The organism is Bacillus atrophaeus, from assembly GCF_001584335.1.
Taxonomy (GTDB): Bacteria; Bacillota; Bacilli; order Bacillales; family Bacillaceae; genus Bacillus; species Bacillus atrophaeus.
Window position 1 is genome coordinate 173,015 of record NZ_LSBB01000019.1, and the last position, 81,060, is coordinate 254,074.

An 81,060-nucleotide genomic window follows, 5' to 3' on the forward strand; every position below is an offset into this window, starting at 1 on the left:
CTTGTCTCAATCTTTACCTTTTCATATTTAGCTATTTCATTTTTATCATAAATAAAATCTGATGTCAACGTGCTTAGTCTTCCATTGTTGACAGGTCTCCAGCCGGCAGATCCAGCTCCCATGCTTTTAATACACGTCTCATAATTTTTCCGCTCCGTGTTTTAGGGAGCTTATCTTTAAACTCAATTTCACGCGGTGCCGCATGCGCCGCCAAACCTTGCTTGACGAATTGGCGGATGTCTTCTTTCAGCTTGTCAGAAGGTTCATGCCCTTCTCTGAGCGAGATAAACGCTTTGATAATTTCGCCGCGCACCGGGTCAGGCTTTCCGATGACGCCCGCTTCTGCAATCGACGGGTGTTCGACGAGCTTGCTTTCCACTTCAAACGGGCCGACGCGTTCACCTGACGTCATGATCACGTCATCCACCCTGCCTTGGAACCAGAAATACCCATCTTCATCCATGTAAGCAGAATCTCCAGAAACATACCAGCCGCCCGGCATGAAATAGGATTCGTACTTTTCCGGGTTGTTCCATATCGTATGCATCATAGACGGCCAGCCCTTTTTAATAGCCAGATTTCCCATTCTGTACGGCGGAAGTTCATTTCCTTGATGATCCACGATCGCTGCCTCTATTCCGGGGAACGGTTTCCCCATTGAGCCTGGTTTAATGTCCATACAAGGATAATTGCATATCAGCTGTCCGCCTGTTTCAGTCATCCACCATGTGTCGTGAATCCGTTTGTCAAAGACTTTATGCCCCCATTTGATGACCTCAGGATTCAGCGGCTCTCCAACACTCAGGACGTGGCGGAGGGAGGTGAGATCATATTTGCCCGCCATTTCGTCTCCCGCGCCCATCAGCATGCGGAAAGCGGTCGGCGCGCTGTACCATACGTTTACACCAAGTTTTTCAATCGTTTCATACCAGTTTTCAGGACTGAATCTTCCGCCTACAATTACATTGGTTGCCCCATTCAGCCACGGAGCAAAAATGCCGTACACCGTGCCGGTCACCCAGCCGGGGTCTGCGGTGCACCAATAAATGTCTTCTTCCTGTAAATCCAGCACCCATTTACCTGTCTGATATTGCTGAATCATGGCTTCATGAACATGCAGCACTCCCTTTGGCGTACCTGTTGAGCCCGAGGTGTAGTGAAGCAGATAGCCGTCTTTTTTGTCCATCCATTCGATTTCAAGCCTCGTGCTCTCGCCTTTCACTGCTTCATTGTAATCAATCACTTTGCCGCCGTACTCTTCCTCGCCTCCAACCACAAAAATATGCTGTAAATGCGGGAGCCGGTCAGCCGGAATTCTGTCAAGCAGTTCCGGTGTCGTAACTACAACCTTTGCCTCACTGTTTTCGAGACGGTCCTTTACCGCTCCCTCCATAAAGGCTTCAAATAAAGGTCCGGCTATTGCTCCGATTTTTATAGCGCCTAGCATAATAAAATAGAGCTCAGGCGTTCTCGGCATAAAAATAAAAACGCGGTCCCCTTTTTCCACATTTCCATACCGCTTCAGCACATTCCCGGCTCTATTGGTTTCGTCCTTCATTTCTTTAAAAGTGTATTTTTCTTCCCGTTTTGCATCTTTGTAATAAAGCGCTACTTTGTTCTTTCGAAACGATTCGGCGTGACGGTCGATCGTTTCATAGGCTGCGTTCAGCTTCCCTGTTTGATGCCAGGAGAAATTTTTCTCTGCTTCTGCCCAGTCAAAATGCTGATATGCTTCTTCATAATTTTCTAGGTTATAATTCCCTTTCACAACTGGTAACGCTTTCAATTCCATGCAAAATTCCCCCTTTGCGTAGTTGTCAACCCCATTATAGTATACATTCACATTTTTCTCAATTTTTAAAATATATTATTATATATATTGAAAACGCTTTAATTTTTGATATTCTTAAAAGAGAAGTGCTTTTTAACCACAACCGATGGGACGGTGAATAAGTGGAACATCATAAAACATACCATTCTGCAGAAATAAAAACAGCAACAGGCGCCTTAGTCATCGAAGGGCCTATTTCGCCAGAGATTTTAGCAAGTTATGAGTTTCATGAAGGTCTGACCGCGTTTCGTCCTCATCATGAGCAGCACGAAGCATTAATTGACATTGCAGGGCTTCCTGAAGGGCGGATTATCATTGCCAGAGACGGGCAGACCGTCGTAGGTTATGTCACGTATTTGTATCCTGACCCGCTGGAAAGATGGTCTGAAGGGAAAATGGAGGATTTGCTTGAGCTGGGAGCAATTGAGGTTGCCCCGGCCTTCAGAGGGGCTTCTGTCGGGAAGACGCTCCTGACAGTCAGCATGATGGATGAGCAGATGGAAAACTATATCGTGATGACTACCGAGTATTACTGGCACTGGGATTTAAAAGGAATGAAAAAGGATGTGTGGGAGTACCGCAAGCTCATGGAAAAAATGATGAATGCAGGCGGGCTGGTCTGGTTTGCGACTGACGAACCGGAAATCAGCTCACATCCGGCAAATTGCCTGATGGCCCGAATTGGAAAAAATGTGAGCCAGGATTCGATTGAGCAATTTGACAGACTGCGCTTTTATCATCGTTTTATGTATTAACTGACACAGAAAAAGGGGAAAAAAGATGATCGCAGAGCAAATCATGAAACGGGAAGTTATAACAATGACCAAGACGGATACAATTGAAACAGCGATTCATAAACTGAAACAGCACCGCATTCGGCATATTCCTGTCATTAATGATGATCGGCATGTGATCGGCTTAATTACCGACAGGGATATCAAACAAGCCAGCCCGAGCATTTTTGAAGAAGGGGAACGAAGCCGTTACCTAAAAAAAAGTCTTGAATCTCTCATGAAAAGAGATGTCGTTTGTGCTCATCCGCTTGACTTTGTAGAAGAAATATCAGCTGTTTTTTATGAGCGCGGCATTGGCTGCCTGCCGATTGTGCTGAATCAGAAGCTGGTCGGCATTCTCACAAAAACCGATCTGCTGCGGACATTTGTCAAGCTGACGGGCGCTGACCAGCCTGGTTCGCAAATTGAATTGAAGGTAAACAATGTGACCAAAAGCCTTGCTGATGTCAGTCTGATCTGCCAAAACCTTCAGATCAAAATTCTAAGCGTGCTTGTTTATCCTGATGAAGATCTCGGCTCAAAAGTATTGGTGTTCCGCATTCAGACAATGAATCCGCTGCCGTTTCTGAATGAATTAAATCAACAGGGACATCATATCGTGTGGCCGGCAGAACAAAGGAATAAGCCATGAAAGACAGTGTGTTTATCTATTCGCCTTCCTATCAGACCTACATGTTTCATCAGGAACACCCTTTTAACCAGCAGCGTGTTTTGTTAACATATGATTTACTTCAGTCATTGAATGCGTTCGAAGAGGGAGACATTGTCAGTCCGCGCTTTGCAACAGAGGAGGAACTCGCTCTTGTTCACACTGAAGATTATATTCAGGCAGTGAAATCAGCCGGCGCCGGAAAGCTTCCCGTGACAGAGGGAGAAGGATACGGGCTCGGCACCGAAGATACGCCCGTCTTCGCCGGGATGCATGAGGCTGCGTCTCTTTTGGTCGGAGGAACGTTGACTGCCGCAGATTATGTCATGACGGGACAAGCCAGACACGCCGCCAATTTAGGCGGAGGACTTCATCATGGATTTCGCGGAAGAGCCTCTGGCTTTTGCGTTTACAATGACAGTTCTGTTGCTATTCAATATATCCAAAAAACATATCAGGCCCGGGTGCTCTATATTGATACCGATGCCCATCACGGAGACGGTGTGCAATTTACGTTTTATGACAACCCTGATGTCTGCACAGTGTCCATTCATGAGACAGGGCGGTATTTATTTCCGGGTACGGGCCAAATACAAGAGAAAGGCAGCGGAAAAGGCTACGGGTACTCGTTCAATATTCCGCTTGACGCTTTTACGGAAGATGACTCGTTTCTTGCCGCCTATCAAACCGCAGTCTCTGAAATTGCGGCCTATTTTAAACCAGATGTGATTGTAAGCCAAAATGGAGCCGATGCTCATTATTACGACCCGCTGACACACTTATCTAATACGATCGCCATTTATGATGAGATTCCCCGGCTTGCCCATTCCTTGGCCCACCAATATTGCGGCGGAAAATGGATCGCGGTCGGAGGAGGCGGTTATGATATTTGGCGTGTCGTGCCGAGAGCATGGAGCAAAATTTGGCTTGAAATGAAGGGCATAAACCCCGGCTCTGACATTCCGGCAGAATGGATTGCAAAATGGCAAAAGCAGTCTCCCGTTCCCCTGCCCGCTTTCTGGAGTGATCCGGATGATTTATATCCTCCTATTCCCCGCAGGGCTGAAATCACAGAAAAAAACGCCCAAACAGTGTCTAAAGCGCTGCATGCCATTAGAAATGAACAACGGCAGAAAACAAATCAATAAAAAACGACCTTTACGAAGAGGTCGTTTTTGACTTTTTAATTACGATTTCCACACGGCGGTTTTCTTTCATGTGATCTGCCGTTTTATTATCTTTCACGGGCATAGTATCCGCATAACCTACAGCGATAAAGCGCTTGGAAGGAAGGTTTTCTTTTGATGTAAAATACTGAATGACACCGCTGGCCCTTGCCGCAGACAGCTCCCAGTTAGACGGATATCGGTATGTGGATATATTGCGGCTGTCGGTATGGCCTTCCACCTGTATTTCGTTTGGCATGGTTTGCAGCAGCACCGCAATTTGGTGGAGAAGCGTCTCTGCATCCTTCAGAACGGCGGCTTCGCCGGTATCAAAAAGCACGGCTTCCTGTAAAACGAGAATCACTCCGCGCTCATCGCGTTTTGCTGTCATTTTGGCGCTGAGATTATGCTTTTGAATATATGTATTTACTTTCTGCAAGAGTTCATCCTGCCGGTTATCCTGCTTCTTTTGTGCGGCATCAGATGTATTGATAGCCGTATTGTCAGGCTGAATTCCGCTGCCTTCCTTTTGAATCGATTTGACCGCTGATTTAAATTTTTGCACATCTATCTGCGACATCGAAAAGAGCAAAATAAAGAACACAAGTATTAACGTAACCAAATCCGTAAAGGTCACCATCCAGCTTGATGACTGATTTCGGTTATCCCTAGTCCCATTTCTTCTGTTAAAACGGTCTCTTCTAAGCTTCATGCACGGAATCCTTTTTCGAGTTCACTTGACTGTTTTGCAGCTTGCGCCATTCTTCCCGAGAACTGAACACAACGAGCTGGCTTTCCAGATTACGCGGATTTTTGCCGGACTGTATGCCGATGATGCCCTCAATCATCACTTGCTTCGTAAAAATTTCACTTTCTGTCTTTTCTTCAAGCTTTGCGGCAATCGGATTAAATACCATATTTGCTAATAGCGAACCATATAAGGTTGTTAGCAGCGCAACGGCCATATTCGGACCAAGCATTCCCGGATCATTTAAATTTTTAAGCATCAGCACAAGCCCGACAAGTGTTCCGATCATTCCCCACGCCGGAGCAAACTCTCCCGCCTTTTCAAGCACCCGCCGTCCCTTCCGGTGCCTTTCTTCCATTGCGGCGATCTCAGAATCCATGACAAGACGGATCGTTTCTTCGTCCCAGCCGTCAATGGTTAATAGAAGCCCTTTTTTCAAAAACGGGTCTTTGATGACACGCGCCTGCTCGTCAAGCGATAAAAGCCCCTGTTTTCGCGCCTGATCTGAAAGGCTGACAAACGTTTTCACAAGATCTTTGACATTGTCTTCCTTGCGAATGAAAGCCTGCTTTAAAACAGAAGGCGTTTTCTTTAAGTCTTTCGGCGGAAAACTGACAAAAATAGCGGCGCAAAGACCGCCTGTTACGATAAAGAAAGAAGTCAGGTCAAGGAATGAACGAAAACCGCTCAATCCTGAGCCGGATATAATACCGATAACAATAATGATGCTCCCTAATACAAATCCAACGGGTGTAAGATAATCAAAACGTTTCATAGCTTCTCCCCACTCAGATGAAAAGAAAGCAAGGATTTCACCGAAAAGAGTGAAGCTTGCTTTCTTGATTTTTTTCTTATGACTTGGTTGATTGTCTTAATTCAATGCGGTGCGGCAATTCGACAATATGCTCTTCCACCTGCTCTTTATTCATCAGCTTTGTTAACAGTCTCATGGCAACTGCGCCAATATCATACGTAGGCTGGACGACCGTTGAAAGCTGCGGACGGACCATCAGGCTTAATCTTGTATTGTCAAAACCGATAATCTCAAGGTCTTCAGGAATTGACAAACCGCGGTCTTGAGCGGCATGGATAACCCCAAGCGCCATTTCGTCCGTTGCAGAAAGGACGGCTGTCGGTTTTTTCTCAAGGCTCATTAAACCGTCTAATGCCTCAAGCCCGGAATCATACGTATAATCGCCTTCTGCGACAAACTGCTCTTGAAACGGAAGATCTGCTTCTTGAAGAGCCCTTTTATAGCCTTGCAGCTTTTTGGAGCGGTTGATCGGTTCTGCAAGCGGTCCGGAAACAAAGGCAATATCCTTATGCCCTTTATCGATCAGAAGCTTTATCGCGTCATATACCGCCTGTTCGTAATCAATAGCGACCGAAGGCGTCTGCCCTTGCTCTTCAACTGATGCGGCAAGAACGATCGGCACAGGTGAGCGTTTGAACTCTTCCACATGCTCGTCCGTAATATTTCCGCCCATAAATACAATCCCGTCCACTTGTTTGCCGAGCATCGTATTTAATAAATGAAGCTCTTTCTCCAAGTTCTGGTCAGAGTTGCTTAATATGATGTTATATTTATACATGGTTGCGATATCTTCAATTCCCCGCGCAAGCTCCGCGTAAAAGATGCTTGAGATATCAGGGATAATGACACCGACTGTTGTTGTCTTTTTGCTTGCCAGACCTCTTGCCACTGCGTTCGGGCGGTAGCCGAGGCGGTCAATGGCTTCAAGGACTTTTTTTCTAGTCGTAGGTTTTACATTCGGGTTGCCGTTCACAACTCTGGAAACGGTCGCCATACTTACATTTGCTTCTCTCGCTACATCATATATCGTAATGTTGCTCATCCTAAAACCACTCCTTTTACTGGATACACTTATCCTTATCTATAGCATAAACACTTTATGTAAAGAATTGTCGTATTGTCTTCAATTATTGTCGTTTATGATTGTAAGCGTAAGTCATTAGTGTACATTATTTTTCATTATTCATCAAATTACTATTCCTCATGAAATTATACACGTTTTTACAAAGGATGAAAACGTTCACTTGGGTTTTATAATTAAAATAAACAAAGAAACGCCAAGCCGTCTGGAATAAAAAAAGACCCGCTTCACAGCGGGCCTTTTCGGCATTTATCGCGTTGGGTTACGCTTTTACTTTGACCATTGGCTTTAGCTCGTTCAGCCAGTTTTCAAACTCCGGAATCGCCATTTGCTGCGCAGAGTCAGACAGCGCGACAGACGGATCAGGGTGAACCTCTGCCATCACGCCGTCAGCGCCGATCGCAAGCGCTGCTTTAGCTGTCGGAAGCAAGAGATCACGGCGGCCGGTTGAATGTGTGACATCAACAAAGACCGGTAAATGAGTTTCTTGTTTAAGAATAGGCACAGCAGAAATATCAAGCGTATTTCTCGTTGCTGTTTCGTATGTTCTGATTCCGCGCTCACAAAGGATGATCTGGTCGTTTCCTTGTGACATGATGTATTCTGCGGCATTGATGAATTCTTGAATTGTTGCGGCAAGTCCGCGTTTTAACAGAACAGGTTTTTTCACAGAACCCGCGGCTTTCAGCAATTCAAAGTTCTGCATGTTTCGCGCGCCGATCTGAATGACGTCAATGTAATCGATCGCCTCTTCAATATGAGCCGGAGTGACGATTTCGCTGATTACGGCAAGATCAAATTCGTCTGCCACCCGTTTTAATATTTGAAGGCCTTCGACACCTAATCCTTGGAAATCATAAGGACTTGTACGCGGTTTGAATGCTCCTCCGCGCAAGATTTTAATGCCTTGTTTTTTGGCTGCGGCTGCGACTTCCGCTACTTGCTCGTAGCTTTCAACGGCACAAGGGCCAACGATAAAGCGCTGCTCTCCGTCTCCGACTTTTTCGCCTTTAATATCGACAATCGTATCTTCAGCTTTTTTCTTACGGGAGACTAGCAGCGCTTTGCTGTGGTCTTCCTCTTGAAGCTCTAATCCGGCTTTGAAAATTTCTTTGAAAATGTGCTGAATAGTAGAATTTTCAAATGGACCGTCATTATTTTCAATGATATTGTTAAGCATTGTGCGTTCTCTGACCGGATCAAATCTATTTACACCCTGCGCTTCTTTCGCTTTACCGATCTCTTTTACAACAGCTCCGCGCTCGTTGATTAATTTTAGTATTTGCAAATTCAATTCGTCTGCTTGCTGTCTGAGAAGCTCTAACTCTGTGTTGCTCATCTTCTTCATCCTTTCCCTGCACATTCATTTTTTATTTTCATGGTTAACATGCATCTTACTATAATTGTGCCTAAATAGAAACATCAAATGACAAAATTATCGCGAAATTCTACTTTATTACCCAAACGCTTTTAAGTGATAAAGTATTGTATGATGTAATCCTACATGATATGACTGAAATGATCAATAGTTTTTTCAAAAAAAAAGCGCCAGATACAATCTGGCGGCTTTTTTTATGAAATATGCTGTTCTATTGAATTTTCTGTAATTTGTGAATGGGAGGTATGCCATTTGACTTCTCCGTTTTGGATGACAAAAACCTGAGGACTTTCGTGTTTGACTCCGTATGTTTCAGCAATGAAATTCGAGAGAGGCCGGCTCTCTTGAATTTGCAGGTAGTATGCAGGCACCTCTTCATGTTTATCCGCAAAGGCATCAAATTCATGAAAAGCGGCCTGGCTGATCGGACATGTCAAGCTGTGCTTAAAGAACACAAACTTGTCTTCCTTTTCTGCAATGCTTTTAAATTCTTCCTCAGATTGAATCAGCTGTTTCGCCATGATGACATAATTCTCCTTTCATACTTAGCGCTTCACTTGTTCAGCCTGCGCTTGTGCATCTTTTACTTCGCTTTTGATTTCGTCTTTCGTTTGGGCGACTTGATCTTTTGCTTGCTGTGCCGCTTTTTTCGCTTCTTCTCCCAATTCGTTAAGAGCAGCGTTTGAATCAGAATTTGCAGTGTCAGTTGTATTTTTGGAGCGGTCTTTTAAGTCCTTCACCTTATTCATAATCTGGCCTGACTGATCTGCTACAAGCTGTGTAATATTTGATGTTTTGTCTTTTGCGATGCTTACATATTCAGAACCTTTTTCCTTGGCATCTGCTGTCATTCTGTCAGTTCTGTCTTTTAAGGCAACCGCTTGATTTCCGAGATCGTCTCGCAGTTCTTTACCTGATTTAGGTGCTAGGAAAAGGGCGGTGGTTGCACCGATGATTCCTCCGATTAGTGTACCGATAAGAAAATCTTTACTATTAATTCCATCTTTGCTCATAATTATTCCTCCTAATTGTATGGTTTTCTTATGATTAAAGAGATGCTTTTTTCTTTTGCTTCCACTTTTCCCAAATCTCCATCGCTGCTTGGCTCCAGGTGACGACTTGATTGATCTTATCTTGGTTCTCTCTCACTGATGTCGATACAGACCCTGCTGCCTGCTTAATGGATGTATTGAACTGCTGGACAGAAGTTCCCACACCTTGAACAGCATGAACGACCGTGTTTAGTTTTTCTGATTTTTCTTGGATGTCTTCCGCCAAGCGGTTGGTCTTATGTAAAAGCTCGGCAGTTTCAGCGGTGATTCCTTTCATTTGTCCTTCAAGCCCGTCGAGTGTTGATGCAACATTTTTTAATGTCACCTGCAAAGACTTTAACGTTTTGGACAAATAGATCACTAAGATGAGAAATGCTACAGCGATGAGTGCAACGCTTAAATAGAGAATAATAATCATCTAATACCTCCTTATTGCAGGATATAATGGTGTTTACCCGATATTTGAAATCATAAACATATATAAATGGGCTGTAAACATATAATTCTTCATGTTTCGTTAAATTCCTTTATTAAGTGCAAAGTAAAAAGCAGTGAGAGCCCCACTGCTTTTTTACTATGCTATGACGTTCTCGTAGGCTCTAAGGTATTTTTGAATATCTCCCGCTCCCATAAAAATGAGAACCGCTTGATCATGAGCCTTTAAAACAGAGGTATCGTTTTCGTCAATCAGCTTCGCATTGTCGATTTTTTCCTGAAGATCGGCAATCGTCAGTTTGCCGATATTTTCACGCGCCGAGCCGAAAATATCACATAAGTAAACACAGTCAGCCGCGCTCAGGCTTTCTGCGAATTCGTCAAGGAATGACTGCGTACGCGTAAACGTGTGAGGCTGAAATACTGCGACGATTTCGCGCTCCGGAAATTTCTGTCTGGCTGCTTCAATGGTTACTTTAATTTCAGTCGGGTGATGCGCATAGTCGTCAATTAATACCTGATCTCCGAGTATTTTCTCGTTGAATCTGCGTTTCACTCCGCCGAAGGATTGAAGGGCAAGCTTGATAATGTTCACATCAATTTCTTCGTAATGGCATAATGCAATGACCGCCAATGAGTTCAGCACATTATGGTGGCCGTACGCCGGAATATAGAATGTATCATAAAATGTATTACGGACAAAGACATCGAATGTTGTCCCTTCCGTATTCTTTACGATGTTTCTTGCTTGAAAATCATTCTCTTCTCCCGTGCCGTAATAAACGACTGGCACATTCGCATGGATTTTCGGCAAATACTCATCGTCCCCGCAGGCAATAATGCCTTTATTGACTTGAAGAGCCATGTTTTGAAACGCATCAAACACGTCGTCAATATTGGAGAAGTAATCTGGATGGTCAAAATCAATATTCGTCATGATCGCGTAGTCCGGCTGATAGCTTAAGAAATGGCGGCGGTATTCACATGCTTCAAACACGAAATACTCGCTGTTTTCATTCCCCATTCCGGTTCCGTCCCCTATTAAGAAAGAAGTCGGTTTTGCCTGCTGCATCACATGGGCTAAAAGGCCCGTCGTCGATGTTTTGCCGTGTGCGCCCGTTACGGCTACGCTGATGTATTTTTTCATGTAGTCACCAAGAAATTTATGATATCTGATGACCGGAATTCCTTCAGACAGCGCCTTTTCTATTTCAGGATGTGTATCAGGAAACGCGTTTCCGGCAATTACAGTCATGCCGGCTTTAATGTTGTCAGCGCTAAAAGGAAGAATAGGAATATTCCTTTTTTCAAGAGCGGCTTGCGTGAAAATTTGTTTTTCGATATCCGATCCTTGGACAGTATATCCGGTATCATGAAGTATTTGGGCAAGCGGACTCATACCTGTCCCTTTTATTCCAACAAAATGATAAACAGTCATAATTGTACCTCCAACAAACGTCTATCTGTTCCCCAGTATATGACGTTCATTTCAATTTGCAACCGCAGCGGCAAAAAAGCCGACGGCGGCTTTTCCGATTATTTTTTTCGCTTATTTTTATTATCCGGCTTTTTCTTCCCGGTTAAACATTTCATATTATAATTTATTAACGGCCGGCATGCATAGAAAATATCTATCCATTATCATACCATGTTTGGGATGAAAATGAACCATATTATTCATTTGTTAACTCAGCAGCTGTGATGAGCACCTCTCTCGGCTTGCTCCCTTTTGCTTCCGAGATCATGCCTTCCGCTTCCATCATGTCGATCAGCCTTGCTGCGCGATTGTAGCCGATTCTAAATCTTCTTTGCAGGCTTGAGGTGCTTGCGCTGTTTTGTTCTACCACAAATTCGCAAGCTTCAAAGAACAGCTCATCCTCTTCCTTCAAGGCAGTTCCTTGTCTGATGAGCTCTTCTTGTTCAAATAAATAAGATGGCGGCAGCTGGTCTCTGACGTGGGCAACTACGCGGTCAATTTCTCTGTCAGATACAAAGTTGCCCTGAAGCCGGACCGGTTTTCCTGAACCGTTTTCCAAAAAGAGCATATCCCCTTTGCCAAGAAGTTTTTCCGCACCTGCCATATCGATAATTGTTCTAGAATCAACTTGGCTTGAGACGGAAAATGCAATTCTCGTCGGGATATTCGCTTTAATCAAGCCGGTGATTACATCGACAGACGGGCGCTGTGTCGCGACAAGCAGATGAATGCCGCACGCTCTCGCTTTTTGGGCGATTCGGGCAATGCTATCTTCGACGTCATTCGGTGCAACCATCATTAAATCGGCCAGCTCATCAATTACCACAACCAAATAAGGCAACTTCTCCCCCGTTTGATGCTCGGAGGTTAATTGATTAAAGCGGTCAATGTCGCGCACGCCCGAATGAGCAAACAGCTCGTAACGGCGCTCCATTTCTTCAACAACCCATTTTAAGGCAGCCGTCGCAGCTTTCGCATCAGTAATCACAGGGCTGACCAGGTGCGGAATTTTATTGTATGGCGCCAGTTCGACCATTTTCGGATCAATTAGCAGCACCTTGACATCGCTCGGATCCGCCTTATAAAGCAGGCTGACTAATATCGTATTGATGCACACGCTTTTCCCTGAGCCCGTAGCGCCTGCAATCAGGCCGTGGGGCATCTTTTTCAAGTCAATGACAACCGGGTTTCCGGAAATATCAAGGCCGAGCGCTGCTGTCAGCGGCGACGCGTTTGTCCGGAAGGCGGCGCTTCGAATCATTTGCCTCAAGTCCACGACCTTGCTCGTGCGGTTCGGGACCTCTATTCCGATGGTGTTTTTCCCCGGAATCGGCGCTTCAATCCGAATGTCCTTCGCTGACAGGCTGAGTTTAATGTCATCAGACAAGTTGGTGATTTTATTCACCTTCACGCCCGGCTCAGGATGAACTTCGAATCTAGTGACAGACGGCCCTTGGGTCACATGAACTACATTCGCCCGCACGTTGAAGTTTTTCAGTGTCAGGTCCAGCAGTTTGCGCTGATCCTCGATCCACGTGTGGTCATCCTGACGCTGCGCGGGCGGCACGTCAAGTAATGAGACATTAGGAAAAACATAGCCTGCACGGCTTCCGGCCGTTTTTTGCTGTTTATGCGTATCACTTTTCAGCATCAGCACATTAAACGGAACCGACGATCCTTTTTGAGAATGTTCGGTTTGCTTAGCCTGTCCTTTTTCTTTCCGTGAATCAGCAGCCTCATTTCGGCCATGTACCTCGGTTGTATGATTATCCTTTTCTTGCATCTGAGCGGTTTGCATGGCAGGCTCAGATATATTCTCTGAGCTTTCTTCTTTCCGCTCTTGTTCTGTGATAGGCTCTGCATTTTCTTGTTCATCTTGTGTGCGGAATTCGCTCAGACCTTCTGTTTGGCGAGAAACTAATTCTTCTTCAGTATGCTGATCTGTGAAATCCGGCTGACGTTCAATTTTGTCCTCTTGAGAAGATGGTACGCTCGCTTCTTCTTGAACCTGCGGCGGCAGTTCTTCTTTTTCAGCGTCCAGACCGGACTCCTCATTCAGGTGAGCTTCAGCTTGTTCTGCCTGAGGAACAGACAGCGGCGATTCTTCTCGTGCTTTGGGAACGAACTCCTCGTCTAGGGTTGGTCCAGCCTTCTTCTGGCGGCGCTCATCCGCTTGAGAAGCAATCATTTCGTCCGGCTCTTCCTGAACATGCGTATTGAACTCCTCGGCCTCTATGTTTGGCTCAGGATTCTCTTGTTGGAGTTCACCTTGCCGGTCGGTTTGAGAAGCTGACAACGCTTCGGGCCCTTCCTGAACATGCAGATTGAACTTATCGTTTTCTATGTTTGGTCCAAACTCCTCTTGCTTGCGCTCATCCGCTTGATCAGCTTGAGAAGCTAATGGCGCTTCGTTTTGAGCATGCAGAATGGATTCCTCGTTCTGAATACTTGTTTTCACTTGAGCTTTTGTTTCCGTCCCGTCGTTTTGCTGAAACAGATTTTTCATTGGCTCGGCGTGTGTGCTTACCGTCTCTTCCGATGCTTTCGGAGCCTGCTTCTCCGGTGTTTGAGATTCTTCCTTTTTCTGAACCGGCTGTTTTTCTAAAAATGGATTTTCTCGCTGTTTTTCGGCTTCTTCTGACAGGAGCGTGACTTTCTCTTTCACAGCTTTCGGCGGTGCCTGCTTGTCTGTTTTTTTCGCAGGCGGTTTCGGAACATCCGTCTTGATTCTGTGTTTTCCATTAAAACCATAGACCGGTGACGGAATCGATGTCGGTTTAAAAGGCTTCTTTGCCGTTTCTGACTTTTCATATGTATACTTCGTTCTATCAATCTGCTCTTTTTCCTGCACGGGACGGCTTTGAGCAGCTGAAGAAGCATTGCTCCGTTCATACGTCTCGCGCCTTTTCTGTTCGGTTCTCCATTGGCCGTCCGGCACAACAGGGAAACGGAACTTGCCTTTTGGGTATTCATAATATATTTTGGGATCTTCCAGTCGCTTTAATTGACCTTCCGGATGATGCCGTTCTTGTTGATTCTGAACTTGAGCGGGTTTTGTTTCCCGTTCATCGTTCTCCTCTTCATTTTCTCCTAAAAATAAATCAAAAAATTTATTCAGCCAACTCATGGTTCATCACTCTCTTACTCCCTTTGATGTTTTTCTGGGACGATTTTTAGTATACCACTGCTGCGTGACTCAGAAAAGATTTAGCTTTACAGCAGAACAAAGCCGCTGAGCATTAGGCTCAGCGGCTTTGTTCACATGATTCGATATTTTCCCCTGATTTATGGGAGTCTAAAATTGAAATGGTTCTCCTGCCTCATATTCTCCTTCTAACACAAGAATGCCTTTTTCCTTCGGAGCATCCGGTAAATCGAGTTCCTTAGCGGAGCAGATCATACCGCTGGAAGCGACGCCTCTCAGCTCGGCATCCTTAATCACAAGTCCGCTCGGCATCACGGCGCCTACTTTGGCCACGACTACTTTTTGGCCTTGGTCAACGTTTGGCGCTCCGCATACGATCTGCACTGTTTCATCTCCTGTATTAACCTGGCAGATGCTCAGCTTATCAGCATTCGGATGTTTTTCTTTTGATTCAATATAACCGACAACAAATTTAGGTGATAAATCGACAGTCAGTTTTTCTTCAATGCCGCTTCTGTTTAAGATCTCGTTTACATCTTGCACAAAGGTTTCTGAAAGGGCGACAGGGCCTTTTTCTGCAATTGTTAAATAGGAAGACGCATTAAAAATATTAAAGCCTGTCGTTTCCTTTGTCTCTTTGTTATAAATTTTCACAACGTCGCCGTGCTTTTCAAATCCGGCTTGCTCGCGTGAAACATCTTGAAGAGAGATTAAAAGCGTATCTCCCACACCTTCTTTATTATAAAAAGCGTTCATAAGTAAAATCCTTTCTAATCCTTTTTCGGCCGGTTTTTTGCCAAGATAAACACCGGTTCCAGCTTTCCTTCATTGTACAGGAATGAGAGAGCGGTAATCGGAACGGTGCCGCTTGCAAAGAAGCTCATTGACATTTGCCCAAGAATATCATACCCTGTTTCATTTCGAATGTCAGCAAGTATCAGAACGTCCTGATGCGGAACGGAGATGGCTAACTCGCCCTCTGAATTGTGTTTATATTCATTCAGGATGGCTTCATTTAATATCCGGCTGGCATCATACCCGTCATTCGCTCGGAAGAAATAAAAGTAATTTCCGGCGACTGTATCTTCTTTGACAACCGTATTTAAAGAACGGAGATTAAAAGAGGCCGTTTCTCTGATCCGCTCCTTTGACCAGTTTTCTTTTTCAAGCATGCGCTGGTCTATCAAGCGGTATGTGTTCCCGAGATCAAGCGCATAGTAGATTCTGGTTTCGGCTGTGTGGTCATCATAGACAAGCGGAATCCCTTCGCTGGATGTATCGGGAAAAGAGGTCGAACGGATAACCGGATAGATCCGGCTTTCCTTGCCCGTCATTTCTTGCGCTTTGCCTTCCATGGCGGTAAGCGCTTCTGCAACGTAATAAACGATCTCATCAATCGCTTCCTCTTTTTTCACTTCCCATTTTGCGATAATCGGCGGCAGTTCAAGTGTGATGCCTTTTTTAGTCGTTTGATCCTCAACACGGAGGGTGTCTTTTTCTCTGTCAAATAAAAAGGAACGATTCTCGTGCTGAAGGCGCTGTTTTAATAGATCTGACAGCTTCCTTGACGTCATTTTCAAGCTAATGCCCTCCTTTGTTATTGAGCAAGAGATTCAGTTAAAAATTGTTCGATTTCCTCTTTTGTTTTTCTGTCCTTGCTTACAAAACGGCTGACTTCTTTGCCTTCATTAAATACGACAAAGCTCGGGATGCCGTAGATTTCCCATTCCGCACATGTATCAATAAATTTGTCACGGTCGACATAATAGTACGTGAATTCAGGAAAGTTTGCTTCAAGCTCCGGTAGAAACGGTTCTACAAAGCGGCAGTCAGGACACCAGTCTGCTGAAAACATGAAAACGGCCCAATCATCTTTTACCGCTTTTTGCAATTCTTCAATTGATTCTAATTTCTTCATTTTTCTATTCCTCCAGTTGTTTGAGTTTTTTACAAATTTGTATGCAGATACTAAGTCCACTTGGATCATACCAAACTGATAACAGCAAGACCAACTATATGCAATAAATGACTATGTAAGATTAATGTTCCCATTATCATTATCATATTTTATTTGCATTATCAAGCACGTTTCGTTTAACATCTTGGTATCAAGGGCAAAATTTACAGAGATCAGCCATACATAAGGAGGAATTGGTATGCAATTTACCGTTTACTTAGCAGGAGAAATCCACAGCAACTGGCGGGACGAGCTGAAGGAGAAAACAAAATCCTTAAAACTTCCGATTACGTTTGTCGGTCCGATGGAACATCATGACCGTTCAGACAACATCGGAGAAGAAATTATGGGAGAGCAGCACGATGCCGTTTTAAAAGATGATAAGGCTTCTGATGTGAATAACTTCAGAACAGCTGTCCTCATGAATAAAGCAGACTTTGTCATCGCCCTGTTTGGCGAAAAATACAAGCAATGGAATACGGCGATGGATGCCTCTTATGCCATCGCAAAAGGTAAACCGCTGATTATCATCCGGCCGGAATCGCTCCACCATCCGTTAAAAGAGCTGACAAATAAGGCAAATATCACTGTAGAAACCGTCAACCAAGCCATTAAGGCCCTCTCCTATGTATTTGAAGCTGAGTAAGCAGGCACCGCTTTTGGCGGACCTGCTTTTTTGTTTCATGACACCCTTAGCCCTCCGTGCCAAAGAACCTAAAAAGCTTGCCGGCGCAGGACAAAGCCTTTGCCGACAAGCTTTCATACAAGAGTTACATATTCTCTTTGATCGATTCAACCGTCTGTTTATCACAGGCAGTCACGAGCTTGATCAGCATCTCTTTAGCCGCTGCGTAGTCATCAATGTGGATGATTGAGGCGTTTGTATGAATATAGCGGGAACAAATGCCGATGACCGCTGACGGCACACCATTGTTTGAAATATGCACTCTGCCGGCATCAGTACCGCCGCCGGATACAAAATATTGATAAGGAATATCGTGAGTTTCCGCAGTATCGAGGACAAACTCTCTCATTCCGCGGTGCATCACTGTGGTTCTGTCAAGTATACGAAGCAGAAAGCCTTTGCCGAGCTGGCCAAATTGCTGCTTGTCGCCGCTCATATCATTCGCGGGACTTGCATCAAGAGCAAAAAACAAGTCGGGTTTGATCATATTGGCGGCAGTCTGCGCGCCTCTTAAGCCGACTTCCTCCTGAACCGTCGCACCCGCATAAAGATTATTCGGCACGTCCTTGCCATGCAATTCTTTCAAAAGCTCAATGCTCAAACCGCATCCGTATCTGTTATCCCAAGCTTTTGATAAAATTTTCTTTTCGTTCGCCATTGTCGTAAACGGGCATACCGGGACAATCTGCTGTCCGGGTTTAATCCCAAGATTAATGGCATCTTCTTTATCATCCGCTCCAATGTCAATCATCATGTTTTTGATATCCATCGGCTTGCTGCGCTGGGCATCTGTTAATAAATGAGGCGGGATGCTGGCCACGACGCCCGGAATCGGGCCTTTATCTGTCTGAACTTCAACCCTTTGAGCGAGGAGCACCTGACTCCACCAGCCGCCGAGGGTCTGAAATCTCAGCAAACCGTTATCAGTAATGGAGGTCACCATAAATCCGACTTCGTCCATATGTCCGGCGACCATAATTCTCGGCGCGTCCTCCGCGCCTTTTCTTACTCCGAAAACACTTCCAAGTCTATCCTGCACGATGTCATCGGCATATTTTGAGAGCTCCTGCTTCATAAATGCGCGTACCTGATGCTCATTGCCGGGGGCTCCGGGCAGCTGCGTCAGTGTTTGGAAAAGCGCTTTCGTTTCTTGATTCATGTTTTCCCCTCATTTCTTATGTAAGTCTTTTTATTTTATTAGAAAAATAGCTGTTTTCCAAGCACCTTGACCGAATCGGCTCATAAACCCACACATTACTTAACAGCACCTGCCATCTTCTGTATAATAAAAAGTACGATAACTCAGGAGGTGCTTTATTGTGAAATTGCGTCATCTTCTTTTAGGAGCAGGACTTGGAATTGCGGCAGCTGTCATTGTGAAGCAGTATGCCATGAAGCCTTATATTTCATCTGAAAAAGCGCTTCAAATTGTGAAATCAGCTTTTAAACAGCGCGGACCGATTGACGGATCATGGATTTATACCGAGCCTGAACCTTATCACGTTAATGGAGAAACCGTACATGTCTACAAAACCGGTGTGACACGCTCTGCATTCGGTGAATTAGAGCAATATGAAGTTATGGTCGATGCGAAAACCGGAACGATTGTAGATGTCGTTGATTCCGTCGCTTCCTGACAGGACGAGTATATGATAAGAGCCGCTGCGGTATGCAGCGGCTCTTTTATCTTATATTGCCTGTATTGGTTTATACACTGGATACCACATCGCATCTTGCACTGCCTGAATTAAATCTTCCGGCTCTTCTTCAGCCACCCCGTCCTTGATGGCCGCTTCGGCTACGGCGACCGCTACTGTGGCAGATACAGTCCGTAAATCTTCAACTTTTGGAAGCATCGGAGCTCCCGGCTGTCCTACATTCACCATGCCTGCTATGGATTTGGCGCAGGCTGCAAACATATTATCCGTAATGAGCTTTGCTTTTGTTACAATCGTTCCGAGGCCAAGGCCCGGGAAAACGAGCGCATTATTCGCCTGTCCGATATGATACGTAACGCCGTTGTATTCGACTGGCGGAAACGGACTGCCAGTCGTTACAAGCGCACGCCCCTCCGTCCACTCGATCAAGTCCTGCGGTTTTGCTTCCGATAAGTTGGTCGGGTTTGACATTGGCAAAATGGCAGGCCGCTTTACATGAGAAGCCATTTCCTTCACAATTTCTTCAGTGAAAGCGCCTGACACAGTCGATGTTCCGATCAGGATCGTCGGTTTTGCCTGCCGTACTGTTTCTGCCAAATCAATTGAACCGCCTTCTCCGCCGCGCTGATACCCCTTCACTTCTTCAGCCGGGCGTGCGTAAGGCACTTGAAAATCCCGCAGATCGTCCATATCGTCGGTTAACAGCCCGTTTCTGTCTACACACCAGAAACGCCGGTATGATTCTTCCTCATCAACGCCTTCACGCACGAGAGCTTCACGGAGCTGCTCAGCGATGCCGATACCCGCCGTGCCCGCACCGAATATCACAACTCTGTGTTCTTTCAAAGGCATTTTTGAAGCTTTCGCACAAGAAAGCACTGCAGCTAGTGAAACTGCACCCGTTCCTTGAATATCATCGTTAAACGTACAGATTTTATCTTTATACCGTTTTAATATCTCCCGTGCGTTTTTTGTGCCGAAATCTTCCCAGTGAAGCAATGCATTTGGGAACGTTTCTTTTGCCAATGCGACATATTCATCAATAAATTGATCATATCGCTCGCCGCGGACTCTGGAATGCTGATTCCCGACATAGAGCGGATCATTAAGAAGGCTTTCCTGATTCGTTCCGGCATCCAGAACAACCGCCAGCACTCTGCTCGGATCAATCCCGGCAGCGGCTGTGTAGACGGCAAGTTTTCCGACAGAAATTGCGATTCCGCCGACTCCCCAGTCTCCGATCCCTAGAATCCCTTCCGCATCGGTTGCAACAATTAAATCAATTTGATCATTCTTGCCGCCAAACTGTTTAAATGCGTCACGCATTCCCTCCGGATCATCAATGGATAAGTAAAGTCCGCGCGGTTTTCGATATTCATGGCTGTACTTTTGGATGGCCGTTCCGACAGTCGGTGTATAAACGATTGGGAGCATTTCACCTAAATGGTCATTTAACAACCGGTAAAACAGCGTTTCGTTACGGTCATGCAGAGAAGTCAAATAGACATTTTTGCTCAATTCATCAGGCTGTGATACGAATTGTTCGTAAGCCCTTTTAGCCTGTTCCTCAATGGTCAATACTTTTGGAGGCAAAAAGCCTTTTAACCCAAGTTCTTTTCTCTCTTCTTCAGTAAACGCAACCCCTTTATTTAAAAAAGGAACGGAAAGGATTTCTAATCCTCTTAATGTTGTTTTTATTTCTCCTTCTTTCGTCACTTGAAATTGATTCACCCTGCCTCTTCCTTTCACAACATAATTTTTACTAGGTTGCTTTATTTACCGGAAATCATGCAGGGTAAACATAAAAATATGCTACTTCCCCGTGCGTTTGAGTGAATCAGTGATGGTGCCGTCCTCTTCCCATTTCACTGCTCTGTAACATTCATCATGATAAAAGATCATCCAGGCGTCTTTTTCCTCGGCATAGGCTAGCCATTTTTGTTTTTCCGATATAGTAGTCATCGGATAATCATCATAAGCTAACACCCATAATGCGTTGCGGTGGGCGGCGGTCGGCATGAGATCAGCCATGTGAATGGCGGTTTCATCCCCGTCCTCACACACAAGGATGCTGTGGCCGTCACTGTGGCCCCCGGTGTGATGCATCGTGATCCCTTCTGTAATCATGCAGGAACTGTCAAAGGTTTTCACCTGGCTCTCTACAGCCTCCCAGTTTTCTTTCCAATACGTATTTTTGGATCTGATATTCGGGTGGCGCATTTCATTCCACTCGACAGACGAGGTATAGATGTCTGCATCGGGGAACACAGAGACAAGTTTTTCACCTTGGTATTCTGTCAATCCTGAGGCATGATCAAAATGAAGATGCGTCATCGCAATGATGTCAATATCATGAACCGTCAATCCTAGTTCAGCCAACGATTTTTTTATATTAGACTGCTGTGTAACGCCGTAATTCCTTATTTGCTTATCCGTCATCTTTCCGGACCCAATACCTGCGTCAACCAAAATATTCAGCCCGTTTTTTTGGATCAAGATGGGGTCTGTTCTCAGTTCAATTTGATTTTTTTCATTTACAGGATATTTCTTTGACCATAACGGTTTCGGAACGACACCGAACATCGCGCCCCCGTCCATATGGGTAACGCCTCCGTCAAGCCAGGTAAACACAATACTGCCCATTTTCATTGTTTCCATTGCGATCCCTCCTGCATTTTATGGTAGCAAATGGAGCAACAAAAAAACAGACTCCCGTATCAGAGTCTGTTTTACGTTCTCCATTCCGCTTCCGCCCGGTAAATCGGCTGGCCCAGCGCAGAGAATTTTTCTTCATATTCTGTCATGATATTGCCTTCCGGATCACTGTTATGCAAATCGAGGCTGACATACGTTAAAAGCAATCCATATTCTGAAAAACTTTTCAGCGAATACTCGAACAGGCCGCGATTGTCTGTTTTAAAATGAATCGCTCCGGCTCCGCCCATCACTTCTTCATACTTTTTCAAGAAATGCGAGTAGGTTAAACGGCGTTTTTCGTGCCGGTTTTTCGGCCAAGGATCGGAAAAGTTTAAATATACCCGTTGGACTTCACCGGGATCAAACACGTCGGTGAGTGTATCAGCGTCGATATTCAGCAGGCGCACATTCGGCGCTCCGCTTTGCTTCACTTTCTCAACGGCGGTAACGATGACGCTTTTAAACAATTCAATTCCAATATAGTTAATATCGGGATGCTGCTTGCCCATCCCGGAAATGAATTGTCCTTTTCCCGTTCCTACTTCGATATGGATCGGGTTTTCATTGCCAAACACGGTGCTCCATTTCCCCTTATAAGCAGCAGGGTCGCTTATTGCAATATCAGAGTGTTCAGCCAAAAAATCATTGGCCCACGGCTTATGGCGCATTCTCATATGATTGACACCTCTATCTATAATTTCGACTAACAACATACCATGAATTAAAAAGACCCGCAAGCGCGTTTTTATCATTTCGGGCTTCATTGACGCCCGCATAAAAAAGGAGGTTCCCTATGAGCCGGAACACTCCTCTTTCTTGCATAAAAACGTGCTGTTTTGAACACGTTAACCCTTATGATACTGAAGGGATGTGTATGGATATGGGCTTAAATCATGAGCATCAGGTTCATTTATTGAAAGACATACTGACTGACCATCAATTGGATTGCTGCGGCACTGTTGCAGAATATGAACAGCTTGAACGCGTCATCAAATCATTAATGGCCAACACCGATCTGAATTCAAATATCAAACACGTGCTGGAAGATGTGTACCAATACAGCCAATCAGGCAGAACGGCCAATTCCATCGACTCGCACATCCGGGAGCATCAGAGCCATTTATCTCAATGGGTGGAGGAAATGGATTCGTACTCCTGATTATTTTACGATCCGATTCATCAGGATTTGAAGTTCCTCCATGGCGTCATGATATCCTTTGTCGTTGCCTTTTGATTTATGCCAGACGATAAATGTGATGGTCTCTGATAACATGTACCATGACATTCTTAACCGCAGATGATCTGTTAATTTTATGCCGTACATGCTAAGCCAGCTGTCCCACGCTGGCTCTTCGACGTAATGATACAACAAAGGCCCGAGGTCCATTGCCGGATCAGCAATCATAGCGCCGTCCCAATCTATTAAATACAGCTGGTTGCCTTCAGACAATAGCCAGTTATTATGATTTACATCACAATGGCAGACGACCTTTTCACAGACATGCACTTGATGCAAATGCTCTTCTAAATAACCGATTCCCTCTTGAATCAGCGGCGAAGATTGTTGTACAGCAAATACAGCCTGTTTGAGCTGAGATAATAAGACCTCCGGATTCAGCGGTTCTTTTCCGAGTCTCTTCAGCATGTCCAACAAGGCTTTGGAGGTATGGATTTTCCGAAGCAATTCAGCAACGGGCTGTCCGCTCATATCCTTAGGCTTCAGCTCTCTTCCAGCCATCCAGTGCTGGGCCGTAATGACGTCACCATTCTCCATCCGTCTTGTCCAAACCAGCTTCGGAACAATGCCTTCGGCGGATAAAACAGCTAAAAAGGGTGAGCTATTACGTTTTAGAAAAAGCTGTTGGCCGTTATGTTTTGCATAATATGCATCTCCTGTAGCTCCTCCGGCGGGGAAGATCTCCCAATCGCTACCTAGTAATTGTCCCAACCAGTTCATATCAATTTTCAACCCATCATTTCTTAAAATATTTTAGAATAAGGCTGATCTGCCTTCCTATCATTGGCAAATGCCTTCGCATACAAATATCATGAAAATAAAAAAGACAGCTATTGAGAGTCTCATATGCTAATCAATAGCCGTCTTTTAAATTTTATCGCTATAGCACAAACTTCGTCAAGCAAAACTCTTAAGAACTGCGGTTAAATATATAAGATACATGTTCCGATTCCCTCAATGATCAGCTCTTCCTTTATCTCTTTCGGCTGTTCGCGAAAACCGGACGGATCACACAGAAGGCGATAGGTTTTCCCGGCAGGCAGCATCATTTCGGCTTTATCCGGGCTGGAATGGTGGACGATAATGATCTCTTTCCATTCATCCATCGTTTCCAAATCAAAGAGTCTGTATGCTATAAGATGCCCTCTTACTTCCAAAAAATCAAGGTGGCGGACAACCTCTGCTGCCCTCTTCAATCTGAATGCGGGATGAGCTTTTCTTATTTCAATCAGCCTGCGGACATACTCGACATCCTCCCGGAATTCTGAACGGCGCGTCCAATCAAGCCGGTTGACCGAGTCCCCGGATTGATAGCTGTTTTCATCTCCTTGCTTTGTCCTGAAAAATTCCTGTCCGCTATGGATAAACGGAATCCCTTGAGCCAGCAGCACAACAGCAGTCGCAAGCTTCTGCCTGCTTCTTTTGACGCTGTCTGTTTCGTGGGGGAGCACGTATTGCATTTTGTCCCAAAAGGTATGATTGTCATGTGACTCGACATAGTTAACGGACTGGCTTGGTTCCTGCACCATCGGGTCTGTTTCCTTCCAGCCCGCAGAACCGGTGATTCCGTGGATGACCGCATCAATCTGATCACCATTGCCGAGCGCAAAACCCGCCGCTTCGCGCTGAAAGGTGCTTCCTTTTACGGCATCGCGAAACGAGTCATTGAAAAAACCGATACCCGGTAATTGAAAAGCGTTCGCTAATGTTGCTTTTTTGTCATCGCTTATTGGTGTGTCAAGATTCCAGCCCTCCCCAAACAGCAGAATTCCCGGTTTTACCGCTAAGGCCCGTTCTCTAATCTGGCGTACTGTTTCAATATCAAGAATCCCCATCAAATCAAATCGAAAACCGTCCGCGTCATATTCCTTCAGCCAATGAACAACACAATCAATGATATACTTTCTCGCCATCAGCCTTTCGGAAGCAATGTCATTGCCGACGCCAGTTCCGTTGGACGGCATGCCATCAGCATCATGACGGAAAAAATAACCCGGCACTGTATTTTCAAAGGGCGAATGTTCCCGTTTATAGACATGGTTGTACACTACGTCTAAAATCACTTGCAGGCCGTTTTGATGAAGAGTTTGAATCAATTCCTTCAATTCAGATTTTCTTACCTGCGGGTTATAAGGGTCAGAAGAGTAGCTCCCCTCAGGGGCGAAAAAATGCAGTGGATTATATCCCCAGTTATAAGCGGCAAGCGGATTCTTTTCATCCACTCCGGCAAAATCGTTCACAGGGAGGAGTTCAATGTGGGTCACGCCAAGTTCTTTCAAGTAAGACAGCCCGGCAGAAACACCTTCCCGTGTTTTGGCATCTGTTTCCGTCATCGCCAGGTACTGCCCTTTTTTCTTCATACCGCTGTTTTCATGAATCGAAAAATCACGGATATGCAATTCATAGATCACTGCATCAGCCGGATTCGAAAACGGAATGCCTTGAGAAGTGATCTGAGGGTTTTCTGGGCGCAATACTACGCCTTTTTCTCCATTGATCGTTACTGCTTTTGCATAAGGATCGACGGTTTCCGTCCACTCTAAATTGTTGCAAATACGGTACATATATTCGTATCCGTGCAGATCACCGTCTACAAGGGCGGCGAATACCCCATGGTCCTGCCTGGTCATTTGAAGCACGAGTCCTTGTTGTTCCGGATGAGTCAGCTTGACGGCCGCTGCCGTCGCTGTCGGAGCCCATACCTTAAACACTGTACGGCTGGGGGTGTAATCCGCTCCCAGCGCCCCGTCAAAATAAAACTGGCTGTCAAACGCTTCGGTTCGTATCACCGCGCCAATTTGCAGGTCTGTTTTGTCCCCGCCGGATGCTCTGATATAGTGGGTTTTCCCAAGAGAAACCGGATGCTCAGACACCAATATATACTTGTATTTTCCGTCTATATGACACTCCGCCCGGACAGAAAGTGAAACATCACCGGCTTCTGTCTCAAGGACAAAAGGGAGTGTATACTTCTCCTTTTTGCCGGATGGAATGAGCACTGTAATGACATCCATTTCATCCAAATACGCTTCGAACTTACGGTTGAGGCATACCATCGGATCTCTCCTTCAGAAAACATTTATGATTTTAACCGCAGAGGGGCAGGACACGGTTTCAGCTCAACCGGAGTTGTCCCGATCAGCTCTCCGTCGGCATGAAACGGAATTTTGTCTCTTGTGTTCAAGGCAATCTCTTGCGCTTTGAATATCGTCACGCCTTTCATATTCACATGCTTGCCAAAGTTCATCGCAAACAATAGCCAATATTTTTTCACGAACGAAAGATTTTCAACGATGACAATATCAAATGCCTGTTCACGGGGATTTGCCAGGGGCGCCGCCTTCATGCCTCCTCCGTAAAACGGGTGGTTCGAAACGATGGCAAACCATACGTTGTGAAATTCACGCTCTTCTCCCTCTGCCGTACAGGATAGTGAAAACGGCTTATAGGTGACAGAAGCGTGCAAATAAGAAAGCGGATACACGAGAAACCCGAGGCGGAGCAATGTCAATGCCCGCCTAAAAGGGAATTCCATTGCTTTTTTGGTCACATGCGCATCAAATCCGATGCCGATGTGATTCAAAAAATAAAGAGTTTGCGCCTTTTCATGGGGAAATCTCATACTGCCTAATTGAAAGGATCGGGTCAGCGGCCGCTTCTGTTTTTTGATTTCATGAAGCAGATCCGATTTTTTGATAGAGAACCCTTTTGAAAAATCATTATACGCGCCGGCCGGAACAAAACTCAGCTCCACATTTTTAACATGTGTAAGCCCGTTTACCGCTTCATGCATCGTCCCGTCCCCGCCGATGACAATCAGCCGTTTCAGCTTATGTTCCTGCATCGTCGAAATCTGTCTGGCCAGCACCTCGGCGTGGCCCGGATATTCCGTCATAAAGGAGCGGTGTTCTATCTTTCGTTTGATTAATTCCTTTTGGACAGCCTTCCATACACGCAGCCCGTTCCGATGTCCCGCTGCCGGGTTAATAATAAAAAACCATTGGCTCATTGCTATATCTCACCTGCTTATTTTATGAGAAAACCGTCCGGGGCGTGCCGCTTTAGTCGAGCCACTCTTTTCTCCGATAAGAATCAGACAGGCAAAATGACAAGAGAGCCTTCGCAGCCTTCATCTGATGATGTTTAATCGGCGCCGTGTTTTTTTGCTGCTTTTGCATCCACTCTTCCGCGCTCCGTTTATCTATTATTTTTAATCCGTACGGCGGTTCGGGATAGTCAATGTAAGATGTTTTAGTTAGCAGCAGTTTCTGCACCGGAATGTCGGCCTGTTTTTCCTTTAACAGCTGGGAAACGACTGAGCCCGTACGAAACAAACTGATCCCCGGATTCAATACAGATGTTGTATCGGCGGCGGTTTTCTTTTCCCAAAAACGATTTTTTGTTCCTATATACACGCTGTCTTCCTCCGCTTGCAAGTAAACCAAGCAGAATACTTCAAGAGGAGAAATGATGATGATGCTTAATTCAACTGCCGCCTGATGAATCTGGAGGACCGGCTCATACATGATAAAGTATGAATCGGGCAGCTGCTGAGCCAGCTCACGCAAAATGCCGTTATGTTTCACTTTGTTTGAAAGGTTTGACATCTCTGAAAGCGTAGAGCTCGCCCATTTCAATTGAAAGTCGTACAAATGGTTTTTAAAAAAAGAAGCGAGCTCCGATCTGTCAGACGGGAGATTTCCAAACGCGCCGCCCTCCTCCTCCAATTCATCAAACCAGTGATGCCTCTCATGATGTATATCGGATGTTACTTCTTCTTTTTTTCTTTTTAAGAAAAAATGTTTTCGCTTTGACGCAGGTTCTTCTTCCGCTTTTGACATTTGGCTTTCTTTTTCGTTTTGCTGCTCGTCAGCTGCTTCCAAAAGCGATTTCCAGCGTTCTTTTTTTAATCGAATAAACTGATTCATGTAATGATAAGGGTCCAATTCATATCTCGATATATAATCATGAATTTTTATAATCTGTGCCATTCTGTTTCTCCACTCCGCTTTGATTAAGTTAATAGATGAAATTGAGCGATTTCCTCGTATTTCGGCGATCGGTTCAAATGGGTCTGAAATAAGGAAAACCGTTCTGTAAAGCTTGTCACTTCGCCGCTTTTAAACGGAACATGAGATGCGAAGCCCCCGGTTCCGTCCCATTTTCTTGCCAGTGTAAGATGCGGGCGGAAGGCTCTCTTTTCCACCTGAAAGCCGGCCTGAAGCACCGCTTCTTTTGTTCGCTCACGGAGCGCTGCAAGGCGGTCATTTTCCTTCGGTTCCAAATGTAAAACCCGCGGCTGTCTGCGGTCGCCAAACACGTCAATGTTCCCAAATTGTACAGAAAACGTTTCTGTTTCTTCAGCAATAGCCTGAAGCGATCCCTTAAGCTGATGAAGCTGGCTGTCTTCTGCCGCACCGAGAAAGATTAAAGTGATATGGTAATCAAGGGGGTGCACCCATTTCTTAAACGTAAAAGCCGGTTCATGTTTAGCAGCCTCGAAGATCGGATTCGCAATTTCAGGTGAAATCGGAATGCCGATGAAATAATGCGGCCGTGTGTCTGACATGTCTGTCGCTCCCTTCTTCTATGGCTATTATTTTATCATAAAGAACAGGCGCCGATGAGAGAATCATGCCCGTAAAACGCTCTCGCCGCCGCACTTATATATGTTAGGATATTATGTACAGATTGTTTTATTCAGAAAGGAATGACAATGTTGAAAATCGTTGAAAATACGTCTGATCTCATTGGCGAAACACCCCTTGTAAAACTGAACCGGCTACAGCCTGAAAATGCCGCACAAATCTATTTAAAGCTTGAATCTTTTAATCCGAGCGGAAGTGTAAAAGACAGAGCCGCTTACAATATGATTATTGAAGCCGAAAAAAACGGCGATCTGAAACCCGGATCGGTCATTATTGAGCCGACAAGCGGAAATACCGGAATCGGCCTTGCCATGAATGCGGCGGCCCGAGGCTACAAAGCGATTTTGGTGATGCCGGATACGATGACGAAGGAGCGCATTAATCTCCTTAAAGCGTATGGAGCCGAAGTCGTGTTGACACCGGGAGCAGAACGGATGCCCGGCAGCATAAAAAAAGCAAAGGAGCTTGCCGAAAGCATTCCTAACAGCTATGTTCCCATGCAATTTGATAACAGCGCAAATCCTGATGCACACCGTAAAACGACCGCTCTTGAAATTGCCCGGGCAATAACTGAGATCGGCAAACCTTTAGGTGCCTTCGTTGCGACATCGGGAACAGGCGGAACCATCACAGGAACCGGCGAGGCATTAAAAGAATTCTATCCGAATATGACCGTGCATGTCGTAGAGCCGGCTGGCTCCCCCGTTTTGTCCGGCGGCAGGCCTGGCGCTCACAAACTTGTCGGCACAAGCCCCGGATTCATACCAGACATTTTAAATCAGCAGGTTTATGATGAAATTTTAAAAATCACCGATGAGGACGCCTATACCACCACAAGACGTTTAGCGGCTGAGGAAGGAATACTTGTCGGCCCGTCATCAGGCGCTGCCTGCTTCGCAGCCATCGAAACAGCAAAACGCCTCTCCCCTGATCAGGCCGTCGTATGCATGACCGCAGATACGGGCGAGCGGTATTTATCGACTGATTTATGGTCTTTTGAATCATGATGAAAAGGGATGCCTGCAAAGCATCCCTTTTAAGCGGAAGACGTAACCGCTAAAAAAGACCGCCCTCAAATAGAGTTCGGTCCTTGTATAAAGATCCTGCTGATCTTAAAAACTTATTTTGCCAATTCGTAAATAGCCTGCGCATATAAAGCCGTTGCTCTCAGCAAATCATCAATTTCAATGTATTCATCCTTTTGATGAGCGCTGTCGGGACGCCCCGGGAACAAAGGACCGAAAGCAACACCCGCCTGCAAGGATCTGGCGTACGTCCCTCCGCCGATTGAAATTAAATCCGCTTTTTGCCCCACTTGGCCTTCATACACAGCCTGAAGGGTTTTTACTAATGGATGATCAGCTGATACATGATGCGGCTTGCTGTCTTTAAATTCTCCAAGCTGGAATGTACCGTTGTTTTCAAAAGCTTCTCTTATTGTCTGGCTTTCTGCCGTTACAGGATATCGGATATTGATGCCAAGTTCCCCGCCCTTTGCTTTTTCATAACGGAACGTTCCGACATTTAACGTCAGTTCGCCGCTAATTTTATCCTCACAGGCTATGTTTAGCTTTTTACCCCGCGTATCGTTGGAGAATGATTCCGTTATAGCATGGATAAAATGGCGCCCTGCCTCATCAAGCTCAATACGCTGTAAAAATTCAGCCAGCTTAATTCCGGCATTCACACCGTTATTCGGCTCCATTGCGTGGCAGGATTGACCAAACATGCGCAAGACCACCCGGTTTTCCTCAACAGACACTTCACCTTTGCCATCCGTATCCTTCAGCATTTGCTCAAAAGATTTGAGAATGTCCTCATGTCCGGATCCTTCGATCACAGCTTCTGCTGCGTCAGGCACCATATTTAAACGAAGGCCTGATTGAAAAGAAGCAAGCACCGATTCCGCAGATGAATCAAGAGTAGGCGGCAAAATACGTAAAGACGCATCAATAATTCCTTTTTCGGCATTAATAATAGGAAAATCGGCATCAGGCGCAAAGCCGACAGTCGGCATATCCTCGTGCTTAAAATAATGCTCCACACAGCGCCAATCGCTTTCTTCATCCGTTCCGATGATGATTCTGACGCGCTTAGACAGCGGGAGCTGCATATCCTTGACAATCTTTAAAGCGTAGAACGCGGCCATTGTCGGCCCTTTATCATCTATTGCGCCTCTCGCATAGATACGCCCGTCCCGGATATCGGCGGAAAAGGGATCGCTTGTCCAGCCGTCTCCGGGCGGCACGACGTCAACATGACAGAGAACGCCGACGATCTCCTCGCCTTGCCCCCATTCAATATGTCCGGCGTACCCGTCAACATTTTTAGTCGTGAACCCCTCTTTCTCACCAAGCGAAAGCAATGAAGTGAGGCATTCATTTACCCCTTTTCCAAATGGCATACCTGCGGCGGCTGTTTGTTCATCCATCACACTGTTGATTTGTAAAAATTGCTGCGTATCCCTTATTAAATCCTCTTTTTTCCTAATAACTTCGACTTCCCAGTTCATAGCAATCCCCTCTCGTCAAAATATGACTTGCAAAAACGTAATAAAACGAATAATATTAATGGTGTTTTGTTAAAACGTTCGTAATTGGAGGATATTATGTTTCATCTAAAAGAGCATCAAACTTCAGTAAAAAAAGAAATCATGGCCGGGATGACCACCTTTTTCACCATGGTCTATATCGTTGTGGTAAACCCGATCATTTTATCTGATGCAGGCATTCCGTTTGACCAGGTCTTTACCGCGACGATTATTGCCTCCATTGTCGGAACTCTGTGGATGGCCCTTGCAGCGAATTTCCCGATTGCCATCGCTCCCGGAATGGGCATGAACGCTTATCTGGCGTATCATGTGGTAGGCTCCAGCGGCGGCAGCATCACATACGCGACAGCCTTCAGCGCTGTATTTATAGCCGGAGTTCTCTTCATTATTTTATCGCTAACTCCTTTAAGAAAACAACTCATAGAAGCGATTCCGGATAATTTAAAATACGGCATCACGACAGGCATCGGTTTGTTTATCGCCTTTATCGGCTTGCGTCAGGCCGGAATCATCGCGGCGGATAAATCCAATTTAGTTACGCTCGGCAACCTTCATTCGCCTGGGGTTATTTTAACGCTGATCGGCCTTTTTATCAGTATTATCCTGATGGTGCTAAATGTAAACGGCGCCTTATTTATCGGGATGATCGCCACCGCTCTGATCGCATTCTTTACCGGACAGCTGCACTTTACGGAAGGATTTATCTCATTTCCGCACTTGCCGGAAGGCCTCGTCATTTCGAATCCGTTTGCTGCCTTCGGTGACGTCATTCATCACGGTCTGTACGCAGTCGTGTTCTCTTTTCTGTTAGTGACGATTTTTGATACAACAGGCACGATGATCGGCGTGGCTGAGCAAGCAGGACTCATGAAAAACGGACAGCTTCCGAATGCGAGAAGAGCCTTATTGGCTGACTCCACCGCTACTACAGTAGGCGCGGCCTTCGGTACCAGCCCGACCACCGCATTTATCGAATCATCCGCTGGGGTTGCTGTCGGAGGAAGAACCGGTCTGACATCACTGACCGTTGCTGTATTGTTCGCTGCTTCAATGTTTTTCAGTCCGCTCGTCAGCGTCTTATCCGGAATTTCAGCGATCACTTCTCCGGCATTAATTATCGTCGGAAGCCTGATGATGGGCGCTGTGTCCAACATCCGCTGGGGCGAGCTTGATGAAGCCTTTCCGGCATTTCTTGTCATCTTGGCTATGCCGCTTACGTCAAGCATCTCGACAGGAATCGCACTCGGATTTATTTCTTATCCGTTAGTCAAGGCGGCGAAAAGAAAGTGGAAAGACATTCATCCCCTGGTGATAATCTTTGCTGTCCTCTTCTTTATCCAGCTGTTCATTTTGGAAAGCCATTAAAAAACAATCCCTCTCGTTTCGCGAGAGGGATTTTGCTTATACAAAAAAGATAAAACTGATTCTAAAAGACACAGGGAATTTGGAGCGAACTGATGGAGCTTGCTCTGGCATTGATTTCTTTTCTTATTGCCTCTTCCCCGCTCCGTTTGCCCCGATTAAGCCGACCAGATCCCCGGACATGGCTCCCCAAAGAAGCACGGGAAAGTACGATTTTTCGATCGGTATTACCCGACCATCAATCACCGTAATTAACATTTCTCTCGATCCGCTCACCTCCTGAACAATTTAGAATATGATAGATAAAAAAAGTTTCTATAATCATAATAAACGTGCGCCACCACACATAATAATGCTGAAAAGATGAATATGGCTCTTGATAAATGGAAAAAATTGATTGATACTTATCCCTAGATTCACAATAGCAATATCGTGTATAATAAAGGCGAAATAAATTAGAGAGACAAATTGTCTGCCTTTGTTGCTTATTCGTTCGCAGTTTTAGTCGTGAGTTGTGGTTAGTCAAGTCCATCCGATCTTATGATAGGGAGTGGTTTTTTGAAGCCTTCAACAAACCGTATGCTAACTCGAATCAAATCAGTTTATATGTTCATCCAAGAAAAAGGCCTTGTGACGACACAAGAACTGGTTGACGAATTCGGCATTACACCCAGAACAATCCAGCGTGACTTAAATGTGTTAGCATATAATGATCTTGTTCAAAGTCCTAGCCGAGGCAAGTGGGAGACAACGAGGAAGAAAGTAAAGATTACTTCATAAGCGCAAAATTACATAGGGCTGTCTGTGTGAGGCAGTCCAATAGAAATAAGGCAAAGGGATATTCCCTTTGCCATGTTGTTGTGCGGTCAAATCGTACGCATGCGGGGCGTTTTATGTCTGCGTGTCATTCAGCCCGTTAAGCTCTTCTTCTGTCAGCTCCCGATACTCTCCAGGCTCCAATGAAGGGTCCAGTAAGAGGCTCCCCATTGATAGCCGTTTCAAAAATATGACCTCATTTTCGACGGCCTTCGCCATTTGCTTCACTTGATGATATTTTCCTTCTGTGATCGTCAGACGGATTTCTGTATGTTCCTCACTATTTGCAATAGTTTCTACCTTAGCGGGCTTTGTCTTGTATCCGCCCTCTATGAAGACGCCCGATTCGAGATTAGCAATATCCTCTTCTGACAGCCCCGACCTCAAATGCACTTCATACGTTTTAGGGACATGCTTTTTCGGCGATAAAAGCCGATGGGCCAGCTGGCCGTCATTTGTCAGCAGCAGCAATCCGACTGTATCTTTATCAAGTCGTCCCGCCGGAAACGGCTCGAAACGCATATCATCCGGCGCCAGCAAATCAATAACCGTCTTTTGCCGGCTGTCCTCTGTGGCAGAAAGCACACCCTGTGGCTTATTCATCATTAAATAAATAAATTCCCGATATTCAATTGGTTCCCCATAAACTGTTACTTCATGCTCTGAAGGATCGACATGTGTTTTTACATCTTTAGCCTGCTTTCCGTCAATGCTGACGGCACCCGCTTTAACGATTTTTTTCACTTCTTTTCTTGATCCGATGCCGCTATTGGCAAGCAGCTTGTCAAGCCTCATATCATTCTCTCCTTTATATAAAAGTAAAGCCCGCATTTTGCGGGCATTTGATGCAAACTTGTTATTCAGAAGAATGTCTTCCTTTCTTTAAAAACCCCGGCAGCCGGCGTCCGAACATTTTCTCCAAAAATCCTAAACGGTAAGCTCCGTACATATAGACAGCTCCGCCGATCACGGCAGCGACAAAGACAACAAAGGCTGATTGCATCTGGCCATTTTCATATGAGATAAACAGGCTCAAAATCCACTCGGTGATTTTCACAGCGATCCCCATGACGGCGGACAGAATGAAAATCAAAATGGCGCGCTTGAGTAAAATCTTATATGAGTACCCCGCATGGCGCCGGATCATGATAAATCCGTACAAAAGCGAGACGGAGTAGCCAAGCGCAGTCGCCAAGATGGCTCCGTTGCCCTGAAACAATTTGATAAGCGGCACATTCAGCAGCACTTTGACAATGACACCCAGCACGAGGCTGACAACGGCGAATTTTTGCTTATTAATGCCTTGCAGAATAGCAGCATTGACGGTAAACAAAGAAAACAATATGGCAACCGGCGCATACCAGAACAAGATGCCTTGTCCGATTTCAGGATGAAGGCTTTCAGAACCGTAAAAGAACGTATATGCCGGACCTGATAAAAACGACATCCCGATGACCGCGGGAACCACTAAAAACAGGATAATCTGCATTGTCTGGTTAATCTGCTGGTTCAACAGCTTAAAATTCCTGTTCGTAAATGATTCCGTAATGGTCGGAATCAAAGTCAGCCCAAATGCAGTCGCCAAGGAAACAGGAATCATGACAAGCTTTGGCACATACAGTGTGACAATCGCAAGCATGTCCTGGCTTATATCCTTATAGCCCGCTTCAATCATCGCTTTATTAAACGTATTCGTATCAATATAAGAATAAAGCGGAATCGCCAAGCCTACAAAAACATAAGGAGCGGCATAGCTGAAAAGCTCGAGAAACATTTTCTTATAGCTTAAATCGGCGGTCGGGCCTGTATTCGGCTGCATGGCCAGCAAATCGCCTTTTCGTTTATTCCAATAATAATAAAGCACAATCAATCCGCCAAACGCACCGATCAGTGCGGCGAACGTTGCATAGCCGACTGCAATGACAAGGCCGCCGTCAATGACTTTTAAAACGATATAGGTCGCGCTCAATAGAAAAATAATGCGCGCAAGCTGCTCGACCACTTGTGAGACAGCCGTCGGTCCCATCATCTGGTGACCTTGAAAAAATCCCCTCACAAGACTCATAATCGGCACAACTAACAGCGCCAAGCTGACCATGCGGATGACATATACCACGTGATCAACCGTCAGCCCATTATTATCCGCGCCTCCCAGGGAGATTTTTGCGAAAAATGGAGCAGACAGATACAAGATAAAAAAGGCAATCATTCCGGTGACAAGCATGACTGACATGCCGGCCTTCAGCATCTTCCTGCTTGTTTCATAATCACCCTTCGAATTGTATTTCGAGACAAACCTGGACACCGCCGCCGGAAATCCCATGGTAGCGATGTTTAAAAAAATTGTATATTGATTATATCCGTATTGAAATAAGGCTCCGCCTGTTGCTCCGACCATCGCGCCGAAAGGAATTAAATAAATCATACCTAATATCCGCGATATGTAAGTACCGAGTGTTAACACAAACGTGCCTCTTAACAGTTTGCTTGACATGTTTCTTCATCACCATTTTCTACGAAGATTCAACTTTTCTATTTTAACACAACTGGTCATTTTTACGGTAATAAATACAAAACAGAATCTCTTCATAGCCACAGTTTGGATAAAAGACGTTTAAGGCAAACGCTTCTTTCGCTATAATAGAAGCGTATGGAGTTTTTTCCTCCTGCCGACCTATATGTGAAAAGAAAGTTGTTGATGAACTATGAAGCAATATGACGTAATCGTGATTGGCGGCGGACCATCAGGCCTGATGGCTGCGATTGCAGCGGGTGAACAGGGCGCCAGTGTTTTATTAATAGATAAAGGAAATAAATTAGGACGCAAGCTCGCCATTTCCGGAGGCGGCCGCTGCAATGTGACGAACCGCCTTCCCGTAGAAGAGCTGATCAAGCATATTCCCGGCAACGGGCGTTTTTTATACAGCGCCTTTTCGGAATTTAACAATGAGGATATTATTGCGTTTTTTGAAAAACTCGGCATTCAGTTAAAAGAAGAAGACCACGGGCGGATGTTCCCTGTTACAGACAAAGCACAAAGCGTGGTAGACGCGCTTTTAGACCGGTTGAAACAGCTCGGTGTCACCATTCGCACAAATGAAAAAATCAAAACCGTCAGCTATGAAAACGGACGGGCGGCGGGCATTATCACAAACAATGATGAGGTGATTCACGCCCGGGCAGTTATTATCGCTGTCGGAGGAAAAAGCGTTCCCCATACCGGGAGTACGGGAGACGGCTACGCCTGGGCAGAAGCTGCGGGGCATACCATTACCGAGCTGTTTCCGACAGAAGTGCCGGTCACTTCCGCCGAACCGTTTATTAAACAAAAAACATTGCAGGGCTTATCGCTCAGAGATGTCGGCGTCAGCGTGCTGAACAAAAGAGGCAAGCCGGTCATCACCCACGTGATGGACATGCTGTTTACCCATTTCGGCTTGTCAGGCCCGGCCATTCTCAGATGCAGCCAATTTGTTGTTAAAGAGCTGAGAAAACAGCCCGAGGTGAAACTGCGCATTGACCTTTACCCTCATATAAACGAAGAAGAGCTGTTCCAAAAGATGCACAGGGAACTGAAGGAGGCTCCGAAAAAAGCAATCAAAAATGTCTTGAAGCCGTGGATGCAGGAGCGGTATTTGCTCTTTTTGCTTGAAAAGAACAGCATAGATCCGCAGATTTCATTTTCTGAACTGCCGAAAGAGAACTTCAGAGCCTTTATAAAAGACTGTAAGCAGTTTACTGTGACCGCCAACGGAACCCTCTCCATCGACAAAGCCTTCGTGACGGGCGGAGGTGTATCTGTAAAAGAAATTGATCCAAAGAAACTGGCTTCAAAAAAAATGGACGGGCTGTATTTTTGCGGAGAAATATTGGATATTCACGGATATACAGGGGGCTACAATATCACGTCAGCTCTTGTCACTGGCCGGCTCGCAGGGGTTAACGCCGGACGTTTCGCCAAAGAAAACGCTTAAGACACTTACCCTTTGAGAATGAATTTTGCAGCATAGATGTCTTGAAGAATTGTTGAAGTAATGGTAGGGTGGAATCGTTTTGTTTCACCTGATCATGGGGTATTGTGAGGAAAGAATGGTTTCCGGCTGCATGACTTATACTAGGCTTACAAGTAAAAGTAAAAGTAAAATAAATGTCAGAGGGTGAGGATAATTTGAATAAAAATATTTCAAGTGTTTTTTGGATTGTGATTGCTATCACAGCAGCAGCAGTGCTGTGGGGAGTGATCGCTCCAGAAAACCTGCAAAATGTGTCAGAAACGGCACAAACCTTTATTACAAATTCATTTGGCTGGTATTATTTATTAGTTGTTTCTATTTTCGTCGGATTTTGTCTCTTTTTAATATTCAGCCCGATCGGCAAAATCAAGCTGGGCAAACAGGACGAAAAGCCGGAATTCAACCTGCTGTCTTGGTTTGCAATGCTGTTTAGCGCCGGCATGGGAATTGGACTAGTTTTTTACGGTGCAGCTGAACCGATCAGCCATTTTGCAATCAGCTCTCCATCAGGTGAAACAGGAACCCCTCAAGCTTTCCGGGATTCACTCCGATATACATTTTTCCACTGGGGGCTGCACGCATGGGCCATCTACGCGGTTGTAGCGCTGTGTATTGCTTACTTTCAATTCCGCAAAGATGCGCCCGGTCTGATCAGCAGCACGCTGTACCCTATTTTAGGCGAAAAGGTAAACGGGCCGATTGGAAAAACCATTGACTGTATCGCCGTTTTTGCCACAGTAGCCGGGGTAGCTACAAGCTTGGGAATCGGGGCGACCCAAATTAACGGCGGATTGAATTATTTATTCGACATTCCGATTAATTTCACCGTTCAATTGATTTTGATCTGTATTGTAACTGTTCTCTTTTTAGCTTCAGCATGGAGCGGTTTAGGAAAAGGCATTAAATATTTGAGCAATATGAATATGATTTTGGCAGGGCTGCTAATGGTGTTTATGCTGATTGTCGGTCCTACCATTCTGATTATGAACTCACTTACCGATTCTATCGGACAGTACATCTCAAATATTGTTCAGATGAGCTTCAGATTATCGCCGAATGATCCGGGAAAACGCGAATGGATCAATAACTGGACGATTTTCTATTGGGCTTGGTGGATTTCCTGGTCTCCATTTGTCGGCATATTCATCGCCCGAGTTTCAAGAGGCCGGACGATCCGTGAGTTTTTAATAGGTGTTTTGGTAGCGCCTTGTATTCTTGCTTTTCTATGGTTCTCTATCTTTGGCGTATCTGCTATAGATCTCGAGCAGACCGACGCGTTTCACATTGCCGGCCTTACGACAGAAAATATGCTGTTCGGCACGCTTGACAATTATCCGCTCACAATGGTTACGTCCATTCTGGCGCTTGTGTTAATTGCCGTTTTCTTTATTACATCAGCAGACTCGGCAACATTTGTGTTAGGCATGCAGACGACGTATGGTTCTTTAGATCCGTCAAACTCTGTGAAGCTAAGCTGGGGCATCATTCAATCTGCAATGGCGGCCGTTCTTTTGTATTCCGGAGGGCTCAGCGCTCTGCAAAATACAGCGATACTTGCTGCCCTGCCCTTTTCAATTGTTATCCTTCTCATGATTGCGGCCTTGTACAAAGCATTGTCAACGGAACGCAAAGATATAAAACAATCTGAGAAATATCAAAAACCGAGAAGCCCCCGTGTAAAAAAAGCATAGGTTGAACAAAATGATCTTTCCGCGCCTTTTAGCGGAAAGATCATTTTATTTTCGATATAAAATTAAAGCCGAAAAACAATACAGCTGCTCGCCTTCAGGATCGCACGCCGCAGACACGGTGTATTTAATATCAACCAGCTGTTCTTCCGAAATGCCCTTTAAAAACGAATTGATCTCAGTTTGCAAATCTTTTTCATGCTCCTCATCAAACACAGCTACCTTTAACATCACTCGCTCTCCTTTCCCTATCAATCTATTCCAGTTGGAACAGGGTTATGATAGAGAAACAAACTCTTTATCCGTTTTCAGCGCTGTCAGAAGGATAAAAAGCGGGAACGGCCGGTTTTCTCTTCTCCCTTTTTTCATCTTGCCGCTCTGTGTTCTGCAAAACAATATAAGCAATCCGCATGTGGAAGAAGCTGAGAAGGCTGACGCTGAAAAAGGGAATAATCCCCGGCAGATAAGCCAGAAGCACCAACGCGGCGATCGTTAAAGCAAGCATGACCAGCGTATATTGCAAATACGCGACACTAAGCAAAAGAGAAAATTTGAAATACAGGCGTTTTTTCCAGTTGAAATGAGCAATCAGCGGGAAGATATATAAAAGCATCGAAATAAACAGAAAGCCGAAGATATAAATAGCGAAGCGCAAGACATGCAAAAAGAAATGATCAGGATAGATAAAAGCCAGATCAATATAAATAACCAGTCCGACACTAGCCAGCACGGCACCGATGAGGTTCGACCGGATAAACTCGGCTTTATATTCTCGGTGAAACGTCTGCCAGACAGCTACGTGCTCTCGGCCTTGAATCCATTTTCTCATCACAGCGAATAATGCGGCAGTCGCCGGCATAAAACCGAAGATGCCAAGCCCAAGTGCGGTGAAGACCAGCCAAAGGAAATTCGTATAGGCAAATCTCATGACCCACTCGCATATTTGCAGCACTCTGCCCATGGAACCATCATACTCCATTCCCTTCCCTCCTTTCGCATTAAGCGTTTTGCATATGAAAAAGCCCCTTGATGGTGATCGGTTTCTTTTCCGCGACAGACCGCCATATTCCTTCACCGACTGCGATGGAATAAGCTCCTGCCTCAGCTCCCGCCAAAATGTCATACGGACGCAGCGGATCTTTTCCTAAAAAGATGTCCTCCAGCAAAAGCGGATCTCCTCCGCCGTGCCCTCCGTCGTTTTTGACCACCTGAATCGTTTGCTTTGACTCAAAAAGCGGGTAATATTCGATCGTCTGCTCGGGAAAGCTGAACGGAATTCTGGAAGGCTCGTGGAATTCGTTCGTTTCAATCCTTCCTTTCGTGCCGTTTATCGTAAGGCGGTACCCCTCATACGGGGCGGAAAAAGTGACGGAGTAGCACAAAAGCGCACCGCCGTCATATTTTACAGCGGCCACATACGTATCCTCGATATCAATTTCTTCATCAAAAATACAGGCGTCCGGCCTATATTCGGTATACAGCAGAGATTGATCTGCGGATGAATCGATATGATCATCCTTTACCGCCGCGTTTTGTGAGCGGGGATGCCACCTTGAGTAATATTGGCATTTCTCCCTGACGCGGCACGTTCCGCAAAAGCGGCCATCCTCTCCCCGCCGCGGATTCCATTCGCTTTCCGAACCGAAATAATGTAAATTCCCGTAGGCAAACACTTCCTCCGGCTGCTGATCCAGCCACCAGTTCACCAGATCAAAATGATGCGTTGATTTGTGAACCGAAAGGCCGCCTGAATACTGCCTTGACCGGTTCCAGCGCTTAAAGTAGCTGGCGCCGTGATACGTGTCAATATACCAATTCAAATCAACTGATGTAATTCTCCCTAGTTTCCCTTCCAAAATCAGCTCTTTGATCTTGCGGTGGTACGGGCTATACCGGTAATTAAAAGCGACGGTGACCTTTCCTTTGCTTTTGGCTTCAGCCGCAAGCACCCGCTTCGCATCTTGCACAGTGGTGACCATCGGTTTTTCCGTAATGACATCCTTATCCCATTGAAGCGTTCTGATAATATACCTGACGTGGGTGTCATCTCTTCCCGTCACAATGACCGCGTCCGGTTTTGACCTCCTCATCATGTCGTCAAACTCCTCTTCTTTAAATACAGAAACCTGTTCAAGCTCCGGGAACCTCTCCTTGCAGACGGCAAACCTTTTCGGATCGGCATCAAGCAAGCCGGTAATCTCATAGCCAGATGAAAAATTTGTGAGTAAAGGCTTAATAAACATGCTGAATGCCCTGCTGCTCAACCCGCAAATGGCAATTTTCTTCAATGGTATCCACCTCTATCGGACTTCTTTTAATTGAGTGATCAGTTCGAGCGCTTCCTTTGTTTTTTCAGAATAGGCGGGGATAAACGCTACCATATTCCGATTCAGACGAAACGAACAGCCATTCAGCCGCTTTTCCCCTTTTTCGATAAGAATTGCATAATCGGCTTTTTCTCTTGTTTCTTGATCAAGAATTGTATAAGGGCCTCTTTTTTCTCCAGACAGTTCATCTAATAGCTGAAAGTTCTCCGGATCGTCGTAAGTGTGAAACATGTCCTCAGGCACGATAAACAAATCCCCTTCCTGAGCGGTGATTTCCACCAGGAGTTTCTCCGGCAGCACCGGAAAAATGTCAGCTTCTGCTCCTTTGCCTGAGGCGGCATCTTTTATTTTTTCCTGTAAGTCAGCCTTCATATCGGAAAACATGATCACGTGAATGCCCTCCGGCTTGCTGGAGCATGATGTCAACAGCAGCACAGAGAGCACTCCATACACGGCCAGCTTTAACATGTTGTTCATTTTTTTAATGAGGTAAGAAGTTTGTCTGTTTCAGTCATTGCTAAAATAAAGGCACCCGCTCCATGCAGGTCATTCGTGCTTTTTTCCCTGTTGACGTAGTAATCATAGAATCCTGCCGATGTGCCGACACATATGTCCTTTACAAAAAAGAAGCCGTCAGATTCTCTCGTTTCCGTTTTATATTGGATCAGTCCTTGATACGCTTTTAAAACTTGATCTTTATAACACGGGCTGATGTAACCCATATTAATCGCTTTCGCCATGGCATACATATACAGGCACGATCCGGAGCTTTCAAGCCAGTTGTCAGGGCGGTCTCCTTTATCAACAACCTGATACCACAGACCGGTCTTTTCATCCTGATATTCGCAAATGCTCTCAAGCATTTCCCGAAGCGTTTTTATCCATACTTGACGCGTTGTATGGTGCCTCGGCAGCTCTTCAATCATGTCAGCGAGTGCCGTCACATACCAGCCGATCGACCTTGCCCAAAATTCCGGGGAACAGCCTGTATCCTGATTGGCCCACGGCATTTTTTTCATTTCATCCCACGCATGGTAATAGAGGCCGGTTTTCTTGTCTTTCATGTGTTTTCTCATCAGCCGCTCTTGCAAGATAACCATGTCAAACAGCTTCTGCTCTTGTGTAAGGTTCGCATATTTCAAAGCGAACGGCCCTCCCATATACAAACCGTCCAGCCACATTTGATAAGGATAGCCGTCCTTGTGCCAGAAGCCCTGTTCAGATGTCTGATTCAGTGTGCCGTATAAGCCCCGCAGTCTTTTTGCCGCCTTCACATAACGCTCATCACGGGTGATTTCATATAGAGGAAACAGAAGAAGCCCCGCCTGAATGGCGTCAAGCTCGTCTCTTTTAAATAAGAGATTGCCGTAATCATCAATCAATAGATCTGCATATGCTTTGACGTACTCGATATAACAATCCTGACCTGTTGCTTTCCACAGGCTTACGGCGCCGCATAAGAATACACCCTGATGATAGTGCCAGCGGTTTGCGGGCGGGAGCTCTTCGACTGTATATGTGTTCATGATTGTTTTCGCCAATGCTTCCGCATACGTGAGCGGTGATTTCGTTACGGTAGATAAATTCATAGAAACCATTCCTCTCTTAATAGATTCCTTCTTCTCCGAACTTCTTCGCCAAGCGATTCGCAAGCATCACCAAGATCAGCCCGACTGCCGCTTTAAATACGCCGACCGCTGTACTGTAGCTGAATTGCCCCTGTTTTAAGCCTGCGGTATACACATACGTATCAAAAATTTCCGCCACCTCTCTATTCGTCGCGTTTAATAGCAAGTACACATGCTCAAAACCAAGCTCAAGCGTATCGCCAATTTTTAAAATTAACAGGACGACGATGACGCTCTTGATAGCCGGGAGCGTTATATGCCACATTTGGCGGAGACGGCCTGCGCCGTCCATTTTTGCCGCTTCATACAGCTGCGGATCAACGGCAGTGATCGCAGCGAGATAAATGATCGTCGACCAGCCGGCCTCTCTCCAGATCACCTGCAGAATATACAAGGGCCTGAACCATTCCTCATTCAGAAGGAAATTAATCTTTTCCCCGCCGAAAAACGCGATCAGCTCGTTAATCAGCCCTCCATCCACCGTCAGAAGCACAAATGAAAGCGATACGACAATCACCCAGGACATAAAATGGGGAATGTAGATCAGCGTTTGGATGAATTTTTTAAATAAAGCGATTCTCACTTCATTCAGCAGAAGGGCCAACAAAATCGGCACCGGAAAAAAAATGATGAGATTTAATGCGAATAACAGCAATGTGTTTTTTAAGAGGATAAAAAATGTAGGCTCTGTAAACAGTCTGACAAAGTGCTTTAAGCCGACCCACTCACTGCCTAATATGCCGAGAAACGGCTGATAATCCTGAAACGCGATAACGATTCCCCACATCGGCACATATTTAAAAAGCAAAAAATAAATACAGCCCGGCAGAATCATCAGATACAAATACTTTTGCTGCATCAGCTTATTTAGTAAGCGCTTTCTTTTTTCTTTTTTTAATGTCATCGTGTTTACAGACTGAGATGGTGCTTCTGCTGTTCTCACTATTTCACTGCCTCCTTTCAAGGGGTGTCGGTATCACTGTAGCCCAGCTCGTGAAAGTCCGTCTACAATCATGTCATCACATCATTGCCCGGCCCCCTCTCTAGCGCTTTTCAGCCTCTCTATCTGTGACAAAGACACCCATCTCAGAAAATGATTATTGACAATATCTATAAATCTTTGGATTAATTGTATTAGAACAAGAGAATTGTAAGGAAATGGGGGGTTTTATGAAAAGAAGCCAATACAAGTTTTATTACAAACTAATCACGTTTTTCTGTTTGCTCAGTACGATTCCTGTCATCATAGTCGGAATCTTTTCGTACGAGCATTCACAGAAAACGGCGATCTCCAACGTATCAGAAGAAAAGCTGGAAACACTTCAGCAAACCCGGCAAAACATTGAACATATATTAAAAACGGTTGATCACTCTCTGACCCACTATGTCAGTTCGCCGCCTCTCCTTCAAACATTGTCAGAGCCTTTATATTCTGATCAATTTCAGCTTTATAATCAAGTGAATCAAGAGCTGAATTACCTGCAAAGCTTTGATACCGACCTGTCCAACATGACGCTCGTCAGCTATATCAGTAATTGGTATATGAATAATTCGGGTTTATACCGGATGAAAACTGACGCCCAGCGGGCAGCAGCCAGAGCCTATACCAAAAACAAACCGAGCCGTTCCTATTGGCAGTTAGAAAAAAACAACAAATTGATCTCTACAAAGGAAGGAAACTCAGGAAACTGCCCGCACAATATTAATTTGATAAAACAGCTTCCGCTCAACAGCACCACCACTAAAGGGCTGGCTGCCGCCAGTATACCAAGCTGCTCACTCGTGAAAAACATGCCTGACTATTCAGCGGCAGAAAGCGTGTCCATCATAGATGAAAAAGGAAATATCATCCTTCACAACAATATTGCTGACATAGGCGGTTCTCTCCAAAACAAAGCCTTTGTGAAAAAGATTTTGTCTGCCGGCTCCCAAAACGGGCAATTCGAAATGAAAATTGATCAGATCCATTACAAGATCACCTATCAAAAATCCGATTATAATACTTGGACTTATTTCTCCCTTGTCTCCTTGCCGGAACTTAAAAAGGAGGCGAAGTCGATCGGCTGGATCACCTTTATGATCTGCTTCGTATTGTTAGCGCTTTCATTACTGTTCTCCTGGTTCGGTTCCCGTCATTTTTACAAACCGATCCGCCTGCTTTATGAATCATTTGCGCGCCATGATACCTTTTTAAGCAAACAGCCGCACCAAAATGAATTCGAACTGATCGAACGCAGCATCAAACAAATAAAAGACAAAAACGATGATTTGGAAGCAACAATCGAGCAGCAGGCGACTCATCTTCAGCAATACTTTATGGTCAGACTCCTGCTCGGCAAACTGACCGATGAAGAAGTCAATAACCGTTTCGAAAGCTTGGGTCTCAAGCAAGATTGGCGCCATCTCGGCGTTCTTGTACTGCAAATCGACACACTTCAGCATACGCCATATGAAAAAAAAGACATTGACTTGCTGTTGTTCGCCGTTAACAGTCTCATTGAACATACCATCCCGGCCGATAAGCGGCTTCCTCCCGCCATCGTGGATAAGCAGCAGGCCACCATTCTGATCAACCGCGGGGAATCCAAAGAAGAATTTATTCAAGATTTACATGAAATGGCACAGCTCATTCAAGAAAGTGCGGAAAATGAGCTGCGTTTGCCGGTCAGCGTCGGAATCAGCCAGCCGTTTGAACAATTAGCCATGGCCAAGACAGCTTATGCGGAAGGATCGGAAGCGTTGAAATACCGATTGCAAGCTGAAAAGAAATCGATCATCTTCTTTCAGCGTATCGAACAGAAAAAATCATTCAAAACCCACTTTCCTAAGCAGCTTCAGCATGAATTGTTCGACGCTGTCAAATCCGGTGACAAAGCGAAAGCCGATCAAGCCTTACACGCCATTTTACAATCCATTTTCACGCACAATACCAACCCTTATCAATTCCAAATCGCCATCGCCCGTTTTTTGAATCATTTAATTGAACTGATGCATGTGCTCGGAATAGAACTGTTTGAGCTTGAAGAAAATAAAATGCTTTATGATCATATCTTCGAACTGAAAACATTTGAAGATACAGAAAGCTGGCTGAAAACGGAGCTCATTAATCCGATCATCGAAAAATTGGACGCGCGGTCGGCATCACAATATAAAAACATTTCCGAGAAAATCATTCACATTATCCATCAGGAATTCGATTCAGAGCTGACGCTGGATGAAATTGCCCGGAGACTGCATTACAACCCGAATTATTTGAGCAGTATATTCAGAAAAGAAATGAATATCTCATTTAGCGAATATGTCTCCTCCTATCGCCATCACATGGCAAAAAACTGGCTTGCTGAAACAGAGATGCCGGTTAAAGAAATTTCAGAAAAGTTAAAATATAAAAATTCACAAAACTTTATCAGATCGTTTAAAAAGCTTGAGGGCATTACACCCGGCAAATACCGCGAGCAAAAAAGAAACACATAAAAAACCCGATTTTCAGGGCGGGTTTCAGAGGTTGGCAAAAGCCAGAGCATGCAAAATGCTCCGGCTTTCATTTTCCTATCATTCTTTTTTAAGAGAAGCTTCATATTCCTCGATGATTTGTTTTCCGCCGTTTGTTTTCCATTTTTCTATCTCTTTATTAAATTGGCTTTCATTTATCTCTCCGAGTATATATTTGTATGTGGCATCATCAATGATTTTTTGCAGCTCTTCGCCCCGTTCTGATGCAGCGGCTGAGTACAAACTTTCAGCAGGGTTGGCGACAATGATCTTGTTATTGTCCTCTGTCAGTTCTTCGTACGCCGTGCGGAGCGCATCACCGGTGTTTTTTAAGTATGCTTTGTCAATAGCAATCAAACCGGAGAGAGGCTGTATATCGGTTTGCCAGTCTTTCACTTGGCTTTCCTCCCGCGTGAAGGTCTTCCCTTTGCCTTTGTTATAGTGTACGCCGTCGATGCCGTATGTCATTAAGCTATACACGTCTTCTTCCGCGATGCGGTCAAAAAATGCCAATATCCGTTTTAATTCCGCTTCTGTTTTCACACTCGTTTTCGGAAAGGCAAACAAACCGTTATGTCCGCCCGATGCCCAAATACGTTCTTTTCCGTCGGAGCCTTTTATGCGGTTGAGGATTTCAAGCTCCATTGATTTATCTGAAGAATTGTCCCGCAAATTGACCGCATCCACCATATTGCCAATATAAATGCCGGCCTTCCCCTGAGAAAACAATTCCTGCTGCTGTGTCTTGCTTGTCACCGGAAAATCCTTATTCATATAGCCGTTATCACGAAGCTTTTTCATATAATCCATCGTCTCTTTGTACTCTTTCGTCATAAAATCAGGTGTTAAAGTTCCGTTTGATTTCTTCCAATCGGTCGGCATGCCTTGATATGAACCGAGTGTTTTAAAGGCGCCGTAAATCAAATCATTTCGGTCTGTGATGCCGATCGTATCATTCTTCCCGTTTCCGTCAGGATCTTTTTCAGTAAATGCTTTTGCCGTTTCAAATAGATCCTCAAGGCTTTCAGGTGTCTTCATATTCAAATTCTCCAGCCAATCCTTACGTATGACGACTCCCTGTCTGGATAGCGGCCGCTCTCTGTAAATGCCGTACAGCTTCCCGTCGACAGATACGTTTTTGTTAATCAATTTATTCATTTTACGCAGATTCGGGTAGTCCTTTATATAATCGCCGATCTCCCAAAACATGCCTGATCTGAATGCGTTCATCACAGATGAATTTTTGATGTCCTGAATGGAAACGATCTGCGGCAGATTTCCCGCTGCCAAAGCTGCATTTAATCTGTCCTCTTTCACGGCGTCAGGAACCCATGTAATATCAAGCTCTGTATTTGTCAGCTTTTCAATTTCCTTGATCGCTCTGTCTTTCGGCGGCTGCTGGTGATATAAAATCGCCATCCAAGACAGCTTGGCCTTCGAGTCCAAATCCGTTTTGCTTTCAGCTGACGTTTTTTCGGTTCCTTTGCAGCCTGCCAGTGCTCCGCTGATCCCTAAAATCAGGACAATCATCAGCATCCGAAATGTTTTCCCCATAGTACCCCTCCGTTTTTTAGACTTCCTCATCCCTTAACAGACCCTAACAGCGCGCCTTTTGCAAAATGTTTCTGTATAAACGGATAGACAAGCAGCACGGGAATCGTCGCGACCACAATGACCGCCATCTTGATCGTCTGCTCCGGCGGCGGGCTTGCGGCCCCCATTTCAGACATGTCTCCCTGAATGCCGCTTGATACAATCACAATTTGGCGCAGGAGCACTTGAATCGGCCATTTTGCCGAATCATTCAAATAAAGAATCGCCGTCATATAGGTGTTCCAATATGTCACTGCATAAAATAATGAAATCGTTGCAATCGCGGGAAGCGACAACGGCAGCACAATCTTAAAGAAAATGCCCAGATCATTACAGCCGTCCATTTTCGCAGACTCTTCCAAACTGGCGGGAATGTTTTGAAAGAAGTTTTTTAAGATGATTAAATTAAATGCATTGATCGCTGTCGGAAGAATGAGAGCCCAATAAGAATCGAGCAGCCCGAGTGTTTTCACGACGATAAACGTCGGGATCATTCCCCCGCTGAACAGCATCGTGAACACAACCAGAAACATGAGCGTTTGCCGCCCTTTTAAATCGCGGCGGGACAATCCGTACGCCATCAGAGAAGATAAAAACATGCTGACAGCGGTCCCTATGAAAGTAACAAATACAGATATCAGCAAGCTTTTATAGATAATATCCGTTGAGAATATATACCGATAGGCATCAAGCGAAAAGGTGCTCGGTATCAAAATGAATTTTTTCGATACGACCTCCTCCACCGTAGCAAAAGAGGCTGCTATGACATGGATGAACGGAAGAACACAGATCAAAGCAAATGTAAGCAAAAACGTATAATTGAAAATAGAGAACATGCGGCCTTTCATAGAATGCCCGATGCTCATCACACCCCCTAGTTGTAAGCGTTATCATTTTAAAAACTTAACAAGCTGCAGCTGTCACCGATATCGTGATTTCAATGTAACAAAAGGAAAAAACAGCGTCTATAATCATTTGAACAGAGTCTATTGTACAGCGGGGAATAAAAGAAAAAGAGCATAATCTTAGAAAATGATTATGCTTTGCCGTCCTCTTTTTCTTTTAATAAATCTCTAGTATTCATTTCAGGTGTATACCCGAGTTCATTTATGGCGGATTCTATGGACCAAGGTTTTCCCGGATTATCGGACACCGCGTAATAAGTGCCATAGCCGATATCTGTTTCAATCGCCGCTTTGAATATCTTAAGTAAATCAGTATGGGAAAGCAGTGTTTTATTCGTCCGTTCTTTTTCATGAAGGATGCCGGTCTCGTTTTCCGCTACCGTCCCGATTCGAAGGTTAATCACAGAGAGCTTGTTTTCAAGGTAAAACAGATGCCCGATATTTTCAGATGTTAATTTTAATACACCGTACAAATTTTTTGATTTCGGATAATCATGTGTTGTAATTTCCCGGCCCAGCAGTGAGCGGCCGTTTTCTTCGTAAACATCTGTAACATGATTGCTGCTGGCGAAGATCACCTTTTTGATTCCAAACTCAACAGCCGCACGATATAAATAATAACTCGCCCTGTAAAACACATCCGTCATTTTTTCAAATTCATCAATATCCAAAACATCATGCTTGATTTTTACAGCAAGTAAATTCACGAGCACATCCGTGTCGTTCGGAATCTGCTTGACTAAATCCGGGTAGCTTGACGCATCGGCCTGATAGGATTCAAATCCGTCTTCACAGCGTTCCTTATCAAGCACTGCCACTTGGAACTCAGGTGAGAGGCCTTTTGCCAAAATTCTTCCGATGACACCGCTGCCGCCGGCAATTAATACTTTTTTCATTGTTTTACCCCCCTTTCCTATTAGCTTACCCATTTTTCGCGCGACAGCAGTATTTTCAAACAAAGAGAGGCGCTCTTTATTAAAAAGTAACCGGAAGTTCTGTCAATGATCTAAAACCAATAAGCTTCCGATATTGCACGTTAGGAGTAGACAGTTGAAGGTTAGGGATTCGTTGCAGCAGTGTACAAATCGCGATTTGCGCTTCTAAACGTGCCAATGAGGAACCTAAACAAAAATGAATGCCCTGTCCAAATGCGAGATGAGGATTTGGATTTCTAGTAATATCAAGCACATGAGGATGAGCGAATTTTTTTGGATCTCGATTAGCAGCACCTAAAAGGATATATACATGTTCATCTTTTTTAATCGTTATTCCGTTTATTTCAATATCTTCAGATGCAACACGAGCCGTCATTTGTGTAGGGCTCTCATAGCGTAAAAATTCCTCGACTGCCGATTCAATAAGCGATGGCTTTTCCTTTAGTTCCATTAGTTTCTCTGGATGATTTAGTAAGGAAAGGATCGAATTGCTGATGAGATTTACCGTTGTCTCATGTCCGGCAATGACGAGCAATATACATGTTGCCAGTAATTCCTCATCTGATAACCTGTCATCTTGCTGCTCCTTCATTAACATGCTGATGAGGTCATTTTGAGGGTTATGTTTTTTCTGTTGAATCAGATCTTTGAAATACGCTATTAACTTTATAGCCTTATCGTTACCCTTTGTTAACTCCTTTCTGGATCTGGTAAAATCAATTGTTTGAATTAAGCTTGCAGCCCATTCTCTAAATTGATAACTCTCTCCTGCCGGTACTCCTAACATTTTAGCTATAATGAGGCTTGCTAAAGGAAAAGCAAAATCTGAAACAACATCCATTGTTCTCTTATATTGCACTTCATTAAGCAAAGCATTAACAGTTTCGTTTATATAAGGACGATAGCTTTCTGCAAATCTTGGAGTAAATGCTCTGCTCACCAGCATGCGTATACGTTTATGATCAGGTGGATTTTTAAACAGCATCATATGGTGCTGCATATTTTTAAGTTCACTATATTTTTGTGAGTTCTCTGGGAGCGGGATGCGATTTTTAAATCTGGTATCTTTAAGAATCGCTGCCGCCTCTGCATATCCGGTTACATACCATCCCGGGTATTTTAAGAAATTCCCCTTATATATTGGATGAATAGAACGCAACTTATCGTAAAAAGGATATGGATTTTCAAAAAACTCAGAAGAAGAAAGTGAAACAGGGATTGTTAGATTTTTAATTGTCATGTCATGCCCCCGCTCGGATTATTTTTTACAAAGAGGCGATTACGCTATAGAAAGAACACATTATGAATATTTTTCAATAGGGAGACAGTGAATACTTTGAAATGAAAAGCAATCGCTGTCTCACCGGTTGATTTTATGTTTTAACTCTTCGCTTCCAGGCTGGCTTTCATTTCTTGTACCGACTCTACTTCAAATCCTAAATCAAGCAGCATTTTGTGATCTTCCGTTTCTTCTTGCCCAGCCGTTGTTAGATAATCTCCGACGAATATGGAGTTGGCTGCATATAACCCTAATGGCTGTAATGAACGCAGGTTGACTTCCCGTCCTCCTGAAATACGGATTTCCTTTGACGGATTGATAAAACGGAATAGAGCGAGTACTTTTAAACAATACAGCGGGTTTAATTCATTTACGCCTTCTAAGGGTGTGCCGTCAATCGCATGCAAGAAATTGACCGGTATTGAATCCGCGTCAAGAGCTTTCAAGCTTTTTGCAATATCGATAACATCCTGTTTCGTCTCCTTCATCCCGATAATGACACCTGAGCAAGGAGACATACCAGATTCTTTTGCTATTTCCACTGTATTAACCCTGTCATCGTACGTATGTGAAGTGGTAATGTTGGCATGGTTGCTCTGTGATGTATTCAAATTATGATTATAGCGGTCTACTCCCGCTTCTTTGAGACGTTGCGCCTGCTCCGGTTTTAACAGCCCGAGACATGCACAAACTTTCAATCCGTACGTACCTTTAATTTCCTGCACCGCTTCAACAACCTGATCAACTTCTCTATTAGACGGTCCCCTGCCGCTGGCAACAATACAATATGTTCCTATATTTAAATCATGTGCACGCTTTGCGCCCTCTAGAAGGGTATCTTTCTTTACCATCCGATAAGCATCAATCGGCGCTTTCGATATGGAAGACTGAGAACAATATCCGCAATTTTCCGGGCACAGTCCGGACTTCGCATTCATAATCATATTAAGCTTTACTTTTTTTCCGTAAAAGCGTTTTCTAATTTGAAAAGCAGCATGCATCAGCAGCAGAATTTCCTCATCTGGGCATTCTAAAATTAAAAGAGCCTCTTCGTTTGTTACTTCCGCTCCATCTAACACTCGGTCTGCAAGTTCCATCCATTGATTCATCTTCCTGCCCCCATTCGATTAATAAGTAAGGACACATCTATATGGTCCGTCACCATTTTTTGAACGCTTTCTTTTGTTATGTCTTCAAGCTTTGGCGTTACCCCTAAAACCGGCACACCGCACAAGTCCTCAATTATGTCCGGATTTGTCTTTTCATCAAGATCAGGAGAGTGGCTGATTCCATTTATTACGATACCGGCGATTGATAGGCCCATGCTTTTTGCATATTGAACGGTTAAAAATGTGTGATTAATCGTCCCAAGATTAGGCCGTGCCACAATAATAATCGGGAGCTCTAAAGCTTTTATTACATGACTGACTAAATAATTCTCTCCCAATGGCACCGAAATACCGCCGGCACCTTCTACGATAAAACAATCATGTTTTTCCCTCATTCTCTCCCAGTGGCTCAAGACCTCTTCCATTTTGATAGCCTTTCTTTCCAGCTTCCCTGCAACGTATGGAGCAAGCGGCTCTTTGAATTCGAAAGGAGTTATCTCTTCATGGGAGAGAAACGTTTGAGACATTTGCTTTAATAAAGCTGTATCGCTTTCTGGATGGTAACGTGAAATACCGCTTAAGAAAGGCTTAAATACCCCGACATCCATCTTTCTCTCTTTAAATAAAGCTGCAAGGCCGCAAGATATAATAGTTTTCCCAACTCCTGTATCTGTGCCTATTACAAAAAAACCCTTCATATCAACATGTTCAACTCCTTACCAATTACATAAAATGACTCTAACAATTTATCTATTTCTCTTACACTGTGGTCAGCGGTGACCGTTAACCTGATACGGCTTTCTCCTATTGCAACGGTTGGGGGACGAATAGCCGGTGCATAAATTCCTTTTTCCTGCAGCCGTTTCGCAAATATTACAGCTTTTTGGGCATCCCCAATGACCACAGGAATAATCGGTGTAAGATCCCCTTTTACAACGAAACCCATTTCTACTAGAGCGGTTTTTATCTTTTTTATATACGAAAGCAAAAGTTGGCGTTTTTCGTTACTATTTTCAATTATCTCCAATGCCTCATAAGCAGCAGCACAGCTTGCCGGCGGAATAGCCGTTTGAAAGATAAACGTTCTGGCATGGTTCAGCAGAAAGTCGATGAATACCGCTGAACCGGCAGCAAAACCTCCTTCCGTACCACCAGCTTTGCTCAGGGTGCCAATCACAACATCAGGACAGACACCGAAGTGTTCACTTGTCCCCCTTCCGTTTTCCCCTAAAACACCTGTTGCGTGGGCATCGTCGACGATAACGAAGGCATTGTAGCGTTTAGCAAGTAAGGTGATCTGATCAAGAGGAACAATCGTGCCGTCCATACTAAACACTCCGTCTGTTACGATAAAACGGCGCTGATAACGCTGTGTTTCTTTCAGCTTTCCTTCAAGATCAACCATATCAATATGGCGATAAATGGCCGTATCCGCCTTTGACAGGCGGCAGCCGTCAATAATACTTGCATGATTTAATTGATCGCTTAAAATGATGTCTCCTTTTTCAGGTAAGGATGAAAGTACACCGACATTGGCTAAGTAGCCGCTAGAAAACAGTAACGCTGCTTCCGTCCGCTTAAAGCCAGCAATTTTTTTTTCGAGTTTTTCATGCCAGATCGAATTGCCTGTTGTTAAACGCGAACCGCTGCTTCCTGTTCCAAAATGATGAAGTGCCGTTTCTGCTGCTGAGATCAATCGTTTATCATTCGCCAAGCCTAAATAATTATTTGATGAACAGACAATTTGTTTCTTGCCGTCAATATTCATCTCAGGCTGGGGAGCAGAATTCATTGTTCGTACTCTTCGATACAGCCCGGCTTCCTTCGCCCTGTCTAACCGCTCGCTTAACCATTCATCAAAATTCAAAGCTGGTTACCTCTTCAATGGCTTCTTTCATAATTGATACCATTTCTTCAAGCTCTTCTGTTGTGCTGGCGAGAGGAGGCAGAAATGCAATCACATCTCCCAGCGGCCGCGTCAGCATGCCAAGCTCTCTCATTTTTAAAGAAACTTTGTACCCGATCCGCTGTTCAGCAGGATAAGATAATTTTGTTTCCTTTGACTGCACAAGCTCTGCGCCGCACATAAAACCGAGCTGCCGGATATCGCCCACGTGAGGAAGCGATTTCAGATCCTGAAGAAGCAAGTGAAGCCGCTCGGTTTTTCGCGCCACCTGTTCAACGATTTCTTCAGATTCAAACAAACGTAAATTTTCAATCGCAACCGCACAGCCAAGCTGATTTCCTGTATATGAATGGCCGTGGAAAAAGGTTTTTAAGTTTTCATAATCATCATAGAATGCCTTGTAGATGTCCTCTGTGGCAAAAGTGACGGCAATCGGTAAATATCCTCCTGTAATTCCTTTTCCTGCTGCCATTAAGTCAGGCTGCACATTTTCATGTTCACAGGCAAACATTTTCCCCGTACGTCCAAAACCTGTCGCAACTTCATCAACAATCAATAAAACATCATAATTTGTACAAAGCTTACGTACACCTGCCAAAAAACCTGCCGGCATCACGATCATACCGGACGCTCCTTGAACCATCGATTCAATAGAAAGCGCCGCTATTTCGCCGTGGTTTTCAATAAGCAGCCGTTCAAGTTCATGCAGGCACTCATCGCGGCACTGTACAGGATCACCGCTTTCAGAGCGGTATACATAAGGGATCGGCGCTTTAAAACTTTCAAACATTAACGGGCCGTATACATGATGGAAAAGCTCAATCGAGCCTACACTGACGGCGCCAATCGTATCGCCATGATAGCCGTTTTTCATCGAGATAAATTTTTGTTTCTCAGGCTTCCCAATGTTCTTCCAATATTGAAACGCCATTTTAAGAGCGATTTCCATTGCTTCAGCGCCGCTATCTGAATAAAAAACACGCGTCAGCTTTTCAGGGCTTATTTCGATTAATTTTTCGGCAAGCTCTGTCGCTGGAACATTTGTCATGCCTAACAATGTGGAGTGCGCGATTTTTCCCAGCTGTTTTTTTATCGCATCGTCTAATTCCTTTTTACGATGCCCGTGTACATTTAGCCAAACAGAAGAAAAGCCGTCATAGTATTCCTTGCCGTTTATGTCTTTTACTTTTATTCCATTTCCGCTTTCAATGATCAAAGGATTTTCATCATAGTCTTTCATTTGAGTGAACGGCAGCCAAAGGTTCTTTTTGCTTTTTCCAATCAACTCATGCATCATTTTCTTCCTCCCATTGAATGAAAACAGGCTGTTTTTCCAGGTAGTCTATGTAAGTCTCCAAATCTCTTAAGCCATCAACAAAAAAGATTCGGCAGCCGCCTTCGTTTCCGTATTCTTTCAACTTCTTGATACGCTGATAGCCCAGTTTTTTACTCGCAACGTAGCCTGTTATGTAATCAGGGTCATCTGACCAGCATAATTCTGCGATAGTAGCCGGATGTTTACTTACCTTCGTTGCAAGCACAAGCGCTTCTTTTATTCTTGAATTTCGAGGCATTTGATAACACTTGGTCCATTTGTCAAAGTTAGTGTCAGGCCAATCCATCCTGGAAACCCGTACGCCTCTTTCCTTTCTCTGATCAATTCGTTTGCCAGAATGAATATCAAACAGTATAGCTCCCCTCAATCCGGAACATTCAGGAATTTGTTCATATGCTAAATCAATCATCTTTTTTTGAATGCCTGCTTTTTCTAAAAGTTTTCTTGCTAGCACTTGTCCCTTTTCTGCTGATTCAACTTCATGTGTTTCAATGTGTAACGGATTAACCAACTGTATAGGTTCGTCAATACATTCGAACTGAATTTTCATAAAATCCGGTTTTCCTCTTGAATGATATATGCCTTTTTCTAATAAGGCATTCACTGTATGTATCATATTTTCATAGGTTGTAAGCCGTTCTCCGCCAGATAAATGCTTTCCGCCGACTTCATGAGAACCATTCTTGGAAGCTCTCATTCTGACGCTATAAAATTTTTCTTCCCGCATGTCTTCCCCCTTGTTTTCAGTTGATAACAGAATGACAGCAAGTTTAAAACGTGTTTTTTAAACAATTGTAAACCGTTTTTATAAAAAGGTTAACATTTATGATATTAGTATTCCTTACGTATTCTGTCAATGTGTAAATGAAATGAAATGAAATTGAAATGTGATTAAAAATAAAATGCTGGAGGTAAAAGAAAGAAGTCGGTCGTATAGGGAACTGAAGAACATGATTGATGTTAATGGTGAAAGTATTGAACAAATGCTGCTGTGTGGTATTTTCCTGAGTTCTGGATCTTTTATCGCTTTATTACAAGCGACGTACTGCCATTACGTATGGCTGTCATGATTTAATGATTAAGTATTCAATAAACACGTCATCCTTACATCCATATAAACCATAATCATCACTTGTAGTTTTGAATATCGGTCGTTCCAATACAAAAAAATAATCGGCAGTGCGTCAGTCTTGCGATTAGTCTTGAGCAGGCACGTTCATTTTAGCGCCTGCCATGATTCATTGAACATGCAGCCTTCCCTATCAGCTTACCCATTTTGCGCGCTACAGCCATTTTTCTAAAAAACGTAAAGCCTCATGCCTCATTACAGCCGTTTCAAAATGCCCGGAAGCTGAACGGACCATCCGGTATCGGTCTGATGCCCCCTGTTCTTGATACAAAGCCGTTAAGGCCGTTTCGATTTTATTCATCCCCTTAACAGGCGTCAAGCGGTCGTGCTCTCCTACAAGGCTTAAATGCGGGCGCGGAGCGATCATGCTTTGAATATCTGACGCGGAAAAATGCTTCGCGAGGGAAGGAACATAATAGTAAATGCCATGGCGGTCGAGGTCCTGCGTTTCAATCAGCGTTTCATGATCAACCTGGCTGCATATATCCACACAGACCTTAATCCGGTCATCAAGCGCCGCCGTCCACCACGCCATTAATCCGCCCATAGACATTCCGATCGTCCCGATTCTGTCAGGCAAAATATCAGAACGGGTCTGTAAATAATCAATCGCTCTCATGCTGTCATATATCATCATGCCCCACATCACCCTGCCGGTCAGGAGCATTTCTTTAAAAATGCCGCTCTCTGTTTTCCCCCTCCTGTCTCCAAACCCCCAATGGTCAAGCGCAAGTACGGCATATCCCCGTGATGTGAATTCTCCGGAAAATGAAGGCGCTTTCAAATATTCCGCACCTTCCGTTAACTCTCTCTTCCCCCTCTCGTAACATCCTCCATGTGAATGCTGAAACAATACCGCAGGCATTTTGTCTGTTCTGTTTTTTGGTTTTACAAAATAGGCAGGTACTTTTTCAATCCCATTCAAATCAAGAAGCAGCGTTTCGAGAATATCATTCTCTCTTTCTTCTGTTGTTAATGTACTGATACTCATTTTCCTTTTTTCAGGCAGATCGCCAAGCAAATGCAAAAGCTGCTCTCTTTTCATATCTTTCATCGTCTCACCCTTTCTTTATCTCCACAATACGATGCAAATTAGGTTTTTCCTTTATTTTCATATACCGAGAAATCAGTATTTACTAAACCTTTACTAAAAATGACTGAAAAATATCTAAATATATCCTTCGAAAGTGTTTACTTCTATTTTATTCCATATGAGGGTTCGTAAAAGATATTGCCTCCAAGGCCAACGTTTCCAGCGGGGAAAAATCATTACCCATTTATTCCACAATGTCTACAGACAGTGAAAGAAAAACGTTTAGAAAACTGGCCGCCGAGTTTGTACAAGAATTTGACAGCATCCGCGTGAAAATTCATTTCCCAGGGAATGACTATGAAAATACACCTTCAACACCATTCTCACTGTTTTAAGGTATGTCCCTCAAAGTCTTCATCAAATTCCATAAAAAAAGATGAAAAAGAACATGAAGGAACAATGCTCTTTTTCACCTTTTATACTTTATATCCAACCACTAGTTTTTCGGCTTTGTTTCGCCTTCCCAGTCGAGCATGCCGCCTTCAACATTCACTGTTTTATAGCCTTGCTCCTGTAAATACATACAAACGTTCATGCTCCGCTTTCCGGAACGGCAGATAAAGACATACTCTTTTTCTTTATCAAAAGCATCCATTTTTTCAGGAATGTCGCCCATGCGGATATGGACCGCTTCAGGAATCATGCCTTCCGCTACTTCTTCATCTTCTCTCACATCAATGAGATAAAGCTCTTCATCAGCTTCTAATTTTTCTTGAAGTGCAACTGTGCTTATTTCTTTTATAGTCAATGAAAAACACTCCTTATTGTCTTGATGCCTCTAAGTATAGCAAACGCAGTCCGGCTATAGCTATTCCACAGCTTGAATTCCCCTATAAAAAATCCCCTTCCGGTAAGTGTGGAAGGGGATCTCATCTGTTTCTTAGTTAGCGACAATATTCACTAATTTTCCTGGTACTGCAATCACTTTACGGATCGTTTTTCCTTCAAGCTGCTCTTTGACCTTTTCGTCATCTTTTGCAAGCTGCTCCAATTGATCCTTCGTTGCATCAGCCGGAACCTGTAACTTCGCTTTGACTTTACCGTTCAGCTGTACCACGATTTCGATTTCATCGTCGATTAATTTCGATTCATCATATACAGGCCAAGATTCATATGCAATGGAACCTGTGTGTCCGAGTCTTGTCCATAATTCTTCAGCAAGGTGAGGCGCAACCGGGGAAAGAAGCTTCACAAAGCCTTCCACGTATTCTTTAGGAAGCTCTGACGCTTTATAGGCCTCATTGATAAAGACCATGAGCTGTGAAATTCCCGTGTTGAAGCGTAAGCCTTCATAATGGTCAGTCACCTTCATCACCGTTTCATGATACACACGCTCCAGTGTCTCGCTGGCACCTTCTGTTATTTTACTGTTGAGCTCTCCGCTGTCTTCAATAAACAAACGCCATACACGGTCCAGGAAGCGGCGTGCACCGTCCAGCCCGGACTCTGACCAGGCAATTGAAGCGTCAAGCGGTCCCATAAACATTTCATACAATCTGAGTGTATCAGCGCCATGGGAGGAGACAATTTCATCCGGATTGACGACATTGCCTTTTGATTTGCTCATTTTCTCATTGTTTTCCCCAAGAATCATCCCTTGGTTATAAAGCTGCTGGAACGGTTCTTTCGTCGGTACAACGCCGATGTCATAAAGGAATTTATGCCAGAAGCGCGCATAAAGAAGATGCAGCACCGCATGCTCCGCTCCGCCGATATACATGTCAACCGGAAGCCACTTATCCAATTTTTCAGGAGAAGCGAGCTGATCCGGATTGTGCGGGTCAATATAGCGAAGGAAATACCAGCAGCTTCCAGCCCATTGCGGCATGGTGTTGGTTTCTCTTCTGCCTTTTTTCCCTGTCTCAGGGTCCGTCACTTCAACCCAGTCCTTAATATTGGCAAGCGGCGATTCTCCGGTTCCGCTCGGCTTGATTTCACTTGTTTTTGGCAAAATCAGCGGCAGCTCCTCTTCCGGCACTGCTGTTGATGTTCCGTCTTCCCAATGAATGATCGGAATCGGCTCGCCCCAATAGCGCTGGCGGCTGAAGAGCCAGTCGCGCAAACGGTATGTGACCTTTTTCTCGCCGTGTTTCGTTTCTTCCAGCCAAGCAATCATTTTTTCAATCGCTTCCTGCTTGCCGAGGCCATTAAGGAAATCAGAATTGACATGCTCTCCGTCTCCGGTGTATGCCTCTTCTTCTACATTACCGCCTTTGACCACTTCTTTAACAGGAAGGCCGAATACTTTGGCGAATTCAAAATCACGCTCATCATGTCCAGGCACAGCCATCACAGCGCCCGTTCCGTATGATGCAAGCACATAATCTGCGATCCAGATCGGCATTTTTTCCCCGTTCACAGGGTTAATGGCGCAGGCTCCGGTGAAGACGCCTGTTTTTGTTTTTGCAAGATCTGTACGTTCAAGATCGCTCTTCGATTGAACTTCTTTGATATAAGCTTCTACAGCTTCTTTCTGTTCAGCAGTTGTGATTTTTTCTACCAAAGCGTGTTCCGGAGCAAGAACAGTGTATGTAGCGCCAAACAGCGTATCAGGTCTTGTCGTAAACACAGTAAAGGATTCATGATGCCCTTCAATATCAAAATGAACGTGTGCGCCTTCAGAACGTCCGATCCAGTTGCGCTGCATGTCTTTAATGCTTTCCGGCCAGTCAAGCTCTTCCAGATCATCGAGAAGCCTGTCCGCATAAGCAGTAATTTTCAGCATCCATTGCCTCATCGGCCGTCTTTCTACAGGATGGCCTCCTCGTTCGCTTTTTCCGTCAATAATTTCTTCATTTGCAAGCACCGTTCCGAGTGCAGGACACCAGTTCACAGGCACCTCATCAACGTACGCCAGCCCTTTTTCATAAAGCTTTAAGAAGATCCACTGCGTCCATTTATAATAACCGGGATCAGTCGTATTGATTTCACGGTCCCAATCATAAGAAAAGCCGAGCGCCTGAATTTGGCGGCGGAAGTTATCTATGTTCTGCTTTGTGAAGATAGCGGGATCGTTCCCCGTATCGAGCGCGTATTGCTCCGCAGGCAGTCCGAACGCGTCCCAGCCCATCGGGTGAAGAACATCGTACCCCTGCATCCGTTTCATACGGGACAGAATATCCGTCGCAGTATAGCCTTCAGGATGGCCGACATGCAAACCGGCTCCGGATGGATAAGGAAACATGTCCAGCGCGTAGAACTTTGGTTTTTCATTATCTTCAAGAGTGGCAAAGGTTTTATTCTCTAGCCAATAGTTCTGCCACTTCTTTTCAATTTCTTTATGCTGAAAACTCAACTTAAAAACCTCCTCCTTATTGAATACGGCGTTTATATACAAGTATTGACGGGAACAGAAGAACTATATTCAGATTATTCTAAAACTAAAAAAAACTCCCTCATCCCAAAAAGGGACGAGAGACTTTCGTTTTCCCGCGGTACCACCCTCGTTAGCGCGGCTGATGCCGCACTCACTTGATACTTTTAACGCAGTTATGCGTCAGCGGCTTTCACCGCTGCAACTCTGAGGTGAGTTCAGAAACAGATTCGATTGACTTTCACCAGCCGTCAATTCTCTATAACAAAATCTGCTTCTTACTGCTCCTCTTCACTGTTCTTATCGCAACCGTAATCTTATCTGTATTTTATAGAATTATGTTCATAAGTGCAAGCAGGTTTGTATACAATGGGAATGTACCCTGAACGGGCGCAGTAGAGGACAATTATTCGGGTGGAGGTTCATTTTGACGTTTGGAGCCGGTCGATGCACTATTTTGTTCTCTGACAAAGTCAAAGCTTCTTAGAACAGCTTCACCGCCGTAGCCTGAAATTATGGATAGGATGACGAGTTGGATTCCTGAATCGGGGTTAGCGGATAAGACAAGTAAGATGGAAGCAGCCATGCCGATAAACCAATCTTCCAAAAAACCGAGGTAAATGAACCGCTTTGTCATTCTGGGTTTCTCCAGCCTGCCTCTTTTTTTTACATGACCGAGAATCCCCATTATTCCTCCAATCACACAAGCAATTAAAACCTGATGCAGCATCTTCATCATCACCTTCCTAAAGCCCTTATTTAGTAAAGCGACTTCAGGCCATCCAGCCCCCTTAAACTTTTCCGATGATTTTCGATATCTACATACTGGCGAATCTGCAAGAAAGTAAAAAAGCTTGTTTCTTCCATTATATGTGAACACATGATCGGTAAGCTTGATGCATTAGATTCATTTTTTTCCAGTGACAATGACCTAGTTATTTATTTAGCACTTATTTTGATCCCGCTCAAGTGTTCAAATTGGTTTCTTATCTTTAGTTTATACGAGGACAAGCCTGAATGACAAACGCTGAATTCGGCTGCTTGAACAAGAACATATGTTATGCTACGGTTACTGTAGGGTTTATAAATGAAGGGGACTTGATGTTACGGAACAATGTGGCTTTAGGCAATGATACCGACAGCCGAAAAGGGGGTTTATATGGCTAGCTCAAATATCTTTGGAATGCAGGAGCAGCTTGAATTAATTAAAAAAGCGCTTGATCATGCGCGCGTTGGTGTGGTGATGACAGACCCCGCCCTTGAGGACAATCCCATTGTGTATGTCAACAACGGATTCGTTCAATTGACCGGATACTCGCCGGACGAGATCTTAGGGAAGAACTGCCGTTTTTTACAAGGAAATCAGACAGACGCTCAAGAAGTGGCCAAGATCAGAACCGGTTTAACAAACAAACAGCCGATCACCGTTCAATTACAAAATTATAAAAAAGACGGAACGATGTTTTGGAACGAGCTGAATATTGATCCAATATACATTGAACAAGAAGATAAAACATATTTTGTCGGATTTCAAAAGGACATCACTCAGCAAAAAGAGTATGAAAAACTGCTCGAAGATTCACTCGCAGAAATCAGTACACTGTCAACTCCCGTCGTCCCGATACGAAACGGCATTTCAGCACTGCCGCTTATCGGCAATTTGACAGAAGAGCGCTTTGAATCCATTGTTTGTACGCTGACTAACATATTAGCAACATCAAAAGATGATTATTTAATTATCGATTTGTCAGGTTTAGTGGGTGTAAATGAACAAACCGCTGACCAAATCTTTAAACTGCATCATTTGCTCAAATTGACAGGCACAGAGCTTATTATTACAGGCATCAAACCGGCACTTGCCATGAGGATGAACCAATTGGATGCAAACTTTTCTTCTTTGAAGACATACTTAAATGTAAAAGACGCCGTCAACGTGCTTCCGGTTATGTAAAAAGATCCCGCCAATAGAGCGGGATCTTTTTTTAAGAAGAGATTGTCCTTGTTTGATTGCCGTCATCAGATGATGGTAATCGCCTGTCATAAATCACTGTTGTGACGATACTTGCGAGAAGCAGAACCATCAGCGCTATAACCAGGACATGAATGCCATACTTATCAACAAGCACTCCGCCAAACAAAGGTCCGATCATTCTCCCTCCGGTTGCCGCGCTGTTGACAAACCCTTGATAAAAGCCTTCTTTGCCTTTAGGCGCAAGCTTATTGGCAATGGTCGGCACCGCAGGCCAGACCAGCATTTCCCCGATGGTCAGGATAATCATTGCCGCAAGAAACATGTGAAATTGTTTCGCTGCAAGCAAAATACCATACGACATGATAAATATCACAAAGCCGATCACCATTTGGGCTTTGAGTGATTCAGCCCATTTTTTCACCAAGAAACCGACCAGCGGCTGTCCAAGCACAATTAATATTCCATTAACAGTCCAAAGCACACTGTATAATGAAAGAGACATTCCTATACTTTGCGTGTGCGAAGCGATTGTGGTGGACCACTGTGAATAAGCGACCCAGCCCAGCACATACCCGCTGCTCAATATCATAAGCGCCGTAAATGAGGCTCTGCTGCTCACAGGCTCAAAATCAAGAATAGACGTTTGTGCCGCTTGCTTCGACTGAATATTTCGAAATCCGAAATATACGATAAAGAAAAAAACAGCGTACAGCATGGCATTTGCCATAAACACATACGTAAATGAGAAAGCCGCAACCGCGCCTCCAAGCGCCGAACCAACGGCAACTCCGGCATTTTGCGCCACATATATGGCATTAAACGCCTTTCTTCCCCCTTCCGGCCAAATCGAACCGGCCATTGCATAGCTTGCAGGGAACACGACGCCGGAACCAAACCCAACGATCGTAAGAAGCCAAATATAATACGGCCACTGATGAAAAAAGATGAGACCCAATAGACTAACTAGCGTGATCACAATTCCAAGCATAATCGTTTTATAACCGCCGATTTTATCAAACAAGACGCCTCCGCATAAATTACCCACGACACTTGCGCCGGAATTCAGCATAAGAACAAGCCCCGCCACTGTTAACGATTTCCCCAAATGATTGTGAATATATATGGTATTAAGCGGCCAAAGAAAAGACGCTCCCGTTACGTTCATAAACATTCCAATTACTAAAATTTTCAAAGCACGCGGCATATTGATCCCCCTTTCTTTATAAAAAACACGTAAAAACACGGAGTGCGCATAACGTCCCCGTGTTGAATCCAGATATTACAGCCAACCCTTATTCTATCTGCCTCGCATAATTTTTTCAACATATGAAAATAAAATAATGATATCCAATTTTTAAACAAAAATGTAAAATGAATAGTAATCATATAAAAAGGGGTTTCGTTATGGCAAATATATTAGCTGTTTTCGGTTTTCTCGCATTGCTCGTATCACTAGGTTATGGTTTGTTCCACCTGGTCAGAATATTGTCTAAAAAGGAAAAAACATTTTCAAAGACATTTTTCTGGCCGCTTTTTATCGGAGGTCTGGCTCTGTTAATAGCCGGAGCATCCTTTATGGAGCCGGATTCAAATACAGCCAGGGCCGATGATGAAAAGTATTCCGCTCTCCAAACCTCATACAAAAAACTTTCAAAAGAGCATGACACCTTAGAAAAGGAATACGAAACAATCAGTGCAAACGCTGAAAAAGACTTAAACGCCAGCACTGAAAAGCTGAAAAAAGAAAATAAAGAACTGAAAAAGAAACAAGAAACGCTGCAAGCGGAGAATAAAGAACTCAAAGAGAAACAAACCTCATTGAATGAGGACAAGGAAACACTGCGAACGGAAAATAAAAAATTGCAAACAGGGAAAGAAAAGCTGGAGCAGGAGTTAAAAGAGGCTAAAACCGCAACAGCCAGTTCAGAAGAACATTCTTCAAACACAGCCCCGTCCTCAGGAAGCACAAATAAAAGCAGTTCGGAACCAACCGCCGAGACAAATAAAACGTGTGACATTAAAGGCAGCAAAAGCGGCATCTACCACACTCCAGGCAGTACATACTACGATCGGACGACAGATCCTGCTGAAATGTTTTGCTCAGTTAAAGATGCTAAGGCAGCCGGGTACCGGGCGCCGAAAAGATAAACAAAAAGCTCCAGTTTTTCTGGAGCTTTTTGTTTTACAACGCCGATTTAATCACTTTCTTATAATATAGAACAGACAGGATGCCAAAAATAGAATACAGGGCGGTATATAACACCATCACCATAATCATTGGCGTCCACACCTCTGATCCGAATAAAAACCAGCCGGATTGAACTGCAAAATAACTGTGGAAGAGGCCGATCACCAATGGGATGCCAAAGTTATAGATCTGTTTCATGCGTATTCCCTTCAACAAGTCTCCCTGTGTGAAACCGAGTTTTCTTAAGATTGTATAATTCGGTTTTTCTTCTTCACTTTCATCCATTTGTTTAAAATAAAGGATACACCCCGATGTGATGAGGAACGTTAATCCTAAAAAACCAACGATAAACATGACAATACCAAAAAGAGATTTTTGCGCAATGCTTTCATCAAGCCTCGATAAATGCTGATCGCTTTTATTTACCTTTGCAAAAAGATCATTTGCCTTTTTCAACTGATCTTCATTTTTCACATGAATTCCGATAGATACAGAAGACTCTTTCTGAAGGTTTGGGTCTTTATCGTTTTTTAAACGTTTAAATAATGCATCATCCACAATCGCAACAGGCAATCCCCCGGCGGTAAATTTATAGGATAAGAGAAACTCTTTTCTTAACCCTGAATAGGTTAATGATTCAGTCTCATGCTGACCGCTTACTTTGACGCTGCCGGAATCTTTTAAAGACATCAATTTTTGTAAGAGATCCGTATAACCGGAGAAAATGGTTTCATCCGATGACACGTCAACTCCGTCAATCTCTTTGTCACTAACCACAGCAAGCGGGGTTTTTTTCAGATTACCCTGTATATTTTCAGGATCTCCTTCCACAATGTTCTCGATGTTGAAATTCGCTTGCACAACATTGATTTCTTTTTTGCTGTACGGAATGTCATTTTCGTTCAATGTCTGCTCAAACTGTTTTGCATCCTTTTGATTTGTTATGGCAAAATCTGCCGCCACATTTTGTTCAGCTGTTTTTTCCGCTGAATAATAGGAGATATAACATAAGGATAATAAACCGATCGCAAGTGCTGAAACAGTCGTAATAATCGTTAATAACAAAGCGCTCGATTTCATTCTGAACATAATTGATGAAAGGGATAATACTTCATAAATATTTAAGTAACCGCCCTTGCTTTTTCGGATGATGTTAGAGAGAAAGCTGACTGAACCTTTATAAAAGAGATATGTGCCGATTATGACAGTCCCAAGTATAAAGCTCATCGCGAAGAAAAGTTCATTCATTGTCTTAAATTTCCCGCTAAATAACTCGGAAGAAACATAGTATCCTGACAAGATAAACACGATGCCGAGCGCCCCGACAATCATTTGCAGAATCGATATTTTTTTCACTTTATCTTCAGTGGAAGAAGTGACTTTAAACAGTGATAAAATACTTTGCCTTTTAATAAACGTATAATTCATGATCATAATCAAAAGGTAAATGCCGCAAAACACGATGATGGTTTGGATTAGCGCTTGTTGAGAAAAATGCAGTTTCGCTTCCGATTTGACGTCAACAATTTTAAACAAAATCATTAACACTAGTTTAGACATAGAAAATCCGGCAAAAACGCCGACGAATAGAGAACCGAAATATAACAGCACATTTTCCGCACTTAAAACACGAAAAATTTTATGCTTAGTCATTCCGATTAATTGAAATAGACCTATTTCTTTACTCCGTCTTTTAATAAAAATGGTATTGGCATATAACATAAAAATAGAAACAACAACAACGAGTAAGATGGATGCGGTTTTAATTGCCGCCGCGCCTTTAATAGACGCTTTCACTTCGTTAATCGCAGGATCATATTGCAGCGTCACAAACGCGAAATAAAGCGCAACGCTAAAGATTAACGCAAAAACATAGAGGTAATAATTCCGGATATTTTTTTTCAGATTTCGATAGATAAGCTGATTAATGTTCATGCTGAACCCCGCCTAACACACTTTGCGTTTTCATAATATCCTGGAAGAACGCCTGCCTGTCTTGGCCGCCTTTATTGAGCTGTGTATAAATTTGGCCGTCCTTTATAAAAACGACTCTGCTGCAGTAGCTGGCGGCTACGGGATCATGGGTTACCATAATAATGGTGGCGTCGCGCTTTTGGTTTAATTGGCTCAGCTTGTTTAACAAATCAGAAGCGGATTTTGAATCAAGCGCACCGGTCGGTTCATCAGCGAAAATAATGCTTGGTTCATGTATAAATGCCCTTCCTGCGGATGTGCGCTGCTTTTGTCCGCCTGAAATTTCATTCGGGTACTTATTTCTCAAATCATAAATGCCTAACTCCTTGGCTACTTCCTCAAACTTTTGATTGGCTTCTTTTTTAGACATTTTCGTAATAGATAGAGGCAGAAGGATATTCTCTTTCACTGTCAGTGTGTCTAACAAATTATAATCTTGAAAGATAAAGCCTAAATGCTGTTTCCGAAATTCAGCGAGTTCTTTTTCCTTCATATTGGTCATTTCATTTCCGTTAATATTAATGGTCCCGTGACTCACTTTATCAATCGAGGAAAGAACGTTGAGCAATGTTGTTTTACCTGACCCCGACGCTCCCATAATACTGACGAATTCTCCCTTTTGAATGTGGATGTCAATGCCCTTTAGCACTTCTTGTTTATTTAGTTTATTTCCGTAGCTTTTTTGAAGTTTATTGGCTTCTAAAATCATCATGTCCCTAATCTCCTTTATGTTGGATAATCTTATTATAGAAAGGAATGCCGGGCTTTTCCTTCGATTAAGCGAACAAAAAAGAAAAGCATGTGACATTTTTGTCACACGCTTATGATGTTTACAAATTCATTCCGTTTCGGGAAGGTTAATGTAAAGCTCGTGCCCAGATTTGGTGTTGAGTGTACATTCATATGAATCAATAAGGGCTTTGCCGCTTTCTTCGCCAAATACAGCCCCATGCCTGTGGAAGCATGATCGTGATGTTTCGTTGTCGATGTAAACCCTTTGTCAAAGATGCGGGATATATCTTTAGGGTCAATCCCCCGCCCAAAGTCTTTCACTTCCAAGTGCGTCCGATCATTCTGCTCATAACTTTTTATAACGATATCAGAGGCTTCGCTATACTTAATGGCATTGGTCAGAAGCTGTCTGATGATAAAGGCCAGCCATTTCGCATCACTGAGAACTTCCGCTGTCTCCAGCTGAATGTCAAAGCCGATCCCTTTTTGAATACACCATGATTGTAAGTCTCGGATCTCTTTGAAAATCAAGGACTTGAGCTGAATAGTCTCTAAGGACAGATCATTTTCGATAAATGATATGCGTTTTCGATGAAGCTGCTGATCGAGAAGCAGATGAATACGCAGCCATTCATACGATAACGAGGATTTGAATGATTGATCTTCCATTCTCTCAATAATTAAATGCATCGCCGTTAATGGAGTTTTGACTTCATGAATCCAAGCCATGAGTTCATCTTTTTCATTCTCTAACGACAAGCGATTTTGTGACGCGGTTTGTTTCAATTGTTTCGTTTGGCCGGTGATGCTTCTCTCAATAATGGTTTCAAAAGGAGACTCAGGGTCATTGATGCTTGTCACATCAAGATTGTTTTCCCATTCTTCGAGACTTTTATAAAATTTCGTTTCTTTATGGCAGCGGACCATGACAAAGATTGTAAACATGATAAGTGATAGGTAAACAATATAAAGGACCGGTTTAAATGGAATGGCCGAATCAATATAAGCAATAAGCAGGATGAAACACTGCTGAAATAAAAAAACAAGGATCCAGCTCCGCCTCTCGATCAGAAAGGTTTTAATCATATAGACTGTCCTCTTCTTTCGCCATGTAACCTTGCCCGACCTTCGTCTCAATAAATTGCCCCAAGTCCAAAGTGTCCAGTTTTTTCCGCAACCGATTTAAGTTGACCGTTAATGTATTATCGCTCACAAAACGTTCATCATTCCACAAGCTTCTTATTAGCTCTTCCCGGCTTACAATCTTATTTTTTTGTTCGATCAGCCGCTTTAAAATGAACATTTCGTTCTTCGTCAGCTCAATAGAACCTGTTTCATTGCCGACTAGATTTTGTTCAGAATCTACGGTCGCCCCGCACCATGTTTTAAGGACAATGGGTTCTGAATTGTAATGATACACGCGCCGAAAAATGGCTTGTATTTTCGCAATCAGAACATCAAAATGAAACGGCTTTTGGATAAAGTCATCGGCCCCAAGCTGCATAGACATCACCATATCTGCAGGATGATCTCGCGAGGATAAAAAGAGAATGGGAACATTAGACCGGGAACGAATCATCCGGCACCAATGAAACCCGTCAAATTTGGGCAGCTGAATATCAATAATGACGCAATCAGGTTTTATCGCCGTAAATTCTTGAATCACTTGACTGAAATCCTGAATGCCGTACACATCATAAGACCACCCGGTTAAACGCTCTTTGATTTCATAAAACAGCGATTCATCATCTTCAATCAGCAAAAGTTTAAACAATGGATTCACCGCACTTTTCACTTTGATAGGTGTATAGAGAAAAGCCGGCTGATTCAGCCGGCTGTTTCATTATTATAATTCTCTTCTTAACGCCGTCAAGACATTTGTTTTTGTGGCTTTTCTGGCCGGGTTTAAGCCTGATATAACCGCAACCCCTGCGCTGATGACAGTCGCAATACTGACAAGGCTCAGCGGAATATAAGAGAACGTATAGTCCAATTCGCCCGCCGCGCCGGCTCCGGTTGATTCAAGGATGACCGGAACAGCCAGATTCACGATATAACTCACTCCGTAAGAAATAATAATTCCGATGACAGAACCTAAGATACCGATATATGCGCTTTCCATCAAAAACATTCTGCGGATAATAGACGGGTTTGCGCCGATTGCCTTCATGATCCCGATCTCTTGCGTCCGTTCTGTAACGGCCATTGTCATTGTATTAAAGATACCAATGGCAGAGATAATAACGGCTATACATCCGACGAAGATCAGTCCGATTTTGAAGACCATAAAGAAGGTGTTTACGCCCTGCAGCTGTGTTGTGACCGACATGACGTTATAACCGGCATCAGTTAAATCATTTGTCAGCTGCTCTACATTATCAAATTTATCAGCATAAACGCTTACGCTTTTTTGAATACTTTCGCTATCTTTAGATAAATCAAGAAACTTGGAGAACTCCCCTTTAAACGCATCACTTACAAAAACAGATGAATCCTCCATCCAATCATTTTTCGGTTTCTTTGTAATGCCGACAACTTTAAAATCATATGTTTTCTCTGAAGTTTTGCCCGTTTTTTCATCAACTTTTGATACGTTCAGTTCGATGGTTTGGTTCAGAATATCCTTGGTATACCCTTTAGGCTCTTTCAATTCTGCATTATTCCCATTGTTCTCGTTTATTTGTTTTTCAAAGTCTTTAGATTCTTTTTCAGTCCACAAATATTTCGCAAAATCATATCCAACCACAATCTCATTTTCTGATTTTGCGACACGGCCTTTATCCAATTCCATATTTGATTTTAATTCATCACTCATATTAGTCAACGTCAGGGACATATTTTCATTTGTTCTATTGTTTAATTTGGCTTTGACCGGTTCATGCACCTCTGTTCTTTCAACCACGGCTTTTGCGTGTTTAAATTTTTCTAAATCTGATTTTTTGACCGCTTTACCGTCATCTTTGCCGTAAACAGAAATTTTCGTGACAATTTGCTGGCTCATCGTCATATCGGTAATGGTCTTTTGAATCCCAAATCCGACAGACGATAATACAATTAAAAACGCACAGGCCATTGTCGTCGCAAGCACTGTCATGAAGACACGCAGCCTGTTTTTCTTCATATTTCTTCTGATAAAATCGACTTGATCCTTAAACCTCAACGGTAACTCCCCCTTTTAACACACCGTCATGCAGCTGGAATTTTGAATGGGCGATGGATGCAACCTCATCGTCATGGGTGATGATCACAAATGTAATCCCGCGCTCGCGGTTGAGCTGCTGAATAAATTCAAGCACTTCATGCTCTGTTTCTGAATCAAGGCTTCCCGTCGGCTCATCGGCTAAAATGATCGACGGATTCAAAATTAACGCTCTCGCGATGCTGACACGCTGCTGCTGGCCGCCGGACAGTTCATTCGGATAGTGGCTGGCATGGTTTTCAAGGCCGACGCGCTTCAGCATGTCCTGTACTTTCTGCTTCCGCTCAGACGGCTTTACGCCTTTGAGTGCCAGCGGCATTTCCACATTTTCGTACGTCGTCAGGCTCCCAATAAGCTGAAAGCTCTGAAAGATAAAACCAAAATGCTCAAGACGGAAATTAGCCCATTCCTTTTCGTTAAAGCCGGTTACATCTGTGCCGTCAATAACGATTCTTCCTTTAGTTGGCGAGATGTACCCGGAAATGAGATTCAAGAGCGTCGATTTCCCAGATCCGCTCCGTCCGACGATACAGGCGATTTCTCCTTTAGACACCGTCAACGAAACGTCCTTTAAGACAGGGACCTCATTCTCTCTGCCTTTTTTGCCGATTTTAAATGAATGGTCGATATGCTGAACATCTATCATGTTTTTCTCTCCCTTACTGATGCTTTGTTTTTTTATAAATCGAAAAGTAGCTGATTAAAAATCCGACAACTGCGCCGATCATCATTCCGATGATGTAGCCAACAATAGATTGGCCGGCAGAATATCCGAAATAGCCGAACCCAAGAATTCCAAATGCAATCACGAGGATCTGAACGGGACGGTCAAACGCTTTCCACAAAAAGAAGCTTCCGTTTCGTTCGCTCGGATGTTTACTGAAACTGAAATATCCGATCAGATAAAAGATCATACTCATGGCTGCCGGAATAAGTAAGATATATTTGCTGTCTATGATCCAATCTGTTCCTCCATACACAATTGGGATAAAATAACCAAAAACTTCAAACGTGAGCACCTGATCCAATCTGTAAAGAATGGACCGACCAAAAATAATCTCAATATTAATAGCTGGTAAAGTTATGATTAAAAATGGTAAAATCGCGACAGTAAATGCTGTTAATAGCTGGGCAAAAACGTTTCCTGTTAAAGCGCCGGCAGCCATAACCAATGCATACGTCATAAAAGTAATAATCATCATTCCGACCACATAGTGGTGGAAAAACATTACAGAATCCGGTTTTAGCAAAAGGATAAGCAATTCAGAAAACAGATATCCAAGAAGCTGAGAAACCGTCAATACCGCGGCGCCCATAAAAAATTTCGCATTAAAAATCTGGCTTTTTTTATAAGGCAGGCTTAATGTAAAATCTAAAGTCCCTTTACTTCGTTCAATCCCGATCTGAGAGATCGCCAGCACAATGCCCGCCGCCCAATTTATCTGCATCAGTCCGCCGGACGAATAATTGATAATATAAGTACAAGATTCGAGCATATTATCTTTAAGACAGCCTTGATAACTAAAATAATCACTCATAATCGAAAGTGGATTAATCAGCATCAAAAATGCAAAAATCACCAGCAGCACCACTTGATTCTGCTTCCACTCCTTAAACCACAGTCCGCGGTCTACCATCTGCGCTTCCCTCCAAACTTCGCTATGAATACTTCTTCTAAGTTGACAGGAAGTTCATGCCATACTTTCGGTTTCAGATCTTTTAAAAATTGCTTTTTCTTCTCATCTTTTTTCAGGATCAGAACGGTATAAAACACGCCCGCCTGGTCCAATAAAGGAATGTTTTGTTCTCTGATGGCCAAATTGACGTCAGATTCGTATGCAATTTGAATTTTGATGTATTCTTCTTTCAATTCATCAAGATCCATGACATTTGTGAGCCTGTTATCTTCAAGAAAACCGATCCGATTGCACATTCTTTCAATGTCCTCAAGACGGTGGGATGTAATCAATATACTCGTATCGCGCTCCGCCACTTCATCAATCATCAGCTGAAGCACATCGTGCCGTGTGACTGCATCAATACCGTCTGTCGGCTCATCAAGCAGAATGAGTGCAGGCCGGGCTGCAAAAGAAAGAACAAGTGACATTTGTTTTTTCAACCCTGTCGAAAGATCGCGGTATTTTTTTGTTTCCGGAATTTCATATCTGTTCATCAGCTCATTGGCATACGTCACATCAAAGTTTGGGTAGATTCTTCTTAAAATGTCAACAAGCTGCTTGTAAGTATATTTATCATAAAAAGGGTTCTGAACCGGCATATAAATCATGTTTTGCTTTACTTTCGGATGCTTTTTAATCTCCACATTATTGAATAAAATCTCACCCTGATCCGGAATGATGATTTGCTGGATTAAACGGAGCAAGGTTGTTTTTCCCGATCCGTTCCGTCCGAGGAGACCGAAGATTTCACCCTTCTCAATGGTCAGTGAGACATCTTTCAGCACTTCTTTTCCATCTATCGTTTTTGAAAGCTGCCGCAAATCAATCATTCCGTTTCCCTCCTTTTACATCAGCGCTGATTTCCTTTATCCATTCCTGGAGTTTCTCCAGCTCGACTCCCGCATAATGTGCATCGATGATGAGCTGCTTGAGTTGCTCTTTAATCATCGTCATCTTCCCTTCAACCAATGTTGTTTTTGCCTCTTCCGATATATAGGTTCCTCTGCCTCTCAGCGTCTCAATGATCCCTTCACGTTCAAGCTCCTTGTAGGCTTTGCTGACAGTGTTCGGATTGGCAATAATGATAGTCGCCAGTTCCCTGACAGAAGGAAGCTTATCTCCTGGGGCCATGATCCCTTTTAAACAAAGCTCTTTCATCTGCTGAATAATTTGCTCGTAAATCGGAGTTGAGCTTCTCGGATCGATTTGAATCATTTACTTCCCTTCTTTCTGTACGATCTGCAAACTCTTAAAAATAAAAATGGTCTTCTATACTTTTTTGCCATTCGAAACCGAGCATGACAAGAATAAGAAAAAAGGAACAGGCAATAACTGAAGCGGCTATCAGCATGGGCATGTTTCTCTTACGCAGCCTTTTGTTTTTCATGTAGTCGTCTCCTTTCATCAGCGTATGTATATGATTTGGTTTCATTAGTGTTTGTTGTGTATTACATCAAGTAGTACACTTAATACAATAAACACACCAATAGAAAAAGTCAATGACTTTTTTGGCAAAAAAAATGGACCCTCTCAAAAAGGGTCCATTCATTCTTTACTCATCGTAAGAACGCTGCAAAATCATATTGTTTTGCAGTGATTGAAGCTGAAGCCTCATCCGGTACAGCTGCTCTCTTTGCTGGTCGTTTGATGACAAAGACAGCTTATTTAATTCATTCACCGCATTTTCCAGCTTCATTTGCGCTTCGCTGTATTCTTCCTCATTATAATGCTCTTGTCTGGCGCTGATCTTAAATTGTTCAGAAGCAAATTCATATGCCTGTTCGCTTCGTTGGAGATGTTCATCTACAGATTGTCTCGTTGCCATAAAAAACCCCCTCCATAAAAGGCTTATTTATAGCTTTAACAATTAGATGAAATAAATAATAAGCAATATGATACTCATTTAACTTTTTTTACATAAAAAATATCAATTAATATAATCTTTATAATATTCCTTCATTTTTCCCCTTTGTACTTTTCCACTCGTTGTTTTTAAAATTTTTCTTACTGGTATGATTTGGTGTACTTCTAAGCCTAGCTGTTGGGAAATTACTTTCTTTATCTCCTGATCCACTAAAGTCATGTTAAAACTTTTTTTACACCTAAAAAAGAGAACAATATCTTCCTCACCTTTTACTTCATTATAAACTCCACAAGCAACTACATTTCCTAATTCAACCTCTTTTACATTTTCTGCAATTCTTTCTATGTCATGGGCGTAATAATTTTGCCCATTTTTAATGATAATATCTTTAGATCTGCCTGTAACAACAAGACTACCATCACGTATAAAACCTATATCTCCTGTATTTAGCCAACCATCTGGTGTCAAAATATCTTTTGTAGCACTTTCATTGTTATAGTACCCGGATGTTACATTGTCACCTTTTATTTGTATAAGACCTACATACCCATCTTTTAAAACATTATTAAGATCATCACAAATACGGAATACACAATTATTAACTGCAGTTCCAACTTCAACAAAAGTAATACTTTCTTCTTGATTAATTATCTCCCTCACTTTTTGACCAATACCAACTGAAGCCCTGTCAACATTGACAGGAACAAAAAGTTCTCCAACTTTTGGAACACTAACAGCAACGGTCGCTTCTGCCAAACCATATACAGTATTAAGCGCATTAGCATTCAATTCAAATTGACTCATTTCCTGTAGAAAATTGTTACATAATAAGGCAGAAATAGGTTCAGCCCCATTAGCGATAAACCTTACGCAAGATAAATCCCAATTATAAGAACCACTTTTCTTATAATGATCTAAAAAAAATTTAAAACCAAAGTTTGGTGAATAAAGCTGAGTAATTCGATGTTCATCTGCTTTCATTAACCACAAATTCGGTCTTCTTATAAAAACTGAAGTTGGTATAATATATTGTTGAATTTTTTTTAGAGTTGATGCTAAATGTACTGCTATGAGCCCCATATCATGAGTTAACGGCATCCAACTTAACGATGAATCAACATCTGTTGTCCCCCAAGCATCATTTAATGCTGATAAATTAGTAGTAAGATTTTTATGTGTCAAAACTACTCCCTTTGGATCCCCTGTAGTACCTGAAGAGAACTGAATAAAAGCAATATCATCAGGTTTAGGTGGCATTAATTCTCCGATATCAGCATCAACTTGAATTTCATTTAATAGTATAGACTTTTTTGACATAGTATCAGAAATATCCGCTTCAGCAATTTCTTGTAAAGATGTTAGATTTTTTAAATCTGATAATATAAAAGGATTATTGAGGATTTTCCATATACGGATTACCTTTAATTTATTTTCAGAATTGTAACCTATACTTAAGGGAACAGGTATAATCCCACCCAAAATGCATGCCCAAAAAACTTGAATAAAAGTAGTATTATCGGTTATTTGCAAAATTAATTCATCGTTTTTTTTTAGACCCTTCTTTTGTAACACACCAAGAACTTTTATTGAACTCTCATATAATTCATGATATGAAACATAATTTTCATCATTAGCTCCACTAATAAATGTAATACCTTTGTTATTCCGACTTTGTGCATCAGTTATTATGTCAAAAACTGTATTATTCATTTTTTCTCCTCTATATCTATAATATATTTAAAGTTTTCATTTAAGTTACCTAAAAGAAATTTTATTTTTTTTGTATTTAGGTAATAATAAGTCTTATTTTGAATTCGGGTGCTTTGAACTAAACCTTGAATTGTCAAAACTCTCATATGATGAGATATTGTAGCATTTGTCAAATGTAATTGTTCCGCTATTTCGTTTGCATAAAGCTTTTTATTTTTTAATAAAATTAATATTTTAAACTTACTTTTATCAGATATTAATTTTAATAAATTCACTACTTGATCAATATCTATTTTTTCATTTTTAAATAGTTGGTCAACTTTATATCCAAGACCCAGATAAATTTCATCAATCTTTTTAGTTATAGTAGCTGTATACGGAATTAGAGTAGGATAGATGTTAATATAACTACAGTTGACATACTCTTTTCCCTTAATTGTCTCAATAATATGTTTTGGGAATTCATCATTAATATTCTTCAATTGATCAATCCAAATTTCTCTAAATGGTATTAAAATTGTTAAAGCATGATTAAGTCTATCATTAATGGATAGTAATTCTTCACAAAAAAGTTCTACATATTTTTTGGGGGATTTTAAAACCTTAAATATAATCCATTTAAATTCATCTTTTATCTTCAACTCATTTAATAATGAAAAAGTTTTATCAATGTTATCTAAATACCCATCTAAGTTAGTTCTATCTGATTGTCCATTTAAATACAATAAAGATTGTAATATATTTGTTTGTACTTCTTCATTAGAATAATTCAATAAAAAATCGATGATTTCGGAAAAGTTCTTGTTATAAATATCAGACACTTTAAAAAAGGAAGTTGCCAAACAAAAAATATTAGCATTAACAACATCCTTATATTCACAAAAACTTTCAAAATAAAAATTTAGATATTCTTCTTTTAAATTTATTTTTTTCAGTTCCTCTAACAGTTGATAATATTCTTTTTCTAAACTCAAATTCATTTCATTACAGTATTCTATAAAAAAATTAGTATGTTTTAAAAACAAAATCGAAGATATTTTATCGGAGAAATCAGCAGCATTTTCATTCAACCTTATTTTCATTTTAATAACTCCTTATATTATCTAAATAGTAGTATTAATTTTATACCTATTTTTTATATACTTAATTGAACAAGTTTCACCATGTCCTGGACATACAATGGTATTTTCATTCATGTTATTCAGTAAATAAGAAATCGATCTTCGCAACAGTTCTCCATTACCTGTTTTTTTGTCAACTCCAGAATTTTCATCTTTAAACATAGTATCCCCTGTAAATAAAAATTCATCAATCTTTATACATATACTTCCAGATGTATGGCCCGGGCAAAGAATAGGCAGAACTTCTAACCCTTTGAGTTTCATCATTTTATTTTCTTTAAGGAGAATATCACTTTTTTCGAATAAAAAGGATTTTCCCATGAGTGCCAATCCATTATTCACTAAATCCTTTGCAAAATTCAATTCTTTTTCATGCATTACAAAATTACATTTGAATTTTTCCTTTATTTCTTGAGCTGAATATGTATGGTCAAAATGAGAATGGGTAAATATAATGTGATTAATTCCTTTAATTTTTTCTTTTTCACAGAATTGTGTTAAATATTTGATGCTAACCCCAGAGTCAATAAGAATTGTTTGTTCATCACTATTGATTAAATATGTGTTAGAAGTATTCACTCCGTTAGAAAATTTAAAAATTTTGTACTCATCTGTTTCATATATTAGTTCATCTATTTCTACACACGTTTTAGCGTTTTGATTCACATAATCTAGTATCTCTCTTAGGCTTTCATTTTGAATAAAAGATTCTAATACTATATCTGGTAACTTATTCTTTATTTCATGATACATACTCACTAAGCTTAATGAATCTCCTCCAACCTCATAAATGTCTTGCTTTAAATCAATTTCTTTAACGCCAAAGATCTTTGCCCATGCATCAACAATAATTTTTTCATTATCATTTAAAACAATATCATCCTTTAACACATAATTTCTTTTTTCTTCATTATACCAACATCTTGTTTTTTTAAATGGATAAACAGGCAACGAGACAACCTGACAATCATATTGATAAATTCTATGCCAGTTGATGTTTTTACCTTGGATATACTGTTTACAGATATTCTGTAAATCATGATTAAGTGGATTAATCTCGCTCTCTATTTGTCCATATTTTATGTCACAAATATTGTTTAAAAATGTATCCTTCAATTGGAAATTCTCATTCTCCTTTAGAAGCTCAGTTAGGCATTCATAGAGTTTTTTCATTAATTCTTCTTTATTCGAAGCTATAATAGCTAATCTATATTTGTTATGATCCCTTCTACAATTTAAAGTATATGAAACATCAGTTAGCCTCAATTCTTGCTCGTTATAAATAAAGTGATAAAATTCTTGTAATTTTATTTTCAAAATCTCTAGATCATTAGCAGATAATGTGAAAATTAGAGGCTTTTCTTTGATTAAATTTCTTTCTTTTTTATAATTAGAAATAATAATATGACAGTTAGTTCCACTCATCCCAAAAGAACTTATACTTGCAAATAACCTTTCACTATCATCTAAATTAACTTCTTGTTTATTTATGTATAGTGGTGAGTCACTAAGGTCAATTTTTTTGTTAGGTATATTAAAATGTATATTAGGAGGGAATTTTTTCTTATTTATTGCTAATATAGATTTGAGTAGCCCTGCTGCTCCAGAGGCACTGAGCAGATGACCTATATTATTCTTCACAGATCCTATAGGACAATATTGTTTTTTTGTTGTTCTGTCCTTTAAAACTTGACTCATCGCTTCCAATTCTATTAAATCTCCTATAGCTGTTCCAGTTCCATGACCTTCTATAAATGATAGTTTATTAACATCTATATCAGATTTACTAAAATTTTCAGATATTAGATTTCTCTGACCATCCAAACTAGGAGTAGCTATTCCAATTGAATTTCCATGGTTTTGAATGCTGCTTGCCTCGATTACCGCATAGATATTATCATTGTCTCTTAGGGCACTGTATAAGGGTTTTAACACGAAAGAAATTATCCCCTCTCCAAAGCCAGTTCCATCTGATTCATCATCATATGCTTTTGTTCTAAAATTTTTTGATTCTATTCCTAACTTTACATCATGTTGAAGAGGTATAAGATTTAAGTTGCATCCACCTGCAATAGCCATTTCACATTCTTTGTATAAAATAGCCTTACATGCTTCGTGAACAGCCACTAGAGAAGATGAACAAGAGGTATCTATGGTCAAACTTGGTCCTTTTAGATCAAAGTAATGCGAAACTCGACTAGCTATCATTGATGGCAAATTATTTACAATACTAATTGGATCTCTAATTGATGAATCATACATAATTTTATCGTAATTATATATAGCATCGCTATTGCTACTTCCAACATATACACCAACATTTTGCCCTTTAATATGGTTTGCTGTATATCCTGCATCCAATAATGAATTAACACTCGTTTCCAAAAATAGTCTTTGTCTAGGATCCATTAAACATGCTTCTTGATATGGAATTTTAAAATATCTATAATCAAATTTATCGACATCACTAACAAATGCCATTTGTTGATAACTTAAATTTTCTGAGTTAATACCTATATGGTTGAAAAAATTATCACAATCTAACTTTCTTTCATTGTCAATATCATCTACACAATCCACTTTATTCATCAAATTATCCCAAAATTCTTTATAATCATTAGACTTAGGTAATTTTGAAGAAATACCAATAACAGCAATTTTATCTTTTATTTCTGTTCTATTAAATGTTTGTTGATCATTAGTATTAATGTGTTCAAATATATTGAACATAAGCTTGTTCTTCCTTTCTTTTAGAGCACCTCAACAAAAGGTGCTCTATTTTTAATTTAATTTGGAAATTACATCTATAAAGGTTTTGAAAAACAATTCCATTGATTCATTTTTTAATTTATCATTCGAATATGTTATTGAAAAATGTATTTTTTTGTCCGTAGAATGAGTATATTCAAAAATAAAATCATAATACTTACTCAGATTATGTTGTATATTTTCTAAGTAATCTCCATTTATTATTATTACATTTATAGAAGAAGAGTTGTTTTTTAAATTTATTTTTTTTGTATATTGGAATTTACTGTGGAAACTTTTTTTAATAGAGTTACTTTTTATGAATTTTCTTAGTTCTTCAAGACTTTGATAGCTTTTTGTTACTACTTTTTCAAACATTATAAAGTTTTTATTTTGCAAATTAGATATAAAGTATTCTTCTTTTTCTACAAAGCTTGATAATAAATACAGAAAAGTATTAACAATGTTAGACTCTGTTTCCTTATTTAAGACTAAGTTTAACTTTTTTTCTAAAACAATAATTTTCTTACTCTCATAGTTATCTTCGTTATTTAAGATTTTTTGAGGAACTTCTATTGAATCTAAAGGTAAATTAGATACTGAATTTGTTTGACTATTTAAATACTGAGATATTTCTTCAATACTTTGATATTTAAATAAATCTGCTATGTTTAAATCTTTATAATCATTTTGCATTTTTGAATAAAGCTGCGATAAGTTGATTGAGTTGCCACCTAATTCAAAGAAGTTAGCGTCAATACTGATATCTTCAACATCCAGAACATTTCGCCAAATTTCCACAAGTTTTTTCTCTGTTTCAGTTCTTGCTTGCTTTATAGCCTTTTTGATAATCTGATCTTGATCTGTAATTTCTTTTTCTAATAATCTTTTTCTGTCTACTTTTCCGTTACCGGTGAGAGGAATTCCCTCAATTTGCACTATATAA

General features: G+C 42.6%; 75 protein-coding genes, 1 pseudogene and 2 other annotated features (1 of these 78 running past the window's edge). Of the genes and pseudogenes, 15 read left to right on the forward strand and 61 right to left on the reverse strand.

The annotated features are described in order from the left end of the window. Window positions 1–23 (reverse strand) — a binding site (T-box leader); it reaches 216 nt to the left of the window's first position. A gap of 50 nt (window positions 24–73) precedes the next feature. Continuing rightward, a complete protein-coding gene (gene acsA / locus AXI57_RS13200) occupies window positions 74–1,792 on the reverse strand; it encodes an acetate--CoA ligase (RefSeq protein WP_061670335.1) in 1,719 nt (572 codons plus the stop codon). Window positions 1,793–1,953: 161 nt separating this feature from the next. On the opposite strand from acsA, the gene AXI57_RS13205 reads away from it, so the two are divergent. From AXI57_RS13205 to AXI57_RS13215, 3 genes are read left to right on the forward strand one after another with little or no spacing between them, the layout of a single operon-like run. After that, window positions 1,954–2,586: a GNAT family N-acetyltransferase gene (locus tag AXI57_RS13205; protein ID WP_061670336.1), complete on the forward strand. Its 633-nt coding sequence runs from the start codon at window positions 1,954–1,956 to the stop codon at window positions 2,584–2,586. A gap of 25 nt (window positions 2,587–2,611) precedes the next feature. Next, a complete protein-coding gene (locus AXI57_RS13210; protein WP_061670337.1) occupies window positions 2,612–3,256 on the forward strand; it encodes an acetoin utilization AcuB family protein in 645 nt (214 codons plus the stop codon). Next, complete coding sequence (locus AXI57_RS13215) at window positions 3,253–4,422, forward strand: acetoin utilization protein AcuC (RefSeq protein WP_061670338.1); 1,170 nt, start codon at window positions 3,253–3,255, stop codon at window positions 4,420–4,422. Before AXI57_RS13210 ends, AXI57_RS13215 begins: the two co-directional genes overlap by 4 nt. Before the next feature lie 10 nt (window positions 4,423–4,432). On the opposite strand, the gene motS is transcribed toward AXI57_RS13215, so the two are convergent. The 12 genes from motS to AXI57_RS13275 all read right to left on the reverse strand — a co-directional run bounded on the left by motS (window position 4,433) and on the right by AXI57_RS13275 (window position 16,488). Then, window positions 4,433–5,152 (reverse strand): flagellar motor protein MotS, encoded by a 720-nt coding sequence (motS, locus tag AXI57_RS13220; protein WP_061670339.1) that lies wholly within the window; start codon window positions 5,150–5,152, stop codon window positions 4,433–4,435. Then, entirely contained in the window at window positions 5,142–5,963 is an 822-nt protein-coding gene (motP, locus tag AXI57_RS13225; protein WP_010789521.1) for a flagellar motor protein MotP, read from the reverse strand. Before motP ends, motS begins: the two co-directional genes overlap by 11 nt. 76 nt (window positions 5,964–6,039) lie before the next feature. Next, window positions 6,040–7,044, reverse strand: coding sequence for a catabolite control protein A (ccpA, locus tag AXI57_RS13230; protein WP_061670340.1), 1,005 nt, complete (start codon window positions 7,042–7,044; stop codon window positions 6,040–6,042). A gap of 301 nt (window positions 7,045–7,345) precedes the next feature. Then, window positions 7,346–8,422 carry a bifunctional 3-deoxy-7-phosphoheptulonate synthase/chorismate mutase gene (locus AXI57_RS13235; protein ID WP_010789523.1) on the reverse strand — a complete coding sequence of 359 codons (1,077 nt, stop codon included), beginning with the start codon at window positions 8,420–8,422 and terminating at the stop codon, window positions 7,346–7,348. 233 nt (window positions 8,423–8,655) lie between these two features. Beyond that, window positions 8,656–8,982 carry a bacillithiol system redox-active protein YtxJ gene (gene ytxJ, locus AXI57_RS13240; protein ID WP_003325034.1) on the reverse strand — a complete coding sequence of 109 codons (327 nt, stop codon included), beginning with the start codon at window positions 8,980–8,982 and terminating at the stop codon, window positions 8,656–8,658. Window positions 8,983–9,006: 24 nt separating this feature from the next. Further along, window positions 9,007–9,474, reverse strand: a complete 468-nt coding sequence (locus AXI57_RS13245) for a YtxH domain-containing protein (RefSeq protein ID WP_003325033.1) — start codon at window positions 9,472–9,474, stop codon at window positions 9,007–9,009. A 34-nt stretch (window positions 9,475–9,508) separates the two neighbouring features. Beyond that, entirely contained in the window at window positions 9,509–9,931 is a 423-nt protein-coding gene (locus tag AXI57_RS13250) for a DUF948 domain-containing protein (protein ID WP_003325032.1), read from the reverse strand. Between the two features lie 156 nt (window positions 9,932–10,087). Then, window positions 10,088–11,386 (reverse strand): UDP-N-acetylmuramate--L-alanine ligase, encoded by a 1,299-nt coding sequence (murC, locus tag AXI57_RS13255; RefSeq protein ID WP_003325031.1) that lies wholly within the window; start codon window positions 11,384–11,386, stop codon window positions 10,088–10,090. Window positions 11,387–11,621: 235 nt separating this feature from the next. Beyond that, a complete protein-coding gene (locus AXI57_RS13260; protein WP_061670341.1) occupies window positions 11,622–14,552 on the reverse strand; it encodes a DNA translocase FtsK in 2,931 nt (976 codons plus the stop codon). A gap of 168 nt (window positions 14,553–14,720) precedes the next feature. After that, window positions 14,721–15,326, reverse strand: a complete 606-nt coding sequence (ytpR, locus tag AXI57_RS13265; protein ID WP_003325029.1) for a YtpR family tRNA-binding protein — start codon at window positions 15,324–15,326, stop codon at window positions 14,721–14,723. A gap of 14 nt (window positions 15,327–15,340) precedes the next feature. Then, window positions 15,341–16,150: a DUF1444 domain-containing protein gene (locus tag AXI57_RS13270; protein WP_141292174.1), complete on the reverse strand. Its 810-nt coding sequence runs from the start codon at window positions 16,148–16,150 to the stop codon at window positions 15,341–15,343. 17 nt (window positions 16,151–16,167) lie between these two features. Next, window positions 16,168–16,488, reverse strand: a complete 321-nt coding sequence (locus tag AXI57_RS13275; protein WP_003325026.1) for a thioredoxin family protein — start codon at window positions 16,486–16,488, stop codon at window positions 16,168–16,170. A gap of 238 nt (window positions 16,489–16,726) precedes the next feature. Between AXI57_RS13275 and AXI57_RS13280 the strand changes: the two genes are divergently transcribed. Continuing rightward, a complete protein-coding gene (locus tag AXI57_RS13280; RefSeq protein ID WP_003325025.1) occupies window positions 16,727–17,173 on the forward strand; it encodes a YtoQ family protein in 447 nt (148 codons plus the stop codon). 124 nt (window positions 17,174–17,297) lie between these two features. On the opposite strand, the gene AXI57_RS13285 is transcribed toward AXI57_RS13280, so the two are convergent. After that, a complete protein-coding gene (locus AXI57_RS13285; protein WP_003325024.1) occupies window positions 17,298–18,371 on the reverse strand; it encodes a M42 family metallopeptidase in 1,074 nt (357 codons plus the stop codon). Between the two features lie 160 nt (window positions 18,372–18,531). Between AXI57_RS13285 and AXI57_RS13290 the strand changes: the two genes are divergently transcribed. Continuing rightward, the gene (locus tag AXI57_RS13290; protein ID WP_003325023.1) at window positions 18,532–18,849 is read left to right on the forward strand and encodes a PepSY domain-containing protein; all 318 of its coding nucleotides are present in this window, start codon (window positions 18,532–18,534) and stop codon (window positions 18,847–18,849) included. A gap of 51 nt (window positions 18,850–18,900) precedes the next feature. Here the strand turns inward: AXI57_RS13290 and AXI57_RS13295 are convergent, their stop codons facing one another. From AXI57_RS13295 to trmB, 3 genes are all read right to left on the reverse strand, one after another. Beyond that, entirely contained in the window at window positions 18,901–20,601 is a 1,701-nt protein-coding gene (locus AXI57_RS13295; RefSeq protein ID WP_061670342.1) for an NAD-dependent malic enzyme, read from the reverse strand. 81 nt (window positions 20,602–20,682) lie between these two features. Next, entirely contained in the window at window positions 20,683–21,528 is an 846-nt protein-coding gene (locus AXI57_RS13300; RefSeq protein WP_061670343.1) for a YtnP family quorum-quenching lactonase, read from the reverse strand. Window positions 21,529–21,599: 71 nt separating this feature from the next. Then, a complete protein-coding gene (trmB, locus tag AXI57_RS13305; protein ID WP_003325020.1) occupies window positions 21,600–22,241 on the reverse strand; it encodes a tRNA (guanosine(46)-N7)-methyltransferase TrmB in 642 nt (213 codons plus the stop codon). Window positions 22,242–22,447: 206 nt separating this feature from the next. On the opposite strand from trmB, the gene AXI57_RS13310 reads away from it, so the two are divergent. Further along, window positions 22,448–22,726, forward strand: a complete 279-nt coding sequence (locus tag AXI57_RS13310) for a YtzH-like family protein (RefSeq protein WP_003325018.1) — start codon at window positions 22,448–22,450, stop codon at window positions 22,724–22,726. On the opposite strand, the gene AXI57_RS13315 is transcribed toward AXI57_RS13310, so the two are convergent. The 5 genes from AXI57_RS13315 to thpR form a co-directional block, all read right to left on the reverse strand. Further along, window positions 22,727–23,524 carry a phosphotransferase family protein gene (locus tag AXI57_RS13315; protein WP_061670383.1) on the reverse strand — a complete coding sequence of 266 codons (798 nt, stop codon included), beginning with the start codon at window positions 23,522–23,524 and terminating at the stop codon, window positions 22,727–22,729. It lies immediately after the preceding gene. 203 nt (window positions 23,525–23,727) lie between these two features. Beyond that, a complete protein-coding gene (gene pulA / locus AXI57_RS13320) occupies window positions 23,728–25,860 on the reverse strand; it encodes a type I pullulanase (protein ID WP_061670344.1) in 2,133 nt (710 codons plus the stop codon). 23 nt (window positions 25,861–25,883) lie between these two features. Next, a complete protein-coding gene (locus AXI57_RS13325; protein WP_061670345.1) occupies window positions 25,884–26,813 on the reverse strand; it encodes a YegS/Rv2252/BmrU family lipid kinase in 930 nt (309 codons plus the stop codon). A 52-nt stretch (window positions 26,814–26,865) separates the two neighbouring features. Next, the gene (locus AXI57_RS13330; protein WP_061670346.1) at window positions 26,866–27,795 is read right to left on the reverse strand and encodes a hypothetical protein; all 930 of its coding nucleotides are present in this window, start codon (window positions 27,793–27,795) and stop codon (window positions 26,866–26,868) included. A 23-nt stretch (window positions 27,796–27,818) separates the two neighbouring features. Continuing rightward, entirely contained in the window at window positions 27,819–28,373 is a 555-nt protein-coding gene (gene thpR, locus AXI57_RS13335) for an RNA 2',3'-cyclic phosphodiesterase (RefSeq protein ID WP_061670347.1), read from the reverse strand. 147 nt (window positions 28,374–28,520) lie between these two features. On the opposite strand from thpR, the gene cysK reads away from it, so the two are divergent. Continuing rightward, window positions 28,521–29,459: a cysteine synthase A gene (cysK, locus tag AXI57_RS13340; protein WP_061670348.1), complete on the forward strand. Its 939-nt coding sequence runs from the start codon at window positions 28,521–28,523 to the stop codon at window positions 29,457–29,459. A 113-nt stretch (window positions 29,460–29,572) separates the two neighbouring features. Here the strand turns inward: cysK and pepV are convergent, their stop codons facing one another. Next, window positions 29,573–30,964, reverse strand: coding sequence for a dipeptidase PepV (gene pepV, locus AXI57_RS13345; protein WP_061670349.1), 1,392 nt, complete (start codon window positions 30,962–30,964; stop codon window positions 29,573–29,575). 96 nt (window positions 30,965–31,060) lie between these two features. Between pepV and AXI57_RS13350 the strand changes: the two genes are divergently transcribed. After that, entirely contained in the window at window positions 31,061–32,368 is a 1,308-nt protein-coding gene (locus AXI57_RS13350; protein WP_003325010.1) for an NCS2 family permease, read from the forward strand. A gap of 123 nt (window positions 32,369–32,491) precedes the next feature. Here the strand turns inward: AXI57_RS13350 and AXI57_RS22300 are convergent, their stop codons facing one another. Further along, a complete protein-coding gene (locus AXI57_RS22300; protein WP_255265370.1) occupies window positions 32,492–32,623 on the reverse strand; it encodes a hypothetical protein in 132 nt (43 codons plus the stop codon). 300 nt (window positions 32,624–32,923) lie between these two features. Between AXI57_RS22300 and AXI57_RS13355 the strand changes: the two genes are divergently transcribed. Next, window positions 32,924–33,145, forward strand: coding sequence for a DeoR family transcriptional regulator (locus AXI57_RS13355; RefSeq protein ID WP_003325009.1), 222 nt, complete (start codon window positions 32,924–32,926; stop codon window positions 33,143–33,145). Window positions 33,146–33,256: 111 nt separating this feature from the next. On the opposite strand, the gene AXI57_RS13360 is transcribed toward AXI57_RS13355, so the two are convergent. Further along, window positions 33,257–33,976 carry a pseudouridine synthase gene (locus tag AXI57_RS13360; protein ID WP_003325007.1) on the reverse strand — a complete coding sequence of 240 codons (720 nt, stop codon included), beginning with the start codon at window positions 33,974–33,976 and terminating at the stop codon, window positions 33,257–33,259. 61 nt (window positions 33,977–34,037) lie between these two features. Beyond that, complete coding sequence (locus AXI57_RS13365) at window positions 34,038–35,675, reverse strand: putative polysaccharide biosynthesis protein (RefSeq protein WP_003325006.1); 1,638 nt, start codon at window positions 35,673–35,675, stop codon at window positions 34,038–34,040. Between the two features lie 211 nt (window positions 35,676–35,886). Here AXI57_RS13365 and AXI57_RS13370 point away from each other — a divergent pair, with 211 nt between their 5' ends. Together AXI57_RS13370 and opuD are read left to right on the forward strand one after the other, a co-directional pair. Beyond that, the gene (locus tag AXI57_RS13370) at window positions 35,887–37,155 is read left to right on the forward strand and encodes a BaiN/RdsA family NAD(P)/FAD-dependent oxidoreductase (RefSeq protein ID WP_003325005.1); all 1,269 of its coding nucleotides are present in this window, start codon (window positions 35,887–35,889) and stop codon (window positions 37,153–37,155) included. A gap of 194 nt (window positions 37,156–37,349) precedes the next feature. Next, a complete protein-coding gene (opuD, locus tag AXI57_RS13375; RefSeq protein ID WP_141292173.1) occupies window positions 37,350–38,885 on the forward strand; it encodes a glycine betaine transporter OpuD in 1,536 nt (511 codons plus the stop codon). Between the two features lie 45 nt (window positions 38,886–38,930). Here opuD and AXI57_RS13380 read toward each other — a convergent pair whose 3' ends face one another. From AXI57_RS13380 to rmgP, 6 genes are all read right to left on the reverse strand, one after another. Then, a complete protein-coding gene (locus tag AXI57_RS13380; protein ID WP_003325003.1) occupies window positions 38,931–39,113 on the reverse strand; it encodes a sporulation protein Cse60 in 183 nt (60 codons plus the stop codon). A 67-nt stretch (window positions 39,114–39,180) separates the two neighbouring features. Continuing rightward, complete coding sequence (locus AXI57_RS13385) at window positions 39,181–39,861, reverse strand: YesL family protein (RefSeq protein WP_003325002.1); 681 nt, start codon at window positions 39,859–39,861, stop codon at window positions 39,181–39,183. A 19-nt stretch (window positions 39,862–39,880) separates the two neighbouring features. Then, window positions 39,881–41,170 (reverse strand): Gfo/Idh/MocA family protein, encoded by a 1,290-nt coding sequence (locus tag AXI57_RS13390; RefSeq protein ID WP_061670351.1) that lies wholly within the window; start codon window positions 41,168–41,170, stop codon window positions 39,881–39,883. Window positions 41,171–41,182: 12 nt separating this feature from the next. Further along, window positions 41,183–41,677 (reverse strand): lipoprotein YteS, encoded by a 495-nt coding sequence (locus AXI57_RS13395; protein WP_141292172.1) that lies wholly within the window; start codon window positions 41,675–41,677, stop codon window positions 41,183–41,185. Between the two features lie 5 nt (window positions 41,678–41,682). After that, window positions 41,683–42,807, reverse strand: a complete 1,125-nt coding sequence (locus AXI57_RS13400) for a glycoside hydrolase family 88/105 protein (protein ID WP_141292171.1) — start codon at window positions 42,805–42,807, stop codon at window positions 41,683–41,685. Between the two features lie 7 nt (window positions 42,808–42,814). Next, complete coding sequence (gene rmgP, locus AXI57_RS13405; RefSeq protein ID WP_061670353.1) at window positions 42,815–43,780, reverse strand: polygalacturonan/rhamnogalacturonan ABC transporter permease; 966 nt, start codon at window positions 43,778–43,780, stop codon at window positions 42,815–42,817. A gap of 215 nt (window positions 43,781–43,995) precedes the next feature. Here rmgP and AXI57_RS13410 point away from each other — a divergent pair, with 215 nt between their 5' ends. Then, window positions 43,996–46,311, forward strand: coding sequence for a helix-turn-helix domain-containing protein (locus tag AXI57_RS13410; RefSeq protein ID WP_081112776.1), 2,316 nt, complete (start codon window positions 43,996–43,998; stop codon window positions 46,309–46,311). 78 nt (window positions 46,312–46,389) lie between these two features. Here the strand turns inward: AXI57_RS13410 and AXI57_RS13415 are convergent, their stop codons facing one another. The 10 genes from AXI57_RS13415 to AXI57_RS13460 all read right to left on the reverse strand — a co-directional run bounded on the left by AXI57_RS13415 (window position 46,390) and on the right by AXI57_RS13460 (window position 57,575). Continuing rightward, the gene (locus tag AXI57_RS13415; protein WP_061670355.1) at window positions 46,390–47,883 is read right to left on the reverse strand and encodes an extracellular solute-binding protein; all 1,494 of its coding nucleotides are present in this window, start codon (window positions 47,881–47,883) and stop codon (window positions 46,390–46,392) included. Window positions 47,884–47,909: 26 nt separating this feature from the next. After that, window positions 47,910–48,770, reverse strand: coding sequence for a carbohydrate ABC transporter permease (locus tag AXI57_RS13420; RefSeq protein WP_141292178.1), 861 nt, complete (start codon window positions 48,768–48,770; stop codon window positions 47,910–47,912). A 188-nt stretch (window positions 48,771–48,958) separates the two neighbouring features. Next, window positions 48,959–49,723: an NAD-dependent epimerase/dehydratase family protein gene (locus tag AXI57_RS13425; RefSeq protein WP_061670357.1), complete on the reverse strand. Its 765-nt coding sequence runs from the start codon at window positions 49,721–49,723 to the stop codon at window positions 48,959–48,961. A gap of 79 nt (window positions 49,724–49,802) precedes the next feature. Beyond that, window positions 49,803–51,002: a cytochrome P450 gene (locus tag AXI57_RS13430; protein ID WP_061670358.1), complete on the reverse strand. Its 1,200-nt coding sequence runs from the start codon at window positions 51,000–51,002 to the stop codon at window positions 49,803–49,805. Window positions 51,003–51,142: 140 nt separating this feature from the next. Next, window positions 51,143–52,150 (reverse strand): biotin synthase BioB, encoded by a 1,008-nt coding sequence (gene bioB, locus AXI57_RS13435; RefSeq protein WP_061670359.1) that lies wholly within the window; start codon window positions 52,148–52,150, stop codon window positions 51,143–51,145. Beyond that, entirely contained in the window at window positions 52,147–52,848 is a 702-nt protein-coding gene (bioD, locus tag AXI57_RS13440) for a dethiobiotin synthase (protein ID WP_061670360.1), read from the reverse strand. The genes bioB and bioD overlap by 4 nt, the downstream gene beginning before the upstream one ends. Continuing rightward, the gene (bioF, locus tag AXI57_RS13445) at window positions 52,845–54,017 is read right to left on the reverse strand and encodes an 8-amino-7-oxononanoate synthase (protein WP_061670361.1); all 1,173 of its coding nucleotides are present in this window, start codon (window positions 54,015–54,017) and stop codon (window positions 52,845–52,847) included. The genes bioD and bioF overlap by 4 nt, the downstream gene beginning before the upstream one ends. Beyond that, on the reverse strand, window positions 54,007–55,353 hold the full coding sequence (gene bioA, locus AXI57_RS13450; RefSeq protein WP_061670362.1) for an adenosylmethionine--8-amino-7-oxononanoate transaminase: 1,347 nt from the start codon (window positions 55,351–55,353) through the stop codon (window positions 54,007–54,009). Before bioA ends, bioF begins: the two co-directional genes overlap by 11 nt. Next, complete coding sequence (bioW, locus tag AXI57_RS13455; RefSeq protein WP_061670363.1) at window positions 55,343–56,119, reverse strand: 6-carboxyhexanoate--CoA ligase; 777 nt, start codon at window positions 56,117–56,119, stop codon at window positions 55,343–55,345. Before bioW ends, bioA begins: the two co-directional genes overlap by 11 nt. Window positions 56,120–56,675: 556 nt before the next feature. Beyond that, window positions 56,676–57,575: a dienelactone hydrolase family protein gene (locus tag AXI57_RS13460; RefSeq protein ID WP_061670364.1), complete on the reverse strand. Its 900-nt coding sequence runs from the start codon at window positions 57,573–57,575 to the stop codon at window positions 56,676–56,678. A 176-nt stretch (window positions 57,576–57,751) separates the two neighbouring features. On the opposite strand from AXI57_RS13460, the pseudogene AXI57_RS20950 reads away from it, so the two are divergent. Beyond that, window positions 57,752–57,919: pseudogene (locus AXI57_RS20950) on the forward strand (ABC transporter substrate-binding protein); the annotation flags it as partial. A gap of 131 nt (window positions 57,920–58,050) precedes the next feature. Here AXI57_RS20950 and AXI57_RS13465 read toward each other — a convergent pair. The 3 genes from AXI57_RS13465 to AXI57_RS13475 all read right to left on the reverse strand — a co-directional run bounded on the left by AXI57_RS13465 (window position 58,051) and on the right by AXI57_RS13475 (window position 61,663). Then, window positions 58,051–58,362, reverse strand: a complete 312-nt coding sequence (locus tag AXI57_RS13465; RefSeq protein ID WP_003324983.1) for a rhodanese-like domain-containing protein — start codon at window positions 58,360–58,362, stop codon at window positions 58,051–58,053. A gap of 132 nt (window positions 58,363–58,494) precedes the next feature. Next, complete coding sequence (gene leuS, locus AXI57_RS13470; protein WP_061670365.1) at window positions 58,495–60,909, reverse strand: leucine--tRNA ligase; 2,415 nt, start codon at window positions 60,907–60,909, stop codon at window positions 58,495–58,497. A 108-nt stretch (window positions 60,910–61,017) separates the two neighbouring features. After that, window positions 61,018–61,231 (reverse strand) — a binding site (T-box leader). Between the two features lie 102 nt (window positions 61,232–61,333). After that, on the reverse strand, window positions 61,334–61,663 hold the full coding sequence (locus AXI57_RS13475) for a DUF4257 domain-containing protein (protein WP_010789560.1): 330 nt from the start codon (window positions 61,661–61,663) through the stop codon (window positions 61,334–61,336). Window positions 61,664–62,086: 423 nt separating this feature from the next. Here AXI57_RS13475 and ytvA point away from each other — a divergent pair, with 423 nt between their 5' ends. Continuing rightward, window positions 62,087–62,878: a YtvA family blue-light photoreceptor gene (gene ytvA / locus AXI57_RS13480; RefSeq protein ID WP_003324980.1), complete on the forward strand. Its 792-nt coding sequence runs from the start codon at window positions 62,087–62,089 to the stop codon at window positions 62,876–62,878. A 31-nt stretch (window positions 62,879–62,909) separates the two neighbouring features. Here ytvA and AXI57_RS13485 read toward each other — a convergent pair whose 3' ends face one another. After that, the gene (locus AXI57_RS13485) at window positions 62,910–64,103 is read right to left on the reverse strand and encodes an MDR family MFS transporter (RefSeq protein ID WP_003324979.1); all 1,194 of its coding nucleotides are present in this window, start codon (window positions 64,101–64,103) and stop codon (window positions 62,910–62,912) included. 200 nt (window positions 64,104–64,303) lie between these two features. On the opposite strand from AXI57_RS13485, the gene AXI57_RS13490 reads away from it, so the two are divergent. Further along, window positions 64,304–65,047 (forward strand): sunset domain-containing protein, encoded by a 744-nt coding sequence (locus AXI57_RS13490; RefSeq protein WP_061670366.1) that lies wholly within the window; start codon window positions 64,304–64,306, stop codon window positions 65,045–65,047. Between the two features lie 34 nt (window positions 65,048–65,081). On the opposite strand, the gene AXI57_RS13495 is transcribed toward AXI57_RS13490, so the two are convergent. The 15 genes from AXI57_RS13495 to AXI57_RS13560 all read right to left on the reverse strand — a co-directional run. Further along, complete coding sequence (locus tag AXI57_RS13495; protein WP_061670367.1) at window positions 65,082–67,022, reverse strand: FtsX-like permease family protein; 1,941 nt, start codon at window positions 67,020–67,022, stop codon at window positions 65,082–65,084. After that, on the reverse strand, window positions 67,012–67,773 hold the full coding sequence (locus AXI57_RS13500; protein WP_061670368.1) for an ABC transporter ATP-binding protein: 762 nt from the start codon (window positions 67,771–67,773) through the stop codon (window positions 67,012–67,014). Before AXI57_RS13500 ends, AXI57_RS13495 begins: the two co-directional genes overlap by 11 nt. Before the next feature lie 101 nt (window positions 67,774–67,874). Beyond that, a complete protein-coding gene (locus AXI57_RS13505) occupies window positions 67,875–68,879 on the reverse strand; it encodes a sensor histidine kinase (protein WP_061670369.1) in 1,005 nt (334 codons plus the stop codon). Continuing rightward, the gene (locus AXI57_RS13510; protein WP_061670370.1) at window positions 68,872–69,567 is read right to left on the reverse strand and encodes a response regulator transcription factor; all 696 of its coding nucleotides are present in this window, start codon (window positions 69,565–69,567) and stop codon (window positions 68,872–68,874) included. Before AXI57_RS13510 ends, AXI57_RS13505 begins: the two co-directional genes overlap by 8 nt. A 72-nt stretch (window positions 69,568–69,639) precedes the next feature. Then, on the reverse strand, window positions 69,640–70,953 hold the full coding sequence (locus AXI57_RS13515; RefSeq protein WP_061670371.1) for an ABC transporter permease: 1,314 nt from the start codon (window positions 70,951–70,953) through the stop codon (window positions 69,640–69,642). Then, entirely contained in the window at window positions 70,943–71,638 is a 696-nt protein-coding gene (gene ytrE, locus AXI57_RS13520; protein ID WP_003324971.1) for an ABC transporter ATP-binding protein YtrE, read from the reverse strand. The genes AXI57_RS13515 and ytrE overlap by 11 nt, the downstream gene beginning before the upstream one ends. 13 nt (window positions 71,639–71,651) lie before the next feature. Beyond that, window positions 71,652–72,629, reverse strand: coding sequence for an ABC transporter permease (locus AXI57_RS13525; protein WP_061670372.1), 978 nt, complete (start codon window positions 72,627–72,629; stop codon window positions 71,652–71,654). Continuing rightward, window positions 72,623–73,501 carry an ABC transporter ATP-binding protein gene (locus AXI57_RS13530; protein ID WP_010789573.1) on the reverse strand — a complete coding sequence of 293 codons (879 nt, stop codon included), beginning with the start codon at window positions 73,499–73,501 and terminating at the stop codon, window positions 72,623–72,625. The genes AXI57_RS13525 and AXI57_RS13530 overlap by 7 nt, the downstream gene beginning before the upstream one ends. Next, window positions 73,494–73,886 (reverse strand): GntR family transcriptional regulator YtrA, encoded by a 393-nt coding sequence (gene ytrA, locus AXI57_RS13535; protein WP_010789574.1) that lies wholly within the window; start codon window positions 73,884–73,886, stop codon window positions 73,494–73,496. Before ytrA ends, AXI57_RS13530 begins: the two co-directional genes overlap by 8 nt. A gap of 34 nt (window positions 73,887–73,920) precedes the next feature. Next, window positions 73,921–74,058 carry a hypothetical protein gene (locus AXI57_RS21395; protein WP_003324966.1) on the reverse strand — a complete coding sequence of 46 codons (138 nt, stop codon included), beginning with the start codon at window positions 74,056–74,058 and terminating at the stop codon, window positions 73,921–73,923. Window positions 74,059–74,223: 165 nt separating this feature from the next. Continuing rightward, complete coding sequence (locus AXI57_RS13540; protein WP_003324965.1) at window positions 74,224–74,496, reverse strand: YtzC family protein; 273 nt, start codon at window positions 74,494–74,496, stop codon at window positions 74,224–74,226. 102 nt (window positions 74,497–74,598) lie between these two features. Then, entirely contained in the window at window positions 74,599–76,245 is a 1,647-nt protein-coding gene (locus AXI57_RS13545) for an AMP-binding protein (RefSeq protein ID WP_061670373.1), read from the reverse strand. After that, the gene (locus AXI57_RS13550) at window positions 76,242–77,327 is read right to left on the reverse strand and encodes an ArsR/SmtB family transcription factor (RefSeq protein ID WP_061670374.1); all 1,086 of its coding nucleotides are present in this window, start codon (window positions 77,325–77,327) and stop codon (window positions 76,242–76,244) included. The genes AXI57_RS13545 and AXI57_RS13550 overlap by 4 nt, the downstream gene beginning before the upstream one ends. Window positions 77,328–77,348: 21 nt before the next feature. Next, on the reverse strand, window positions 77,349–80,096 hold the full coding sequence (locus AXI57_RS13555; RefSeq protein ID WP_061670375.1) for a beta-ketoacyl synthase N-terminal-like domain-containing protein: 2,748 nt from the start codon (window positions 80,094–80,096) through the stop codon (window positions 77,349–77,351). Window positions 80,097–80,147: 51 nt separating this feature from the next. Further along, the coding region (locus AXI57_RS13560; protein WP_155724091.1) for a phosphopantetheine-binding protein at window positions 80,148–81,060 on the reverse strand (913 nt) is incomplete at its 5' end.

What these genes read in the sequence shown, in the direction of transcription:
- acsA (WP_061670335.1), bottom strand. Translation starts at nt 1,792, where the DNA reads ATGGAATTGAAAGCGTTACCAGTTGTGAAAGGGAATTATAACCTAGAA.
- AXI57_RS13210 (WP_061670337.1), top strand. Translation starts at nt 2,612, where the DNA reads ATGATCGCAGAGCAAATCATGAAACGGGAAGTTATAACAATGACCAAG.
- AXI57_RS13215 (WP_061670338.1), top strand. Translation starts at nt 3,253, where the DNA reads ATGAAAGACAGTGTGTTTATCTATTCGCCTTCCTATCAGACCTACATG.
- motS (WP_061670339.1), bottom strand. Translation starts at nt 5,152, where the DNA reads ATGAAGCTTAGAAGAGACCGTTTTAACAGAAGAAATGGGACTAGGGAT.
- motP (WP_010789521.1), bottom strand. Translation starts at nt 5,963, where the DNA reads ATGAAACGTTTTGATTATCTTACACCCGTTGGATTTGTATTAGGGAGC.
- ccpA (WP_061670340.1), bottom strand. Translation starts at nt 7,044, where the DNA reads ATGAGCAACATTACGATATATGATGTAGCGAGAGAAGCAAATGTAAGT.
- AXI57_RS13235 (WP_010789523.1), bottom strand. Translation starts at nt 8,422, where the DNA reads ATGAGCAACACAGAGTTAGAGCTTCTCAGACAGCAAGCAGACGAATTG.
- ytxJ (WP_003325034.1), bottom strand. Translation starts at nt 8,982, where the DNA reads ATGGCGAAACAGCTGATTCAATCTGAGGAAGAATTTAAAAGCATTGCA.
- AXI57_RS13245 (WP_003325033.1), bottom strand. Translation starts at nt 9,474, where the DNA reads ATGAGCAAAGATGGAATTAATAGTAAAGATTTTCTTATCGGTACACTA.
- AXI57_RS13250 (WP_003325032.1), bottom strand. Translation starts at nt 9,931, where the DNA reads ATGATTATTATTCTCTATTTAAGCGTTGCACTCATCGCTGTAGCATTT.
- murC (WP_003325031.1), bottom strand. Translation starts at nt 11,386, where the DNA reads ATGACTGTTTATCATTTTGTTGGAATAAAAGGGACAGGTATGAGTCCG.
- AXI57_RS13260 (WP_061670341.1), bottom strand. Translation starts at nt 14,552, where the DNA reads ATGAGTTGGCTGAATAAATTTTTTGATTTATTTTTAGGAGAAAATGAA.
- ytpR (WP_003325029.1), bottom strand. Translation starts at nt 15,326, where the DNA reads ATGAACGCTTTTTATAATAAAGAAGGTGTGGGAGATACGCTTTTAATC.
- AXI57_RS13275 (WP_003325026.1), bottom strand. Translation starts at nt 16,488, where the DNA reads ATGAAGAAATTAGAATCAATTGAAGAATTGCAAAAAGCGGTAAAAGAT.
- AXI57_RS13280 (WP_003325025.1), top strand. Translation starts at nt 16,727, where the DNA reads ATGCAATTTACCGTTTACTTAGCAGGAGAAATCCACAGCAACTGGCGG.
- AXI57_RS13285 (WP_003325024.1), bottom strand. Translation starts at nt 18,371, where the DNA reads ATGAATCAAGAAACGAAAGCGCTTTTCCAAACACTGACGCAGCTGCCC.
- AXI57_RS13300 (WP_061670343.1), bottom strand. Translation starts at nt 21,528, where the DNA reads ATGGAAACAATGAAAATGGGCAGTATTGTGTTTACCTGGCTTGACGGA.
- trmB (WP_003325020.1), bottom strand. Translation starts at nt 22,241, where the DNA reads ATGAGAATGCGCCATAAGCCGTGGGCCAATGATTTTTTGGCTGAACAC.
- AXI57_RS13310 (WP_003325018.1), top strand. Translation starts at nt 22,448, where the DNA reads ATGGGCTTAAATCATGAGCATCAGGTTCATTTATTGAAAGACATACTG.
- AXI57_RS13315 (WP_061670383.1), bottom strand. Translation starts at nt 23,524, where the DNA reads ATGAACTGGTTGGGACAATTACTAGGTAGCGATTGGGAGATCTTCCCC.
- pulA (WP_061670344.1), bottom strand. Translation starts at nt 25,860, where the DNA reads ATGGTATGCCTCAACCGTAAGTTCGAAGCGTATTTGGATGAAATGGAT.
- AXI57_RS13325 (WP_061670345.1), bottom strand. Translation starts at nt 26,813, where the DNA reads ATGAGCCAATGGTTTTTTATTATTAACCCGGCAGCGGGACATCGGAAC.
- AXI57_RS13330 (WP_061670346.1), bottom strand. Translation starts at nt 27,795, where the DNA reads ATGGCACAGATTATAAAAATTCATGATTATATATCGAGATATGAATTG.
- thpR (WP_061670347.1), bottom strand. Translation starts at nt 28,373, where the DNA reads ATGTCAGACACACGGCCGCATTATTTCATCGGCATTCCGATTTCACCT.
- cysK (WP_061670348.1), top strand. Translation starts at nt 28,521, where the DNA reads ATGTTGAAAATCGTTGAAAATACGTCTGATCTCATTGGCGAAACACCC.
- pepV (WP_061670349.1), bottom strand. Translation starts at nt 30,964, where the DNA reads ATGAACTGGGAAGTCGAAGTTATTAGGAAAAAAGAGGATTTAATAAGG.
- AXI57_RS13350 (WP_003325010.1), top strand. Translation starts at nt 31,061, where the DNA reads ATGTTTCATCTAAAAGAGCATCAAACTTCAGTAAAAAAAGAAATCATG.
- AXI57_RS22300 (WP_255265370.1), bottom strand. Translation starts at nt 32,623, where the DNA reads ATGTTAATTACGGTGATTGATGGTCGGGTAATACCGATCGAAAAATCG.
- AXI57_RS13360 (WP_003325007.1), bottom strand. Translation starts at nt 33,976, where the DNA reads ATGAGGCTTGACAAGCTGCTTGCCAATAGCGGCATCGGATCAAGAAAA.
- AXI57_RS13365 (WP_003325006.1), bottom strand. Translation starts at nt 35,675, where the DNA reads ATGTCAAGCAAACTGTTAAGAGGCACGTTTGTGTTAACACTCGGTACT.
- AXI57_RS13370 (WP_003325005.1), top strand. Translation starts at nt 35,887, where the DNA reads ATGAAGCAATATGACGTAATCGTGATTGGCGGCGGACCATCAGGCCTG.
- AXI57_RS13380 (WP_003325003.1), bottom strand. Translation starts at nt 39,113, where the DNA reads ATGTTAAAGGTAGCTGTGTTTGATGAGGAGCATGAAAAAGATTTGCAA.
- AXI57_RS13385 (WP_003325002.1), bottom strand. Translation starts at nt 39,861, where the DNA reads ATGGAGTATGATGGTTCCATGGGCAGAGTGCTGCAAATATGCGAGTGG.
- AXI57_RS13395 (WP_141292172.1), bottom strand. Translation starts at nt 41,677, where the DNA reads ATGTTAAAGCTGGCCGTGTATGGAGTGCTCTCTGTGCTGCTGTTGACA.
- AXI57_RS13400 (WP_141292171.1), bottom strand. Translation starts at nt 42,807, where the DNA reads ATGGTTTCTATGAATTTATCTACCGTAACGAAATCACCGCTCACGTAT.
- AXI57_RS13410 (WP_081112776.1), top strand. Translation starts at nt 43,996, where the DNA reads ATGGGGGGTTTTATGAAAAGAAGCCAATACAAGTTTTATTACAAACTA.
- AXI57_RS13415 (WP_061670355.1), bottom strand. Translation starts at nt 47,883, where the DNA reads ATGGGGAAAACATTTCGGATGCTGATGATTGTCCTGATTTTAGGGATC.
- AXI57_RS13420 (WP_141292178.1), bottom strand. Translation starts at nt 48,770, where the DNA reads ATGAAAGGCCGCATGTTCTCTATTTTCAATTATACGTTTTTGCTTACA.
- AXI57_RS13425 (WP_061670357.1), bottom strand. Translation starts at nt 49,723, where the DNA reads ATGAAAAAAGTATTAATTGCCGGCGGCAGCGGTGTCATCGGAAGAATT.
- AXI57_RS13430 (WP_061670358.1), bottom strand. Translation starts at nt 51,002, where the DNA reads ATGACAATTAAAAATCTAACAATCCCTGTTTCACTTTCTTCTTCTGAG.
- bioB (WP_061670359.1), bottom strand. Translation starts at nt 52,150, where the DNA reads ATGAATCAATGGATGGAACTTGCAGACCGAGTGTTAGATGGAGCGGAA.
- bioD (WP_061670360.1), bottom strand. Translation starts at nt 52,848, where the DNA reads ATGAAGGGTTTTTTTGTAATAGGCACAGATACAGGAGTTGGGAAAACT.
- bioA (WP_061670362.1), bottom strand. Translation starts at nt 55,353, where the DNA reads ATGATGCATGAGTTGATTGGAAAAAGCAAAAAGAACCTTTGGCTGCCG.
- bioW (WP_061670363.1), bottom strand. Translation starts at nt 56,119, where the DNA reads ATGCGGGAAGAAAAATTTTATAGCGTCAGAATGAGAGCTTCCAAGAAT.
- AXI57_RS13460 (WP_061670364.1), bottom strand. Translation starts at nt 57,575, where the DNA reads ATGAAAGATATGAAAAGAGAGCAGCTTTTGCATTTGCTTGGCGATCTG.
- AXI57_RS13475 (WP_010789560.1), bottom strand. Translation starts at nt 61,663, where the DNA reads ATGAAGATGCTGCATCAGGTTTTAATTGCTTGTGTGATTGGAGGAATA.
- ytvA (WP_003324980.1), top strand. Translation starts at nt 62,087, where the DNA reads ATGGCTAGCTCAAATATCTTTGGAATGCAGGAGCAGCTTGAATTAATT.
- AXI57_RS13485 (WP_003324979.1), bottom strand. Translation starts at nt 64,103, where the DNA reads ATGCCGCGTGCTTTGAAAATTTTAGTAATTGGAATGTTTATGAACGTA.
- AXI57_RS13490 (WP_061670366.1), top strand. Translation starts at nt 64,304, where the DNA reads ATGGCAAATATATTAGCTGTTTTCGGTTTTCTCGCATTGCTCGTATCA.
- AXI57_RS13495 (WP_061670367.1), bottom strand. Translation starts at nt 67,022, where the DNA reads ATGAACATTAATCAGCTTATCTATCGAAATCTGAAAAAAAATATCCGG.
- AXI57_RS13500 (WP_061670368.1), bottom strand. Translation starts at nt 67,773, where the DNA reads ATGATGATTTTAGAAGCCAATAAACTTCAAAAAAGCTACGGAAATAAA.
- AXI57_RS13505 (WP_061670369.1), bottom strand. Translation starts at nt 68,879, where the DNA reads ATGATTAAAACCTTTCTGATCGAGAGGCGGAGCTGGATCCTTGTTTTT.
- ytrE (WP_003324971.1), bottom strand. Translation starts at nt 71,638, where the DNA reads ATGATAGATGTTCAGCATATCGACCATTCATTTAAAATCGGCAAAAAA.
- AXI57_RS13525 (WP_061670372.1), bottom strand. Translation starts at nt 72,629, where the DNA reads ATGGTAGACCGCGGACTGTGGTTTAAGGAGTGGAAGCAGAATCAAGTG.
- AXI57_RS13530 (WP_010789573.1), bottom strand. Translation starts at nt 73,501, where the DNA reads ATGATTGATTTGCGGCAGCTTTCAAAAACGATAGATGGAAAAGAAGTG.
- ytrA (WP_010789574.1), bottom strand. Translation starts at nt 73,886, where the DNA reads ATGATTCAAATCGATCCGAGAAGCTCAACTCCGATTTACGAGCAAATT.
- AXI57_RS21395 (WP_003324966.1), bottom strand. Translation starts at nt 74,058, where the DNA reads ATGAAAAACAAAAGGCTGCGTAAGAGAAACATGCCCATGCTGATAGCC.
- AXI57_RS13540 (WP_003324965.1), bottom strand. Translation starts at nt 74,496, where the DNA reads ATGGCAACGAGACAATCTGTAGATGAACATCTCCAACGAAGCGAACAG.
- AXI57_RS13545 (WP_061670373.1), bottom strand. Translation starts at nt 76,245, where the DNA reads ATGAATAATACAGTTTTTGACATAATAACTGATGCACAAAGTCGGAAT.
- AXI57_RS13550 (WP_061670374.1), bottom strand. Translation starts at nt 77,327, where the DNA reads ATGAAAATAAGGTTGAATGAAAATGCTGCTGATTTCTCCGATAAAATA.
- AXI57_RS13555 (WP_061670375.1), bottom strand. Translation starts at nt 80,096, where the DNA reads ATGTTCAATATATTTGAACACATTAATACTAATGATCAACAAACATTT.